Origin of the sequence: Streptomyces sp. NPDC056452 (assembly GCF_042796085.1) — a bacterium.
Classification (GTDB): domain Bacteria; phylum Actinomycetota; class Actinomycetes; order Streptomycetales; family Streptomycetaceae; genus Streptomyces.
On the sequence record NZ_JBHTRI010000002.1, the window covers coordinates 76,677 to 191,695 of the forward strand.

The window sequence follows — 115,019 nt, forward strand, 5'->3', positions numbered from 1 at the left end:
AACTCGAGCCCGGGCCCCCCCTGCCCCCAAACTTATTTTGGTGGGGTTTTTTTAAAATTTTAACCTAAAAAAACCCCCCACCTATGCAACCCCAACAATAATCGGGGTTATTTTTACACTTAAAACACCCCCCGCGCCCGGCATCAGTCCTGAGCGGCCCACCACTCCTTGAGGGCCGCGACCGCAGCATCGTGTTCCATCGGCCCGTTCTCCAGCCGCAGCTCGAGCAGGAAGGCGTAGGCCTTACCGATCACCGGCCCGGGCGCGACCCCGAGGATCTGCATGATCTCGTTGCCGTCCAGGTCGGGCCGGATCGCATCCAGCTCCTCCTGGCTCTGCAGCTCCTCAATGCGCGCCTCGAGCCCGTCATAGGTCCGCGACAGCGCATTGGCTTTGCGCTTGTTGCGCGTCGTGCAGTCCGAGCGGGTCAGCTTGTGCAGCCGGTCCAGCAGCGGTCCCGCGTCCCGCACGTACCTGCGCACGGCGGAATCGGTCCACTCGCCGTCGCCGTAGCCGTGGAAGCGCAGATGCAGCTCCACAAGCTTCGACACGTCCTTGACCATGTCGTTGGAGTACTTCAGCTCGGTCATTCGCTTCTTCGCCATCTTGGCGCCCACCACCTCGTGATGGTGGAAGGAGACACGGCCGTCCTTCTCGAAGCGCCGCGTCCTCGGCTTACCGACGTCGTGGAGCAGGGCCGCGAGCCGGAGCACGAGGTCCGGCCCGTCCTCCTCCAGGTCGATGGCCTGTTCCAGGACGGTCAGGGAGTGCTCGTAGACGTCCTTGTGGCGGTGATGCTCATCACTTTCCAGTCGCAGGGCGGGGAGCTCGGGCAGCACCCGGTCCGCCAGACCCGTATCCACCAGTAGCCCCAGCCCCTTGCGGGGGTGCCCGGACAGCAGCAACTTGTTGAGTTCCTCACGGACCCGCTCGGCCGAGACGATCTCAATACGTCCGGCCATGTCGGTCATCGCCGTGACGACCTCGGGGGCGACCTCGAAGTCCAGCTGCGCGGCAAAGCGAGCGGCACGCAGCATCCGCAGCGGGTCGTCGGAGAAGGAAGCCTCAGGAGTGCCCGGGGTGCGCAGCACACGCTCCGCCAGATCATCGAGACCGCCGTGCGGGTCGATGAACTCCTTCTGCGGCAGAGCGACAGCCATGGCGTTGACCGTGAAGTCACGGCGAACAAGGTCTTCCTCGATGGAGTCGCCGTAGGAGACCTCGGGCTTACGGGAAGTTCTGTCGTACGCCTCCGACCGATAGGTCGTGACCTCGATCTGGTAGCCGTCCTTCTGCGATCCGACCGTGCCGAACGCGATTCCGACCTCCCACACGGAGTCTGCCCACGGACGGACGATCTTCAGTACGTCCTCCGGCCGGGCATCGGTCGTGAAGTCCAGGTCGTTCCCGAGCCGGCCGAGCAACGCATCGCGGACCGACCCTCCGACCAGGGCCAGACCGAATCCGGCCTCCTGGAATCGGCGAGCGAGGTCGTCGGCGACCGGGGACACCCGCAGCAGTTCACTCACTGCGCGGTGCTGCACCTGGCTCAGTGCACTGGGGCTGTCTTCGTTGGCGTTCGGCACAACAGAAAAGGGTACGTGCACCGACCGGCCCCGGCGTCATCGTTTATGGCGGCCCTGCGAGACTCTCCCGATCATGTGGCGCAGTCCCCGGCACTCAGCCATCGGGCACATCGTTACCATGCGGGGACGCAGAGACCGGCAAGACCGACACCAGCTGACGACTAAGAGGGACGGGTACGCGTGGCCGAGGCGGCAGACATCCAGGGGACGAGTCCCTCCCCTGCCCGCCGGTGGCTCCGGCGCACAGCCTCCTTGATCGTCGGGGCGCCCTTGCTGGCCGGGCTCCTGACGGGTCCGGCAGCGCCGGCAGCGCAGGCCGAGGGGACCGCCAAAGCCCCCACAGGTTCACGCACCGTCGATGTGTCTCTGGACACGCTCAGCCCCGGCGCACCGGTCGAGGGGGACACCCTCACGGTTTCCGGCACCCTGACCAACAAGGGCAAGAAGGCGGTCACCGAAGCCGAGGTCGACCTCCGCGTGGGGCCGACGCTCTCCGAGCGGTCCGCAATCGATGACGCCGCCAAGCGCACGGGATACCTGCCGGGCAGCGACCCGGCCAGGCTCGGCGGTACGTACACGCTGAAGATCCCGAAGCTTCCGTCCGGCGTCAGTCAGGACTTCAGCCTCGCTGTTCCTGTCGACAAGCTGGGCCTGGACGAAGAGGGCGTCTACCAGCTCGGCGTCTCCGTCACGGGCCGGACCGCCGATGCGGGCTACGACCAGGTGCTCGGCATTCAGCGGACCTTCCTGCCCTGGCAGCCTGAGGACGCCGACAGCAAGACCAAGCTGACCTTCCTCTGGCCGTTGATCGCCTCGGCACACGTGACCGCCGAGACGGGCTCGGACGAACAGCAGACCCCTGTCTTCGCCAACGACAAGCTCGCGCAGGAGCTTGCGCCCGGTGGCCGGCTGGAGCAGCTGGTGTCGCTGGGCAGCCAGCTTCCCGTGACCTGGGTGATCGACCCGGACCTGCTGGCCTCCGTCGACGCGATGACAAGGAACTACCGCGTCACGGTCGGAGACACCACCGTCGCGGGGACGAACCAGGCCACCGCCAAACAGTGGCTCACCGCACTGGAAGCGGCAGTCAAGGACGGCAAGGTGGTGGCCCTGCCGTTCGCCGACCCCGACCTTGCCTCCATCGCCCACCGCGGCAAGAACGTCTCGGGCACGCTCAGCCACCTGCAGACGGCGACCGAGGTCGCGGGCCCCACGGTCGAAACCATCCTCCATGTGAAGCCCTCCACCGACTTCGCCTGGCCGGTGGACGGTGCGCTCGATCCCTCGATCGTCGACGTCGCCACCTCGGCCGGCGCACACAAGGTGATCGCCCGCAGCGACAGCCTCGAGGAAACCGGCGGTCTGCCGTACACGCCGACAGCCGCCCGGCCTATCGGGGGCGGAACCACCGCGGTCGTTGCCGACTACCGGCTGTCCACCGCCTTCAAGGGCGACATGACCAGGGCCGGTGACTCGACGCTCGCTGTGCAGAAGTTCCTGGCCCACACGCTCGCGCTGACCGAGCAGGCCCCGAACAAGGCGCGCAGCGTTGTCGTCGCACCGCAGCGGACACCCACGGCGACGCAGGCACAAGCCATGGCTGCTGCCCTGCGCGGCCTCGCCGATCAGCACTGGACGCAGCCCGTCGACCTGGTGGCGGCGGCCGAGGAGAAGCCCGACGCCCAGGCCACCACGAAGGTGCCGAGGGCTTCCCAGTACCCGAAGCGGCTCCGCAGCCAGGAGCTGCCCACCCAGGCCTTCCAGGACATCAGGACGACGCAGGACTCGCTGAACAGCTTCCAGGTCATCCTCACGCAGCCCGACCGCGTGGTGACCCCCTTCGGTAACGCGATCAACCGCTCCGTCTCCACTTCGTGGCGCGGCAGGCCTCTGGAAGCACAGCAGTACCGCGACGCGGTACGCACCTATCTGCAGAGCCTCACCAACGAGGTGCAGCTCATCGCGAAGTCCGACGTCACCCTGTCGGGCCGCAGCGCGACGATCCCTGTCACCGTGCAGAACAAGCTGGTGCAGGGTGTGGATCACCTCGTGCTCCGCCTGACGTCGGGCAACTCCACACGGCTCAAGCTCAATGACGGCGGAGCAGTGGCCGAGCAGCCGATCAAGATCGCGGGCGGGCACAGCCAGTCCGTGAAGTTCGACGCCTCGGCCAACGCCAACGGCCAGGCGCAGGTCACCGCACGGCTCTTCACCGAGGACGGCACACCGTACGGCGAGAAGATGACCTTCACTGTGAAGGTCTCGGAAGTCACACCGACCGTGCTCCTCGTGATCGCCGGCGGACTGCTCCTGCTCGTCCTGGCGGGCATCAGGATGTACACGCACCGCAAGCGCACCGTCGCGAACGGCGCAGCGGGGGACAACGGCGGCGAACCCGAGCAGCCGAGTGACCCGACCCCGGACACCGGTCCGGAAAGCGGGGACCCGTCGGGAACGGGTGAGAAAGTGGACCGTTGAGCGATGTCTGTCGGGGCCGGTCGGCCGGGGACGATGAGGTGGGGTTTCGATGAACGCGCCGTACGACGGTGACCGCGCCCAGGGCGCGGGCGGAGCTGGATCATCCGGCGGGCCGCCGGTGCCGTCGGACGCAGGTCAGGACGGGGGGACACCGGACCCGTACCTGCAGCATGCCTACGACCACGATCCCTACCGGGCTCAGGACCTCGCAGCCCAGGATCCGGTGGCCGAAGCCCTCTACGACCGCGCTGCCCACCCTCCGCCGCCCCCTGGCACGTACCAGGAGCCTCAGGCGCTGTACCAGCAGCCTCCCACGGCCCAGTACGCCCCCGACCCCCGCATCTGGGCCCAGACTCCGCCACCGGAGCCTGCAGGCCCTTCGCGGCACCTGCCGTACGGAGACAACGCGGCGACCACGCAGTACGTAGGAGTGGACGACCTGGTGACACAGGCTTCCGACGGTCGCGAGGAGCCGGACGCCTTCGCGCACCTCTTCCGCGACCAGGAGGGATCAGGACGGCCTGCCGGGCCTGCCCCCGAGCCGGAGGCCGCTCCGGCTCCCGTCCCGCCGAAATCCGGCGGCCGTGCCTCCGGGATACTGAAGTCCAGCGCGCTGATGGCGGCCGGCACCCTGGTTTCCAGGCTCACCGGCTTCGTACGCAGCCTCGTGATCACTGCCGCGCTCGGTGCGGCACTGCTCGGCGACAGCTTCACCATCGCGTACACCCTGCCGACGATGATCTACATCCTCACCGTCGGCGGGGGCCTCAACTCGGTCTTCGTGCCCCAGCTCGTCCGGTCCATGAAGGACGACGAGGACGGCGGTGAGGCTTATGCCAACCGTCTGCTGACCCTCGTCATGGTGGCCTTGGGCGTGATCGTCCTGGTGGCGGTCTTCGCGGCTCCGCAGCTGATCCATCTCATGTCGAGCACCATCGCGAACGACCCGGCGGCGAACAACGTGGCCGTCACCTTCGCCCGCTACTGCCTGCCGACCATCTTCTTCATGGGCGTCCATGTGGTCATGGGGCAGATCCTCAACGCCCGGGGCAAGTTCGGCGCGATGATGTGGACCCCGGTCCTCAACAACATCGTCATGATCTTCACGTTCGGCCTGTTCATCTGGGTCTACGGCACCTCCGGCGAATCCCTGATGGGCGTCGAGACGATCCCGCCGGAGGGCGTCCGGCTGCTGGGCATCGGAACGCTGCTCGGCCTCGCCGTCCAGGCCCTGGCCATGATTCCGTACCTCCGCGAGGCAGGCTTCCGCTTCCGTCCCCGCTTCGACTGGAAGGGGCACGGGCTCGGAAAAACGATCAAGCTCGCCAAGTGGACGGTCCTGTTCGTCCTGGCCAACCAGGCCGGCGTTCTGGTCGTCACCCAGCTGGCAACCGCGGCAGGCAACCTCGCCGACAAGGACGGCACGGGATTCCTCGCCTACTCCAACGCCCAGCTGATCTGGGGCATGCCTCAGGCGATCATCACCGTCTCGGTCATGGCCGCTCTGCTGCCGCGTATCTCCCGCGCCGCCCATGACAACGACCCCGGGGCCGTCCGCGACGACATCTCGCAGGGGCTGCGCAACTCGGCCGTGGCGATCGTGCCGGTCGCCTTCACGTTCCTCGCGCTCGGTCTGCCGATGTGCACGCTGCTGTACGCATCCAGCGGTACCGAGGCCGCACGGTCCATGGGCTTCATCCTGATGGCGTTCGCCCTCGGCCTCATCCCGTACTCCGTGCAGTACGTCGTACTGCGCGGCTTCTACGCGTACGAGGACACCCGCACGCCCTTCTACAACACGGTCATCGTCGCGGCGGTCAATGCCGCGGCTTCCGCCCTCTGCTACGTGGTCCTTCCCGCCCAGTGGGCAGTCGTCGGCATGGCCGCCTCCTACGGCCTGGCCTACGCCGTCGGCGTCGGTATCGCCTGGCGACGGCTGCGCAACAGGCTCGGGGGAGACCTCGACGGCGCCCGCATCGTGCGCACCTACGCACGTCTGTGCCTGGCCGCGATCCCTGCGGCCATCGTGGGCGGCGGAGTGGGTTTTGCCCTTCTGGGGGCACTCGGGGACGGGGCAGGCGGTTCTGTGGTCGCCCTGGTCTGCGGCAGCATCGTCCTGCTGGGCGTCTTCTTCGTCGCTGCGAAGAAGATGCGCATTGAAGAGCTCAACGGCATGGTCGGCATGGTCCGGGGACGGCTCGGGCGCTAAAGAGCGCTCCGATCCGCACAACCATCGCTAGACACCGCGTGTCGTGCATAGCGCCGGAGTGTGGGCACAATTGGCGGGACTGTGCAGTGCTGGCTGGCATCGCGCAACGGATGGGGAGGCAGGAACGACGGTGGCGGAACGTAGCACGGCTGCCGTCGACGTGGCCGATAACGGCGGCGACGAGCCGCTGGCCGCCAAGGCGGACGAGGCCACGACCGACGGGACGGAACAAGCCCAGGACACAACGGGCGCGAGCCCGAAAAGCGCGGACGGCGGGCAGGAGAGAGCGGATGCCGTCCCGGCGACGCCCGATCTGCACAGCGGCCACAAGCTCGCCAAGCGCTATCGGCTCGAAGAGTGCGTCACCCGTCTGGACGGATTCAGCAGCTGGCGTGCCGTCGACGAGAAGCTTCGCCGCGCGGTGGGCGTTCATCTGCTCCCCGCAGACCATCCCCGCGCACGCTCGGTGCTGGCTGCTGCCCGCTCCTCGGCACTGCTGGGAGACCCGCGCTTCGTGCAGGTCCTGGACGCCGTGGAAGAGGACGACCTCGTCTACGTCGTCCACGAGTGGCTCCCCGACGCCACCGAACTCACGGCACTGCTCGCCTCAGGACCTCTGGAAGCCCACGACGCGTACCAACTCGTGAGCCAGGTCTCCCAGGCCATGGCCGCCGCCCACCGGGAGGGTCTCGCACATCTGCGGCTCACCCCGGGTGCGGTGCTGCGCAGCTCGACCGGGCAGTACCGGATCCGCGGCCTCGCTGTGAACGCGGCCCTGCGAGGCATCACCGCCGACAAGCCGCTGCGTACGGACACGGAGGCCATCGGCGCACTGCTCTACGCCGCCCTGACCCGCCGCTGGCCCTACGAGAGCGATGCCTACGGCCTCTCCGGGCTCCCCAAGGGCGTGGGGCTGATTCCTCCGGACCAGGTACGGGCCGGCGTCCATCGCGGCCTCTCGGAGCTCGCCATGCGCGCGCTCGCCAACGACGGCGCCACGGCCTCACGGCAGGAACAGCCGTGCACCACTCCGGACGAACTGGCCAAGGCTGTCGCGGCCATGCCGCGCATCCTTCCCCCCGAGCCTGTATTCACCGGGCCGCCCGAGTACCAGCGCACCACCTACCAGCAAGGCACCTACGGGCGCCCGTCAGCACGTCCCCACCAGGCCACGCAGCCCGTCATCACCGCACCGCCGGCCCCGCTGCAGAGCCGTACCGGCAAGGCGCTCAAATGGGCCGTGTCCGCGCTGCTCATCGCCGCACTGGGCCTCGGCAGCTGGCAGCTGGCCGAAACCGTCCTCGACCGGGGCAACGACTCCGACGAGCCCGCCAACACACAGACCACCGAGAACGAGGGCGACGACAACAACGCCGTCGAGCCCAGTAAGCCGGTCACCATCGCCGGCGCCCAGGACTACGATCCGCTCGGCGGGGACGGCTCCGAGAAGCCCGCAACCATAAAGAACGTCCACGACAAGGACACCGGGTCGTACTGGTCCACGGACGGCTACTACAGCGCCGACTTCGGGAAACTGAAGGAGGGTGTCGGAGTCGTCCTCGACCTGGGTAAGGTCCAGCAGGTCGGATCCGTCGACGTGTCCTTCCTCGGTGGCGCCACCTCGGTCGAGTTGAGGACCACGGACGGATCGTCCGTTCCCCAGCTGCCCGGTGGCTTCACCGAGGCCGCGAAGGGATCCGGAACAAAGGTGTCCCTCAAGCCCGACAAGCCGGTGCAAGCACGGTACGTTCTGGTCTGGCTGACCAAGCTGCCGCTGGGTGACGACGGGCGCTACAGGGGCAAGGTCTCGGACATCAAGATCACCAGCTGACGGCATCAGGGGAGGGGGCTCACCGTTGGACGACGCCAGATTCGCCGACACCAGCGACCAGGATCTCCTGGCGCAGCATGTCGCAGGCGAACCGGACGCCTTCGGTGAGCTCGTGCGACGACACCGTGACCGGCTCTGGGCCGTGGCGCTCCGCACGCTCGGCGACCGCGAGGAAGCTGCTGACGCTGTACAGGACGCCCTCGTATCGGCGTTCCGGGCCGCCCACACTTTTCGCGGGCAGTCGGCCGTCACGACGTGGCTCCACCGGATCACCGTGAACGCCTGCCTCGACCGTGCGCGCAAGGCCGCTTCACGCAAGACGGCGCCGGTCGATGACGCGGAGCGGCTCGACCAGCTGCTGGAGCCGCACGAATCTGCCGAGGCGCCCGCCGAAAGGCAGGACCTCCACCGCGAACTCCTGGCAGCGCTGTCCACTCTCCCCGCAGAACAACGGGCGGCGCTCGTGCTCGTCGATATGCAGGCTTATCCCGTCGCGGAGGCCGCTCGCATCCTCGACGTGCCGACCGGCACCGTGAAGAGCCGCTGCGCGCGCGGACGAGCAAGACTGCTCCCCCTGCTCACCCATCTACGCAGTAACAACGGGGACAGCGTCATGGAAAGGAACCGGACGCCGGGGACATCCGTCCCACCTGCGTCGGGACCAAGAGATGCAGGATCAAGCGATCCTGCTGCTGTGAAGGGCGGAGGTGGGCACGCATGACATCCACGGCCGACACAGCTCAGCACCCGGACATCGAAGAGATCTCCGACCTCACCGAGGGGCTCCTCTCCCCCTCCCGCACCGCCGATGTCCGCCGCCACATCGACACGTGCACGCAGTGCGACGACATCCACTCCTCGCTGGAAGAGATCCGCTCACTTCTCGGAGACCTTCCCGCCGACCAGCAGATGCCCGAGGACGTTGCTGCCCGGATCGATGCGGCGCTGGCCTCCGAAAGCCTCGCGCAGGCCGAAGCGTCTCCCGGAGCCATCGCTCCTGTTTCACGTGAAACATACGAGCAGCCTGCGGAGCCCACTGTCGTGGACCGCCCGTCAGGCCGGCCCCGGGGTGCCACCGGCCCCGGTCGGCGTCCCGCCCGGCGCCGTCGCCGCACGGTGATTCTCGGAACTGCCTTCGGAGCGGCGGTCGTCGGTATGGGCGTCTTCCTGCTGCAGTCGGTCCAACCGGCTCAGAACTCCGCCGACAGGGCATCCAGCGCCGCAGAGGACAGCAAGCGGGACTTCTCCGTGGACACGCTCGAAGGCCAGGTCCATCAGCTGCTCGGCGAAGCAGAGGCATCGAAGACCGCGGAAGCCGACGGGACAAAGCCGTCCGTCGACACCAAGTCATCCCCGCAGAACATGTCCCCCGACTCGGCGACACCCCGGAATCCCCTGCGCACGCCCGTCGTCGACGTGCCCCCCTGCGTCCAGCAGGGCACCGGCCGTAGCGCCCCGGCTCTGGCGGTGGAGCACGGCAGCTACCAGGGCACAGCGGCATTCCTCGTCGTCCTGCCCCACGCGACCGACCCGAGCCGCGTACAGGCCTATGTGGTCGACGCAGCGTGCGTCGGGGCCGCTCCCGCGACAAAGGGACAGCTGCTGCTCACCCACTCCTACACGCGTCCCTGAGCACCGTGCCGGGAGTTGCTCCGGCATAGCGGGAATGCATGCCCCGTAGGATCCGTTGGGTGGGGTGAGAGTCGTGGAACCGACCCCAGTAGGCAGTGGCAGTCTGCAGAGACGAGGAAGAAACCCGTGAGCGACGTCCGTAATGTGATCATCATCGGCTCCGGGCCGGCTGGTTACACCGCCGCCCTGTATACCGCTCGCGCGTCGTTGAAGCCGCTGGTGTTCGAGGGCGCCGTCACTGCGGGCGGTGCGCTCATGAACACCACCGACGTGGAGAACTTCCCGGGCTTCCAGGACGGGATCATGGGCCCCGAGCTCATGGACAACATGCGCGCCCAGGCCGAGCGCTTCGGCGCCGAGCTGATCCCCGACGATGTGATCTCCGTCGACCTCTCCGGCGACGTCAAGACGGTCACCGACACCGCAGGCACGGTCCACCGCGCCAAGGCAGTCATCGTCACCACGGGATCCCAGCACCGCAAGCTCGGCCTGCCCAACGAGGACGCGCTCTCCGGACGTGGCGTCTCCTGGTGTGCCACCTGCGACGGCTTCTTCTTCAAGGACCAGGACATCGCCGTGGTCGGCGGTGGCGACACAGCGATGGAAGAGGCGACCTTCCTCTCCCGCTTCGCGAAGTCCGTCACGATCATTCACCGCCGCGACACCCTGCGTGCCTCCAAGGCCATGCAGGAGCGCGCCTTCGCCGACCCGAAGATCAAGTTCGCCTGGGACAGCGAGGTCGCCACGGTTCACGGCGAGCAGAAGCTCTCCGGTCTGACCCTGCGCAACACCAAGACCGGCGAGACGTCCGAGCTCCCGGTGACCGGCCTGTTCATCGCCGTCGGCCATGACCCGCGCACGGAGCTCTTCAAGGGGCAGCTCGACCTCGACGACGAGGGTTACCTCAAGGTCGAAGCACCCTCCACGCGCACGAACCTGTCCGGTGTCTTCGGCGCAGGAGACGTCGTCGACCACACCTACCGACAGGCCATCACTGCCGCCGGGACCGGCTGCTCCGCCGCTCTCGACGCCGAGCGCTTCCTTTCGGCACTGGCCGACGAGAAGCTCGCCGAGCCGGAGAAGACCCCCGCGGTCTGACCGACGCCTCACCTCACCCCCACACCCCGCGAAGTTAAGGAGGCCGCCGTGGCCGGCGCCCTGAAGAACGTGACTGACGACTCCTTCGACGAGGACGTCCTGAAGAACGAGAAGCCTGTGCTGGTGGACTTCTGGGCTGCCTGGTGCGGCCCGTGCCGCCAGATCGCCCCTTCGCTGGAGGCCATCGCAGCTGAGCACGGCGACCAGATCGAGATCGTCAAGCTCAACATCGACGAGAACCCCGCCACCGCGGCGAAGTACGGCGTGATGTCCATCCCGACGCTCAACGTCTACCAGGGCGGCGAGGTCGCCAAGACCATCGTCGGTGCCAAGCCGAAGGCCGCGATCCTCCGCGACCTCGAAGGCTTCATCGGCAAGTAGTACCAGCGACCGCACTGTTTCACGTGAAACGGGCCCACCCTTCGGGGTGGGCCCGTTTCGCATGCTCCCCGCCATCTGATCGGGACTGATCGCCCGGGAAACGGACCGAGCTCGACCACAGCTACAGCGGCCGCAGGGCAGGTTCCTTCTGGACCGCCCCCAGCAGTCTGTCCAGCGCCAACTCGACGTCCTCCTTCCAGGAGAGCGTCGTACGCAGCTCCAGCCTCAGCCGCGGATGCGTGGGATGAGGTCGCACCGTCTTGAAGCCGACAGCGAGCAGATGATCCGCCGGCAGCACACAGGCCGGCTCCTTCCAGCGGGCATCGCCAAAGGCCTCGATCGCCTTGAAGCCCCGTCGCAGCAGATCCTTGGCAACTGTCTGCACCATGACCCGTCCCAGTCCCTGGCCCTGGAACTCCGGCATGATCAACGCAGTCATCAGCTGGGCCGCGTCGGGGGAGACAGGGCTGGTCGGAAACGCCATCGACCCCGGGACATACGCGGGAGGCGCATAGAGAACGAAGCCGACCGGTACTTCATCCACATAGACGACCCGGCCGCAGGAACCCCACTCCAGCAGCACGGCGGAGATCCAGGCTTCTTTCTCCAGCTCAGGTCTTCCTGCTTTTACCGCGGCTTCCCCGCTGACCGGATCAAGTTCCCAGAAGACACACGAGCGGCAACGCCTGGGGAGATCCGGAAGGTTGTCCAGTGTGAGCGGTACAAGCCGACGCCCCATGAAGGCGGTCCCTCACTTCCTTCGCCCGCCGCATCACGTGCGGCTGCCAGCGCACTCCGTTCTCGGAAGAGGCTGCCTACAAACCCCCCGACAGCACCTAGCCCCAACCCGACTGACACCAGGTGGCTGCGATTCACTGATCGCACGGCCCCCGCCTCCTCTGAGGTGGATCACGGTGGATACGCCATACCAGAACGCATCGTATCCACCCAGAGGTGATGCGGATACCGAGAGCGAGCAAAGGGGCGGTCTGTGTTCCGAGAACTTCCGGAACACAGACCGCCCCTCAGGTCTTCATCAGGCCTCAGCCCTCGTCGTGCTCTTCCTGCTCCTCTGAGACGTTCCGATCCAGCACACGTCCCTCACCAGGGGCGAGGCTGCCAAGGATGCGGTCCAGATCCTCCATCGAAGCAAACTCGACGACGATCTTCCCCTTCTTCTGGCCCAGGTCGACCTTCACCCGCGTCTCGAAACGGTCCGAGAGCCGCGATGCCAGATCGGTCAGAGCCGGCGAGAGCCGTGCTCCGGCACGGGGCCCCTTCGGCTTGGCGGAGCTCGTGGGCTCGGAACCCAGGAGGTTCACGATCTCCTCGACCGCACGAACCGACAGCCCCTCGGCCACGATCCGGTGAGCCAAGCGGTCCTGCTCATCGGAGTCGTCCACCGAGAGGAGCGCCCGAGCGTGACCGGCCGAGATGACACCTGCGGCAACCCTGCGCTGGACCGGCGGCGAGAGACGGAGCAGACGCAGGGTGTTGGACACCTGCGGACGTGACCGCCCGATCCGGTCCGCGAGCTGGTCGTGCGTGCACTTGAAGTCCTTCAGCAGCTGGTCGTACGCCGCTGCCTCCTCCAAGGGGTTCAGCTGAGCCCGGTGAAGGTTCTCCAGGAGCGCGTCCAGAAGCAGCTTCTCGTCGTCGGTCGCCCGGACGATCGCAGGGATCCGTTCCAGACCTGCCTCGCCGCAGGCCCTCCAGCGACGCTCGCCCATGATGAGCTCGTAGCGACCGTCTGCCACCGCGCGCACGACGACGGGCTGGAGGAGACCGACCTCCTTGATGGAGGTGACCAGCTCGGCCAGAGCGTCCTCGTCGAATACCTCACGAGGCTGTCTCGGGTTCGGCGTGATCGAGTCAAGAGGAACTTCCGCGAAGTACGCACCGGCAGACTCGGCCGACCCCGGAACGCTCTCCCCTTCCGACACAGGACCACTCGGCTCCGGCACCATCGGGCCGGAAGGCAGCGCAGTCACCTTCGCCGCGGCCACACCCCGCTCGGCCGTCATCACCGGGAGCGCACCTCCCTGACCAGCCCCAGCCCCGGGAGACGTCACCTGCTTCTCCTGCGGAGCTGCGGGGATCAGAGCACCGAGCCCACGCCCCAACCCTCTACGACGCTCACTCACCGCATGCCCTCCGAATTGCTCTGCTGGCTGTTCTTGCTGCCCGTGTGGGCATGCTCGGCCTCGTAATGCATCCCCACGCCCCTCAGGGCGATTTCTCGGGCAGCCTCGAGATAGGAAAGGGATCCACTGGATCCCGGATCATAGGTCAGCACGGTCTGCCCGTAACTCGGAGCTTCCGAGATGCGCACCGAACGCGGAATGCTCGTCCGCAGCACCTCGTTACCGAAGTGACTACGGACTTCCTCCGCCACCTGCGAAGCAAGCCTGGTCCTGCCGTCGTACATGGTCAGCAGGATCGTCGACACGTGAAGATCCGGGTTGAGATGGCCTCGCACCAGGTCAACATTTCGCAGCAACTGACCGAGGCCCTCCAGCGCGTAGTACTCGCACTGAATAGGGATGAGCACCTCGGCTCCGGCAACGAGCGCGTTGACCGTCAGCAGACCGAGCGAAGGCGGGCAGTCGATGAGGATGTAGTCCAGCGGCTGCTCGTACGCCTGGATCGCCCGCTGCAGTCGACTCTCCCGTGCCACCAGTGACACCAGTTCGATCTCCGCACCGGCGAGATCGATGGTGGCCGGGGCACAGAAGAGACCTTCGACGTCCGGGACGGGCTGAACCACTTCGGAGAGCGGCATGCTCTCCACCAGGACGTCATAGATGGATGGAACTTCGGCGTGGTGGTCGATCCCCAGAGCCGTGGAGGCATTGCCCTGCGGGTCGAGGTCCACCACCAGGACACGTGCGCCATGGAGCGCGAGCGAAGCAGCAAGGTTGACCGTCGAGGTCGTCTTGCCCACTCCACCCTTCTGGTTGGCAACCACCATGACGCGCGTCTGGTCAGGGCGGGGCAGACCCTCGCCGGCGCGGCCGAGAGCCTCGACCGCCAGCTGGGCTGCACGACCGATGGGTGTGTCGTCCATGGGCGGCAGTGTTTCACGTGAAACACCGTCCCCCGAGGACTCGGATCGGGGACCGGGGACCGGGTCGGTCATCGGCCCCGCGATGTTGGCGTCGGACCGCAAGGATTCACTCTCCTCGACTTCAGGCTCGCAATGAACAGAGCCTGCCATGCTTTCGGGGTCGTGAACCAGCGAGGCCGACTGTTCTGTGGATGAATCCACTTCTGTGGACAACTCGGTAGCCCGTACGGGCTTGCGGCCGCGCGGTGTGGCAGCCGCACGACCGCGGCCGATAATTCCCTGCAGCAGAGAGCGACGTTTCACGTGAAACACGATGCATGCGCAGGACAGCGGCGGACTCCCGACACTCCGCAGCAGTCACATATGACTGCTTTAGCGGAGCATCACCCATAAACAGCCCACATGGCTAAAAACGGCAGAAATCGCTAGCTGTACCAACGGGATCGGAGCGACTCAACGACGTCGGCGCGCCCTGCCCGCCCTCGCTGCCTTGGCCCGCTTTGCGGCGAACCTCACACCGCCGGGGCTCTCCCCGACGACCACACGCACCACGGTGGACAACGGATCAACGACGCCTTCACCGGCATGCAGCACCTCGGTCTCCACCACACCGAGCTTGCTCAGGGCAGCACGAGCTCCCTGGATCTCCTCCTCGGCCGTGCCTCCCTTGAGTGCCAGCATCTCCCCATAGGGACGCAGGAGGGGCACACCCCAGCCGGCGAGGCGGTCCAGGGGGGCCACGGCCCGGGCGGTCACCACATGGACAGGCTGCAGGGTCCCGAGCACCTCCTCGGCCCGGCCGCGGACGACCGTCACATGATCCAGGCCCAGCAGCTCGACGACCTCCTGAAGGAAGTTGGTCCGCCTCAGAAGCGGCTCGAGCAGCGTGATCTTCAGATCAGGGCGCACCAGAGCCAGTGGAATGCCGGGAAGCCCCGCCCCGGACCCCACGTCGCACACCGTGACGCCCTCCGGAACCACCTCGGAGAGCACCGCGCAGTTCAGCAGGTGACGCTCCCACAGTCGCGGGACCTCGCGAGGACCGATCAGACCCCGCTTGACCCCCGCATCCGCGAGCAGCTCCGCGTACCGGACAGCCTCTGGGAGGAACTCACCGAATACCGCCTGCGCCTCCATGGGCGCCTGAGGGAGTTCTGCTGCCTCCGTCACGGGGACCGTCCTTCCGTACCGCACTAACGCACTGTGGGTGGCTGACTATCAGGCTGACAAAGATCGGCCCCGCCTGCGAACAGACGGGGCCGACAGTACAAGGATCCCTCAGGCAGGGAGTACGACGACGAAGCGCTGCGGCTCCTCGCCCTCGGACTCGCTGCGCAGACCTGCGGCCGCGATCGCGTCGTGCACGACCTTGCGCTCGAAGGGCGTCATCGGGTCCAGCTTCACCGGTTCACCGGAGCTCTTGACCTCATCTGCGGCCTTGGCACCCAGGGCGGCAAGAACTTCCCGCTTCTTGGCACGGAAGCCGGCAATGTCCAGCATCAGACGGCTACGGTCACCGGTCTCCCGGTGAACGGCCAGGCGCGTCAGCTCCTGAAGCGCCTCCAGCACCTCACCGTCGCGGCCCACAAGCTTCTGCAGTTCGCGCGCCGAGTCGCTGATGATCGAGACCGCAGCCCGGTCCGCCTCGACATCCATGTCGATGTCGCCGTCGAGGTCGGCGATGTCGAGCAGACCTTCGAGATAGTCGGCCGCGATCTCCCCTTCCTGCTCCAGGCGGGTCAGAGTGTCGCTGCCCTCAGCGGCCGTGGTGGTGGTGCCTTCCGTCACGGATGGACTCCTTCTTACTTCTTGGACGGGTGCTTGGGCCGCTGCGGGCCCTTGCGCTGTCCGGACTTGGCTTGGCGTGAGGAGCCGGACGCGGGCTTGCCCGCCGGCTTCGGATTGTCGTCCTGCTTCTCGAGCGACGTCTTGGGTTCCGGCTCGGCGGAACCGGAGTCCTTGGCCGCACCCGGATGCGTTGCGGCAGTCTGGCGCTTCGCCTTCGTCTGGCGCTTGGGCTGCTGCCGCTTCGCCGCAGCACCGCCCTCGGCTTCGGCAACGGCGGTTTCGCTCTTCGCCACCGTCCCGTCCTCCTGAGCCGCGAGACCCAGCTTGGCCAGACCGGTGATGAACTTGCGCTCGATGTCGTTGCGGTCAGGACCCTTGACGACGATCCGCTTCACGGTGTTGCGCCTCGTCCTGCCGCGCACCTGGCCATGAGCGGTCACGCTCTTCAGCAGACGGCCCAGGTACTGGTCCTGCGCCTTGCTGCCCGGCGTCGGGTTCTGGTTGATCACGTACATCTGCTGACCCATGGTCCAGACGTTGGTGGTCAGCCAGTACACGAGGACACCGACGGGGAAGTTGATGCCCATGACGGCGAAGATCAGCGGGAAGATGTACATCAGCATCTTCTGCTGCTGCATGTACGGGGTCTTCACCGTCAGGTCGACGTTCTTCGTCATCAGCTGGCGCTGGGTGAAGAACTGCGACGCCGACATCATCACGATCATGATCGCGGTGACGACTCGGACGTCGGTCAGCGAGGCGCCGAGCGCGGCGACCTTCTCTTCGCTGTCCATGAACTTCGCGGCCAGCGGAGCGCCGAAGATGTGCGCCTGACGGGCGCTGTCGAGCAGCGGCTGGTCGATCACACCGATCGTCTTGCCCGAGGCGATGGACGACAGCACGTGGTACAGGGCGAAGAAGAACGGCGACTGCGCCAGGATGGGCAAGCACGAGGAGAGCGGGTTGGTACCCGTCTCCTTGTACAGCTTCATCATCTCTTCGGACTGACGCTGCTTGTCGTTCTTGTAGCGCTCCTGGATCGCCTTCATCTTCGGCTGGAGCACCTGCATGTTCCGGGTCGACTTGATCTGCTTAACAAAAAGCGGGATCAGACAGATCCGGATCAGAACCACCAGGGACACGATGGACAGGCCCCAGGCCCAGCCCGTGTCGTCGCCGAAGAGCGCCCCGTACAACTTGTGGAACTGGACGATGACCCACGAAACAGGTGTGGTGATAAAGCTGAACAGGCTGGCAATCGTGTCCACTAATCAGGCTCCTTGAGCTTTGGGCGAGGTCTCTGTGGCCGGGCTCAGGGGTTCGGAGACCGGCCCCCCGGCAGGCACATCGGCGGCGGAGTCCCCGCCCTTGCCACCACGCACATGGCTGCGCAGCAGTTCGTGCCAGCGCGGACGTTTGCGTGGCGGTACGTGATCCACGCCGCCGGGTGACCACGGATTGCAACGGAGAATGCGCCATGCCGTCAGCGCAGTTCCCTTGATCGCACCGTGCCGGTCGATCGCCGTATATCCATAGTGGGAACACGACGGGTAGTAGCGGCAGACAGGCCCGAGGAGTGGGCTGATCGTCCACTGGTACAGCTTGATGAGAGCCAGCAGCGGGTACTTCATCGCGCGCCCCCTCCCAGCAGCCGCTCCAGAGCGGCATCCAGGTCTCGGGCCAGCTGTGCATGGTCGGCGTCACCCGATCCGGGCAGCGCTCGTACGACAACAAGGCTACCGGGGGGCAGCTGAGCCAGCCGATCGCGGACCAGATGGCGAAGCTTCCGCTTCACCGCGGTGCGCACGACCGCTCCACCCACTGCTTTGCTGACAACGAAACCCGCACGTGGCGGGGAAGCACTCTCCCCAGTCACGTGCGGGTCCGTGGCACCGCTGCGTAGATGTACGACGAGTAGCGGGCGTCCGGCCCGACGTCCTCGGCGTACCGCGGTCGCGAAGTCCTCGCGCCGCCTCAGCCGATTCTCGGTAGGCAGCACGTCATGACCTGGCCGCGATCAGGCGGACAGGTTGGTGCGACCCTTGCCACGGCGGTTCGCGAGAATCGCGCGGCCGGCACGGGTACGCATGCGAAGCCGGAAGCCGTGGGTCTTGGCGCGACGACGGTTGTTCGGCTGGAAGGTGCGCTTGCTCACTCGGGGGCTCCAGAAATGATTCGTGTGTTGGCGGGACATCGCCTGGCTGTCACCGTGCGCCCACGAGGAACTCGCGTAAACGCCTTAGTGCACCGCTTCACAATCACAGATCGTGATCTTTGCCCATCGGAGGCAGGCGGCAGCAGCCATCGACAACTCGACCTGGTCACGGTACGCGCGGCTACGCCATCCGGTCAAACCGGCTCCGCGCCACCCCCTGTCTATACACAGCCTGTGGACAACAACTTGAACCGCGCGGGTCGCCCTGACTACCGTGGCTGAACTCCGGTTCCTTTCCTTCCGACCTGCCGGGCCTCACCCGACCCGACCCATCCCGTCCCGAGAACCACACATTCGTGGGACATGCGAGAGAGCGTGCCTTGTGGCTGACGTACCTGCCGATCTTGCCGCAGTGTGGCCACGAGTGCTGGAACAACTCCTCGGGGAGGGCCAGCAGGGCATCGAGCCGAAGGACAAGCAGTGGATCGAGCGCTGCCAGCCGCTGGCACTCGTCGCTGACACCGCACTACTGGCCGTACCCAACGAATGGGGCAAGCGCGTCCTGGAGGGCCGGCTCGCGCCGCTCATCAGCGAGACGCTCACCCGTGAGTGCGGCCGGCCGATCCGGATCGCGATCACCGTCGACGACTCCGCGGGCGAGCCCTCCGCCCCGCCCGCACCCCCGATGCACCAGTCGCATCAAGGCCAGCAGTCCCACCGCTACCAGGGGCCACAGCGCGACGACCCCTCGCACAACGACGGGTACGACAACTACGGCCACCGTCCCTCCGACGACGGCATGCCGACAGCCCGTCCCGCCTACCCGGACTACCAGCAGCAGCGCCCCGAGCCCGGCGCCTGGCCCCGCTCCCAGGAGGACCTCTCCTGGCAGCAGCCCCGGCACGGCGGGTACCAGGACCGCGATCCGTACGCGAACCCCCGGCCCCAGCAGCCTCAGCACGACTACCGGCCGCAGCCGCCGGAGCGCCAGGGCTACGAGCAGCAGCGGGACGCGCGCGACCGTCATGATCTGCAGGACCAGCAGCCCCAGCACCGTCAGGGCGGACCCGGCACCGGACGTACCGGTGGCGGCGGACCCGGCCCCATGGGTGCCCAGCCCGCACCCGCACCCGGTCCCGGTGAGCCGCACGCCAGGCTGAATCCCAAGTACCTCTTCGACACCTTCGTCATCGGCGCTTCCAACCGCTTCGCTCACGCGGCGGCGGTAGCCGTGGCCGAGGCGCCGGCGAAGGCGTACAACCCCCTCTTCATCTACGGGGAGTCGGGGCTGGGCAAGACCCACCTGCTCCATGCCATCGGGCACTACGCGCGGAGCCTCTACCCGGGTACCCGCGTGCGGTACGTGAGCTCCGAGGAGTTCACCAACGAGTTCATCAACTCGATCCGCGACGGCAAGGGCGACACCTTTCGCAAGCGGTACCGCGACGTGGACATCCTTCTGGTCGACGACATCCAGTTCCTGGCGAGCAAGGAGTCGACGCAGGAGGAGTTCTTCCACACCTTCAATACGCTCCACAACGCCAACAAGCAGATCGTGCTGTCCTCGGACCGGCCGCCGAAGCAGCTGGTGACGCTCGAGGACCGGCTGCGCAACCGCTTCGAGTGGGGACTCACCACCGACGTGCAGCCGCCCGAGCTGGAGACGCGTATCGCGATCCTCCGCAAGAAGGCGGTGCAGGAGCAGCTCAACGCACCGCCCGAGGTACTCGAGTTCATCGCCTCCCGCATCTCGCGCAACATTCGCGAGCTCGAGGGTGCGCTGATCCGCGTGACCGCCTTCGCCAGCCTCAACCGGCAGCCCGTGGATCTCGGCCTGACCGAGATCGTCCTCAAGGACCTCATCCCGGGCGGCGAGGACTCGGCGCCCGAGATCACCGCGCCGGCCATCATGGCGGCCACCGCCGACTACTTCGGTCTCACGGTGGAGGATCTCTGCGGATCCTCCCGCAGCCGCGTGCTGGTGACGGCGCGCCAGATCGCCATGTATCTGTGCCGCGAGCTGACGGACCTCTCGCTGCCCAAGATCGGTGCCCAGTTCGGCGGACGCGACCACACGACCGTGATGCACGCCGACCGGAAGATCCGTGCGCTCATGGCGGAGCGGCGTTCCATCTACAACCAGGTCACCGAGCTCACCAACCGCATCAAGAACGGCTGACGAGCCGGCCCTCCGCAGCGAACCCGGGGCGCCCCGCAAGGACCACAAGGAGTCCTCGCGGGGCGCTTTTCGTCATCCGGAAGCCGGACCACCGCTGCCGTACGAGGGCGCCGGACCGACAGGTGCTGCGGAAAGCCGGACCGCGGAGCTTCGCCAGGAGGCCATGAGAAGCCGCCCGGCGGCCGTCGGAGAAGACAGAAAAGCCTCCGCGGAGACCCTCCCGGACGTCCGTCCGACCCGCGCGCTGCCCGCTCCGAGCCAGGCCGCACCCGCTCGAGACACCCTGAGTGTTCGAATACGGTCCGCGAACATGCCCTTCTCCACAGATCCATGAGGAATTGGGCATCCACAGCCTGGGGACTGTGAAGTTGTCCAGATTGCATCCACAGGGCGCGCTGTCGATACTCCATCAGGCCAGGTCACATGCCTGGGGATTTGTGGTCAACGATGATCCACAGCCTGTGGACAGATTTTTCGTCCACAGGGGCTCGATGATGTTGTCCACCGTCGGCCCACAGGCTGGGCCATGTTGTCCCCAGCTTCTCCACACCCCTGTCCACTGTTCGGCAACTCAACACCCGCTTTCACTGCCGAGAGTGAAAGGCGTCACACCAAGGAGCTCGGTTGGGCTGTGGGGAACGTGGGTAAAGCTGGGGACAGCCCTGGGGAGAAGTCACCCCCGCCTGTGCATCGGGTGTGCAGAACTTTCGGGTGTCCACAGAAACACCAAGTTGTCCACCGGTGCCGCCCACAGGGTCGGTGGACAAAAAACGGGCACTGACCTGCGGAAACGACGTTATCCACGGTTTCCACAGGCCCTACTACTACTGCCACTCAGAGTTAGCCAGGAATCCGCTTCGAAGTGGGGCCTGTGCACAACTTGGGCCGGGACCTCCGAGGACCGCTTGTCGCGACTTGACCCCGAGCAGCAACGAGTGTCGGTGCCGTACGTCAGACTGGACCCCGGCGTCCTCCCCTCAGCCCTTCGGCAGGGAGACCCCGAATCAGACGACGAAGGCCAGCAGGGCGAGCGAGCAACAGCAGGAGGCGGTTCCGGTGAAGATCCGGGTGGAGCGCGATGTACTCGCGGAGGCGGTGGCCTGGGTGGCCCGCAGCCTCCCGGCCCGTCCGCCGGCGCCCGTTCTTGCGGGCCTTCTGCTGAAGGCCGGTGACGGAGCCCTCAGCTTCTCGAGCTTCGACTACGAGGTCTCGGCCAAGGTCTCTGTGGACGCCGAGATCGAGGAGGAAGGCACGGTGCTCGTCTCCGGCCGGCTCCTCGCCGACATCTGCCGCGCCCTTCCGAACCGGCCGGTGGAGATTTCCACCGACGGTGTGCGGGCGACGGTGGCGTGCGGCTCCTCCCGATTCACACTCCACACACTGCCTGTGGAGGAGTACCCGGCACTGCCGCAGATGCCGACCGCGACCGGCACCGTCCCGGGTGAGGTCTTCGCCTCGGCCGCGGCCCAGGTCGCCATCGCAGCCGGCCGTGACGACACGCTGCCCGTCCTCACGGGTGTCCGGATCGAGATCGAGGGCGACACCGTCACCCTGGCCTCGACCGACCGCTACCGCTTCGCGGTCCGTGAGTTCCTGTGGAAGCCGGAGAACCCGGACGCCTCTGCCGTCGCCCTGGTGCCCGCCAAGACGCTCCTGGACACCGCCAAGGCGCTGACCAGCGGTGACACGGTGACGCTGGCGCTTTCGAGCTCGGGTGCCGGTGAAGGCCTGATCGGTTTCGAGGGAGCGGGCCGTCGCACGACGACGCGGCTCCTCGAGGGCGACCTGCCGAAGTACCGGACGCTCTTCCCCACCGAGTTCAACTCGGTCGCGGTCATCGAGACCGCCCCGTTCGTGGAAGCCGTCAAGCGTGTGGCCCTCGTCGCCGAGCGGAACACCCCGGTGCGGCTCAGCTTCGAACAGGGTGTGCTGATCCTGGAGGCGGGTTCCAGCGACGACGCACAGGCTGTGGAGCGCGTCGACGCCGTGCTCGAGGGTGACGACATCTCGATCGCCTTCAACCCGACGTTCCTGCTGGACGGGCTCAGCGCGATCGACTCCCCGGTCGCCCAGCTCTCCTTCACGACGTCCACCAAGCCCGCCCTGCTGAGCGGCCGTCCCGCCGTCGACGCCGAGGCGGACGCCGCGTACAAGTACCTGATCATGCCGGTCCGCCTCTCCGGCTGATCCGGCGATCGTTCCTGTCACGGCAGCTTCCGGCGGGCACGCTCAGCGCTGAGCAGGCCCGCCGCGCTGTCCCCGGCCGGGCGTAGGCTCGGTCCCGGGTACGAATCGGCACAACGCTTAAGGAATCTCTGATGGAGCTCGGTCTCGTCGGCCTCGGCAAGATGGGCGGCAACATGCGCGAGCGCATCCGCCGCGCAGGCCACACCGTCATCGGTTACGACCGCAACCCGGACGTCGCCGATGTCCACAGCCTCGAAGAGCTTGTGGGCAAGCTCAAGGGTCCGCGCGTCGTATGGGTGATGGTTCCGGCGGGCGCCGCGACCCAGTCCACCATCGACGAGCTGGCCGAGCTGCTCTCCCCGGGCGACATCGTCGTGGACGGCGGGAACTCCCGCTGGACCGACGACGAGAAGCACGCCGTGGAGCTGGGCATCAAGGGCATCGGCTTCGTCGACTGCGGTGTCTCCGGTGGCGTCTGGGGCCTGGAGAACGGCTACGCCCTGATGTACGGCGGCGACGCCGCGAACGTGGCGAAGGTGCAGCCGGTCTTCGACGCGCTCAAGCCCGAGGGTGACTTCGGCTCCGTCCACGCGGGCAAGGTCGGTGCCGGCCACTTCGCGAAGATGGTTCACAACGGCATCGAGTACGCCATGATGCAGGCCTACGCCGAGGGCTGGGAGCTGCTGGAGAAGGTCGACTCCGTCACGGACGTGCGTGAGGTCTTCCGCTCCTGGCAGGAGGGCACGGTCATCCGTTCCTGGCTGCTCGACCTGGCGGTCAACGCGCTGGACGACGACGAGCACCTCGACAAGCTCCGTGGGTTCGCCGCCGACTCCGGTGAGGGCCGGTGGACGGTCGAGGCCGCCATCGACAACGCGGTGCCGCTGCCCGCGATCACGGCGTCCCTGTTCGCCCGGTTCGCCTCGCGGCAGGACGACTCCCCGCAGATGAAGATGATCGCCGCGCTGCGCAACCAGTTCGGCGGGCACGCGGTCGAGAACAAGAAGTAGTAGTACGCAGCACGGCAGAAACGCAGAGCACGAGGTCGGAAAGGGTCGGCGAACATGCACGTCACGCATCTCTCGCTGGCCGACTTCCGCTCGTACGCCCGGGTCGAGGTTCCTCTCGACCCGGGCGTCACCGCGTTCGTGGGGGCCAACGGCCAGGGCAAGACCAATCTGGTGGAGGCCGTCGGCTATCTCTCGACGCTCGGCAGCCATCGGGTGTCGTCCGATGCCCCTCTGGTGCGGATGGGTGCGGAGCGTGCCGTCGTCCGGGCGGCGGTCACTCAGGGCGAGCGGTCACAGCTGATCGAGCTCGAGCTCAATCCGGGTCGTGCCAATCGAGCCCGCATCAATCGGTCGTCGCAGGTCAGGCCCCGTGACGTCCTGGGGATAGTGCGGACCGTGCTGTTCGCTCCCGAGGATCTGGCCCTGGTGAAGGGCGACCCGGGTGAGCGTCGGCGCTTCCTGGACGAGCTGATCACGGCGCGTTCGCCGCGGATGGCAGGCGTCCGGTCCGATTACGACCGGGTGCTGAAGCAGCGCAACACCCTGCTGAAGTCCGCGGCGATGGCCCGCCGGCACGGTGGCCGGTCGATGGATCTGTCCACGCTGGACGTGTGGGACCAGCATCTGGGCCAGGTGGGGGCAGAGCTGCTGGCCCAGCGCCTGGACCTGATCGCGACGCTGCAGCCGCTGGCGGACAAGGCGTACGCGGACGTGGCGCCGGGCGGTGGTCCGGTGACGCTGGAGTACCGCAGCTCGGTCGGTGCCGACGTGGAGCCCGCGCGCACCCGCGAGGAGCTGTACGAGCAGGTGATGGCGGCGCTCGTCCAGGCCCGTAAGCAGGAGATCGAGCGAGGCGTGACCCTGGTCGGTCCGCATCGTGACGATCTGGTGCTGGGACTGCGCGGGATGCCGGCGAAGGGGTACGCGAGCCACGGGGAGTCCTGGTCGTACGCGCTGGCGCTGCGGCTGGCCTCGTACGACCTGTTGCGCTCCGAGGGCAATGAGCCGGTGCTCGTGCTGGACGACGTGTTCGCCGAGCTCGACGCGCGGCGTCGTGAGCGGCTGGCCGAGCTGGTGGCCCCGGGCGAGCAGGTGCTGGTCACGGCGGCGGTCGACGACGACGTCCCGGGTGTGCTGGCCGGTGCTCGGTACGCGGTGTCCGCTGGTGAGGTGGAGCGGCTGTGAGCGGCCGGGGAGAGAACGGCGGGCGGGCGTTGCCGGATCCGGTGAGCGGTGCGGCGGCGAAGCAGCCCGAGGTGTCGGGTGTCGATCTGGCGCGGGTGGCGCTGCGTGCGGCGAAGGAGCAGGCCCGTGCCCGTGGTGATGCGGCGCAGCAGAAGAAGCAGGCCAGGCGTGGCGGTGGGCTGAGGTCGGGCGCGCGGTCCGACGGCCGTGATCCGTTGGCTCTGGGGTCGGCGATCAACCGGTTGATCACTGAGCGGGGCTGGGAGACTCCGGCGGCCGTGGGCGGTGTGATGGGCCGGTGGTCGCAGATCGTGGGCGACGATCTGGCCAATCACTGTGTGCCGCTGCGGTACGACGAGGACCCGGCCGAGCGGGTGCTGACGGTCCAGTGCGATTCGACGGCGTGGGCGACTCAGCTGCGGCTGCTGGCGCCGCAGCTGGTGGCCAGGCTGAACACGGATCTGGGTCATGGCACGGTGAGAATGATCAAGGTGCTGGGGCCTGGAGGGCCGCAGCGCAAATTCGGTCCGCTGCGGGCGCCGGGGAGTACGGGCCCGGGGGACACATACGGCTGAGCAGGGGTTTTCCTGCTCAGGGCTTCTGTGATCACGGCCGGCGCCGGGGATTTGTGATGGGCGGAGAGCCCTCTTCGGTGCCGTTGTGCGGTTTGTCCTTGTCTACCTGATTGCACGGTTGCGCGGTGGTTCGTGCCGGGTGGCGAGTGTGAGGCGTCCCTCACCGTAGTGGGAGGTTGACAGCCCGAAGCGCTCAATGCCCGCGTGAGCCTCTCAGAGCCCCTTCCTGAATATGGGGAGTCGGCAGGCGCTCATTCAGGGCGGCACATGCGGACTCAGGTACCGGCAAACCCCCATTCATGTCGGCGCTACCGGTAGACTGATGGACAATCCCGCTTCCGTGCGGGAGTCGTCGATACAAGCCGAACGACGCAGCCGCTCCCGCCTGCCCGGAGAACGGCCTGTGCTGTGCCAGAAAGGGCGCTTCGTGGCCGATTCCGGCAACCCCAACGAGAACAACCCGTCCACAGCCGGTGCGCACGGCGAGGTCACCGCCTCGTACGACGCCAGCGCGATCACGGTCCTCGAGGGCCTGGACGCGGTCCGCAAGCGACCTGGTATGTACATCGGCTCGACCGGTGAGCGCGGTCTCCACCACCTCGTGCAAGAGGTCGTCGACAACTCGGTCGACGAGGCGATGGCCGGCCACGCGGACACCATCGACGTCACGATCCTCGCCGACGGCGGGGTGCGCGTGATCGACAACGGCCGTGGCATCCCGGTCGGCATCGTGCCGTCCGAAGGAAAGCCGGCCGTCGAGGTCGTACTGACCGTCCTGCACGCGGGCGGCAAGTTCGGCGGCGGCGGCTACGCCGTCTCCGGCGGTCTGCACGGCGTCGGCGTCTCCGTCGTCAACGCCCTGTCCACCCGGGTCGCCGTCGAGGTCAAGACGGACGGCTACCGCTGGACCCAGGACTACAAGCTCGGTGTCCCGACCGCCCCGCTGGCCCAGCACGAGGCCACCGAGGAGTCCGGTACGTCGGTCACCTTCTGGGCCGACGGGGACATCTTCGAGACCACCGAGTACAGCTTCGAGACCCTCTCGCGCCGCTTCCAGGAGATGGCGTTCCTCAACAAGGGCCTCACCCTCAAGCTCACCGACGAGCGGGAGTCGGCGAAGGCGACGGCGGGCGCGGACAGCGCGGACGCGGTCGAGCCCGCCGAGGAGGAAGCCGCCCGCACGGTCACGTACCACTACGAAAACGGCATCGTCGATTTCGTGAAGTACCTGAACTCCCGCAAGGGCGACGTCATTCACCAGTCGGTGATCGACATCGAGGCCGAGGACAAGGAGCGACTCCTCTCGGCCGAGATCGCGATGCAGTGGAACACGCAGTACACGGAGGGGGTCTACTCCTTCGCCAACGCGATCCACACGCACGAGGGCGGTACGCACGAGGAGGGCTTCCGCGCGGCGCTGACCTCTCTGGTCAACCGGTACGCGCGCGACAAGAAGCTGCTGCGCGAGAAGGACGACAACCTCACGGGTGAGGACGTCCGCGAGGGCCTGACGGCGATCATCTCGGTGAAGCTGGGCGAGCCGCAGTTCGAGGGCCAGACGAAGACCAAGCTGGGCAACACGGAGGCCAAGACCTTCGTGCAGAAGGTCGTCCACGAGCAGCTGACGGACTGGTTCGACCGGAACCCCAACGAGGCCGCGGACATCATCCGCAAGGGCATCGCGGCGTCCACGGCGCGTGTCGCCGCCCGTAAGGCGCGTGACCTGACCCGCCGTAAGGGGCTGCTGGAGAGCGCCTCGCTGCCGGGCAAGCTGAGCGACTGCCAGTCGAACGACCCGACCAAGTGCGAGATCTTCATCGTCGAGGGTGACTCCGCCGGCGGCTCGGCGAAGTCCGGCCGTAATCCGATGTACCAGGCGATCCTGCCCATCCGAGGCAAGATCCTGAACGTCGAGAAGGCCAGGATCGACAAGATCCTGCAGAACACCGAGGTCCAGGCGCTGATCTCGGCCTTCGGTACCGGGGTCCACGAGGACTTCGACATCGAGAAGCTCCGCTATCACAAGATCATTCTGATGGCGGACGCCGACGTCGACGGCCAGCACATCAACACCCTGCTGCTGACGTTCCTGTTCCGGTTCATGCGGCCGCTGGTCGAGTCCGGGCACGTGTACCTCTCCCGTCCGCCGCTCTACAAGATCAAGTGGGGCCGGGACGACTTCGAGTACGCGTACTCCGACCGTGAGCGCGACGCTCTGGTGGAGCTCGGCAAGCAGAACGGCAAGCGGATCAAGGAAGACTCGATCCAGCGCTTCAAGGGTCTCGGCGAGATGAACGCCGAGGAGCTGCGCATCACGACGATGGACCAGGACCACCGGGTGCTCGGCCAGGTCACGCTGGACGACGCGGCGCAGGCCGACGACCTGTTCTCGGTGCTGATGGGTGAGGACGTCGAGGCGCGGCGCTCGTTCATCCAGCGCAACGCCAAGGACGTCCGCTTCCTCGACATCTGAGTCGGCCGTACAAGCAAGCCGCAGCTCGAAAGGACTTTGACCAGCAATGGCCGACGAGAACACCCCTGTGACACCTGAAGAGGAACCCGCGATCGCGGGTGTGGGCATGCGTGTCGAGCCCGTGGGGCTCGAGACGGAGATGCAGCGCTCCTACCTCGACTACGCGATGTCCGTCATCGTGTCGCGTGCGCTGCCCGACGTGAGGGACGGTCTGAAGCCCGTCCACCGCCGGGTGCTGTACGCGATGTACGACGGCGGCTACCGGCCCGAGAAGGGCTTCTACAAGTGCGCCCGTGTCGTCGGTGACGTCATGGGTACGTACCACCCGCACGGCGACTCCTCGATCTACGACGCGCTCGTGCGACTTGCGCAGCACTGGTCGATGCGCATGCCGCTGGTGGACTCCAACGGCAACTTCGGTTCTCCGGGCAACGACCCGGCCGCGGCGATGCGGTACACCGAGTGCAAGATGATGCCGCTGTCCATGGAGATGGTCCGGGACATCGACGAGGAGACCGTCGATTTCAAGGACAACTACGACGGCCGCAACCAGGAGCCGGTGGTTCTCCCGGCGCGCTTCCCGAACCTGCTGATCAACGGTTCGGCGGGCATCGCGGTCGGTATGGCCACCAACATCCCGCCGCACAACCTCCGCGAGGTCGCGGCCGGTGCGCAGTGGTACCTGGAGCACCCGGAGGCTTCGCACGAGGAGCTCCTGGACGCGCTGCTCGAGCGCATCAAGGGCCCGGACTTCCCCACGGGCGCGCTCGTGGTGGGCCGCAAGGGCATCGAGGACGCGTACCGCACGGGCCGCGGCTCGATCACGATGCGTGCGGTCGTGGCGGTCGAGGAGATCCAGGGGCGTCAGTGCCTGGTGGTCACGGAGCTTCCGTACCAGACCAACCCCGACAACCTCGCGCAGAAGATCGCCGACCTGGTGAAGGACGGCAAGGTCGGCGGCATCGCGGACGTCCGTGACGAGACGTCCTCGCGCACCGGCCAGCGTCTGGTGGTCGTGCTGAAGCGTGACGCGGTCGCCAAGGTCGTGCTGAACAACCTGTACAAGCACACCGATCTGCAGACGAACTTCGGCGCGAACATGCTGGCGCTCGTCGACGGCGTGCCCCGCACCCTGTCGATCGACGCGTTCATCCGGCACTGGGTGACGCACCAGATCGAGGTCATCGTCCGGCGTACGAAGTTCCGCCTGCGCAAGGCGGAGGAGCGGGCGCACATCCTGCGCGGTCTGCTCAAGGCGCTGGACGCGATCGACGAGGTCATCGCGCTCATCCGTCGCAGCAACACGGTGGAGATCGCGCGCGAGGGCCTGATGGGCCTGCTGGAGATCGACGAGATCCAGGCGAACGCGATCCTGGAGATGCAGCTGCGCCGACTGGCCGCGCTGGAGCACCAGAAGATCACCGCCGAGCACGACGAGCTCCAGGCGAAGATCAACGAGTACAACGCGATCCTGGTGTCGCCCGAGCGGCAGCGTCAGATCGTCAGCGAGGAGCTGGCGGCGATCGTCGAGAAGTTCGGCGACGACCGGCGTTCCAAGCTGGTGCCCTTCGACGGTGACATGTCCATCGAGGACCTGATCGCCGAGGAGGACATCGTCGTCACGATCTCCCGCGGCGGCTACGTGAAGCGCACGAAGACGGACGACTACCGCTCGCAGAAGCGCGGCGGCAAGGGCGTGCGCGGGACGAAGCTCAAGGAAGACGACATCGTCGACCACTTCTTCGTGTCGACGACGCACCACTGGCTGCTGTTCTTCACGAACAAGGGCCGGGTGTACCGGGCGAAGGCGTACGAGCTGCCGGATGCCGGCCGGGACGCGCGTGGTCAGCACGTGGCGAACCTGCTGGCGTTCCAGCCGGACGAGCAGATCGCGCAGATCCTGGCGATCCGTGACTACGACGCGGCGCCCTACCTGATCCTGGCCACCAAGGGCGGCCTGGTGAAGAAGACGTCGCTGAAGGACTACGACTCCCCGCGTTCCGGTGGTGTCATCGCCATCAACCTCCGTGAGACGGAGAGCGGTGCGGACGACGAGCTGATCGGTGCGGAGCTGGTGTCGGCCGAGGACGACCTGCTGCTCATCAGCAGGAAGGCCCAGTCGATCAGGTTCACTGCGACGGACGATGCGCTGCGCCCGATGGGCCGTGCCACTTCGGGTGTCAAGGGCATGAGTTTCCGCGCAGGCGACGAACTGCTCTCGATGAATGTTGTCCGGCCCGGTACGTTCGTGTTCACTGCGACCGACGGTGGTTACGCGAAGCGGACCGCTGTCGACGAGTACCGCGTCCAGGGTCGTGGTGGTCTGGGTATCAAGGCCGCCAAGATCGTGGAGGACCGGGGTTCGCTCGTCGGGGCACTGGTGGTGGAGGAGACGGACGAGATCCTCGCCATCACGCTCGGCGGTGGTGTGATTCGTACGCGAGTCAATGAAGTCAGGGAGACGGGCCGTGACACCATGGGCGTCCAACTGATCAATCTGGGCAAGCGCGATGCCGTCGTCGGTATCGCGCGCAACGCCGAGGCCGGTCGTGAGGCCGAAGAGGTCGACGGGACCGATGAGGCCGAAGGCAACACGGTCGAGGCCCATGCCGAGAACGTGGTTGAGGGCACTGTCGAGGGCACGGAGCCCTCGGCCGGGGAGCACGAGGAGTAGAGCGTGAGTGGAGCCACGGGCGCCGGTTCGGCCTCTTCCGGAGCTGGAGCGAGCGGTGCCCGTGGCCCTGCCACGGACTCCCAAGGGGGAACTGTGACGGACACTCGGGGACCTCAGCCCCAGTACGAGGGATACGCGACCGGGCCGTTGCCCGGTGAGCGTGAGCCCGCACCGGGCCAGGCGGGGCCCTATCACCCGCCGCAGGCGTACCCGTCCCCCGCGGGCGGTACGCAGGGTGGCGGCACACAGGGCGGAGGGCAGGGCGTGGGCGGCGTACAGGCGACGCGTCGGCCCCGGACCGGGGCCCGGACCACTCCGCGTACCCGTAAGGCGCGCCTGCGGGTGGCCAAGGCCGATCCGTGGTCGGTGATGAAGGTCAGCTTCCTGCTGTCCATCGCGCTGGGGATCTGCACGGTGGTCGCGGCGGCGGTCCTGTGGATGGTGATGGACGCCATGGGCGTCTTCTCCACCGTGGGCGGCACGATCAGTGAGGCCACCGGCTCGAACGAGAGCAACGGCTTCGATCTGCAGTCGTTCCTGTCGCTGCCGCGCGTCCTCATCTTCACCTCGGTCATCGCGGTGATCGATGTGGTGCTGGCCACTGCGCTGGCGACGCTGGGTGCCTTCATCTACAACTTGTCGGCCGGCTTCGTGGGTGGCGTGGAGCTCACTCTGGCCGAGGACGAGTAGGGCACCGGGTATCGATTTTGGGACTGGCCCCGACGTGCGCTAATCTTCAGAAGTCAGCGCACAGCGCGGCGGGGCTATAGCTCAGTTGGTTAGAGCGCATCCCTGATAAGGATGAGGCCACAGGTTCAAATCCTGTTAGCCCCACAAGCAAGAAGGCCCCCGGTCCATACGGACCGGGGGCCTTCTGCGTTGCGGTTGCCGACCGGATCGGAAGTCTTCCGGATCCGGCCTCCCGTGGAGGTCCGCTGTTCCCGGATCCGGCCTACGTGGTGTCTTCTGCCGGGCTCCTGCGGCAGTGGTTCCGGCGTGTGGGTCCTGGGTGGTTCCTGGCGGGCGCCGTTGCTGCTCGGGCTCCTGCGCGGCCGTGGCTGTACGGGGAGCGCCCGTCCTGGGTTCGGGCGGGGAGAGTGCCTGTCCTGGGTGTGCGTGCGGACGGGCGCCTCTCGGGGGGTGCGCGCACGGGAAAGGCCCCCGTCCGGTGTGAACCGGACCAGGGGCCCTGTGTGTCGTCCGAGGCGCTCTCAGGGCGGTAGCGGGGACGAGTCCCCGGCCGGTGTGCCGCCGTGGGTGGAGCGGGTGCTGTTCGTCGCGTGCGCGGCGTCCGTGGTGTCCGCGGACAGTTGGCGGGTGGCCGGTGAGGAACCGTGGGCCTCGGCGCGGATGCGCTGCTTCATCGTGGGTGGCAGCGCCCTGTCACGCGGAAGGGTCCATCGCACCGACGGGGTGGTCGCGGTTGCCGCGGTCGCACCCGTGTGCTCCTGGGTCGTGGTCGTGGGCTCCGCTGCCGTGGCCTGCGCTGTGGCGAGGCCCAGCGAGGCGAGGAGTGCGAAGAAGGCGGTGATGAAGGCGGTCCAGATGCTCTTGACCCTGAAGGTGCTCATGGCCCCTCGCTTTCAGGTGGTCCGGTTTGCTTACCTTTCTGATGATGTGGATGTGGCTGCCGAATCCCTGGACCGACGCCCCCGCTGCGCCGATCTTCTGATGAACACCACTCTTATGGTTCAACCGGTCCGGAAAAGCATCTTCCGAGGGTGGTGAGCGGCCCGGAAGATGCCCGGGCGAGTGCCGGGAACGGTGCGGCGGTTGGGTTCCAGGGAGGTCACCGATCGGTATCGGCCGGTGTGTATAGTCGGGCGGCAGAAGTCCCTTACGTCAAGGAAAGACGAGGTCGCGCGGTGAAGAAGCTTCTCCTGGTCGCACTGGCTGCCATCGGCGGGCTCCTCGTGTACCGCCAGATCCAGGCGGATCGCGCCGAGCAGGATCTGTGGACGGAGGCGACCGACTCCGTGCCCGCAGGTTCGGGTGTGTGAGACGGAACAGCCTGCTGTGAGCCCCGGTCGCTGAGCGACCGGGGCTCCTTGCTGTCCGGGTGCTGCTGTTGCGGGACCGTGACACCTGTGCCCTTGAGTTCACCTACGCAAATCAATAGGTTGCGAGAGCAAAGCAGCCGGGGTTTTCGGGTGGATTTCAGGTCGAGGGGGCTTCCATGGGGGCACGGACAAGGGCGCGAACCCGTAGCCGTACGGCAACGGCGGGGGTATTGGCCGGGGTGCTGCTCGCACTCGTGGCGGGAGGAATGCCCGCCGCGGCTTCCGTACCCGCAGGGCCGGGCGCTCAGGACGGTTCGAGCAGCCTGGTGATGGTGCTCGACTCCTCCGGCTCCATGGGCGATGACGACGGCACGGGCAGGACCCGGATGGAGAGCGCCCGTACGGCCGTGGGCACAGTGGTCGATGCGTTGCCCGACGGCTATCCGGCCGGCCTTCGCGTGTACGGCGCCGACCGGCCCCGCGGTTGCACCGACACCCGCCTCGTACGGCCGGTGCAGAAACTCGACAGGGCCGCCATGAAGAGCGCCGTGGCAGGTGTGCGGCCCAGAGGGGACACCCCCATCGGGCTCTCCCTGCGGAAGGCCGCGAAGGACCTGCCCGAGCCCCGGAACGGTGCCGTCGGGACGCGCACGATCCTCCTGGTCTCCGACGGTGAGGACAACTGCGGAACGCCGCAGCCCTGCGAGGTCGCCGAGCAGCTCGGCAAGGAGGGCGTCGGGCTGCGGATCGACACCGTGGGCTTCCAGGTGAAGGGCTCGGCCCGCAAGCAGCTCGAGTGCATCGCGGAGGCGGGCAACGGGCGCTACTACGACGCACCGGATGCCGAGGCGCTCGCCAGGCAGCTGCAGCGGTCGGCGCAGCTCTCCGCGGACGGCTACCGGTTGAAGGGCGAGCGGGTCGAAGGAGCGGCGAGTGCGGACAAGGCTCCTGCGATCGCTCCCGGGCAGTACCTGGACACCATCGGGCCGGGCGAGAAGCGGTACTACGCGGTCGACCTCGACGCGGTGTCCACTGCCGACTTCTCGGCGACCGCGGTTCCGCAGCCCGGTGCGGCCGTCGACAGCCTCGACGCCCTGAGCGCCGGCCTCGCCCACGGCGCCGGTGACTCCCTCTGCGGTTCGCACACCGAGCACTTCTTCCAGAAGGAGGGGGCGACACCTCTGACCTCGGCCGTCTCGCGGATCCGTTCCGAGGGCGGCAGCCGCAGCTGCGACGAGGCGGGCCGCTACTGGCTGGTGGTCGAACGGCAGAGCAAGAAGGGTTCCGATGGCGCCCGTTGGCCCCTGGAGCTGCTGTACGGGGTGGAGACGCCCCTGGCCGACGGGGTCACTCCCGCCCAGTCCCGGCCGGAGTACGGGGACGGCGGTAAGGAGGCCGCACTGCCGTCGGGTGATCCGCGTGAGGTCCGTGGCGGAAGCGGGTTCAACGACGCCAGGGCGCTCGGCCGGGGAGTGTGGCGGGACCGGATCCTGCCTTCGCAGACCCTTTGGTACAAGGTTCCGGCCGACTGGGGCCAGCAGGTGCGCTACGACGTGGAGTTCGCGAACGAACCGACCGTGAAGGGCGTCTCCTCCACGTACTCGTACGGCGGGACGCGGCTGTTCACGCCGGCCAGGTTCCCGGTCGCCGGCGGTGGTGAGTTCAGTTCGACAGCGATGTACAACGGGCGGCCCGCCGCGATCAGGATGGGGTCGGTCCCGGTCGCCTGGACCAACCGCTACGAGTCCCGGTCCGAGGTCCAGCCGGTGCACGCCGGGGGCGACTTCTACATCGCGGTGACCTTGGGGGCGAAGGCCGCGGAGATTGCCGAGAACCCCCGGATCGGTGTGGTGCTGCGCGTGGCGGTCCTCGGTGACGCGCTCGCGGGCCCCCAGTACGGAGCCCCCGCGTTGCCAAGGAAGTCCGGTGACACGAAGGCGGACGATGGCGGCAAATCGCCTGTGGCCGCAGACAGCAGTGGTTCGGGCGGGGCAGGATGGACCGGCATCGCGACCGCTGCAGGGGCGGGCGCCGTGGTCGCTCTGATCGCGGGGCTCGTGTCGGTACGCAGCCGTCGCAGGCCGGGCCGGCGGACGACAAGGGGAAGTGCGTGAACAGGCAGCGCAACAGGGGCCGGGTGATCCTGGCATCGATCGCGGCGATGTGCGCCGTGGCGGTGCTGCCGGGACAGGCGCACGCGGCCGACGGTCCCGCGTCGTACGCCTTCGATCCCGCCGCGACAGCGGTCAAGGGTACGGAGACGAACGCCGACGCTGCGGAACTGAAGCCGGGGTCGGTCTACAGGAGTTCGATTCAGCGGGGCCAGAAGCTCTACTACCGCCTGGAACTCGACACGAAGACCAACGCGTACGTCTCCGCGGTGGTCGTGCCGAGGAAGGCCGGCAAGGTCGCCTACGGGGACGGCATCACGGTCAGCATCAGGGACCTCGACGACACCCAGTGCAGTTCCGAGGAAGCGATCTTCGCGTCGGCGGAATTCCCTCGTCCGATCGCCGCGTACGCCCACCGGACCGTGGAGGACAGTGAGGCCACGTGCAGCGCGGCCGGCACGTACAACGTGCTGATCGAGCGGGAGAGCAAGGCGACGTCGGCCTCGGACGAGTGGGACCTGGAGCTGCGGTACGACACGGAGCCCGCGCTGAAGGACGCCGGCTCGGTGCCGACCGAGGCGCCGGAGAACTGGTCGTCCGCCTCGCCCGCTCCGCCCGCCGGTAAGCAGAACCGGGCCGGTGGCAGCAGCTACTACGACGCCACGAGCGTGAAGTCCGGCGAGTGGGTGGACAGCATCGCGCCCGGACAGACGCGCTTCTACCGTGTGCCGGTCGACTGGGGCCAGCGGATCTTCGCCTCGGCCTCGCTTAGCAACAACAACGCCTCGACCGAGTACCTCGGCAACGCCCTGGCGCTGTCGCTGGACAATCCCGCGCGCGGTCATGTCGACGACGCGACGCTGTCCTACTCCGGGGCGCCCGTCTCGGGCGCTCTGGACCCGCTGCCCGCGGTCGCCTACGAGAACCGCTACGCCTCGAGTTCGAAGGCCGCAGCCATGCGGTTCGCGGGCTGGTACTACCTGTCGGTGACGCTCACCCCGGAGGCCGCCAAGCACTACGGGGACACGGGGATCGGGCTGACGCTCAGGATCAACGTCCGTGACGAGGCCGGTCCGACGCCGTACAAGGGAGACGCGGGGATCTTCGGCGTCACCGATGACGACAAGGACATGGCCGAGACCGGGCAGAGTGCGCCCGAGGCCCGCGAGAGCGACACCATGAAGATGGTGGCCGCAGCGGGGATCGGCGCGGGAGCCGTGCTGGTGCTCGGGCTCGGGGTGTGGACGCTGGTGGCCAGGCGCCGTGCCGTTCCGGCCGCTGTGCCGCCGGGCGCGGGCGGACAGTCACCGTTCGGCGGACCGCCTCAGGCCTGGTAGGCCCGCGCCGACCGGACCGTCAGGTCTGGGTCAGCGCCCAGATGCCCACCGCGAAACAGATCAGAGCGACGAGCAGAACCGGGACCGCCACCTTCGGGGGCGGTCCCGGCCGCGTTCGGGGAGCGTGCGGGGTGTGCGGGGCGTTCCCGGGGACGGGGTGCCCGGTGGCCGGCGGGACAACTGCCGCGCCGGGGTGCGGAACCTGAGGGTGCTGGGCGGTGTATGCACGAGTAGGAAATGAATCGTGCTGCACCGCTGCCGTCGGGGCCTGGGCGAGGTCCGATGCGGAAGCAGGGGAAGGGGAGGCCGCGTGCGCCGGGAACGGGGTGGGGGGCGTGTTCGGCTGTGCCTGTTGAGGAGGCGGGGCGAGGTGGAAGCTGCCCGTCTCCGACATCGAGGCGTGCGGCTGGGCGTAGGGCTCCTGTACGGGGGCCTGTTGTGCTGCCTGGTGAGGCAGCTGCTGCCCGCTCGTCGGGGCTTGCGTGGGCGCCTGAAGGCCGTTTGTGGGGCCCTGGGGGCCCTTTGCGGGCCCGTCGGGGCCGAATCCGCTCGGCAGGGGGCCGATCTGGTCGAACACTTCCACCGGCTCGTTGTCCGGGCCGGTCTCCGGCAGCATCTCCACCGCCGCCGCGAGGGCCTTGCGGGCACCCGTGGCGGTCCGGAAGCGTGCCTGGGGGTCAGGCTGCAGCAGACCGGCCAGGACCTGCCACAAGGGCTCGGGGATGCCCTGGGGCGCGCCCGGAGTTCCGTGTGCGGCGAAGTGCTCGATGAGCGCCTGGGCGTCGGGCTTCTGGCCCTGCAGCAGATAGAGCGCGACCAGACCGACGGCGAACAGGTCCGCGGGGAAGTCGGGCTCTGCTCCCATCATCTGTTCCGGCGCGAAGTAACCAGGCGTGCCGACCACATAGTTGGTCTCGGTCAGGCGCGGCTCGCCCTTGCGCATGGAGATGCCGAAGTCGGAGAGCCGCAGATGCGGCCGGCCGGTTCCGGTGGCCTCCATCAGGATGTTGGCCGGTTTGATGTCCCTGTGTACGACGCCCTCGGCATGCACCGTCGACAGCCCGGAGAGCAACTGGTCGAGGAGGAGGCAGACGAAGCGCGGGGGCAGCGGGCCGTAGTCGCCGATGACATGGGCCAGCGATCCGCCGCTGACCAGGTCCATGGTGAACAGGACCTTGTCGTCGTCGGCGGCCCAGCTCGCGGGAGCGAGGACATGGGGGTGCTCGATCCGCAGTGCCTGCTCACGGACGAAGCGCAGCAGCGTGTGCGCGTCGCTCTGCTGCAGGACCTTGGCCGCCACATACCTGCGGCGCCGGTGGTCCCAGGCGCGCCAGACGGCGCCGACCCCACCACGTCCGATCGGATCGATCAGTTCGTACCGACCAGCGAAGACCTCACCCATTGCGCTGCGCCCGCTCCCCGTTCCAGTTCCGGCTGTGTCCCGGGCCGTCGGGATCATGCCAGGGTCCCGACGAGCGGGACCCTGCCCCCCGGGCCTCAGGGTCTGTCTAGCTCTGGTGGCCTTCGTAGTGCGCGACCGCGTCGGCGGTGCGCCCTGCTCCGTACACCCTGAGGAACTCTGCCAGTTCGGGGTGGGTCGGGGCGAGGGAGTCCGCGGCATCGATGATGTCGCCGGCCGCGGCGACGGACCGCAGCAGCGACTGGATCTCGCGGACCACGCGGCGGACGGTGGGCGCCCCGCCGGTGGTCGTGGTCTGGCCGGTGGCGGTCAGGACGGAGCCGCCCTGCGACTTCTTGATCTCTTCCATCCGGTCGGTGGCCTCTCCCGCGCTGACGCTGCCGTCGGCGACCTGACTGGCGAGTTCCTGAAGGGCTTGGACGCGCTGGACGACCGCGGGGTTGCCGATCTTGGCCCGCTGGCCGCTCATCAGTTGGGAGAGCATGGGTGCGGACAGTCCGAGCACCGCGGCGAGCCGGGCCTGGTTCAGGCCGAGATCATCGATCAGCCTGCGGAAGAGCGCCCCCAGCGGCTCTCCGTACCAGCTGCGCTGGAGCTCCCGGGCTCTAGCCGTTGCCTCTTGCTGCGCGGCGTCCATTGCGTCTCCCCTTCGCTGCGGCTTCGCTGCTGCGAACCTCGTCGTGCATCTTACGGAGAGCGGTTGCAGACCGGGAGTCCCAATCCTTTTGCAAGATTCAGGGGGTCACCCGGTACTCTGGTCTGCGGCGGACGTCGTGACACGCAAGTGTCCGGTGCTGTCCCCTTTCCGGGGCCTTAGCTCAGTTGGTAGAGCGCTGCCTTTGCAAGGCAGATGTCAGGAGTTCGAATCTCCTAGGCTCCACAGTCGAAATGCCCCCCTGACCTGCGGTAACGCAGATCAGGGGGCATTTTCGTGCCATCGGTGGGGCGGCCGAGGCCTGAGGGGCGTTGCGCGCCAGGGCGGTTGTCGGCGCGGTGGTGGCGCTCACGGTGCGCCGGGGAACCTCTTCGGACGCCTGATTCGATCACTGTGATCTCCGGCTCAGTTCCACCCGCACCACCGCATGCGGCGCAGCATGAGAGGGGCGCCGGAAGACCGTGAAGTCTCCGGCGCCCCTCTCATGCCGCGTACTGCGCGTCCGCTCAGCGGCGGTCGTCGCGGTCCGTGCCGTCCGCTGTCTCCGAGCCGGCTTCGGCGTCGTCCTGCTTGGCCCGGACCTCCGGGTCGAGCACGGCCCCACCACTGCCGTCGACCGAGGTCAGCGGGGTGCGGTCGTCGGGAACCTCGGTGGCGACGGGAGGCTCGACCAGCCAGTCGGGGTTGGCCTGCTTGTCCCACCACTTCCAGGCGGCGAAAGCGCCGCCCGCGAGGGCGCCCAGTACAAGGAGCCCCTTGGCCACCCGGCCGGCCTTGGCCCGTCGCTCGTGCTTCCTGATGAGCTTCTGGATCTCCTTGGCCGTCACCTGCCCGCGCAGCGCGGCGAGCGCGGCGGAGCTGCGGGCCGTGGCCTCCTCGGCGACGGGCTGGGCCGCGGCGACCGCGTGCTCGACCCGCGGAACGGTGTAGTCGGCTGCGCTGCGGGCCGCCTTGCGGGTCCGGACGGCCGCGCGGTGTGCGGCGTCGTCGACCTTGGGGGGCACGTGGGTCAGCGCCTGTTCGATACGTGGTGCCAGATACGCGTCGTACTGGACACGGGCTTGCGCGGCTGCCTTCGACATCTTGGGCGCGAGCAGTGCGCGAGCCTCCTGCGCGTAGTGCGCGGCCTGTTCCTTGGCCGTGTCGGCGTAGGGCGCCACCACTTCCGCGGCGTGCTGCGCGCTGTCCTTCGCCGAGTAGGTTGCGGCGCGCACGCTGTCGATGCGGGTCACGGGATCCTCCTCCTTGGTGGCGGGTAGGTACTCCGCCTATCCACCCATTTCGAAATCATGCCTGCTGGGGCCGTCCGCGCCATGCGGGAGGGGCATCCGGGTCATGAGGGGCACTCTCGGTCAATGCGGTGCAAGGGGAGCGTGCCGACGACAATGCCACGGTTCGCGCCGGTGCGCGCCGCGTCGTCGCGCACTTGGCCGCATTAATCCCGCCGGAGGTGTCCGAAGGGTGCCCGGAACGCGGGCAACAAGGTGAGTGCGGGCCGCTACCGGGGCGGCGACCGGGCGGCGAAGGGGGTGCTCCGTGCGAGTATCGGTGGTCGTCAGCGAAGACTTACGGAAGGCAGATCGTGGCCGAGCAGCTTTACGCCACCTTGAAGACCAGCCAAGGCGACATCGAGATCCGGCTCCTGCCGAACCACGCGCCCAAGACGGTCAAGAACTTCGTCGAGCTCGCCACGGGCGAGCGCGAGTGGACGAACCCGTCGACCGGTCAGAAGTCGACGGACAAGCTGTACGACGGCACCGTCTTCCACCGCGTCATCAGCGGCTTCATGATTCAGGGCGGCGACCCGCTGGGCAACGGCACGGGTGGCCCGGGGTACGAGTTCGGCGACGAGTTCCACCCGGACCTCGGATTCAACAAGCCCTACCTGCTGGCGATGGCCAACGCGGGCCCGGGCACCAACGGTTCGCAGTTCTTCCTGACGGTGTCGCCCACCGCGTGGCTGACCGGCAAGCACACCATCTTCGGTGAGGTCGCGGGCGAGGCCGGCAAGAAGGTGGTGGACGCCATCGCGGCGGCGCCGACCAACCCGCGCACCGACCGTCCGCTGCAGGACGTGGTGATCGAGTCGGTCGTCATCGAGACCCGCTGACCACAGCCGGCCGTAGGCCGATGCCACGCGAAGGGACCCGGGTGGGAAACCTTGCGGGATCCCGTGGGGACCCGAGGGGCCCCTGTGGGGAACCAACCGCCCTGCTCGTCCGTACTGTTACATAACGGGCGAGCGGGGCGGTGGCATGTGCGCCGCCTCCACGGACGAGGACCGAAGGGGCCGTGACCGATGGAGCAGCAGCAGCCGCCAGAAGGCCAGGATCCGTCAGCGGCCACGGAGGGTCCGCTCACGTGCTACCGGCACCCGGGCAGGGAGACGGGGATCCGCTGCGTACGGTGCGAGCGGCCGATCTGTACCGACTGCATGATCAGTGCCTCGGTCGGCTTCCAGTGCCCCGAGTGCGTCCGTGAGGGCTCCGGTTCGGGGCATCACTCGGCGGCGAACCGGCCGCGCACCCTGGCGGGCGGCACCGTCGCGGAGGACCCCCGGCTGGTCACCAAGATCCTGCTCGGCCTCAATCTCGCGGTGTTCGTCGCCGTTTGGGTCACCGGCAGGTCCTGGCTGGTCGACGATCTCCTGCTGTTCGGCCGTGCCTATTCGGGCGACGCGGGGGCCGGTGTCGAGGGGGTCGCCGAGGGACAGTGGTACCGCCTGGTGACGTCGATGTTCCTGCACCAGGAGGTGTGGCACATCGCCTTCAACATGATGGGCCTGTGGTGGCTCGGCGGGCCGCTGGAGCAAGCGCTGGGCCGTGCCCGCTACCTCACGCTCTACCTGCTCTCCGGTCTTGCGGGCAGCGCGCTCACCTACTGGCTCTCCGCACCCGGGCAGGGTTCGCTCGGGGCTTCGGGTGCCATCTTCGGGCTGCTCGGTGCCACTGCTGTGCTGATGCGCCGGATGAACTACGACATGCGGCCGGTGATCGCGCTCCTCGTGGTGAACCTGATCTTCACCTTCAACCCATGGGGCGGCATCGCCTGGCAGGCGCACGTCGGCGGACTGGTCGCCGGCACCCTGATCGCGATCGCCATGGTGCACGCACCGCGCGAACACCGGAATCTCGTGCAGTACGGAGCCTGTGCACTGGTCCTGGTGGCGGTCGTCGGGATCGTCCTCGCCAGGACCGCGGCGATCACCTGAGCGGAATCAGGTGTTCAGAGACCGAGCCAGGGGCTGAGTTGTCCACAGAGCGTGCCGGATCTTGTGCATGACGTGGGGAACAGGTGTGCCCCTTGTCGCTGAACTGGGTTTTTCCAGTCAGGACAAGGGGCGTACCCTCCCGCGATGCGAGAGCCTGCAGTCACACCGGCGTCAACTTCGACGGAAGTTATCCACAGATCGTCTGACCTTTTCCCCTGTCTGTGGATAACTCTGTGGGTAACTTCAGGGCAGGGCTACTTCCACTGGGTGGAGACGCCGAAGCCGCCGGCGATGAAGCCGAAGCCGACCACGATGTTCCAGTTGCCCAGGGCATCGATCGGCAGGTCACCCTCGGTGACGTAGAACACCACGATCCAGGCCAGACCGATCAGGAAGAGCGCCAGCATGACTGGCGCCACCCAACTGCGGTTGGTCAGCTTTATGTTGGTTGCCTGCTTCGCCGGGGGAGGCGTGAAGTCGGCCTTCTTGCGGATACGTGACTTCGGCACGAGGGGCTCTCCTGTCGATGCGCTGCGTGACCGCGCAGGGATCTGTGGCTGGCGCCGGGGGCGCAAGGGGGAATGCTGCCTCCCCGGGGCGTCCGTTAGCGTAGTGCTTCCGTGGCGCCTAAGGAGATAAGGGTACGTTGAGCAATTCTGCCGACTCTCCTCAATCGCCGGTCCGGCGCATGTCCCGATGGCCGGTCCGGGGGCTCACCGCTGCCGTTTTCGCGCTCGCCGGACTGATCTTCGTCACCAGCGCGAACACGGCCAAGGGCACCGATATCCGCACGGACTCCTCCCTGCTCAAGCTCTCCGACCTCATCCAGCAGCGGAGCGAGCACAACGCCGAGCTGGACGAATCGACCGCCTCCGTGCGTGCCGACATCGACGCGCTCGCCCAGCGTGACGACGGGAGCACCAGGGCGCAGGACGCAAAGCTCGCCGCCCTGGAGCGGGCCGCCGGCACCAAGAAGCTCACCGGCGCGGCCATCGGCGTCACCCTGAACGACGCCCCGCCGAACGCCACGGCCAACCCCGGCTACCCCGAGCCGCAACCCAATGACCTGGTCATTCACCAGCAGGATCTGCAGGCTGTGGTCAACGCGCTCTGGGAGGGCGGAGCCCGCGGTATCCAGGTGATGGACCAGCGGCTGATCTCGACGAGCGCGGTCCGCTGCGTCGGCAACACGCTGATCCTGCAGGGCAGGGTCTACTCGCCGCCGTACAAGGTCACGGCCGTGGGCGACCAGGACAAGCTCAAGCAGGCGCTCAACGACTCCGCGGCGATCCAGAACTACCAGCTGTACGTGAAGGCGTACGGCCTGGGCTGGAAGGTCGACGAGTACGACAGGACGACCCTTCCCGGCTACTCGGGCACGATCGATCTCCACTACGCACAGCCTGTGGAGTGACCGCCCGCCCCACCTGCTTTCCACAGCTGACCCCCGCCTGTGCCCGGGCCCTTTAGTCTGGTGCCGTACCGAATGGAGGCGACAGCATGTACGGCTGGATCTGGCGGCATCTGCCGGGCAACACATGGGTGCGGGGCTTCATCTCGCTCGTGCTCGTCCTGGCCGTTGTCTACGCGCTCTTCCAGTACGTCTTCCCCTGGGCGGAGCCTCTGCTCCCGTTCGGTGATGTGACGGTGGACGGCGACAGCACCGGCGGAGCGGGGACCGGTCAGTGAGCGCACGCATTCTCGTCGTCGACAACTACGACAGCTTTGTCTTCAACCTCGTCCAGTACCTCTACCAGCTCGGTGCCGAGTGCGAGGTCGTGCGCAACGACGAGGTGACCACGGGGCACGCCCAGGACGGCTTCGACGGCGTCCTGCTGTCTCCCGGTCCCGGCGCGCCCGAACAGGCGGGCATCTGCATCGACATGGTGCATCACTGCGCGCGGAGCGGCGTTCCGGTCTTCGGCGTCTGTCTGGGGATGCAGTCGATGGCGGTCGCGTACGGCGGCGTGGTGGACCGTGCGCCCGAGCTGCTGCACGGCAAGACCTCCCCCGTGATCCACGAGGGCAAGGGAGTCTTCGCCGGACTGCCGTCGCCCTTCACCGCGACGCGCTACCACTCGCTCGCCGCCGAGCCGGATACCGTTCCGCCCGAGCTCGAGGTCACGGCGCGCACCGCCGACGGCATCATCATGGGGCTGCGCCACCGCGAACTGGCGGTGGAGGGTGTGCAGTTCCACCCGGAGTCGGTGCTCACGGAACACGGTCACCTGATGCTCGCCAACTGGCTGGAGCAGTGCGGCGATGCGGGGGCGGTCGCGAGGTCGGCGGGGCTTGCCCCGGTGGTGGGCAAGGCCGCCGCGTGACCCCACTCCGCCCCGAACCCGATGCCGGGCAGGAAGGCCCGTACGCGCAGGGAGCGTACGAGGGCGACGGCATGTTCGAGGCGGCGGTGGACAGGCTCGCCGACCCGCTGAACGATCCGCTTCCGGGGCAGCACGCGTCGCCCTGGTTCCGGGCGGAGGGAGTTCCGGCGGGCGGGACGGCCGTTCCGGCGGGGGGTGCCGCCCGGCCTGAGCCCCCGGTGGAGGCTCAGCAGGCGTCTCAGCAGCCCCAGCAGCCCCCCAGGGAGTGGTACGACCCCGAGGGGTATCAACGGGACTGGTACGGGCAGCAGGGGCCGCAGGAACCGGCTCCTCAGCCGGTTCCTGCCCCTCGCGAAGCCGTGATCCCCGATCCGGGGCCGCCCGCAGGGGTCCGCGCCCCCGCTCCCCCGGTTCCGAACGACGAGACGGTCGCCCTGCGGACAGCCGATACGCGGCGCGCGGAGCGGACGCCCGAAGGCGATGAGCCGGTGGCCGACGACGTGGCCGACCCGCCCGCGACGGGCGGGCGGGCCGAGCGCAGACGGGCGGCCAAGGGGCGCGGAAGACGGCGCGGGGAACCCGTGCGCGAGGCGGGAGCGGGCACGGCGAAGCCGGCCGTCCCGATGTCGCGGCTGGAGGCCCGGCGCGCGGCCCGTGCCGCCAAGGACAGCCCGGCTGTCGTCGCCAGCAGGGTCGTCGGCGAAGTGTTCATCACCTTCGGTGTGCTGATGCTGCTGTTCGTCACGTATCAGCTGTGGTGGACCAACATCAGGGCCGACCAGCTCGCCGGCCGGGAGACCAACAAGATCCAGGACGAATGGGCGAACGGCGAGCGCACACCGGGTGCGTTCGAGCCCGGCCAGGGCTTCGCCATCATGCACATCCCGAAGCTGGACGTGGTCGCCCCGATCGCCGAGGGCATCAGCAAGGACAAGGTGCTCGACCGGGGCATGGTCGGTCACTACGGCGAGGGCAAGCTGAAGACCGCGATGCCGTCGGCGAAGCAGGGGAACTTCGCGGTGGCGGGTCACCGCAACACCCATGGCGAACCGTTTCGCTACATCAACAAGCTGAAGCCGGGCGACCCGATCGTAGTCGAGACGCAGGACGCGTACTACACCTACGAGATGTTCAGCATCCTTCCCCAGACGTCACCGTCCAACGTCTCGGTGATCGGCGAGGTGCCGCCGGGTTCCGGTTTCACCGGCCCGGGCAGGTACATCACGCTGACGACGTGTACGCCGGAATTCACGAGTACGTACCGAATGATCGTGTGGGGCAAGATGGTCGAGGAACGACCGCGCAGCAAGGGCAAGCCCGACGCGCTCGTCGGCTGAACATCATCACGACAGGGACGGGTGCGGTGGCAGCGAGGACCGAGCACGAAGAGCGCGCCGACGAGTCGGCGCCACCGGTGCGACGCAGCAGTGCCCGCCATCCCGTCGCGGCGGCCGTCAGCGTCTTCGGTGAGCTGCTGATCACCGCCGGCCTGGTACTCGGGCTGTTCGTCGTCTACTCGCTGTGGTGGACCAACGTGCTCGCCGACCGCGAGGCCGACAAACAGGGCAACACCATCCGCGACCGCTGGGCGGGCGGACCGGGAGCCCTGGACACCGGGGACGGTATCGGCTTCCTCCATGTGCCCGCCATGAAGAACGGCGAGGTGCTGGTCAAGAAGGGCACCGACCCCAAGACCCTCAACAACGGCATCGCCGGCTACTACACGGACCCGGTGAAGTCGGCCCTGCCCACGGACGAGCAGGGCAACTTCACGCTGGCCGCGCACCGGGACGGGCACGGCGCAAAGTTCCACAACATAGACAAGGTGAAGAAGGGTGACGCGGTCGTCTTCGAGACCAAGGACACCTGGTACGTCTACAAGGTCTTCGCGGAGCTCCCCGAGACGTCGAAGTTCAACGTCGACGCGATCGCACCGGTCCCGAAGGGGGCGGGCGTGAAGAAGCCCGGCCGCTACATCACGCTGACCACGTGCACACCGGTCTACACGTCGAAGTACCGCTACATCGTGTGGGGCGAGCTGGTGCGGACCGAGAAGGTCGACCGGGACAGGACGAAGCCGGCGGAGCTGCGCTGAGGCAGCTGCCCTTCCGCAGCGTCTTCGTGCCGGCGAACTCCTGCATCTCGCCGCTCCGCACCGAACGGTACGGAGCGAAGTCCTTGCACCGGACGACCAGCCGACGGCCGTAGGCGGTGAATCAGCAGTCCTGCGAGGAGCGCACAGCAAAGGGCCCCGCTCACCTCGAGGTGAACGGGGCCCTTTGCTGTGCTGCGTTCTACAGGTCAGTCCGCCGTGCCGGACGGGCCGCCGAAGATGTTGCCGTCTCCGCCGCCGTTGCCCGGCAGGGTCTGAACGTTGACCGCGCTGTTCTTGGCGACCATCTGACCCACCCCGGGCTGGAAGCCGACGACCCTCGCCGCGTCGTCGTTCTGGCCCTGCACGTTGCCCAGCTGCAGACCGGCCTGGGCCAGGGCGGCCTTGGCCTCGCCGAGCGTCTTGCCCTGCAGGTCGGGGACCGCGACCTGCTCGGGCTGGGCCGGGCCCTTGGAGACCTTGAGGACGATCTGGACGTCCTTGGCCTGCTTGCTGTTCGCCTCCGGGGTCTGCTCGACGACAGTGCCCAGGGGCTCCTGGGAGTCGACGTCGGTCCTGGAGACGTTGGCGAAGCCCACGCCCTTCAGCTGTGCCTCGGCGTCCGTGAACTGCCTGCCGACCACGGAAGGCACGTTCTGCGTGGCCTCCTTGGCCACGGTGATCGTGACCTCGGACTCCTTCTCGGCCTTCGTGCCGCCCTCGGGGTCCTGCTTGGTGACCGTGCCCGGGGTCGCCTCGGACTCGACCGCCTTGACGGTCACCGTGAAGCCCTTGTCCTCCAGCTCCTTGCGGGCGGTCTCCTCGGTCTTCTCGACGACGCTGGGGACCTCGACCTTCGGAGCACCGGTGGAAACGACGACGGTGACGGTGCCGCCGACCTCCAGCGTGCCGCCCTCCGGGGACTGGCTGCAGATCTTGTCCTTCTCCTGGGTCTCGCAGGGCTCCTTCGCTCCGACCTTGAGGACGAGCTCGGAATTCTGCGCGAGTTTCTGCGCGTCCTCCAGGGTCGAGCCGACCATGTTCGGGACGTCGGCCTTGCCGCTGCCCCCGTCGGTGGAGCTGAAGACCTCACGGCCGATGAGGATCGCGCCGATGAGCACCAGGATGCCTGCGACGACCAGCAGGATCGTCGAGGTGTTGCTCTTCTTCTGGCGCCGGCGGTCAGGGCGGTCGTCGTAGCCGTAGCCGCCGTCGTCCGGGTTGACCGGAGGCAGCATGGACGTCTGGGCGCCGCCCGGGTCCGTCTGGCGCAGGGCCGTGGTGGGCTGGTCGTTGCCGTAGGCGTCGTAGCCGCCGTAGCCCGCCGCGCCCATCGCTGCCGTGGCCGCGACCGGCTGGCCGTCGAGGCAGGCCTCGATGTCGGCGCGCATCTCGTCGGCCGACTGGTAGCGGTAGTCGGGGTCCTTGGTGAGGGCCTTCAACACGATCGCGTCCATCTCGGGCGTGATCTCGGGGTCGAAGTTGCTCGGCGGCTGCGGCTCTTCCCGTACGTGCTGGTAGGCAACCGCGACGGGCGAGTCCCCGACGAAGGGGGGCCGGACCGCCAGGAGTTCGTAGAGCAGGCAGCCGGTCGAGTACAGGTCGGAGCGTGCGTCGACCTGTTCGCCCTTGGCCTGCTCCGGGGAGAGGTACTGGGCGGTGCCGATGACCGCCGCGGTCTGCGTCATCGTCATGCCGGAGTCGCCCATGGCGCGGGCGATGCCGAAGTCCATGACCTTGACCTGGCCGGTGCGCGTCAGCATGACGTTCGCCGGCTTGATGTCGCGGTGGACGATCTGGGCGCGGTGCGAGTACTCCAGGGCCTGGAGGATGCCGACCGTCATTTCGAGCGTGCGCTCGGGCAGCAGCTTGCGGCCGGAGTGCAGAAGTTCTCTGAGGGTCGACCCGTCGACGTACTCCATCACGATGTACGGGATGGAGACCCCGTCGACGTAGTCCTCGCCGGTGTCGTAGACAGCGACGATCGCGGGGTGGTTGAGCGAGGCGGCCGACTGGGCCTCACGGCGGAACCGGGCCTGGAAGGACGGGTCGCGGGCGAGATCCGCCCGCAGCGTCTTCACAGCGACGGTGCGGCCGAGCCGGGTGTCGTGCGCGAGGTAGACCTCGGCCATGCCACCACGGCCGAGCACCGAGCCCAGCTCGTACCGGCCGCCGAGGCGACGCGGCTCTTCCATAACTGATCCAGCCCTCTCCGTCAGTCCCGACCGCACCCGTGTGTGGTCCGGCGGTGCGCTGTTCGCGCATACGCTACCGGGCACTCCCGGCGTGATCAGCCCGCACCCGTCACCTGATATCCGACCGGTATCCCAATGTGCTGGTGTTGACGGATGTTGTGACGGGTGTCACTACTTTCCGTCCAGAACCGCCTGCATCACACTCTTGGCGATCGGCGCGGCCAGGCCGCCGCCGGAGATGTCGTCCCGGTTGGCATTGCCGTCCTCGACGACCACGGCGACAGCGACGGGTGAGCCGCTGTCGGTCTTGGCGTACGAGATGAACCAGGCGTAGGGCTTCTCGCTGTTGTTGAGCCCGTGCTGGGCGGTTCCGGTCTTGCCACCGACTGTGACGCCGTCGATCTGCGCGTTGGTTCCCGTGCCGTTCTTGACCACGGTCTCCATCATCTGCTGCAGCTTCTGGGCGTTCTCACCCGAGAGGGGCTGGCTGAGCTGCTCCTTCTCGTGGGTGTAGACGGGGTCCAGATTGGGGGCCTGCCGCTGGGCGACCATGTACGGCTGCATGAGCTTGCCGTCGTTGGCGATCGCGGACGCCACCATCGCCATCTGGAGCGGTGTGGTGCGGTTGGACGCCTGGCCGATGCCCGCCATGGCGTTCTGCGGCCGGTTGTCCTTCGGGTAGATGCTGGCGTCGGCGCGGACGGGAGTGAAGACTTCCTCGTTGAAGCCGAACTTGCCGGCCTGCTCGATCATCTTGTCGTTGCCGAGGTCGTCGCTCATCTTGCCGAAGACGGTGTTGCAGGACCAGCGCAGCGCCTCCCGGAGCGAGGCGTTCTTGCAGGGGATGTTCCCCTCGTTCTGCAGCAGGTTGGTCGACTGCGGGAGCCGCCAGGGCAGCGGGGAGTCCGTCTTCGCGTCGATGTCGGTGTAGAGGCCGTTCTCCAGTGCCGCGGCGGCCGTGACGACCTTGAACGTCGAGCCGGGCGGGTAGGTCTCCCGCAGGGCCCGGTTCAGCATCGGCTTGTCCTTGTCCTTCAGGAGCTTCTGCCGGGCGTCCGAGTCCTTGAGGGTGTTGCCCGCGAAGACCGAGGGGTCGTACGAGGGGGTACTGGCCAGGGCCAGGATGGCGCCGGTCTGCGGGTCGAGCGCGGCGACGGCGCCCTTCTTGCTGCCGAGCCCTTCGAAGGCGGCCTTCTGGGCGGCGCCGTCGAGGGTGGTGACGATGTTCCCGCCGGTCTTCTTCTCGCCGGTGAACATCGAGAGCGTCCGGTCGAAGAACAGCTGGTCGTCATTGCCGGTGAGGATGCCGTCCTCGAGGCTCTCCAGCTGGGAGGCGTCGAAGGCCTGCGAGGAGTAGCCGGTGACGGGCGCCCACATGGGGCCGTTCTTCCAGACCCGCTTGTACTTGAAGTCGCTTCCGGTGGTCTCGACGGAGCCGGTGACCGGCTCCCCGTCGACGATGATGTTGCCGCGCTCGTGGGCGTAGCGCTCGATCTGGACGCGGCGGTTGTGCTCGTTGGAGTTGAGCTCGTCGGCGCGGACGTACTGGAGGTAGTTGGTGCGGATCAGCAGGGCCAGTACGAGGATGCCGCAGAAGATCGCGATCCGGCGGAGGGGCTTGTTCACGGTCGGACCACCTGGGTCATCTCGGCGTCCGGGGATGGTGCGGGGGCCGGCGCCGGACGGCGTGCGGTGTCGCTGATTCTGATCAGGATGCCGATCAGGGCCCAGTTGGCGATGACGGACGAACCACCGGCCGCGAGGAACGGCATGGTCATACCGGTCAGCGGGATGAGACCCATGACACCGCCGGCGACGACGAAGACCTGGATCGCGAAGGAGCCGGAGAGGCCGATCGCCAGGAGCTTGCCGAAGGGGTCACGGGCGGCGAGCGCGGTGCGAACACCGCGTTCGACGATCAGACCGTAGACGAGCAGAACGGCCATCATTCCGGCGAGGCCGAGTTCCTCGCCGACGGTGGCGAGGATGAAGTCGGAGTTGGCGGCGAAGCCGATCAGGTCGGAGTTGCCCTGGCCGAGGCCGGTGCCGAGGGTGCCGCCGGAACCGAACGCCATCAGGGACAGGGCCATCTGCTCGCTGGCGGCCTCCTTGCCCCATCCCGCGAACGGGTCGAGCCAGGCGGTGACGCGGTCCTGGACGTGCGGCTCGAAGGTGGCCACACCGACGGCTCCGGCCGCGGACATCAGCAGACCGAAGACGATCCAGCTGGTGCGCTCGGTGGCGACGTACAGCATGACGACGAACATGCCGAAGAACAGCAGCGAGGAGCCGAGGTCGGTCTCGAAGACCAGGATGAGGATCGAGAAGGCCCAGACCATGAGGATCGGACCGAGGTCGCGACCGCGCGGCAGGTAGAGCCCCATGAAGCGGCGGCTGGCCAGGGCCAGGGCGTCGCGCTTGACCATGAGGTAGCCGGCGAAGAACACCGCGATGATGATCTTGGCGAACTCTCCGGGCTGGATCGTGCCGACACCGGGGATCTTGATCCAGATCTTGGCGCCGTTCACCGCGGGGAAGAACATCGGAAGGATCAGCAGGAACAGCGCCACCAGCATGGAGATGTAGGTGTAGCGCTGCAGGATGCGGTGGTCCTTCAACGCGACCAGGACGACGACCAGGAGCGCGACGCCCACAGCCGAGAACAGCAGCTGCTTGGAGGCGGCGGCCACGAAGTTCTCGGTCTGCTGGAACCGCTCCGACTGGTCCAGCCGCCAGATGAGGGCCAGGCCCAGACCGTTCAGCAAGGTCGCCAGTGGCAGCAGCAGCGGGTCGGCGTACGCGGCGAACCTGCGGACGGCGAGGTGCGCCACGCCGCCGAGCAGGGCGAGGCCGAGCCCGTAACCGAGCATGCCGGAAGGCAGCTCGCCGTTGAGGGCGAGGCCGACGTTGGCGTACGCGTACACCGAGATGAGAACGGCGAAGACAACCAGCGCCAGTTCGGTGTTGCGGCGGCTCGGCGCATCGATCGCGCCGATGGTGGTGGTGTTGGTGACAACGCTCATGGTGCTGAAGGCCCCCTACGGCTTTACTGCTTACCGCACTGCGGGACCAGCTTCTTCTCTTCCTCCGAGAGGCTGGGGCCGGGAGTGGGAGTCGCGGTCGTCTTGGTCCCCTTGGCGGAGGATGTCCTGGCGGCGGGGGCACCGGCGGTGCCGCCTGCCTCGCCCTGGCCCGTGGCGGCATTGCTGTCCGCCTCGGCTGCGCGGCGCTGCGCGTCCTTCTTGCAGGCGGAGGCCTGCGCTTCGAGCTCACTGACCTTCTTGCGGGCATCGGCGAGGTTGCCCTCGGCGATGGTCGCCTCGACCTGCTTGCGCTGGTAGGGCGGGAGGTACTTGAGTTCGATCTTGGTGCTCTCCTCGACCTTCGAGAGCGAGACCCATGCGAGGTCCTGGCTGATGCCGCGGAACAGTGCGACGTTCTCGTCCTTGGCGCCCACGTAGAACTGGGTCTGGGTCCACCGGTAACCGCCGTACACGCCGCCGCCGATGACGGCCAGCGCGAGGACGATGTAGAAGGACCGCTTCAGCCACCTGCGGCCGCCGCGGGGCTTGACGAAGTCGTCGTCGCTGTAGGAGTTGAAGGCGCCGTCCGGACCGGAGCCGTAGCCCATGTCGTCACCGCTGCCGGGCGGGCCGAAGCCTCCGGAGGGCGGCGGGACGGGACGGCCGAGGCCGGCCGCGCGTCCTGCGGGCGTTTCCATGGCCCGGCTGTCGCCCTGCTGGGCGGCCTGGTTCTCGGCGACCGCCCCGACGATGACCGGGGTGTCGTTGAGCTGCCCGGCCAGGGTGTCGTTGCTGTCGACGTCCAGGACGTCGGCGACGATGCAGGTGATGTTGTCGGGGCCACCGCCGCGCAGGGCGAGCTGGATGAGCTCCTGAATGGTCTCCTGAGGGCCCTGGTAGCTGGCCAGGGTCTCTTCCATCGTCTGGTGAGAAACGACACCGGAGAGCCCGTCCGAGCAGATCAGGTAGCGGTCACCGGCGCGGACCTCACGGATGGAGAGGTCGGGTTCGACATGGTCGCCGCTGCCCAGGGCCCGCATCAGCAAGGAGCGCTGCGGGTGGGTGGTGGCCTCCTCCTCGGTGATCCTGCCCTCGTCGACGAGACGCTGCACCCAGGTGTGGTCCTGGGTGATCTGCGTCAGGACGCCGTCGCGCAGCAGGTAGGCGCGGGAGTCGCCGACGTGGACGAGGCCCAGGCGCTGGCCGGTCCAGAGCAGGGCGGTGAGCGTCGTGCCCATGCCCTCCAGCTGGGGGTCCTCCTCGACCATGACCCGCAGCTGGTCGTTGGCCCGCTGGACCGCCGTACCGAGCGAGGTGAGGATGTCGGAGCCCGGTACGTCGTCGTCGAGCTGGACGAGCGTGGAGATCACCTCTGAGCTGGCGACCTCACCGGCCGCCTGGCCACCCATGCCGTCGGCGATGGCGAGAAGGCGGGGACCGGCGTAGCCGGAGTCCTCGTTCCCTTCCCGGATCATGCCCTTGTGCGATCCGGCGGCGAAGCGCAGCGACAAGCTCATGCGCACCTCGCCCGTCGGTTCGGGGTACAGCCGGTCTCGAGCCACACTGCCCACCCTCCGGTCGGGAGCCGGGCCGGGTCCTTTGTCAGGACCGCCGCGGCTCGCTCGCTCCGCTCGCTCATTGTCGTACTACTTCCGCAGCTCGATGACGGTCTTGCCGATGCGGATCGGCGCGCCCAGCGGAACAGGTGTCGGGGTGGTGAGCCGGGTCCGGTCGAGATAGGTGCCGTTGGTGGACCCTAGATCCTCGACGATCCACTGGCCGTCACGGTCCGGGTAGATCCTGGCATGCCTGCTGGACGCGTAGTCGTCGTCCAGCACGATCGTTGAGTCGTGCGCCCGGCCCAGGGTGATGGTCTGGCCCTGGAGCGCGACGGTGGTGCCGGTGAGCGTGCCTTCGGAGACGACCAGCTTGGTGGGTGCCCCGCGCCGCTGGCGACCGGGCTGCTGGCGCTGCTGAGGCGGCGCTGCCTGCTGTTGGCGAGCCTGTTGCGGGCGCGCGTCGGCTGCAGTGCGGCGTGAGCCGCGCTGCGTGACGCGCGTTCCGAACAGGTCGCTGCGAATGACCTGGACGGCCACGATTACGAATAGCCACAGAACAGCTAGGAAACCTAGCCGCATGACCGTCAGGGTCAGCTCTGACATTGCCCCCGCTTCACCCTTCGGCTTGCCGGTAAACGATGGTGGTGCTGCCCACGACGATCCGCGAGCCGTCGCGGAGCGTAGCGCGGGTGGTGTGCTGCCCGTCTACCACGATGCCGTTGGTAGACCCGAGATCCTGGATCGTCGAGGGCGTTCCGGTCCGGATCTCACAGTGCCGGCGCGATACGCCGGGGTCGTCGATCCGCACGTCGGCGTCGGTGCTTCGTCCCATCACCAACGTCGGGCGGGAGATCTGATGGCGGTTGCCGTTGATCTCGATCCAGCGCCGCACCTGCGCGTCGGGCGCGGGCCCGGACGCGGCCGGCGGGCGCCAGTCGCTGGAAGGGCCTCCCGGGCGCCCGGAGCCCGGCGGCGGGGCCGCGGGCATGGGCGGGGGGGAGGTCGGGGGGTAGCCGTAGCCGCCCGGCGCCTGTGGGGCCGCGGGACGGTTCGGCTGGGCGTGGGGTGCGGGACCGCCCTGCTGGCCCTGCTGTGACGAACTCGACGCCAGGGTCCGGCTGCGTACCCGGTAGAGCCCCGTGTCGAGGTCGTCCGCCTTCTCCAGATGGACCTTGATGGGTCCCATGAAGGTGTACCGCTGCTGCTTGGCGTAGTCCCTGACCAGGCCGGACAGCTCGTCGCCGAGCTGACCCGAGTACGGGCTGAGCCGCTCGTAGTCGGGGGTGCTGAGCTCGACGATGAAGTCGTTGGGCACGACCGTCCGCTCGCGGTTCCAGATCTGTGCGTTGTTGTCGCACTCGCGCTGGAGGGCTCCCGCGATCTCGACCGGCTGCACCTCGGACTTGAAGACCTTGGCGAAGGTGCCATTGACCAGACCTTCGAGACGCTGCTCGAAACGCTTCATGACTCCCATGGGGCACCTCCTCCGGTGTCGTCGTCCCTGTACTGCTTACTGATCGTATCCACGCGTCGGGAAATCGGCTGGTTCCCCTTGTCTGCACAGTGGATGAGTGTCACCTCTCACACGGATCGTAGAGGTGGCCTCCTGACAGTGTCCCGCACTCCGGGTGCACTCAGGAGGAGTGGGGGCGTCGGCCCCGCGTTCCCGGTTCCCTCCGTGCGTTCGGCGAAACAACGGATGTGAATCCACCCTGTCCACCGTGCTAATCTTCCGGATGTCGCCAGGCGCTCGCACCACTCGGTGGGAGAGTCTGAAAACACCACTCATGCGCGAGTGGCGGAACGGCAGACGCGCTGGCTTCAGGTGCCAGTGTCCTTAGGGACGTGGGGGTTCAAATCCCCCCTCGCGCACAACGGGCAGTTGCTTGCAGCTGCCGGGTTGGTTCGACAGAACCCCCGCTCAGGAGAGATCCGGAGCGGGGGTTCTTCGTTGTGCGGAGCCACGGGCCTGCTCGGAGTCCGGCGTGGTGCGGATCCCCGGCCGGTTGCGGATCGACCTGCCGGCCGTGGATCCATCGGCCGGTTGCGGATCCTTCTGCCCGGCTAGCGTGATCCGCGTGAAATCCACCCTCGTCGGCTCGGTCCTGCTGTGGGCGGCACTCAACGTCCCGGCTGTCGCCCTCGTCCCCGGATCCGGACTCGACGGGAGCCGGCGGTGGGAGACCCTCTTCGGCGCCGTGGCCGTCGGCATTGCCGTCGCGGTGCGGCGTACGCGGCCGCTGGTGTCCCTGGCCCTGTGTGCGGGGCTGTGGTGGACTCTCGCGCTGCTGCTCGACGATGTCGACTCCGTCGCCGTCATGGCCAGTCTTCCGGCCGTGTGTGTCATGAGTTACGCCGTGGGACGGCTGCCGGTGGATCGGCGGGCTGCGCTGAGGGTGCTGGGTCCGGTGGGTGTCGCGGCGGTGGTCGGCGGTGTCCGGTCGGGGCTGACGGTGCCCATGTGGGCGGTGCTGGCGTCGGGGCTGATCTTCGCCGGGCTGCTCCCCTGGCTGCTGGGCCGGTACACGCGCCAGAGGGACGAGCTTCAGGTGGCCGGCTGGGAGCATGCCAGGCAGTTGGAGCTCCAGCAGCGCAGCAGGGTCGAGCAGGCACGGATGCGGGAGCGGGCACGTATCGCGGAGGACATGCACGACTCCCTGGGGCATGAACTGAATCTGATCGCTCTGCGGGCCGGGGCTCTGCAGATGGCTCCGGACCTGGGGGACCACCATCGGGAGACGGCCGCGGGGCTTCGCGCGGGTGCGGCCGAGGCGATGGAGCGGCTGCGGGACATCATCGGAGTCCTGCGCGAGGACGGTGCTCCGGCGCCGTTGGAGCCTTCGCATGCCGGTGTGGGGGTGCTGGTGGACCGGGCACGTGCCTCAGGCGCGGGGGTGGAGCTCCGGTGCACCGGACAGGCCGGTGAACTGCCGGGCATGACGGACAAGGCTGTGTACCGGGTGGTGCAGGAGTCGTTGACCAATGTGATGAAGCACGCTCCCGGGTCGGCGGTGACCGTGCGACTGGATCACACCCCGCTCGACGTCACTGTGGCCGTACGGAACGGTCCACCGGTCCGGGACCCGCTGGAGAGCCGCGCGCAGGGAGGTCGCGGGTTGATAGGGCTGCAGGAGCGGACCCGGCTGGCGGGCGGTGAATTCCGGGCGGGCGTGCTGCCTGACGGTGGGTTCGAGGTGACGGCGCGGCTCCCGCGCGTGCCGGGCCGGGCAGGTGTCGGCGCAGGGGCGGATGGGGCGGCGGTCGGCGTCCCGGAGGCAATTCCGGCCGGGGCGCTGCCTGCCGGAGCGGGACCTGCCGGCGTACCGCCGGTCGGTTCGGGGCAGGGAGCGGCTTTCGGCGGACTCATGCGTGCCACGGCGGGGCTGCGGCGGCGTTTCGTCGTTGCGGTCGGCCTTCCGCTCGGTCTGTTCGCCTGCCTCGCCGCCGCGATGCTGGGCTATTACGCGTACGGGGCCGCTTCTTCGGTGCTTCAGCCGTCCGCGTATGCGCAATTGGAGATCGGTGCACCTGCGGGCGCGGTCGGCCGGCTGCTTCCGTCCAGGGAAATGAGCGACGCCCCTTCCGAGCACCGGCCCGAGCCGTCGGGAGCCACCTGCAGCTATTACCGGGCCAGTGGCGAGCTGTTCGTCGCCGTCGACGTGTACCGCCTGTGCTTTGCCCACGACCGGCTGGTCGACAAGACCGAGTTGACGGCCGAATCGCGCCTCCAGGCAGATCACGGCTGATGTCGGCGGATGCCGAAGGTCGTTCCACGGCAGGACGAAAGTGGGGGTGACGGCTTGCTTTCGCGGGATGTGGCCGTACCCGGCCGGAACCTACGTTCCAGATGACATGGAGGCGCGGGAATCGGCATACGGAGAGTGGCACCGAGTATGTACAACAAGGTGGTTCAGCCGGAAGACGTGGTCCGCTCGGCCAAGGCGGGTCCGGAGTACGGGGTCGGCGTGTACCGCGACATCACGGAATGGGCAGCCGGCACGTCTGGGTGGGTGCAGAGGCTGGGTGAATTGGTCACCGAGGGCGGAATTCTCGTGTTCGTCGTTCTCTTCGTGGTCCAGTGGTGGAGGGCCCGTACGCGCGACAGCAGAGCGATGGCCCACGCTCTGCTCGCCCCGCTCGTTGTCGCCGTGGTCTATGTCGTCAGCGAGATCGTCAAGGTCTGGCTTCATGAGGAGCGCCCCTGCCGGGACATCCCCGGCGTCAGACCGATCGCCTCGTGCCCGGCGCCGGGCGACTGGTCCTTTCCCAGCAACCACGCCGTCATCGCTGCCGCGTCGGCCATGACTCTCGTGCTCACCTGGCGCCTGGTCGGTCTGCTGGTCCTGCCCCTTGCGGTGCTGATCGCCCTGTCCCGCGTCTACGTGGGCGTTCACTATCTGCACGATGTGGCGGCCGGTCTGCTGCTCGGAGCGCTGGGTGCCCCGCTGCTGCTGGGAGTTCTGGCGGCGCCCGGCAGCTGGGCGGTGGGCCGGCTGAGGGGGCAGAGGGGGCTGGTGCCCGTTCTGGGGCGCTGAGGGGCCTTCTGGCGGCGATGGGGGCCGGGGCCCGATTCAGGCGCCGGCGTCGATCAGCCCGGTCTCGTAGGCGACGATCGCGGCCTGGACCCGATTGCGTACACCCAGCGCGGAGAAGACCGACCCCACGTAGCTCTTGACCGTGCCCTCCACGACGTGGAGCCGCTGCCCGATCTCCGCATTGGACAGCCCGCTGCCGAGCAGGACAAGCACCTGCCGTTCCCGCTCGGTCAGCGCGTCCACCCTCGCGCGCAGTGCGGTGCTGCGCGCGTTGGCCTGCGCGCCGGCGCCCCGGTTCAGTTCGGCGATGACGTGCTGTGCCACTTTCGCGGAGAGATGGGAGGCGCCGGCTGCCGCGGTGTGCACGCCGGCAAGCAACTCGCGTGGGTCCCCCGACTTGAGCATGAAGCCGCTGGCCCCACCGCTGAGCGCCCTGCTGACGTATTCGTCTTCGGAGAATGTGGTCAGGACGAGGACGGAAATTCCGGTGGAGGCCCGCTTGATTTCCTCAGTGGCCGCGAGTCCGTCCATGACCGGCATGCGGATGTCCATGAGGACGACATCGGGGCGGTGTTCAAGGGCCAGCGCGACAGCTTCACGGCCGTCGGCGGCCTCGGCCACGACGTCGATCTCGGGATCTCCGGAGAGGATGGCGCGGATTCCGGCGCGGATCATCGCCTCGTCGTCGGCCAGAACGATTCGGATCGTAGGGATGGCTGTCTCCGCTTCCCGTTCGGTGATGAATAGGGACCAGCGGATGACCGTAACGGGGATGGCGGCTGGACGCGGCCGTTGTTTCACGTGAAACGTCGGATCCGCACCGTAGGGGAGCCGTACGGGACGTGGGCGGGCGCCCGTCCAGGAGTCGCGTGGGGGAGAAATCAGGGCCACGAAGCACTGGTCTGCTCCGTGGCCCCGGCTGTGCTGTCCGGTTGCCCCGGATGGTTCCGGTCGCTCAGGCGGCGAGACGTGCCGCGAGGGCCTTGGCCTTCTCTGTGGCGTCGGTGAATGCCTGGGCGCGGGAGGCATCGGCGAGCGGAATGAGTTCGGCCATCTCGGGCTTCGAGTGTGCCAGCGTCAACTCCGGGACGATGAAATCGACTTCGACGCCGAACATGCCGGTCAGTACCTTCTCCAGGTAATTCTGGACGAACTCGAACTCCTCGCGAGGAGTGCCGGGGGCGTACGAGCCGCCCCGACTGGCGACGACGGTGACAGGGGTGCCGGTGACCGGGCTGTCGGCGCCGACGTTGTGTCCGACGATGATCACCTGATCCAGCCACGCCTTCAGGGTGGACGGGATCGAGAAGTTGTACATCGGAGCGCCGATCAGTACGGCGTCCGCGCCCGCCAGCTCGGCGGCCAGCTTGCTGCGCAGCGCGTCGTCGGCACCGGCGGAAACGGCCGTGGCATCCAGGTGGGGCAGGGGGTCGGCGGCGAGATCGCGGTACACGACCTGACCGCCGGGATGCTGCTCGCGCCAGGTCTCGACGAATGCGGCGGTGATCGCGCGAGACGCGGAGTCCTGGGGGAATACAGCGGAGTCGAGGTGCAGAAGCGTGGCCATGGGGATCTCCACAGGGAGTCGGGTGGACGGGGCTCGGTTCCGGGGTCACGGGCGCGCCGTGAGGGTTCCGAGCGAGCCCGTGTTTCGTACGTACCTATTGATAACATAGTCGCTTACTTTTCATAAGTCCCTCACGGTGACGCAGTACTCTGGAGCCATGGCAGATCACGACGCACAGGCCTGTCGGCGGGTGGATGTGGGCATCAGCCGCGTCTTCGAGCTGTTCGGGAAGCGGTGGACGGGCCCGATCGTCTCGGTGCTGATGCAGCATCCGGTGCACTTCGCGGATCTGCGGCGGGCGATTCCGGGCATCAGTGAGCGCATGCTCTCGGACCGGCTCTCCGAGCTGGGGGCCGCAGGTCTGGTCGTGCGCGAGGTCGACGAGGGGCCTCCGCTGCGCGTCTCGTACCGCTTGACGGAGGCCGGTGCCGCGATGGAGCCGGCGCTCAAGGAGCTTGGGCAGTGGGCCGACACGTATCTGATCGATTCGGGCGGCTGCTGACCTGTCTGCCGGGGGCCGGTGGTGCGAGTGATCACCTGGCGGTCCGGACCCGTGGTGCGGGTGATCGTCTGCCGGGTGGGCCGGTGGTGCGGGTGGACGTCTACCGCGTGGTGTCGCCGTCACCGGTCATGTTGTAGCGCAGCAGGTACTCCGCAAACTGCGCCAGATCATTCGCTGTCCACTCGGAGAGGCGCTCCCGGTAGGCCGCGCGGCGGCTCGCCTGGGTCGAGGCGAGTGCCTGAGTGCCCGTCGCGGTGGGGTGCAGCACCTGGATGCGGTGATCGTCCGGGTCCGGATGACGCTCGACCAGGCCGAGCTTCTCCAGGGCGGCGACCTGTCGGCTGACCGTCGACTTGTCCAGCATGTAGTGCGCCGCCAGGTCGGTTGCACGGCAGCCGTGCCGGTGGTCGATGTGGGCGAGCAGCGTGTACGAGACCAGGGGCAGCTCAGGGTGGAGGCGTGCCGCGGCTGAGCGTGCACGGCGTGCGAAGGCGGTCAGTTCGCGCTGGATGACATCCAGCGACTCTTCGCGTTCCCGGGGGGCGCCTGCCACGGAGTCACCTTTCTCGAAATCTAGATGTATGCTACAACGAATTAGAGGTTGTAAAAGCCAACGATTGGAGGCTGCCCGAATGTCCGCAGGTCCGAGTGCGCCGTCCGGCTCCACTGCCGGTGCGCTGCGTCATGTACTCAGCCATCTCGTTACGCCGCTGCTGATGTGCGTCGGCATGGGGCTCGCTTACCTGGGTGCCTTTCACGCTCCGGAACCGCACGACCTGAGGGTGGACGTCGTCGGCTCGGGGGCGAGTGCCGACGTGCTCGCACAGACCTTGCAGGACAGGGGTGACGGTGCATTGAGTGTGCGTACGGTAGCCGACCGCGACACTGCGGTGAACCACCTGCGGACACAGCAGAGCTACGGTGCCTACCTGCCGGGGAGCAGCCCCGAACTGATCGTGGCCACCGCCTCGTCGGACACCAGCGCGACGGTGGTGCAGAAGGTCTTCACCGAGGTCGCCGCCGAGCAGGGGGCGCCCCTCAAGGTGACGAATGCCGAGCCGACCGCGGACGGCGATCCGACCGGGCAGGGGATCTTCTTCCTGCTGGTGGCCGTCAGCATCGGGTCGTACGCGTCGGTCGCGGTGATCGGCGGCGCAGGGGCGGTGCTGGCGCTGCGGATCAGGGCGGCGCTCGCCGTCGGCGCCTCGCTCGTGGTGAGCGTGATCGGTGCGGTGTTCGCAGGGCCGCTGTTCGGCCTCGTGGACCACGGGCTCGGCGGGCTCTGGGCCATGGCGTGGCTCTACTCGGCGGGAATACTGCTGATCGGTGTCGGGCTGCACACCTTTCTCAAGCGGTGGACCACGCTCGGCGTGATGGTGCTCTTCGTCATGCTCAACTTCACCAGTTCGGGCGGCATCTTCCGGCCCGAGCTCCAGCCGGGATTCTTCGGCTCGCTCCATGCCTTCTGGAACGGTGCGGGCTTCGTCGAAGGTGTACGCAGCCATGTGTACTTCGGCGGCCACGCACTGGGCGGCCATGTGCTGGTGCTCGCGCTGTGGTTCGTGGCGGGACTGGCCGTCGTGGGTGTGGCCGGCGCGGCCGAGGCGAAGGGCCGTCGCGCGGCTTCCGAACTGTCCCGCGCCGAAGCCCTGGCCGCGTCGAAGGTGGGGGCCGAGGAGGAGATGGAGGAAGCGGTCGGAGTCTGAGCTGCTCGCGGCCGCCCTGGGCTTGTCCACAGGCCGGTTCCCGGAGTTGTCCACAGGGGCAGACGGCCGTCGCGGGACAGCTGTACCGTCGTCCGCAGTTGATGTTGGACGAACGGGTCGACAAGGCGGGGGAGGCGGCGCTCCATGAGCGAAGTCGATGCGACGGTGCCGGTACAGCGGGCGACAGCGGCAGATGCGCGCATTCCGGTCGTGCCCGGGTTTGCGCAGCGTGTGGGCACAGGGGCGTCGTCGGCAACGGCGGACGGGGAATCTCCGAAGGCTGCGGGCAAGGCGCTGCGGGCGACGGTTCCTCGGGCCTCGCACAGCTCCCTGGTCCTTCCTGCCGGCCGGCCCGACGCGGTGCAGGCGGTCGAGGAGTCGAACCGCGGCAGGGTGCCCGGCCTCACGCCGATCCGGGTGGGGCGGATGGCCGCTACACCGTTCGCCTTCATGCGCGGCTCGGCCGGGCTGATGGCCCACGACCTCATGGGTACGCCGGTCACGGGTGTGGGCGCACAGCTCTGCGGCGACGCGCATGCGGCCAACTTCGGGCTGTACGGCGATGCCCGCGGCAGCCTCGTCATCGATCTGAACGACTTCGACGAGACCGTCTTCGGCCCGTGGGAGTGGGACCTCAAGCGGCTCGCCACCTCGCTGGTGCTCGCGGGCCGCGAAGCCGGTGCGGACGAGGACACCTGCCGCCAGGGCGCGTACGACACGGTGGGTGCCTACCGTCGCACCATGCGCCTGCTGGCCGCGCTGCCCGCACTCGACGCCTGGAACGCCATCGCGGACGAGGAGCTCGTCTCGCACACCGATGCCCGGGACCTCCTCGGGACACTGGAGCGGGTGTCGGCGAAGGCCCGTAACAACACGAGTGCACGCTTCGCCGCCAGGTCCACGGAGGACTCCGAGGACGGCGGACGGCGCTTCGTCGACGCACCACCTGTGCTGCGCCGGGTGCCGGACGCGGAGGCGGCGGCGGTCGCGGCGGGTCTGCACGGTTACCTCGGCACGATTTCGGAGGACCGGGTTCCGCTGCTGGCCCGGTATGCGATCCACGATGTGGCGTTCCGGGTGGTGGGCACGGGCAGCGTGGGCACCCGGTCGTACGTGGTGCTGCTACTCGATCACCGGGGTGAGCCGCTGGTCCTGCAGGTAAAGGAGGCCCGGCCCTCCGCGTTGGCGCCCTATCTCCCGCAGGCCGGCTTCGATGTGCCGGACGTGGTGCACGAGGGGCGCCGGGTGGTGCTCGGGCAGAAGCGGATGCAGGTCGTCAGTGACATATTGCTCGGTTGGGCAGAGGTCGACGGCAGGCCCTTCCAGGTACGGCAGTTCAGGAATCGCAAGGGCAGCGTGGACCCGGCCGCTCTCGCCGCGGACCAGGTCGACGACTACGGACGGATGACGGGCGCACTGCTGGCCAGGGCCCATGCGCACAGTGCCGATCCGCGTCTGCTTGCGGGCTACTGCGGGAAGAACGCCGAGCTGGACGAGGCGGTAGCCGATTTCGCGGTGACGTATGCGGACAGGACCGAGGCGGACCACGCCGAGCTCGTTCGGGCCGTCGGGGCCGGGCGGATAGCCGCCGAGCTCGGCGTATGACGGGCTTGCAGGCGACCGCGGGTCCTCGGTGTGCGGGCCGTGGCCATACGCTGGACGGGTGACCGACGAAGCCGCCGGGGTGCCGACCACCCGGAACGACGAAGACCGGCAGAACCACGCCCGGCAGGACGAGCCGTATGCCGCGCCCGACACGTCGCAGGGTGGCCTGCAGGGTGATGCGTACGACGCACCGCAGGCCGATCAGCACGATGCCGGTGCGGCTGGCTCCGGTGCGACCGATTCCGGCGTGGATGGCTCCGGTGCGGCCGGTGACACGGCGGATGCAGCCGGTGCGCCCCGGCCCGAGGAGCGGCTTGCCAAGGCCGTCCGGGTGGCCGAGCAGGCGCTGATCGAGTTCGAGATCGCGGTGGAGACCTTCCGGGTGGAGGTCGAGAACTTCTCCCGGCTGCATCACCAGAAGCTCGGCCCGATGTACGCGCGCCTGGACGAGCTGGATGCGCAGATCGCGGAGGCGCGGGCCGCGAAGTCCGGTGATCCGGAGGATCTGCGCAAGGCTCAGGAGGCCCGGGCGATCGTCATGCCGATGCCGGGGGTCGACGAGCTGTTCCACGACTGGATGGACTCCGACGGCCTTTCACCCGAGGCCGCGGCCATGCTCACCGAGCAGCCGGTCCGGCCTCCGAAGCGGGTCAGGCCCAGCGAGGAGGCCCGCAAGCTCTACCGCGAGCTGGCCCGCAAGGCGCACCCGGACCTGGCACCGGACGAGAAGGAACGGGCACGCCGCGATGAGTTCATCGCCCGCGTCAACGCCGCCTACGGCCGTGGAGATGTGGAGCTGCTGAAGGAGCTGGCCGGGGAGTGGGCGGCGGGCCCCGTGGCACCGGAGCTCCGGCTCAGCGAGAGCGAGGAGCTCTACGCCCGGCTGGAGTGGCTCAGCAGGCGTAAGGAACTGCTCACCGTTCTTGCCAGGGAGCTGGAGGACAGTGCGATCGGTTCGATGCTGCGGATGGCTCCGGACGATCCCGACCGGCTTCTCGACGACATCGGCGAGAAGCTGCTGGGCGAGGTGTCCCAGCGTGAGGCCGAGCTGGCGGGCCTGGTGCAGTAGCGTTTCCGGTGACTCAGGCGCGTATGTACGAGAGAAGGCATGACCCATGAATTTCGCCCCACTGCCCTCTGTGGACGTCGCTGCAGTGCCGTCGGACGGCTTCGTGCTGGACGTCCGGGAGGACGACGAGTGGTCGGCCGGGCATGTCGAGGGTGCGCTGCACATTCCCATGAGTGACTTCGTGGCCCGGTTCGGTGAGCTGACCGAGGCGGCCGACGACGGGCGGCGTGTGCATGTGATGTGCCGGGTCGGCGGCCGGTCCGCACAGGTCACCCAGTACCTGGTGCAGCAGGGGATCGACGCGGTGAACATCGACGGCGGAATGCTCGCCTGGGACGGCGCGGGGCGCCCGATGATCGCCGACAACGGCACGTCGGCCTTCGTTCTCTGAGGGCCCCTTCTGCGACGTTCCCCGAACGTTCTCCGGCTGTTTGTGAATGAGGACCGAGCGGCCGGTGGCTGCTCGGTCCTCATTCACGTTCTGGCCCCGACGGCTCCGGGTTCAGCGGTTCGGGTTGCTGCGGTACAGCGGGCAGGCAGCTCGGCCGACAAGTAGTTCGGTCGGCAAGCGGCTCAGCGCGGCAGGGCCTCAGCAGGGCAGGGCCTCAGCACGGCAGCGCCTCAGCGGTCGAAGTCGAGCTCGACCTTCGGGGTGAGCGGGTGCGACTGGCAGGCCAGCACGAACCCCGCCCCGGTCTCCTCCGGTTCCAGCGCGAAATTGCGGTCCATGCGCACTTCGCCCGAGACCAGGAAGGCCCGGCAGGTTCCGCACACTCCGCCCTTGCAGGCATAGGGAGCGTCCGAGCGGCTCCGAAGGACCGTCTCCAGGAGGGATTCGCCGTCCTGCACGGGCCAGCTGCCCGAGCGGCCGTCGAGGGTCGCCGTGAGGGTGCTGTCCGCCGGTGCGGTGGCCCGGGCAACGGACGGTGACGCCGTTCCCTCGTCGGCGACGTGGAAGATCTCCTGGTGGATACGGGCCCGGTCGACGCCGAGCTCCCGCAGCGCACCTTCCGCGCCACGGACCAGGCCGAACGGACCGCACAGGAACCAGCCGTCCACGTCGGGCACCGAGAGGACCGCGGGCAGCAGCCCGGTGAGCCGCTCGTGGTCCAGCCGCCCGGAGGGGAGCCCGGCCGCCTGTTCCTCCCGCGACAGCGCCGTCACCAGGTGGAACCGGTCCGGATAACGGTCCTTGAGGTCGGCCACCTCGTCCAGGAACATTGTCGACGCAGCCGTACGGTCACTGCGGATCAGACAGAAGCGGGCAGCGGGTTCCCTCGCCAGCAGCGTCGCCGCGATCGACAGCACCGGTGTGATGCCGCTGCCGCCCACGATCGCCGCGAAGTGGCCGGGGCGCGGGTCGAGCACGAAGCGGCCCATCGGGGCCATCGCCTCCACCTGGTCCCCGACGGCCAGTTCCTTGAGCGCGTACGTGGAGAAGGCACCGCCGTCGACCATGCGGATGCCCACCCGGAGCACCGGGTCGCCCGGCTCCTGAACGGCCGGTGCGCAGATTGAGTACGACCTGCGGATCTCCTCGCCGCCGGCGCTGTAGCGCACGTTGAGGTGCTGACCGGGGCTGTGACGGAAGGTCTCGCGCAGCTCGGGCGGCACGGCGAAGGTGACAGCCACCGCATCGTCCGTGATCCGTTCGATGGCGCTGACCCGGAGCGGATGGAACATCTACAACTCCTTGAAGTGGTCGAACGGTTCGCGGCAGTCGACGCAGCGGCGCAGTGCCTTGCACGCGGTGGAGGAGAAGCGGCTCAGCAGCTCCGTATCGGTGGAACCGCAGTGCGGGCAGCGCACCGCAAGGGTCAGCGGCACCGGTCCGCCCTGCCCGCCTCCGGGGCGGGGTGGCGCGATGCCGAACTCGGCGAGCTTGCGCCGGCCCTCGTCGCTGATGTCGTCCGTCGACCAGGCCGGGGCGAGGACGGTCACTACGGAGACCTCGGCCACGCCGTGCTCGTGAAGCACTCGCTCGATATCGGCGGACATGGCTTCGATCGCCGGGCAGCCGGTGTACGTCGGAGTGAGCTGCACGGTGACGCTGTCGGGGCCGTGCATCTGCACACCGCGGAGCACACCGAGCTCGTCCAGGGTGATGACCGGCAGCTCGGGGTCGGGCACGGAGCCCGCGAGCCGGTGGAGCTCCGCTTCCAGGAGGGTCTCGGTCACCATGACGCCCCCGGGTGGCTGCGGTGCAGGTGCTGCATTTCGGCGAGCATCCGCCCGAACGGTTCGGTGTGCAGACCTTGCCGGCCCGCTCCCGCCGTCCACGCTCCGGACTGCGGGCCGGACGGGAGCGTCAGCGTGGCCCGCTCGACCACGGAGGTGATGGCCGGCAGCCAGCTGTTCTGCAGGGCCTCCCAGTCGGCATCGACTCCCTCGACGGGCTGGAACAGCTCGCCGGTGAACCGCCACAGCGTGTCCAGGCCGCGCTGCATGCGCTCGTGGCTCTCCGCCGTGCCGTCGCCGAGCCGCAGGACCCACTGCTCCGCGTGGTCGCGGTGGTAGGCGACCTCCTTGACGGCCTTCGCCGCGAGGTCGGCGAACTCGCCCCCGCCCGCGGCCAGCTGCTCGTAGAGCAGGTGCTGGTAGACGGAGAAGTAGAGCTGGCGGGCGATGGTGTGGGCGAAGTCGCCGTTCGGCTGCTCGACCAGCTGGAGGTTGCGGAAGGAGCGCTCCTCGCGGAGATAGGCCAGCTCGTCCTCGTCGCCGACGAACGAGAGCAGCAGTCTGGCCTGCCCCAGCAGGTCCAGGGCGATGTTGGCCAGGGCCACTTCCTCCTCCAGAACGGGGGCATGCCCCGCCCACTCCCCCAGCCGGTGCGAGAGCACCAGCGCGTCGTCGCCGAGGGCGAGGGCCGCGGTCACAGGTGCTTCACCCCTTCGGGGATCTCGTAGAACGTGGGGTGGCGGTAGGGCTTGTCCCCGGCGGGTTCGAAGAACGAGTCCTTCTCGTCCGGCGAGGAAGCGGTGATCTCGGTCGAGGGGACAACCCAGATGGAGACGCCCTCCGAGCGGCGTGTGTACAGATCGCGGGCGTTGCGCAGGGCCATCTCCGCGTCCGGCGCGTGCAGGCTGCCTGCGTGGGTGTGGGAGAGCCCGCGGCGTGAGCGCACGAACACCTCCCACAGCGGCCAGTCGGTCGAACTGCTCATGCTGTTGCCTCCCCGGGCTCTGCGCTTGCTCCGGATGCCCCGGGCTTTGCTGCGTGCTTGTCTGCGTATGCCGCTGCCGCGTCCCGGACCCAGGCGCCCTCTTCATGGGCCGTGCGTCGCTGGGCGAGCCGTTCTTCGTTGCAGGGGCCGTTGCCCTTGAGGACCTCCTGGAACTCCGTCCAGTCGATCGCTCCGTAGTCGTGCTGTCCGAGCTCCTCGTTCCACCGGATGTCGGGGTCCGGGAGGGTGAGGCCCAACGCCTGTGCCTGCGGGACGCAGATGTCCACGAAGCGTCGGCGCAGCTCGTCGTTGGAGTGCCGCTTGATCTTCCAGGCCATCGACTGTTCCGAGTGCGCCGACGCGTCATCGGGCGGGCCGAACATCATCAGTGAGGGCCACCACCAGCGGTTCACCGCGTCCTGGGCCATCTCGTGCTGGGCGGCGGTGCCCCGGCTGAGGGCGAGGAGCAGCTCGTACCCCTGGCGCTGGTGGAAGGACTCCTCCTTGCAGATCCGGACCATCGCCCGCGCATACGGGCCGTAGGAGCAGCGGCACAGCGGGACCTGGTTGGTGATTGCGGCGCCGTCGACCAGCCAGCCGATCGCACCGACGTCAGCCCAGGTCAGCGTCGGGTAGTTGAAGATCGACGAATAGCGCTGGCGGCCCGCATGGAGCTTGTCGAGCAACTCCTCGCGGCTGGTGCCGAGTGTCTCGGCGGCGCTGTACAGGTACAGCCCATGGCCGGCCTCGTCCTGCACCTTTGCCATCAGGATCGCCTTGCGGCGCAGCGAGGGTGCGCGCGTGATCCAGTTGGCCTCGGGCTGCATGCCGATGATCTCGGAGTGCGCGTGCTGGGCCATCTGGCGGACCAGTGAGGCCCTGTAGGCGTCCGGCATCCAGTCCCGCGGCTCGATCCGGTCGTCGGCTGCCACCGCGGCGTCGAATGCCGCGGCGCGCGCCGCGTCCGCCGTGCCTGCCGTCCCCTGCGTCGTCTGGTCCGCAGTCACTGCCGCCATCCCGCACTCCCTACCGACCGATCGTTCGGTTCATCGACTTCAATGGTGAGTCGGAGGCCCGTAGGGTGTCAACCCTGTGGATAACTGAGTGGTGATCGATGGTGATCGGGGCGGGATGGATTCGGACCACGGTGGGCACGCCGGAAGCGAGAAGAAGCTCGCCTGGCCGGAGGTGGTGGGTCATCCGGAAGCCGGTCCGGACGGGGAGCCGTACACCGCCGCCCCGCACCCCGACAGCGGGGACGAAGACGCGGGTGCCGGGCCGGCGGAGATACCCGGCACCGGGACAGGCCGCCCGCCGAACACGGCAGTGGATGGCGCACCCGGTGCAGTCCCCGCACCCGGCACCGTGCCCGGCGCGGATCCCGAGCCGGCACCCGGCACCGCCTCCGCACCCGGCGCGGATCCCGGGCAGCCTCGTCGGCCGAGCGGTGGAATAGCCGCGCTCTCGCTTCCGTACCAGGTCACCGCAGCGCTGGCGCTGTCCGTCATCGGGCTGCTGGCCGTCGGACACCTGGCCATGGTGTTCCTGCACGTCGCACCGTCCAACACGCTGACGAAGCAGCACGGCGAGTCGGTCGACGACTGGGTCTACCCGGAGTTCGAGCAGAACTGGAAGCTGTTCGCTCCCAATCCGCTCCAGCAGAATGTCGCCGTGCACGTACGGGCCGAGATCGTCGGCGCCGACGGCCGAAGCACCACGCGCTGGATGAGCCTTTCCGGCGAGGACGGCGAGGCGATACGCGGAAACCCCCTCCCCAGCCACGTCCACCAGAACGAGCTCCGCCGTGCCTGGGACTTCTACGTGGGGTCCCACGACAACGAGAACCGCCCCAACGGTCTGCGCGGCGAGCTCTCCGAGCGCTACATCCGCCGGATCGTGATGCTGCGCCTCATCGACCACGACTACACAGGCACGGTAGAACGCATCCAGGTGCGGTCCGCCGTGCGTTCCGTCGGGGCGCCGCCGTGGAGCAGCGAGAAGATCAGCACCAAGCCGAACTACCGGGTGCTCCCATGGTGGACAGTCACCTCGGACGATCTCCCCGAGTCGGACGCAGCGGACCGGGCAGCACAGGGCGAGGAGGCGGAGAAGTGAGCGCACCCACCTCTCGGATCCGGAAGAACGCAGGGGATGCCGACCATCTCGCCCGTGGCATCCAGCGGATCACCGCTTCGCCCCTCGGTGCGTACCAGAGCGCCGTCGTCCGGATCGGTGTCTCCGCCACGTATCTGCTGTTCCTGCTGCGTGAACTGCCGCACCGCCAGGAGCTGTACGGCCCCGACGGCCCCTGGCGCTGGGACATGGCCCGGCAGCTCATCGACAGCAACGAAGCCTTCACCGTCCTCATGTGGTCCGACAGCGCACTCTGGTTCGAGACCGTGTACGCGCTCACGCTGGTGTCGGCCGCGCTCCTGATGATCGGGTGGCGCACCCGGGTCACCTCCGTCCTCTTCATGGTCGGGGTCCTCTCGCTGCAGAACCGCAGCATCTTCATGGGCGACGGCGGCGACAACGTCATCCACCTGATGGCCGTCTACCTGGTGCTGACGCGCTGTGCGCGCGTCTGGTCGCTGGATGCGCGTCGTGCGGGACGGAATGCCGCCCGGGCCGCGGAGGGCCGCACTCCGGCCCGGGACGTTGCGGGTCCGGTCCTCTGGGCCGCGGCCGGCCCCGTCCTGCTCGTGGCCTCGTTCATGGACGGTCTCGGCGGCACGTGGTGGCTGCAGTCACTCCTGTGGGTGCTGTGGCTGGGGAACGCCGGCTGGTGGCTGGTGAACCGCTACGCACCCGACCGTGAGCTGCGCACACTGCTCGACGTCGTGGCCAACCTCGCCCACAGTGCCGCCCTTGTCGTGATCATGGCCGAGGTCTGCCTGATCTACGCGACCGCCGGCTGGTACAAGATCCAGGGCTCGCGCTGGCAGGACGGCACCGCGCTCTACTACCCGCTCAAGCTCGACTACTTCACGCCGTGGCCGGAGCTGTCGGGTCTTCTCGCGTCCAATGCCCTGGCCGTCATGGTGCTTACGTACGCCACGGTCATCGTGCAGGTCGCCTTCCCCTTCACCTTGTTCAACCGCCGGGTCAAGAACGTCCTGCTGGTCGTCATGATCGGTGAGCACGCCGGCATCGCCGTCCTGCTGGGCCTGCCGTTCTTCTCGATGGCGATGATCGCGGCGGACGCCGTCTTCCTGCCGACCGTCTTCCTGGTGTGGCTGGGAGCCACGGTGACGCGCGGCCGGCAGCGGCTGTTCTCGCGCCCGGCGGGCACGCCCGTGCTGCCCGGGCAGCGGCAGCCGGGCGGTCAGGAGCAGGAGGCCCCGCAGCACGGCGGTGGCGGTGGCCATACGCTCGTCGGGTGAGCAGCGAGACCGGTAGTACACAAGAGCCCCTGGCGACCACGGAGCCCGATCCGTCCGCCGAACCGATCCAGTACGACGACGGCTACGGCACGGAGATCGGCGTCGGCCCCCATCCGCTGCCCTGGCCCGAGGGGGAGCGGTACGACCCCGAGCTGCTCGCCCAGGGGGACAGGCGCAACGTGGGCGACTCCTACCGGTACTGGACGCGGGAGGCGATCGTCGCCGATCTCGATCTGCGCCGGCACGACTTTCATGTCGCGGTGGAGAACTGGGGGCACGACTTCAACATCGGCTCGGTGGTGCGCACCGCCAACGCCTTCCTCGCCAAGGAGATCCACATCGTGGGCCGGCGGCGCTGGAACCGGCGGGGGGCGATGGTCACCGACCGCTACCAGCATGTGCGGCACCACCCCGACACCGAGGACCTGACCGCCTGGGCGGCGGCCGAGGGGCTGCCGATCATCGGGATCGACAATCTTCCCGGGGCCGTGCCGCTGGAGCGTACGGAGCTGCCGCGACGGTGCGTGCTGTTGTTCGGGCAGGAAGGGCCCGGGCTGACGGAGGACGCGCGCAAGCACGCGTCGATGGTGTGCTCGATCGCGCAGTTCGGCTCGACGCGGTCGATCAACGCCGGTGCGGCAGCGGCCATCGCGATGCACGCGTGGGTGCAGCGGTACGCGGACATCCCGGACCCGCGGGTCCGGTAGCCGGTGGAGCGGGGCACGTGCCGTGCTCGCCTCGCTCCACCGGGCACCGGGGGTCACCGGCCGTCCGACACCGGCCGCCGGTGGATCCCTACGCCTGGCGGCGGACCTCCACCACCCGGAAACGGTTGGAGACGAAGGCTCCGTCGCACAGGGCCGCGTTGGCCGCGGGGTTGCCGCCCGAACCGTGGAAGTCGGAGAACGCCGCGGTCTGGTTGACGTACACCCCGCCCGTCAGATTCAGCGAGAGCTGGGCGGATTCGTCGAGGCAGACGTCCTCCACCGCGCGCTCCACGTCCGGGGACGTGGTGTACGCGCCGACCGTCATCGCGCCCTTCTCCCGAATGGTGCGGCGCAGGAGCTCCAGGGCGTCGGAGGTCGAGTCGACCGCGACCGCGAACGACACGGGGCCGAAGCACTCCGAGAGATAGGCCGCCCCCTCATCGGGCTTGGTGCCGTCGAGCTTGACGATGACCGGTGTGCGGACCACCGCGTCGGGGAAGTCGGGATTGGCCACGGTGCGCGAGGCCAGGGCGACGTCACCCAGTGACGCTGCCGCCTCCAGGCGGCTCTTGACGTCGGGATTCACCAGGGCGCCGAGCAGCCCGTTGGCCCGGGCGTCGTCACCGAGGAGCCCGTTGACGGCTTCGGCGATGTCCGCGACGACGTCCTCGTACGACTTGGCACCCGCGTCGGTCGTGATGCCGTCGCGTGGGATGAGCAGATTCTGCGGGGTGGTGCACATCTGGCCGCTGTAGAGCGAGAGCGAGAAGGCCAGGTTGGCGAGCATGCCCCGGTAGTTGTCGGTGGAGTCGACGACGATCGTGTTGACGCCGGCCTTCTCCGTGTAGACCTGGGCCTGCCTGGCGTTGGCCTCCAGCCAGTCGCCGAAGGCGGAGGAACCCGTGTAGTCGATGATCTTGATCTCGGGGCGTACCGCGAGGGTCTTGGCGATGCCCTCGCCGGGCCGCTCGGCCGCCAGCGCGATCAGATTCGGGTCGAAGCCCGTCTCGGACAGCACCTCGCGTGCCAGCTGGACCGTCAGCGCGAGCGGCAGGACCGCCCTGGGATGCGGCTTCACCAGGACCGGGTTGCCGGTCGCCAGCGAGGCGAAGAGGCCCGGATAGCCGTTCCACGTGGGGAACGTGTTGCAGCCGATCAGCAGCGAGATGCCGCGGCCGGCGGCGGTGTACGACTTGTGCAGCTGGAGCGGGTCGCGCTTGCCCTGGGGCTTGGACCAGTCGGCGGTCCGGGGCGTGCGGATCTGCTCCGCGTACGCGTAGGCCACCGCTTCCAGGCCGCGGTCCTGAGCGTGCGGGCCGCCTGCCTGGAACGCCATCATGAAAGCCTGCCCGCTCGTGTGCATCACGGCGTGGGCGAGCTCGTGGGTGCGGGCGCTGATGCGGGTGAGGATCTCCAGGCAGACCAGGGCCCTGGTCTCCGGTCCGGCCGCACGCCAGGCCCCCGATCCGGCTGCCATCGCCGGGAGCAGGACGTCCGGATCGGCGTGGGGATACTCGACGCCGAGCTCCGGCCCGTAGGGCGAGACCTCCCCGCCGGTCCAGCCGTCGGTCCCGGGCTGGCCGAGATCGAGTTTGGTGTTCAGCACCGCGTCGAACGCGGCCTTGCCCTCGGCCGCGCCCAGGCTGCCGGGGAGGCCGCCCTCCCCGTAGGCCTTCGGGTGCTCGGGGTGCGGGGACCAGTAGGCGCGCGTACGGATCGCCTCGAGTGCCTGGTCGAGCGTCGGGCGGTGGGTCTCGGACAGCTTCTCGGTGGAAAGCTCGGCGGCCATGACGGACCAACTCCTCGTCGAGCTGGGCAGGGATGTGCGGACGGAGTTAGAGTAACCGAACGATCGGTCGGGACAAGGGGCCCCAAGAAACCTGTGGACAACTCATGGGGGAGGATCGCGGTCATGACCACGGCCAAGCGGGACACGTACACCCCGGAGACACTCCTCACCGTTGCCGTCCGTGTCTTCAACGAGCGCGGTTACGACGGCACGTCCATGGAGCATCTCTCCAAGGCGGCGGGCATCTCCAAATCGTCGATCTACCACCATGTGACCGGCAAGGAAGAGCTCCTGCGGCGCGCGGTGAGCCGGGCGCTCGACGGGCTGTTCGGGATTCTCGAGGAGCCGGGCGCGACGCGCGGGCGGGCGATCGAGCGGGTCGAGTACGTGACGCGCCGCACCGTCGAGGTGCTGATGGACGAATTGCCGTACGTCACGCTGCTGCTGCGCGTGCGCGGGAACACCGCGACGGAGCGCTTGGCCCTGGAGCGGCGGCGCGAGTTCGACCAGCGGGTGTCGGAGCTCCTCAAGGCCGCCGTGGCGGACGGCGACCTGCGTGCCGACGTGGACATACGCATGGCCACACGGCTGCTCTTCGGGATGGTGAACTCCCTGGTCGAGTGGTACCGCCCGCAGCCGGGTGGCTCGGCCGAGCGGGAGCAGCTGGCCGACACCGTTGTCCAGCTGGCATTCGAGGGGATGCGGGCCAGCCGCTGAGCCTGCCTGATCCAGGCGGGGGAACCTAGGTGAGCTCCGCCGTGCGGTCCGGGCGGGGGCCCAGGTCGGTCTCCTCGAACACCAGCAGGGTGCGGGTCGAGAGCACCTCGGGTATGGCCTGGATCCTGGTCAGGACCAGTTCGCGCAGGGCCCGGTTGTCCGGGGTGTGCACCAGGAGCAGGACATCGAAGTCGCCGCTGACCAGGGCGATGTGGGTGGCTCCCGGCAGGGCCTGAAGCTGTTCGCGCACGGTGCGCCAGGAATTCTGGACGATCTTGAGCGTGATGTACGCGGAGGCGCCCTGCCCCGCCCGCTCGTGATTCACGCGTGCGCTGAAGCCGCGGATGACGCCGTCCTCGACGAGGCGGTTGATCCGTGCGTAGGCGTTGGCCCGCGAGACGTGGACGCGTTCGGCGACAGCCCGTACGGAGGCGCGGCCGTCCGTCTGCAGGATGCGGAGGATGTCGCGGTCGATGGCGTCCAGCGGCCGCGCGGGCGGAACCTGGCCGGGGCCCTCGCCCCTGTCGGCCATTTGTTCAGCTGCCATCTGCCCGTGCCTCCCTGTTGTGGACGACCTGTCTCTATCCCAGGCTGTGGAGAACCGTTTGTCCACAGGCTGACGGTGCCTGTAGCCAAAATGCGCCCACGACCGAACAATCGGTAGGTGAGGCACACCACACCGGTGCCCCGCCTATTCCTTGACATTCCTGAAGATTTCGAACACCCCTCGATGTATCTCGATGCCAGGAGGTGCTTGTCATGACGGTCCAAGAGCTGCCCGGCGCAGCTGCCTACAGGCCCACGCCGCCCCCGGCCTGGAAGCCGCTCACCGACCCCGCGCCGCTGCTCCCGGACCCCGAGCCGTACCGCGTGCTCGGTACGGACGCCGCGGCCGACGTGGACCCCGAGCTGCTGCTCCGGCTCTACGGTGAGCTGGTGCGAGGCCGCCGGTACAACACGCAGGCCACGGCTCTGACCAAGCAGGGCAGGCTCGCGGTGTATCCGTCGAGCACCGGTCAGGAGGCGTGCGAGATCGCGGCGGCGCTCGTGCTGGAGGAGCGTGACTGGCTGTTTCCCAGCTACCGGGACACTCTCGCCGCCGTGGCGCGCGGTCTCGACCCGGTGGAGGCGCTGACGCTGCTGCGGGGGGACCGGCACACCGGTTACGACCCGCGTGAGCACCGCATCGCCCCGCTGTGCACCCCGCTGGCCACCCAGTTGCCGCATGCCGTGGGTCTGGCCCACGCGGCGCGGCTCAAGGGCGACGACGTGGTGGCACTCGCCATGGTCGGTGACGGCGGGACGAGCGAGGGCGATTTCCACGAGGCGCTCAATTTCGCGGCCGTCTGGCGGGCACCGGTCGTCTTCCTCGTGCAGAACAACGGCTTTGCGATCTCCGTGCCGCTGGCCAAGCAGACGGCGGCGCCGTCCCTGGCCCACAAGGCCGTGGGATACGGCATGCCGGGCCGCCTGGTCGACGGAAACGACGCGGCAGCCGTGCACCAGGTGCTCGGCGAGGCGGTGGCGCGGGCCAGGCGTGGTGGAGGCCCGACGCTGGTCGAGGCCGTCACGTACCGCATGGAAGCCCATACGAACGCCGACGACGCCACCCGGTACCGCGTGGACAGCGAGGTGGAGGCGTGGCGTGCACACGATCCGATCCAGCTGCTGGAGCGGGAGCTGACCGGGCGCGGGCTGCTGGACGAGGACGATATCGGGACGGTGCGGGAGGCGGCGGAACGCATGGCGGCGGGATTGCGCGAGCAGATGAACGCTGATCCGGTCCTCGATCCGATGGACCTGTTCGCCCATGTCTACGAGCAACAGACCGAGCAGTTGCGTGAGCAGGCGGCCCGGTTGAGGGTCGAGCTGGACGCCGAGCACGGCGAGAGCGGCGCGGAGGAAGGTCGATGACGACTGTGGCGACGATGGCCGGCGAGCGGGCGGGCACGGCCAAGCCGGCCACCATGGCGCAGGCGCTCGGCCGTGCGCTGCGCGATTCGATGGCCGAGGACCCGACCGTGCACGTGCTCGGTGAGGACGTCGGCACACTCGGCGGTGTCTTCCGCGTCACGGACGGTCTGGCGAAGGAGTTCGGCGACGACCGCTGTACGGACACGCCGCTGGCCGAGGCGGGAATCCTCGGTGCGGCGGTCGGTATGGCGATGTACGGGCTGCGGCCTGTCGTGGAGATGCAGTTCGACGCGTTCGCCTATCCGGCGTTCGAGCAGCTGATCAGCCATGTCGCGAAGATGAGGAACCGGACCCGGGGAGCCATGCCGCTGCCGATCACGGTCCGGGTGCCGTACGGCGGCGGGATCGGCGGGGTCGAGCACCACAGCGACTCCTCGGAGGCGTACTACATGGCGACGCCCGGTCTGCACGTCGTCATGCCGGCCACGGTCGAGGACGCGTACGGGCTGCTGAGGGAATCGATCGCCTCCGACGATCCGGTGGTCTTCCTGGAGCCGAAGCGGCTCTACTGGTCGAAGGCCGCGTGGTCGCCGGACGCGCCTGCCGTGGTCGAGCCGATCGGGCGGGCCGTCGTCCGCCGCTCCGGGCGCAGCGCGACCTTGATCACGTACGGGCCGTCGCTGCCGGTGTGCATGGAAGCCGCGGAGGCCGCCACGGCCGAGGGCTGGGACCTCGAGGTCGTGGACCTGCGTTCGCTGGTGCCGTTCGACGACGAGACCGTCGCCGCTTCGGTGCGGCGTACGGGCCGTGCGGTGGTCGTCCACGAGTCCTCCGGTTTCGGCGGTCCGGGTGGAGAGATCGCGGCCCGGGTCACCGAGCGGTGCTTCCACCATCTGGAGGCGCCGGTCCTGCGGGTGGCCGGGTTCGACATCCCGTATCCGCCCCCCATGCAGGAGCGTCACCATCTGCCGGGCGTGGACCGGGTGCTCGACGCGGTGGCCCGTCTTCAGTGGGAGGCGGACAACTGATGCCGCAGGTGTTCGAGTTCAAGCTTCCCGACCTCGGCGAGGGGCTGACCGAGGCGGAGATCGTGCGCTGGCTGGTGGAGGTCGGCGATGTTGTCGCCATCGACCAGCCGGTCGTCGAGGTCGAGACGGCCAAGGCGATGGTGGAGGTGCCCTGCCCCTACGGGGGTGTGGTGACGGCGAGGTTCGGCGAGGAGGGTGCCGAACTTCCGGTCGGTGCACCGCTGCTGACGGTCGCTGTCGGTACGCAGGAGCCGGTGACGGCACAGGCCCCGGCTTCCGGTTCCTCGTCCGGATCCCGTGGTGCGACGGAGACCGATGCGGCGTCCGGCACCGATTCGGCGTCCGGCAATGTGCTCGTGGGCTACGGCACGGGCGCACCCGCTGCACGCCGCCGCCGGGTCCGGCCCGCGTCGTTCTCGGCCACGGCTGCGGCTCCGGCGGCGAAGGCTCCGGCTCCGGTCAAGGCTCCGATTCCGCCTCCGGTTCCTGCCGCGGAGGAGGTGCGGGGGCCCGTTGCGGTCATCTCTCCTCTCGTTCGGAAGCTCGCCCGGCAGCACGGCCTCGATCTCCGGCTGGTGGCGGGTTCCGGGCGGGACGGGCTGATCCTGCGTACCGATGTCGAATCCGCGATCAAGGTTGCGGAGGAGGAGCAGGTTGCCCCTGTGGCTCCGGCCTCTCGTCCGGCGGCCGGTTCGGCGTCCCGTCCGGCGGGTGAGCGGGTTGCGCTGCGCGGGGTGCGTGGCGCCGTTGCCGACAAGCTGGCGCGCAGTCGGCGCGAGATTCCCGATGCCACGTGCTGGGTCGACGCCGATGCCACGGAGCTGATGGCGGCAAGGGCCGCGATGAACAAGGCCGGTGGTTCCGCCGCGGCGCCCAAGGTGTCGGTGCTCGCCCTGCTGGCGCGCATCTGCACGGCGGCCCTGGCCCGGTTCCCCGAGCTCAACTCGACTGTGGACACCGAGGCCCGGGAGATCGTCCGGCTGTCCGAGGTCCATCTGGGTTTCGCGGCCCAGACCGAGCGGGGGCTCGTCGTTCCGGTCGTCCGGGACGCGCACTCCCGGAACGTGGAGTCGATCGGCGCGGAGATCGCCCGGCTGACCGAGGTGGCGCGGACGGGGAAGCTGACCCCGGCGGACCTGACCGGCGGGACGTTCACCCTGAACAACTACGGGGTGTTCGGCGTGGACGGGTCGACACCGATCATCAACCACCCCGAGGCGGCCATGCTCGGGGTCGGCCGGATCGTGCCCAAGCCGTGGGTGCACCAGGGCGAGCTGGCGGTCCGCCAGGTCGTCCAGCTCTCGCTGACGTTCGACCACCGGGTCTGCGACGGCGGGACGGCGGGCGGATTCCTGCGGTACGTGGCCGACTGCGTGGAGCAGCCGGCGGTTCTGTTGCGCACGCTGTAACCGGACAGGGATCCCCCCACGGGATCGGTGGGGCCGGGTGGCCCGCATACTCGGAGCATGACCGCGTATGACGCCATCGTTCTTGCCGGAGGGGCCGCCAAACGGCTCGGGGGAGCCGACAAGCCCGGGCTCCGGGTGGGCGGCCGGGCGCTGCTCGACCGGGTGCTCGGCGTCTGCGCCGACGCCCGGGCCACCGTAGTGGTGGGAGGGCGAAGGCCCACCGCGCGCCCGGTCACCTGGACGCGCGAAGTACCTACGGGCGGCGGGCCCTTGGCCGCGCTCGGTGCAGGGATGCGGCACACGTCCGCGGAGAGCGTTCTGGTGCTCTCCGCGGATCTGCCGTTCCTGGGGGAGACAACCGTCGGTTCGTTGCTGGCCGCTGCCGCGACGGGATCCCACGAAGGCGCCCTGTGCACCGACCCGGACGGGCGGGACCAGCCGCTGGTCGCGGTCTACCGCGCCGAGCCGCTGCGCCGCGAGCTCGCACTTCTCGCCACCGAGCACGGCAGCCTCGCCGGACTGCCACTGCGGCTGCTGACGGGCGAGCTGGACCTGGTCCGGGTCGAGGCCGGTCCTCTGGCCTCGTTCGACTGCGACACCTGGGAAGACATTGCTGCCGCCAGGGCGCGTATCAGGGAGCATGGGACCGTGCTGGATGAATGGATCAACGCAGTCAAGGACGAACTGGGCATCGAACTCGACGTCGACACCGGCGTTCTGCTCGACCTCGCCCGTGATGCCGCCCACGGCGTCGCCAGACCTGCCGCACCTCTGACGACCTTCCTGGTGGGGTACGCGGCCGCCAGGGCGAGCAGCGGCGCGAGCCCGGAAGCCGCGGCCGAAGCGGTGGCGGAGGCCGCCAGGAAGGCCACCGCGCTCGCCCTCCGATGGGAGGAAGAGGCGGGGAGCGGTAACGGGGCCGGCACGCCATGACCGCACTCGGAGGCGACGGCGGGGGTCCCTTGCCCTCCGGACGTACGGGCAACCGGTCCGGATCCCCGACCCCGAACGCGGGCCGGGCTTCGTCGACGTCGGTGGAGGAGGTGTCGGTGGAGGAGGTGTCGGCGGAGGCGGTGTCGGCGGAGGAGGCGCGGGCCGCTGAAGAGGAGCGCGCCGTCGAGCAGGCCCTGGCTCTCGTGGGGCGGCAGCCACAGGCCGCGCACCCGACACCGGATCCGGGCCGCGCAGTGGGCTCGCCCTCCCCGTCGGAGCGGCCTTCGCCGTCGGACCCGGGCAAGGCGGAGTCCTCCGCCTCCCAGCCCTCAGGAGACCAGCCCCCCGGCGACACACTCCCGGGCTTCCCGAGCCATCCCCGAACCTCGTCCGCCACGCGCGTCTCCCCCTCCACCCAAGCCCGCCGGACCCGCGCCCGCAGCACCCCCTGGGCCGAAGCCCGCGCTCTGGCCGAGCGCCTGGGCCGCGCCGCACCCCTTGCCGCCCACCGTCTCCCCCTGGACCGGGCGCTCGGTCACGTCCTGGCCGAAGCGGTCGTGGCACTCACCGATCTGCCGTCCTTCGACACGTCCGCAATGGATGGCTGGGCCGTTGCCGGACCGGGCCCGTGGACCGTACGCACGGGTGAAGGGCTGCTCGCCGGACGCAGCACCCAGGCACCCCTTCCCGACGGTGAAGCGGTACGGATTGCCACCGGGGCCCGCATTCCGGTGGACGCCACCGCGGTCATCCGCAGCGAACACGCCCGCAGCGACGAGGCCAAGGGACTGCTCCACGCGACGCGCGAGGTCGTCCCCGGACAGGACATCAGGCCCCGCGGTCAGGAGTGCCGCTCCGGCGACCAGCTCCTGCCCGTCGGCACCCTGGTCACCCCTCCCGTGCTGGGGCTGGCAGCCGCCGCGGGTTACGACGCCCTCGTTGCCGTACCCCGGCCCCGCGTGGACGTGTTCGTTCTCGGCGACGAGCTCCTGAACGCAGGGCTTCCGCACGACGGGCTGATCCGGGACGCACTCGGCCCCATGCTCGCGCCCTGGCTCCGGGCCTTGGGCGCCGAGGTGACCGATCCCCAGCGCCTGGGCGATGACGCGCAGGCGCTCCGGCATGCCCTCACCACCTCGGACGCCGATCTGATTCTCACCACCGGTGGCACCGCCGCCGGGCCCGTCGACCATGTCCACCCGGTCCTGGCCGAGACGGGGGCCGAGCTTCTGGTCGACGGGGTGGCCGTGCGCCCGGGGCACCCCATGCTCCTTGCCCGGCAGGCCGACGGCGGTCCCTATGTGGTCGGGCTGCCCGGCAACCCGCTCGCTGCCGTCTCCGGACTGCTCACCCTGGCCGAGCCGCTGCTCCGGGGGATCGCCGGACGAGCCGCTCAGGATCCGTACCGGGCGACAGTGCGGGACGAGGTGCACGGGCATCCGCACGACACCAGGCTCGTCCCGGTGGTCCATCGTGCGGGCAGTGCGGGCGGCACGGATCACGTCGTTCCCCTGCGTTACAACGGACCTGCGATGTTGCGTGGGATCGCCGCTGCTGACGGACTGGCCGTTGTACCGCCCGGCGGGGTACGGTCCGGCACCGAGGTGGAGATCCTCGATCTACCGTGGACCTCGGCAACGCCGTGGACGGAAGGGTGTTTCACGTGAAACTTCCGGGCCAGGACGCGATGGCCAGGCGCGCGGACGAGCACGTCGTCCCCACTCGGGTTCTCCTGCCCCGACGGGTCGTCGACAGGCCGTTGCGCCAGGTCGCCAAACGTCTGGCGATGGCTCTGACGGTGCTGGCCACCACGGTCTTCATCGTCTGGATCGACCGGGACGGGTACCACGACAACGCCGACGGGAAGGTCGATCTCCTCGACGCCGTCTACTACGCGACGGTGACGCTGTCGACGACCGGATACGGCGACATCGTTCCGTACAGCGAGACGGCCCGGCTGGTCAATGTGCTGCTGGTGACGCCGTTGCGCGTGCTCTTCCTGATCATCCTGGTCGGCACCACCCTCGAGGTCCTGACGGAACGGACCCGGGAGGACTTCCGGCTGAACCGTTGGAGAACCAACTTGCGTGAACACACAGTTGTCGTCGGCTTCGGCACCAAGGGCCGTTCGGCAATCCAGACGCTCTGCGCCACGGGTCTCAAGAAGGACCAGATCGTCATCGTCGATCCGGCCGGCAAGGTGATCGAAGCGGCGAATGCCGAAGGCTTCGTCGGAGTGCTGGGTGATGCGACACGCAGCGATGTACTGCTGCGGGCAGAGGTCCAGAAAGCGCGTCAGATCATCATCGCCACCCAGCGCGACGACACGGCTGTACTGGTCGCGCTGACCGCGCGTCAGCTCAACCGGGGCGCGAAGATCGTCGCCGCCGTGCGCGAGGAGGAGAACGCGCCTCTGCTGCGCCAGTCCGGCGCCGACGCCGTGATCACCAGCGCGAGCGCGGCCGGCCGTCTGCTGGGACTCTCCGTGCTCAGCCCCAGTGCGGGCACGGTGATGGAGGACCTCATTCAGCAGGGCAGTGGCCTCGATCTCGTCGAACGGCCGGTGATAAAGGCCGAGGTGGGCAAGAGCGTCCGGGAGACCGAGGACCTCGTGGTGAGTGTGCTGCGCGGCCACAGGCTGCTCGGGTACGACGATCCGGCAGCCAGTCCACTGCAGTTGACGGACCGGGTGATCACGATCGTGCGCGCCAGCCCGCTTCACATCCCGCCGATGAACCATCCGCCGCAGTCCAACCAGCGTCCCTAGGACCTCTCCCCCGGGACCGTGCCGTGTTCGTGTGCCGCGTCCGCCGGGCGGAGCGGAGTAGCCTCGCGGCCATGCATGCGATCACGATCCCCGAACCCGGTGACCCCGAGGCGCTCGTCTGGGCCGAGGTCCCCGATCCCGTACCCGGCGAGGGAGAGGTCCTCGTCGAGGTCGTTTCCAGCGCCGTCAACCGGGCCGACGTCCTGCAGCGGCAGGGTTTCTACAACCCTCCGCCCGGTGCCTCCCCCTACCCCGGCCTGGAGTGCGCGGGCCGCGTCGCCGCCCTCGGCCCGGGCGTGACCGGCTGGTCGGTGGGCGACGAAGTGTGCGGGCTGCTGGCGGGCGGTGGCTACGCCGAGAAGGTCGCCGTGCCGACCGGGCAGCTGTTGCCCGTGCCCGAGGGCGTGGACCTGGTGACTGCCGCCGCGCTGCCCGAGGTGACCGCCACGGTCTGGTCCAACGTCTTCATGATCGCCCATCTCCGCCCCGGCGAGACGCTGCTGGTCCACGGCGGGTCCAGTGGGATCGGCACGATGGCGATCCAGCTCGCGAAGGCCGTCGGCGCGCGCGTCGCGGTGACCGCGGGCGGGGCGGAGAAACTGGCACGCTGTCAGGAACTCGGCGCCGACATCCTCATCGACTACCGCGAGCAGGATTTCGTCGAGGAACTGCGCAAGGCGACGGACGGTACGGGTGCCGACGTCATCCTCGACATCGTCGGGGCCAAGTACCTGGACCGCAACGTGCGGGCCCTGGCCGTCAACGGCAGGCTGGCGATCATCGGGCTCCAGGGAGGCGTCAAGGGCGAGCTGAACCTCGGCGCCCTGCTGAGCAAGCGTGCTGCCGTCACGGCCACCTCCCTGCGCGGTCGGCCGCTCGCGGAGAAGGCCGCGATCGTCGCCGCCGTACGGGAACATGTCTGGCCGCTGATCGGCCAGGGCGTCGTCCGGCCGGTCGTGGACCGCACGGTGCCGATGGCGGACGCCGCGGAGGCCCACCGGGTGCTGGAGTCGAGCGCGCACATCGGCAAGGTTCTCCTGCTCGCACCGGGCGCCTGACCGCGTACAGGCTGGAACCGAGCACCGAGCAGGGGGCGCCGAGCACCGAGGCGCCGCCCCACGCGCAGGGGCCCGGCACACACCACGTGTGCCGGGCCCCTGCGCGTACCGCGCTCGGCGACCTGAGGTCGGGATGGCGAAGGCAAGGCCTACAGATACGGGCCGGATCGGGCCGGGCCGTGCGGGTCCGTATCGCCTTCCTCGTCCTCGTGGCCCACGCCCGGAGGCAGGGCGCGACGCATCTGCTCCAGCTGTGCACGGGCCGCCATCTGCTGGGCGAACAGGGCCGTCTGGATGCCGTGGAACAGGCCCTCCAGCCAGCCCACCAACTGGGCCTGCGCAATCCTCAGCTCGGCCTCGGACGGGACCGACTCCTCGGTGAACGGCAGCGAGAGCCGTTCCAGCTCCTCCACCAGCTCCGGCGCCAGCCCGTCCTCGAGCTCCTTCACCGAGCTCGCGTGGATCTCCTTGAGCCGGACCCGGCTCGCCTCGTCGAGAGGAGCCGCCCTGACCTCCTCAAGGAGCTGCTTGATCATGCTGCCGATGCGCATGACCTTCGCGGGCTGTTCGACCATCTCCGTCACCGGGACCTCGCGCGACTCGTCGTCACTGCCACCGCCGCCGATAGCCATTCCGTCCTGTCCCACCACAAGGACTTGCGGGTGCTCCTGCGACCGGTCATTCCTCGGCATCTCCATGCCGCCATTGTCTCGTATACCTGCTCCACATCACGGTGGTGCCCCCGGGAAGGGATGATCCACCCTTTCCGGGGGCACCGGAACAGCCGGTCAGCGGGCATTCACCCCGCGCGGCGGGCCAGTTTCAGCCGCGATCCGGCGAACGCGGCGGCGAGCAGCCCGGCCAGGACGGGCACGACCAGGCACAGCAGCCCGATGGTCTCCCACGGCAGCACGATCGGCGTGTACGCGGAGTCCATGGGCTCCTTGCGCATGGCCGCCATCGCCTCGCGCAGGTCGATCAGACGCAGCGACACCGCGGGCACGATGCCGGCCACCGTGCCGAGCAGCACACCCGTGAGCGCGACCACCAGGCACTGGAAGCCGGAGAGCGAACGCCGCACGCCCGGCGGCGCGCCCACCGCGCTGAGCGTGGTGAGGTCGGCCTCCGCGTCGGCCTTGGCGAGGCCGGTCGTGATGGCGGCCGCGCCCAGGGTCACCACGCCTGCGAACAGGGCGAGGATCAGCAGGATCACATCCTCGTCCCGGGATTCCGCTCCGGCCCCGTGCTCCGTCTGGAGGTAGGAGGAGCCGCCCCCGGTCTGTGCGAACGCTGCCTGTATCGCCTGCTGCTCGGCGTCCGTCGGGGTGTGCGTGACGGTGTAGATGCTGCCGTAGTCCTGGGTGTGCAGTCCGAGCCGGTCCGCGGTCTTCTGCGGCAGGATCATGCGGATTCCGGGAGTGGCGGCGTACTTCCCGGGTGCGACGTACACCTTGACCCGGTCCGTGGTCGTCCTGGCCTTGCCCGGGTGCAGCTTGCGGTTCTCGGTGTCGCGCTCGTTGTACGTGTGCACGGCCTTCAGGGTGATCCGGCCGTTCTCCGCGTACGCCGGGTTGAGCAGAACGGGCGTGCCGTCCGCCAGTGCCCTGGCCGCCTCGGGGTCGTCGAGTTTCACGTACGAGGTCAGTACGGAGGCGTCTCCCACGACGATCTTGGCGATGCCCGAATCGAACGAGTACGCCTGTCTGTACTCGTCGACGCAGGCGGGGGAGCCCATCAGCTTCTTGTGGGCGCCGGCCGAGAGTCCTTCGGCGAGTTTCCTGGCTCCCGCCCCCTGGAGCGGGCAGCTGTGGCCCTTGCCGGCCGGCTTGACCAGCTCGAGTGTGCCGCAGCCGTTCTCCTCCTCGTAGTAGACGGAGCAGTCGGAGCCGGCCCAGACGCGTCCGAAGTCGGCACGGCCGCCGCTGACGGCCAGGTTCCGCTCGACGGCGGCACGGGCCAGGGTGAGCTGGTCGCCCTCCGTCGGCTGGGAGCCCACGAGTGCCGCCGTGCCGGGCGTGAGCATGGGTATGTGGTCGTACTCGTGCTCGGCCATCACGCTGGCCGTGTACGTGGCGATGGCCACGGTGCCCGCGACCGCGGCCATCACGGCGGCGACCGCAGGTGCCGTGCGGCCACGGTTGCGGGCCGCGTCGCGCAGCGCCATCCGCGGGGAGAGCGGGAGCCGGGAGCCGAGCCGGCTCAGGAAGCCCACGATCACGGGGATGCAGGCGAGCACGCCGAGCTCGGCGACGACCGAGCCGCCTGCGACCAGATTCGTGTTGCCCGTGGTGCCGCCGATGACGGCGACCGCGATGCCGCCCGCCAGCGCCACACAGCCCACCACGGGCAGGACGCGTGAGCTCCGGCGTGTTCCGCGGCGGCCGGTGAGGGACTCCAGTACGGACTGGCGGCCGGCCACGATCGCCGGGGCCAGCGCCGCCAGGATCCCGGTGACGAGGCCGATCACGGCGATCGCCAGCAGCTCCCAGGGGCGGATCTCGAGCTCGCCGAAGCGGTTCTCGGTCCAGCCCTCGATCAGCGGGCGGAACAGGACGGTCAGCCCGAGACCGGCGACGACACCGGACACGGCGCCGAATCCGCCGAGCACCACACCCCCGGCCAGCACCACCGCCCGTACCTGGCCGCGATCGCCGCCGCAGGTTCCGACGAGGCCGAGCTGCCTGCGCGAGCGGCGCGCACCGACCGCGAACGCGGGGCCGGCCAGCAGGACGACCTCGAGGACCGCCATGGCGACGACGGTCACGACGGCCGCGCTCAGCTCCGCAGAGCCTTCGGGGAAGCCCATGCCGGCACGTGCGGCCAGCGGCACCTCGGAGTCCGGCGGCGGGTCGAGGGCGACCTGGCGGGACAGCACCAGGACCCCCTTCTTGTTGGCCGCGAGCACGTCCGACCAGGTGATACCGGCCCCGGGCACGCCCTGGACCAGCCACTTCGTGTCTCCGGGGTTCGGAGGAACGATTGTGTCGTCGCGGGCGGCCGCCGCCTTCCAGGGTGCGATGACCGCACCCGGATCGGCGTACAGCGTGCTCGCGCCGAGCTCGCTGTGCAGCTCGACGCTGCCGGTGATCGTGTACGTCTGCTCGGGGCCGCTCAGCGTCGTACGGGAGCCGATGCGCAGGCCGGTCGACTCGAGGAAGTGCTCTGTCGCGACGACCTCGTCCTTGCCTGCCGGGTACGTGCCTTCGACGAGGTCGAGCTTGCCGCGGACCGCCGGGTCGGAGGTGCGCAGCTCGACGATCTCGATGTTGGCGATGCCGTGCCGGGTGCTGACCGTGGCGGGAACGGACTGTTCGGTGATGTACCGCGAGCCCTTCGGGAAGGTGGCCGTCACGTCGACGGGCTTCGGCTCGCCGTCAGGTTGTGGCGGTGCGCCGGGCGGTGAGCCGTAGGTCCTGAGGTCGGGCAGCTGCTCGACGGGGACGGGCCCCATGCCGGCCGAACTGAACACGGCGTCCGCCGAGCCCATCGTGGCGGTCAGCTTCTCGGCGGCGGTCGGGGTGGAGCTGCGGTACGTGACGTCGGCGGCGGTCACACCGAGGACCGGCAGGGCGATCATCGCGACGACGAGTGCGCTGCGGCCCTTGGACCTCAGGGCGTCGCGCCGGGCGATCCGGAGGGCGGCGCGCCACCCCGTGAAGACGCTCACTTGGCACCCTCTGCGGTGAGCAGCGAGTCGGCGCCCGACGACAGGGTCTGGTCGACGATCGACCCGTCCCTGAGGAAGACGACACGGTCGGCCCAGGCGGCGTACCGCGGCTCGTGCGTCACCATCACGCCGGCCGCTCCCTCGTCGCAGCGGTTGCGCAGCAGGGCCAGGACGGCTTCGCCGGTCTCGGAGTCGAGAGCGCCGGTCGGTTCGTCGGCGAGCACGAGGCGGCGGTCGCCCACGAGTGCGCGGGCGATGGCGACACGCTGCTGCTGGCCGCCGGACATCTCGTCCGGGAAGCGGTCGGCGATCTCGGTGAGGTGCATCTCCTCCAGTGAGGCGAGGGCCTCCTTGCGCGCCTTGCGGACGGATACGCCGTCGAGCTCACGCGGCAGGGCGATGTTCTCCGCGGCGGTGAGAGCAGGGATCAGGTTGTAGTCCTGGAAGACGTAGCCGACGCTGCGCCGGCGCAGGGCGGCGACGCCCTTGCGGCCGAGCGTGGAGATGTCCTGGCCCTCGATGACGACCTGGCCGCTGCTCGCGGTGTCGAGACCGCCGGCCAGGGTCAGCAGGGTGGACTTGCCGGAGCCGGAGGGGCCCATCACGGCGACGAGCTCCCCCGCGTGCACGGAGAGGTTGATGCCGCGCAGGGCGTGCACCTCCGCGATGCCGGAGCCGTGGGTACGGGTCAGCGCCCTCAGTTCGAGGACGGGGGCGTCCACGGGCAGGCCGGAGGACGGGACGGGTGCGGACGAGGACATGGTGGGTTGTTCCCCCTAGGAACGACGTGCAGAAGGTCGGGGCGGGCCGGACCGGTGCGTGGTCGGCGGTCTGCCGCCACCGGTCCGGTGCGGGCGGTCAGCTGTCAGAGGTCCGTAGTCGGCGGGCCGTGGCCAGAGGTCCGTCGGCAGGGGTCCGTTGTCAGCGGCGGGTGCCGCGCAGCCGGGAGGCCGCCGTGCGGGCGCTTCCGCGGCCGGTGGCCGCGGTGGGCCCCGGTCCGGCGGCGGGTTCGGTGGCGGCAGCTTCGGCGAGTCGGACGAGGCGGGACTCGCAGTGGTCCAGCCACCGGGCCTCGGCCTCGGCCTGGAAGATCAGCTGCTCCACCACGAGGAGCCAGGCGACCTCGTCGCGGTCGGCGGGGACGTCCGCGAGTGCCTGGGCCTTGAGCCGGGTGTAGTCCTGCATGGCTTTCACGGTGTGGCTGCGCTGGGACTGGATGACGGCCCGGATGTCGACGCCGGGCGCCCCGACCGCCATCGCGAGCTTGATGGCCAGCTCGTCCCGGGGCGGGTTGCTGCGGTCGACCGGGGTCTCGAACCAGCTCCGCAGCTCGCTGCGGCCGTCGTCGGTGATCGAGTACAACGCGTGGCCCGCGTCGTCCTCACCGTCCTGGGCGACCATGCCGTCGCGTTCCAGCCGGCTGAGGGTCGTGTAGACCTGGCCGACGTTCAGCGGCCAGGTGGAACCGGTGCGGGACTCGAATTCGGTACGGAGCTGGGAGCCGTACCGAGGCCCTCGCTCCAGGAGGGCCAGCAGCCCGTGACGGATCGACATACTGAGTATGTATACCGAGTATGTTGCTGTGCGCAAGCCCCCGGCCGGTCAGTTCGAGCGGCGCAACCGCAGCCCCAGGAACCCCAGACCCAGGCCGACCAGGGCGATTCCCACCCCCAGTGACACCTGCTGCACCTGTCGTACGGCGGGCTCGTCCAGTGCCTGCCGTGAGGCCCGGCCGGGCTCGGGGAACGCTTCGGGTGGAGGTGTGGTCGCAGGCACGGGATCCGCCTCCGGCGGGACCTCGTCGGCGGAGGCCGAGGCGTCCGCGAGTTCCATGGGGGAGAGTGACCGCCCGGGCCGCGCACGGCCCTCCCCGGCCTGCCTCCCGGCCATGGGGGACTCCTCCGCCGAGGGGCTCGCGGAGGAGGGCGGCTCGGCGGGAGCACCCAGGGGCCCCGCGAGAAGTACGCGCTGAGGAGCGGCCTGCGTACCCCGCCCGTCGCCGTGTGCCACGGCGATCGGCCCGAGCGCCGCCCCGGCCGCCATCACCAGACAGGCCACGCATCTCGACGATCGTGAGGCCAGGAGTCCTGGAGACATGAGATCAGCGTCACATGCCCCGATATGTCCGGCATCCCGGACACGGCTCACCGAAGCGACCAGCGGCCCGCCCAGGAGTGAGCCGCAGCCCGTCCCGAGCGAACCGGCCCGGGGGGACCGCCCCCGGGGCGCCGAGGGCGGTCAGAGGGCGGTCAGCAGTCGCGTACGCGCCGGGTCAGGCCGGGTCGCCGGTCGCGATGCGCAGCTCGAAGTGGGCGCCCCGCTCGGCAACCGCCGTACCCGAGGTCGGGAACTGGTCGATGACCTGGTCCTCGGCGTAGGTGTTGCCCTCCACCTCGATGACCTTGACCGTCCAGCCTGCGGCGGCGGCACAGGACTTCGCCGAGATGATGTCCTTGTAGACGAAGTTCGGCGCCTGGACCTTCGCCGGGTCGTCCGTGTCCTCCGTGGCGTCGGTGCAGTCCTCGGTGTCCATCGTCCGGTTGCGCTCCGGCGGCTTGTGCTCGCCGGCCACCGTCGACTCGCTGGTGTCCGGGTCGCCGCCCTTGCCGGCGTCCGGGTCGCCCTTCATGTTCAGGAAGGCGACCAGGCCGCCGATCGCGAGCAGGGCGACCACGATCGAGCCCACGACGACCGGCATGTTGCGCTTGGAGCCTCCGCCGTTGACGGCGGTGGAGGGCTGGTGGGACAGCGTGTACGGCGGCGGCGTCTGGTGTGCCAGGGGTGCGTGCGTGCCGTACGGCTGAGGTGCCTGCGGGTAGCCGTAACCCGGAGTGGGCGCGGGGGTCGCCGGGCCGTACGGGCCGGGCTGGTGCTGCTGGTGGGTCTGCGGCTGGTACGGGGTCTGCACACCGTGCGGTGCGGGTGTGGTCTGGTCGACGGGCGGGAAGACCGCCGAGCCGACGCCCGAGCCGCTGTTCGCCGGGGCGGTGCCGCCGATGATCACGGGAGCGCCCGCGTGGCCGCCGGCGCTCAGGACGCGGACGACCTCGTCCTGCATCGCGGCGGCACTGGGGAAGCGCTCGTTCGGGTTCTTCTTCAGCGCGCGGGCGACGAGCGCGTCCATCGCGGGGGTGATCGACCGGTTGATGCTGGACGGCGCGACCGGCTCCTCCTGCACATGCGCGTAGGCGATGGCGAGCGGGGAGTCCGCTTCGAACGGGATCCGGCCCGTGAGCAGCTGGAAGAGCATGATGCCGACCGAGTAGAGGTCGGACCGCGCGTCCACGCCGCGGCCGAGGGCCTGCTCGGGCGAGAGGTACTGGGGCGTACCGACGACCATGCCGGTCTGGGTCATCGAGGTGACGCCCGACTGCATGGCGCGGGCGATGCCGAAGTCCATGACCTTGACGACGCCGCGCTTGGTCATCATCACGTTGCCGGGCTTGATGTCGCGGTGGACCAGGCCCATTTCGTGGCTGGTCTCCAGCGCGGCGAGCACGTCGGCCGTCACCTTGAGCGCCTTGTCGGCGGGCATCGCGCCGTAGTTCTGGATGTCCGCCTGGAGGACGGAGCCGAGCGGCTGCCCCTCGACGTACTCCATGACGATGTACGGCATCAGCGCGCCGCCGAGCTCGTCCTCGCCGGTGTCGAACACCGAGACGATGTTGGTGTGCTGCAGCTTGGCGACGGCCTGCGCCTCGCGCCGGAACCGCTCGCGGAAGGACTGCTCGCGCCCCAGCTCCGTGTGCAGCGTCTTGATCGCGACCTGGCGGTCGAGGGCGGAGTCGTACGCGAGGTAGACGGACGCCATCCCGCCTTCGCCGAGCAGGTCGCGCAGCTGGTAGCGGCCGCCGGCCACGGAACCGCCCGCGTAGCGACCCTGTGCGCCGTGTGCGCCGTCCTGGCTCATGACTTGCATCCCCCTCGGCGCCCACGGACGCGTGATCCCTATTACGGGCCAAGTCTGCCCGAGGGGTCCGACACGTCAAGCCAGGTGCCCGTTCCGTGACCCTACGCACAAGAAGCGTCTCGGAAGCGTTACAGGAACCGCATGGAATTTGCGTGAGCGGCGCGCCAGCCGATTGGATGACCCGTCCCTCTCGGAACCGGTGTGTCCGGCGGAGGCTGTAGCGTGACGTGGCAATGCAGCAAGGCACCGTGAGAACGCGCGGAAGCGCGGACAGATACGACGGCGAGGACTGATGGCACCCGAACCCGAAGCAAACGGCGGCGGATTTTCGGATGGCACCGACTCCGGGATCGTCGGCGGCGTGGTCGGGGACGGCCGTTACCGCATGACCCACCGGCTGGGACGCGGCGGTATGGCCGAGGTACTCGCCGCGGAGGACGTGCGTCTGGGACGCACGGTAGCGGTGAAACTGCTCCGTTCCGATCTCGCCGAGGACCCGGTCTCCAAGGCCCGCTTCACGCGCGAGGCGCAGTCGGTCGCGGGCCTCAACCACCATGCGATCGTGGCCGTGTACGACTCCGGCGAGGACGTCGTGGCCGGCGCCACCGTCCCGTACATCGTCATGGAGCTGGTCGAGGGCCGCACCATCCGCGATCTGCTGCTCAACGCCGAGGCCCCGCCGCCCGAGCAGGCGCTGATCATCGTCTCGGGGGTGCTGGAGGCGCTCGCGTACTCCCACCAGCACGGCATCGTGCACCGTGACATCAAGCCCGCGAACGTGATCATCACGCATTCCGGCGCGGTCAAGGTGATGGACTTCGGCATCGCCCGTGCGCTGCACGGCGCCCAGTCGACGATGACCCAGACGGGCATGGTCATGGGTACGCCTCAGTACCTCTCCCCCGAACAGGCGCTCGGCAAGGCGGTCGACCACCGTTCCGACCTGTACGCCACGGGCTGCCTGCTCTACGAACTCCTCGCCCTGCGCCCGCCGTTCACCGGTGAGACTCCGCTGTCCGTCGTGTACCAGCACGTCCAGGACATTCCGGTGCCGCCCTCCGAGGTCTCGGACGGCGTGCCGCCGGAGCTGGACGGCCTCGTCATGCGCTCGCTCGCGAAGGACCCGGACGACCGGTTCCAGAGCGCCGAGGAGATGCGCGGCCTGGTCCAGTACAGCCTGCAGATGCTCCAGGTCCAGGGCGGTCACACGGGCACCTGGAACACCGGCCCGGTCGTGATGCACGAGGGCGGCCACACCGCGCCGATGAACATCGGCGGCGGTACGGCGGCGATGGGTCACCCGATGCACGGGGACACCTCGCAGGGCCCGATCCTGCCGCCGATGAACCCCGACGACGGGGCGTACGCCGGTGGGCAGCGCAACGGCGGTGGGCGCGGCAAGATGTGGCTCTTCGTCCTGCTGGCCCTGATCGCGATCGGCGCGGGTGTCGCGTTCGCCGTCAACGCGGCGAACGACGCGAACAACAAGAAGACACCGACCAACCCGTCCACCTCGGTCTCCCCGTCCGCGTCGGAGGCCTCCCCGGAGCCGACGGACGAGGAGACGGAGGAGACCGAGGAACCGGACGACTCCACGGGCGGCCAGACCTGGCCCACCAAGGAGCCGACGTGGACCCCGTCGACCCAGCCGACCGAGCCGACGGAGACGCCGACGGAGCCCACGTCGTCGCCGGGCACGAACACGGGCACGTCCGACGGCAACACGAACGAGGGCGGGGACGGCGGAACGACCACCGAGCCGACCGAGCCCACCACGGATCCGGGCACTCCGGGCGGCGGTGACGTCGGCGGCACGGACGTGGGCGCCGCGGGCGACCCCGCCGGAGGCTCCACCCCGTAGGCACCCGCGGGGCCCTCAGCCCGTGAAGGCCCCGCACACCGCCTCGTACTCCCGCGTCCACCACACCGCCAGGGCCGACACCGCAGGAAACTGCGGGTCGGCCCTTCGGTCGTGCAGGCGGTAGCGCCAGCGCAGTATCCAGAAGTCGTTGAGCCGTTCCCACCACACGCGGTGCACCGCCGCCGCCAGCTCCGCAGCTCCGGCGCCGGCCGACCGCCGGTAGGCGCGCGCGTACGCCCTGACCTTCTCCAGGTCCAGTTCCCCGTCCGGCCGGACGAAGAAGATCGCCGCGGCCCGCACGGCCTCCTCGGCACGGGGCTGCACGCCCAGCCGGTCCCAGTCCACGATCGCGACGGGGTCCGCACCCCGGTAGAGCAGGTTCAGCGGATGGAAGTCGCCGTGCACCCAGCCCCGGGCCGGCCCCGCCGGGGTGGGCGGGCGGCGGTGCGCGTGCTGTTCCAGCAGGGCGCGGCGTTCTACGAGGCGGTGTACGGCGAGCTCGTCGAAGGCGTCCCGGGGGCCCATGCCGCGCGCGGCCGCCAGCAGGTCGTCGATCAGCGCGAACGTGTCGGCGGGGTCGGGGCTCTGCCCTCGTACCGGAGGCGGCGGGTCCGCCTCCATGACCTGTTCCAGATGCGTGTGTACGGCCCCGAGGAGCGCCCCGAGCCGTTGCGACTGGGCGGTCGTCAACTGGGCGCCGTCCCGGTGGAGGCCGTCCACCCACGGGTGCAGGGCATAGTGCTGACCGTCGATCACCGTGACGGTGTCACCCTCCGTGTCCGCGAGGGGCGGGGCGACCGGCACACCCAGCGAGTGGAGCTGCTGGGTCGCCCGGTGCTGCCGGACGATCGTGGCGTGGTCCCCGCTGGCGTCGTCGAGGTGGTGCTTGTCCAGGTGGTGCTTGAGGAAGTAGGCACCGCGGGTGGTGGAGATCCGGTAGCCGTGGTTGAGCAGGCCTTTGGTGAGCGGCACGCAGGCGAGAGGCTCACCTGCCTCCGGATAGCGGCGCAGCACCTCGCCGACCGGCGGAACAGGTGGGAGGGTCACAGATGAGCGCAGCACTCGCCACATGTTAGGTGACGCTGAGTGGCTGGTTTCACTGACTTGCGTCGAAGCTCAGAGTGTGCATCTGGACGACGTGCGGATCGAGCCGGAGGAACACCGGATCAAAGGTCTCGCCGTTCACCTCGGCCGGGCCGGCCCCGAAGAGTTCCCGCTGGTCAGCGGTCGGGTGCACGATTTCGGCGGGGCCGGTGAACTGGACCGACCACAGGTCCTCCGCGTCGTCCGGCACGCGGTCCGTCCGGGAGTTGAAGTTGTCCGCCCCGTAGGCGATGACGCTCCCGTCGCAGGACTCGTGATAGCCGAGCCCCCGGTGCATCCGCAGGACGACACGGCCCTCGATCACCAGGTGACGGGCCACGGCCAGGAAGGGCAGGGCACGCATGCTGGTGGCCAGCCGGCCGTAGCGGACGCGGCCGAGCAGTTCGATGGCGCGGAGGTCGTCGGAGGGGTGGGGAGAGGGCATGCGTTCCACTCTCCGGCACCTGTAGGGGCGGGGTAAGAGTCGGCCGCCCCGGTCGGGCCGGGACCAAAGTCCCGCCGCGCGTATCAGCGCTTCTCGGCCTGGAGCCGGGCCACGTACGCCGCGGCCTGCGAACGCCGCTCCATGCCCAGCTTGGCGAGGAGGCTGGAGACGTAGTTCTTGATGGTCTTCTCGGCCAGGTGCAGCCGCTCGCCGATGACCCGGTTCGTCAGCCCCTCGCCGATGAGGTCGAGGATCCTGCGCTCCTGGTCGGTCAGGCCGGAGAGCCGGTCGTCGCCCTTGCCGTTCTTTCCTTCGCGCAGCCGTTCCAGGACGCGCGCGGTGGCCGCCGGGTCCAGCAGCGATTTCCCGGCCGCGACGTCCCGTACGGCATTCAGCAGTTCGTTGCCGCGGATCGCCTTCAGTACGTATCCGGAGGCGCCCGCCATGATCGCGTCGAAGAGGGCCTCGTCATCGGCGTACGAGGTGAGCATCAGACATTTGATCGACTCGTCCTTCGAGCGGACCTCGCGGCAGACCTCGACGCCGCTGCCGTCCGGCAGCCGTACGTCCAGGACGGCGACATCCGGCCGTGTCGCCGGGATGCGTACGAGCGCGTCAGCGGCCGTGGAGGCCTCTCCGACCACCTCGATGTCCTCCTCGGCGGAGAGCAGCTCGTGAACTCCGCGCCGGACCACCTCGTGGTCATCCAGCAGGAATACGGTGATTTTTCCATCTTCGGGCACAATCGCAGTCTCACACATTCCTTTCCTGTCTGCCCTTCCCTGGCGGTGTCGGCCGGGATAACGTGCCGTTGTTCCGGCGGCCTGCAAGGCTGTTGCCAGTGCTGTGACCAGCAAGACTTCGCGATTTTTTCGATTTACTTGGAAATCCAAGCAAAATCGCAGGTCACAAGGTGTTTCGCAGTTATGCGGTGCACTGGGTAACGTGCCTATGACAGGGCGCTCGCCGGGGCACCTGTCACGCCTGTTCCCGGCCGAGCGGCACCCACCCCGTGCACGGGTCCGGACACAGGCGAGCCGCACTGGCTTCCCGGCCATCCCGGGGGCCGGACCGACGGAGGAGCACGCACGTGACCGTGGAAAGCACTGCCGCGCGCAAACCGCGACGCGCCAGCAAGCGGACCAGCGCCGCGAAGACGCCACAGACTTCCGAGCCCCAGCTGGTACAGCTGCTGACGCCCGAGGGCGAGCGCGTCGAGCACCCGGACTTCGAGATCGACCTGAGCGCCGAGGAGCTGCGCGGTCTGTACCGCGACATGGTTCTGACCCGCCGTTTCGACGCCGAGGCGACCGCGCTGCAGCGCCAGGGCGAGCTGGGCCTGTGGGCCTCGCTGCTGGGCCAGGAAGCCGCACAGATCGGCTCCGGCCGGGCCCTGCGCGACGACGACTACGTCTTCCCGACCTACCGGGAGCACGGTGTCGCCTGGTGCCGGGGGGTCGACCCGACCAATCTGCTCGGGATGTTCCGCGGTGTGAACCACGGCGGCTGGGACCCGACGACCAACAACTTCCACCTCTACACGATCGTCATCGGCTCGCAGACCCTGCACGCCACCGGCTACGCCATGGGCGTCGCCAAGGACGGTGCGGACTCGGCCGTGATCGCGTACTTCGGTGACGGCGCCTCCAGCCAGGGCGATGTCGCGGAGGCCTTCACCTTCTCCGCCGTCTACAACGCCCCCGTGGTGTTCTTCTGCCAGAACAACCAGTGGGCGATCTCCGAGCCCACCGAGAAGCAGACCCGAGTGCCGCTCTACCAGCGCGCACAGGGCTTCGGCTTCCCTGGTGTCCGGGTCGACGGCAACGACGTGCTGGCCTGTCTGGCCGTCACCAGGTCGGCGCTGGAGCGTGCCCGCCGGGGCGAGGGCCCCACCCTCGTCGAGGCGTTCACCTACCGGATGGGCGCCCACACCACCTCCGACGACCCGACCAAGTACCGGGCGGACGAGGAGCGGGTGGCATGGGAGGCCAAGGACCCGATCCTGCGACTGCGCACGTACCTGGAGAACCAGGGCCTCGCCGACGCGGAGTTCTTCACCGCGCTGGAGGAGGAGAGCGAGACCCTCGGCAAGCGGGTACGCGAAGCGGTACGGGCCATGCCCGACCCGGACCGGCTGGCGATCTTCGACCACGCCTACGCCGACGGCAGCCCGCTCGTCGACGAGGAGCGCGCACAGTTCGCCGCCTACCAGGCATCGTTCGCCGAGGAGGGCAACTAGCCATGGCCGTTGAGAAGATGTCCATCGCGAAGGCGCTCAACGAGTCGCTGCGCAAGGCACTGGAGACCGACCCCAAGGTCCTCATCATGGGTGAGGACGTCGGCAAGCTGGGCGGGGTCTTCCGCATCACGGACGGGCTCCAGAAGGACTTCGGCGAGGACCGGGTCATCGACACCCCGCTCGCAGAGTCCGGCATCGTCGGTACGGCGATCGGCCTGGCCCTGCGCGGATACCGCCCGGTCGTCGAGATCCAGTTCGACGGCTTCGTCTTCCCCGCGTACGACCAGATCGTCACGCAGCTCGCCAAGATGCACGCCCGCGCGCTCGGCAAGATCAAGATGCCGGTCGTCGTCCGTATCCCGTACGGCGGCGGCATCGGTGCCGTCGAGCACCACAGCGAGTCGCCCGAGGCCCTGTTCGCGCACGTCGCGGGCCTGAAGGTCGTCTCGCCGTCCAACGCGAGCGATGCCTACTGGATGATGCAGCAGGCCGTGCAGAGCGACGACCCGATCATTTTCTTCGAGCCGAAGCGGCGTTACTGGGACAAGGGGGAACTCGACACCGAGTCCATCCCCGGCCCGCTGCACAAGGCCGCCGTGGCACGTGAGGGCTCCGACCTCACGCTCGCCGCGTACGGCCCGATGGTGAAGGTCTGCCTGGAGGCGGCCGCCGCCGCGCAGGAGGAGGGCAAGTCGCTCGAGGTCCTGGACCTGCGGTCGATGTCCCCGATCGACTTCGACGCCGTCCAGACGTCGGTCGAGAAGACCGGCCGGCTCGTGGTGGTCCACGAGGCGCCGGTGTTCTACGGCTCCGGGGCCGAGATCGCCGCCCGGATCACCGAGCGCTGCTTCTACCACCTCGAAGCACCGGTACTGAGGGTCGGCGGCTACCACGTCCCCTACCCGCCGGCCCGGCTCGAGGACGAGTACCTGCCGGGTCTCGACCGGGTGCTCGACGCCGTCGACCGCTCGCTGGCGTACTGAGGAGAGGGATCGTGACGACGATGACTGAAACGTCTGCTCGTTTCCGCGAGTTCAAGATGCCGGATGTGGGCGAAGGACTGACCGAGGCGGAAATCCTCAAGTGGTTCGTCCAGCCCGGCGACACCGTCACCGACGGACAGGTCGTGTGCGAGGTCGAGACGGCGAAGGCGGCCGTGGAGCTGCCGATTCCGTTCGACGGGGTGGTGCACGAGCTGCGCTTCCCCGAGGGCACGACCGTCGATGTCGGCGAGGTGATCATCGCGGTGGACGTGGCACCCGGCAGCGGTGACGCCCCCGCCGCTCCGGAGGCCGCTCCCACGGCCGCTCCGGAGCCCGTGGCGAAGGCGGAGCCGGAGGCGCCCAAGGGCCGTCAGCCGGTGCTCGTCGGCTACGGCGTGGCCGAGGCCTCCACCAAGCGCCGTGCCCGCAAGGGCGTCGAGGTCCCGGGTCCGGCCGCTGCCGCGATCCAGGCCGAGATCAACGGCCACGGTGCCGTGGCCGTGGTCCCGGAGACCCGGCCGCTCGCCAAGCCGCCGGTGCGCAAGCTCGCCAAGGACCTCGGCATCGACCTCGCGACGGTCACCCCGACCGGTGAGGGCGGCATCATCACCCGCGAGGACGTCCACGCCGCGGTCGCCCCCGCGGCCGCCGAGGCCCCCGCCGCTCCGGCGCCGGTGGTCGCTCCGGCCGCTCCCGTCACTTCCGCCGCTGCCGCGGTGGAGAGTGTCCAGGGCGCCCGGGAGACCCGTATCCCGGTCAAGGGCGTACGGAAGGCCATCGCGCAGGCCATGGTCGGCAGCGCGTTCACGGCTCCGCACGTCACCGAGTTCGTGACGGTCGACGTGACCCGCACGATGAAGCTCGTGGCGGAGCTCAAGGAGGACAAGGACCTCGCGGGGGTCCGGGTCAACCCGCTCCTGATCATCGCCAAGGCGCTCCTGGTCGCGATCAAGCGCAACCCGGACGTCAACGCGGCCTGGGACGAGGCCAACCAGGAGATCGTGCAGAAGCACTACGTCAACCTGGGTATCGCCGCGGCCACGCCGCGCGGACTGATCGTGCCGAACATCAAGGACGCGCACGACAAGACCCTTCCCCAGCTGGCCGCGGCACTGGGCGAGCTGGTCTCCACGGCGCGCGAGGGCAGGACGTCCCCGGCGGCCATGGCCGGCGGCACGGTGACCATCACGAACGTCGGCGTCTTCGGCGTCGACACGGGTACGCCGATCCTGAACCCGGGTGAGTCCGCGATCCTCGCGGTCGGCTCGATCAAGCTCCAGCCGTGGGTCCACAAGGGCAAGGTGAAGCCCCGCCAGGTGACCACGCTGGCACTGTCGTTCGACCACCGGCTGGTCGACGGCGAGCTCGGCTCCAAGGTGCTCGCGGACGTCGCGGCGATCCTCGAACAGCCGAAGCGCCTGATCACCTGGGCCTAGCGAGCCTGTTCCACCGACGCAGAGAGGGCCTCCCGCATCGCACGGGAGGCCCTCTCTGTGTCAGCCGTGTCCGGGGCTACTTCTTGAAGCCGTAGTCCAGGAGCTTCTTCGCGTCCGCGGTCCGGGTGGTCGAGGACGTCGAGGTGAGGACGGTGCCGATGACGGTCCTGCCGTTACGGGTCGCGGCGAAGACCAGGCAGTACTTGGCCGTCGGGCCGGATCCGGTCTTCACACCGATGGCGCCGGTGTAGCTGCCGAGCAGGGTGTTGGTGTTGGACCACGACATGTAGCGGTAGCCGCCGCTCTTCGTCGTGACCTTCTGCTTCGTCGACTTCGTCTTCACGATGGCGCGGAACGTGGAGTTCTTCATCGCACCACTGGCGATCTTCGTCAGATCACGGGGCGTCGAGTAGTTCGATCCGCTGCTGATGCCGTCGAACGAGTCGAAGTGGGTGTTCTTCAGGCCGAGAGCCTTCGCGTCGGCGTTCATCTTGCCGATGAAGGACTTGACCCTCGCCGCGCGGGTGGTGCCGGTGCCGAACTTGTCGGCCAGGGCGTAGGCGGCGTCGCAACCGGACGGCAGCATCAGCCCGTAGAGGAGCTGGCGGACCGTCACCTTGTCGCCGACGATCAGCCGGGCCGACGAGGCGGTCTTGGAGACGATGTAGTCGCTGTAGGCCTTCTGGATCGTGACCTTGGTGTCCAGGTTCAGGTTCTTCTGGCCCAGGACCACCTTGGCGGTCATTATTTTCGTGGTGGAGCCGGTGGAGCGGCGGGTGTCCGCGGTTTTGCTGTAGAGCGCCCTCGCGGTGCCGTTGTCCATCACGAAGCCGCCCTTGGCCGTGATCGTGGGCGTGGGCGGAGTCGCTGCCTGTGCGGTGGAGGCGAACGCACCGCCCGTGAGGACGGCGCCCGCGGTGAGGACCGCGGTGGCGGCAACGGTTGCGCGATTTATGCCCTTAAGACCGATTTTCAAGTCAAACGCTCCAAATACCGCCGAAATGCGGCTACATGAGGGTGCCGCTCGAAGGTGAGACTCCTGAAGGCCACGGATGGATGTGCCCCCGCGCGGGTGATTTCGGCCATCCTGCCGGACGGGCCGTGCGTCTCCGTGGGGGTGTCCCGAATCGTGGACGGCTCCTGTCATGGGTGCATGTTGTATCTATGCTGTGTGCATGCCTGCCGCACCCCCTGCCCCCATCAAGCAGCCCCCCGCCGCCGAGCGTGTGTACACCCACATCAAGGAGGCGGTCCTGGACCGTCGTTACGAGGGCGGCACGCTTCTCACCGAGGGCGACCTGGCGGATGCCGTGGGCGTATCCCGGACACCCGTGCGGGAGGCACTGCTGCGCCTCGAGGTCGAAGGGCTGATCAAGCTCTACCCGAAGAAGGGCGCCCTGGTGCTCGCCGTCTCCGCGCAGGAGATCGCCGACGTCGTGGAGACCCGGCTGCTCGTCGAGGAGTTCGCAGCCCGCAAGGCCGTCCCGGCCCCGGCACAGCTGATCGCCCGGCTCGAACAACTGCTGGCGGAACAGCGGCAGCTGGCCGAGGAGGGGGATCTGGCCGCCGCCGCGGTCAAGGACCGCTGTTTCCACGCCGAGATCGTGCGGAACGCGGGCAACGAGATCCTCTCGCGTCTCTACGACCAGCTGCGCGACCGGCAACTGCGGATGGGCGTCGCCGTGATGGAGGCGCACCCCGGCAGGATCGCCGCAACCCTCACCGAGCACGGCGAGCTGCTGGACGCCATCAGGGCCGGTGACGCCGAAGGCGCCGCGCAGGTCGTGCGCCGCCACGTCAGCCGGGTCAAGGTGCTGGTCAGGGGTGATGACCGGTGACGTCCGGCGTCCCCACCCTCCCCCTGCCGGGCGATCCGCCCGGCGGCCGGCGTGCCGCCCGGATCTGGGGCATCGGGGTGGCCGTCTACTTCGTGGCCATCATCTTCCGTACGAGTCTGGGCGTCGCGGGGCTCGACGCCGCCGACCGGTTCGACGTCAACGCCTCGGCGCTGTCGACGTTCTCCATCCTCCAACTGCTCGTCTACGCGGGCATGCAGATACCTGTCGGTCTGATGGTCGACCGGCTCGGCACCAAGAAGGTCCTCACCATCGGGGCCGTGCTCTTCACCCTGGGGCAGCTCGGCTTCGCGCTCTCCCCCTCGTACGGAATGGCGCTCGCCTCCCGTGCGCTGCTCGGCTGCGGCGACGCGATGACGTTCATCAGCGTGCTGCGCCTCGGTGCCCGCTGGTTCCCCGCCCGGCGCGGGCCGATGATCGGCCAGGTCGCCGCGCTGTTCGGCATGGCGGGCAACCTCGTCTCGACCCTCTTCATCGCCCGTGCGCTGCACGGGTTCGGCTGGACCACGACCTTCGTGGGCAGTTCGGTCGCCGGTGTCGTGGTGCTCGTGCTGCTGATGCTCTTCCTGAAGGACCACCCCGAGGGCCACGAGCCGCCGCCCGCCGAACACGCGGGCGCCGCGTACGTGCGCCGGCAGATCGCCGCCGCGTGGCGGGAGCCGGGCACCCGGCTCGGCATGTGGGTGCACTTCACCACCCAGTTCCCGGCGATGGTCTTCCTGCTGCTGTGGGGCATGCCGTTCCTGGTGGAGGCGCAGGGGCTGAGCAGGGGCACCGCCGGTGAACTGCTCACCCTGGTGGTGCTCTCCAACATGCTGGTGGGGCTCGTCTACGGCCAGATCATCGCCCGGCACCATGCGGCGCGCGCCCCGCTGGCTCTCGGTACCGTCGCGGTGACCGCGCTCCTCTGGGCGGCCACGATCCTCCACCCCGGTGACCACGCTCCGATGTGGCTGCTGGTCACCCTGTGCGTGGTGCTGGGTTCCTGCGGACCCGCGTCGATGATCGGCTTCGACTTCGCCCGGCCCGCCAATCCGCCGGAGCGCCAGGGCACCGCTTCGGGCATCGTCAACATGGGCGGGTTCGTCGCCTCGATGACCACGCTGTTCGCGGTCGGCGTGCTGCTGGACGCGACGGGTGACAACTACCGCATCGCGTTCGCCTCGGTCTTCGTCCTGGAGGCGCTCGGGGTGCTGCAGATCCTGCGGCTGCACGCGAGTGCCACGCACCGGGAACGCGACCATCACGTGGTCAGCCGGGTGGAAGCCGTGCACGTACCCGCGTGACCGCGCGCCCCGGCGGCGCGCCCGTCCCTGTCCTTCGACGGACGGGCGCCGCCGGTCACTTCAGCCCGGTTCTCACTCCGGTTACTTCACTCCGGTCACTTCACTCCGGCACGAAGGCCCCGTCAGGGCCTCGACCGCACTACGACGTCACGACGAAGTTCCGCAGGATGGTCGCCGCCAGGTCCTGGTCGCCGTCGATCTTGATCCGGTCCTCGACCGCCTGCGGGCGCACCCGGCCGCAGGCCAGGCGGTAGTACGTCTCCCAGTCGATCGACAGGGTCGCCGCGGGGCCCAGTGACGGCGCACCGTCGACCGAACCACGTCCGTCCCCGTCGACGCGGACCGTGCGCAGGAACTCCACGGGGCCGTGCACATCGAACACCACCGCCGAATTGGGCGGTGCGCCCGCGTCCTTGGCGACCACATCGGGCAGCGCGGCCAGGAGGGTGTCCCGGGTGATCAGGGCACCGGGGGAGTCCATGTTGCCGGGCTGGCCCAGCGTCGTACGCAGATCCTGCTCGTGGACCCAGACGTCGAAGGCCCGCATGTGCAGCGCCAGTTCCAGCGTCTGCTCGGCTCCCAGCGGCGCCCGCACCATCGTCTCGGGCGCCCGTGTCTCGTTGCGCAGCTGACGCATGCGCCGGATGAGCGTGTACTCCAGCTCGGAGGTCATCTCCGGCGCGGTGTGGTGGCGCCGTACGTCGACCTGCATCTCCATGTACCGCTGGTGGTCGTTCTGCACGTGGTAGAGGTCGCGCGGCAGTGTGTGGATCGGGCGCGGATCGCCGAGCTGCTCGCACTCCATGCCGATGACGTGCGAGACGATGTCGCGCACCGACCAGCCCGGGCAAGGGGTGCGGCGGTTCCACTCCCCCTCGGCGAGCGGCTTCACCAGCTCGGCTATCGACTCGACGGACTGGGTCCAGGCATCGGCGTAGGTCTGGAGGCTGGGATGGACGGTCACGGGACCCCTCGTGCGGTTCTGCGGTGCATGGGCTGGAGTGCAGGGAGTGCTGGCGGCTGGCCGGCACTGACGGCGCTGTCTGCGGGCTGCGTGGGAGGTTCGCTCGCTAAGTTACGCTGCGAGCAGGCACCCCGGCAGTGCTTTCGTGTGACGATCGTAGGCCCGTGTTGACGGCTCGAATGCCAGGACGGTGGTAGTGTGCGCGCCTCCCTCATCCAGATCGCAGTAGACCCGGACGAATCCGTCGATTCCCGTAGGGAACGAGCAGCTTCGCTGGTCGTGGCCCAGAGGGATGCGGATCTGGTGGTCCTGCCCGAGCTCTGGCCGGTCGGCGCCTTCGCGTACACCGCCTTCGCCGACGAGGCCGAACCGCTCCAGGGGCCCACCCATGACGTGATGGCGAAGGCCGCGGCCGAGGCCGGGGTATGGCTGCACGCGGGTTCCTTCGTCGAGCGGGCCGATGACGGGACCCTCTACAACACCTCACTGGTCTTCTCGCCCCAGGGTGAGCGGGCCGCCGCCTACCGCAAGATCCACCGCTTCGGCTTCGACAAGGGCGAGGCGGTGATGATGGGCGCCGGCGAGGAGCTCGTCACGGTCGCCCTGCCGCAGACCACGCTCGGCCTTGCCACCTGCTACGACCTGCGCTTTCCGGAGATGTTCCGGGGTCTGGTCGACGCGGGTGCCGACACGCTGGTCATCGCCGCCGGCTGGCCGGAACGCCGCCGCTCGCACTGGACGCTGCTGGCGCAGGCGCGGGCCGTCGAGAACCAGGCGTACGTCCTGGCCGTCGGCACGGCGGGCACCCACGCCGGGGTCGAGCAGGCCGGGCGCAGCATCGTCGTCGACCCGTGGGGCGAGGTGCTCGCCGAGGCGGGTGCCGCGGAGGAGGTGCTCACCGTGGAATTCGATCCGGCGATGACGGCCACCACGCGGGAGCAGTTCCCGGCACTCAAGGACCGGCGTCTGGGTCTCGCCCCGCCGCGCTGACCCCGACGTGCCGGAGCGCGGCATACCGGCCGTGCGGGCGTTTCACGTGAAACAGCCCGCCCGGCTGTCAGCCGTCACCGAGCTCCTTGTCGTGCTCCTTGTCCGCCAGGACGATCACGCACACCGCCACGGCGATGAGCAGCGACGTGTCGGCGTCCTCGCGCACGATGTCGATGCCGTACGTGTCCCGGACGGTGAGCCACCGCCGCGAGATCTGGGCCAGCAGTTCGCCGTCGTAGTCCACGGCGAATTCGCGGTCCAGGATCTTGCCGCTGACGTCGAGTTCGGTGCCGTCCACCAGGGTCACCCGGTAGTGGTTGCGCAGCAGCGAGAGCCGCTTGCGCCTGACCTTGGCGAGCTCCTCACCGTTCCGCTGGATGATCATGGTGTCGCGCAGGCTGAGCAGCTTCTGCCGGATCTCGACCAGCACCAGCCCGTCCGCGTCCTTGAGCTCGAAGGTGTCGCGGACCCGCATGGCCTTGCCGTCGACGAGGAAGAGCTTGCGCCCGTCCGTGTCCTCGATCCAGTAGTCGTCGCCGACGGCGAACAGACGCTCACGTACGAGAAGTCTCATGGATCACAGGTTCCCCGACGCCCCACCGGAATGCGCGCAGGCCGAGGTGATGTTGACTGTTGTCATGACTGCACGTGCACGCGTTCGCGCCCCCGAACTGATCGGCAAGGGCGGCTGGCTCAATACAGGCGACCAGCAGTACACCCTCGCTGATCTGCGAGGACGCATTGTGATCCTGGATTTCTGGACCTTCTGCTGTGTGAACTGTCTGCACGTCCTGGACGAGCTGCGCGAACTGGAGGAGAAGCACCGCGACACCGTGGTGATCATCGGCGTGCACTCGCCGAAGTTCGTGCACGAAGCGGAGCACCAGGCCGTCGTCGACGCGGTCGAGCGCTACGAGGTGCACCACCCCGTACTTGACGACCCCGAGCTCGCCACCTGGAAGCAGTACGCCGTGCGGGCCTGGCCGACGCTCGTCGTGGTCGACCCCGAGGGCTACGTCGTCGCTCAGCACGCCGGCGAGGGGCATGCGCACGCGATCGAGAAGCTCGTCGAGGAGCTGGAGGCCGAGCACGCGGAGAAGGGCACGCTGCGCCGAGGCGACGGCCCGTACGTGGCGCCCGAGCCCGTCGCCACGCATCTGCGCTTTCCCGGCAAGGCGCTGCTGCTGTCCGACGGTGGCTTCCTCGTCTCCGACACCACCCGGCACCGCCTGGTCGAGCTGGACGCGGACGGTGAAACGGTCCGCAGGCACTTCGGTGCCGGTGAGCGCGGGCTCGTGGACGGCGGTCCCGACGAGGTCCGGTTCAGCGAGCCGCAGGGGCTCGCGGTCCTGCCCGACGGCCGCATCGCGGTCGCGGACACGGTGAACCATGCGATCCGTGCCCTCGACCTCACGACCGGGCTCACGACCACACTCGCAGGAACCGGCCGTCAATGGTGGCAGGGCTCCGCCACGAGCGGTCCGGCCCGGGACGTGGACCTCTCCTCGCCGTGGGACATCGCCTGGTTCGGCGACCGGCTGTGGATCGCCATGGCCGGGGTGCACCAGCTGTGGACGTACGACCCTGCGAAGGACGCGGTCCGGGTCGCCGCGGGGACGACCAACGAGGGACTGGTGGACGGACCCGGCGCCGAGGCGTGGTTCGCGCAGCCCTCCGGTCTTGCCGCTGCCGAGGACCGGCTGTGGGTCGCCGACTCGGAGACGTCCGCGCTGCGCTACGTCGACCGGGAGGGTGCCGTACACACCGCGGTCGGCACCGGACTCTTCGACTTCGGCCACCGCGACGGCCCGGCCGAGCAGGCCCTGTTCCAGCACCCGCTGGGTGTCACCGCCCTGCCCGACGGCTCCGTCGCCGTCAGCGACACGTACAACCACGCCCTGAGGCGTTACGACCCCGAAAGCGGTGAGGTCACCACGCTCGCCACGGATCTGCGTGAGCCGAGTGACGCCGTGCTCGTCGACGGCGATCTGGTCGTCGTCGAGTCGGCCCGGCACCGGCTGACCCGGCTGCGGCTGCCCGACGAGGCGGTACGCGTTGCCGACCAGGCGCACCGCACCCAGCGCGCCGCCACCGAGATCGCCGGCGGAACGCTGCGGTTGGACGTGGTCTTCCAGGCGCCCGCGGGCCAGAAGCTGGACACCCGATACGGTCCCTCGACCCGGCTGCTGGTCTCCTCGACCCCGCCGGAACTGCTGGCGGAGGGTTCGGGGCCGGGTACGGACCTGGGCCGCGACCTGGTCCTGGCGGACGGTGTCACCGAGGGCGTCCTGCACGTCTCCGCGATGGCGGCGTCCTGCGACGACGACCCGGAGAACGAGTACCCGGCCTGCCATGTGCACCAGCAGGACTGGGGTGTTCCCGTCCGCGTCACCGCCGACGGGGTGTCCAGGCTCCCGCTGGTGCTGGCCGGTATGGACGACCGGGGCTGAGGGCTCGGAAGCCGTCGGCGCCGTTGCGCAGCCCGTGCGTCGGGCTGCGCAACGGCGCGGCATCAGCCGTTCCTCGAACCGCTGGGGCGTCGCCCCGGGGGCCGGATCCACCCCGTACGACGCCGCGTCCGCGTGCTCAGGTCACTGGTAGCGGCGCTCGTCCTCCGACACGACCGTGGTGGTGGGCGGCACGACCATGCGGCGACGACGCGCGATGCTCATGTAGACGAAGACCCCGACGAGGCCGACCAGCATCATGATCCAGCCGACCAGGTCGACGTTGACCGTGTCGAGTTTCCAGTCGGTGGCGAAAGCGAGAATCGCCCCGGCACCGATCAGGAGAATGCATCCTCCGAGTCCCATGATTTCCGCCTCCTCGACGACCCGGTGAATCCGGGCCGGTGTACCGGTCGCGTACCCGGCCCGGCAACAACCATGTCCCGGTGACCTGTTGAGGAGGAGGAGGGTCAGCCGGCCAGGAACGCCGCCAGGGCGTTCGCCAGCAGGTAGGGGTCGTCGGCGCCGCACAGTTCACGGGCGCTGTGCATCGAGAGGATCGCGACGCCGACGTCGACGGTCTGGATGCCGTGCCGGGCGGCGGTGATCGGACCGATCGTCGTGCCGCAGGGCATCGCGTTGTTGGAGACGAACGTCTGCCACTCCACGCCCGCCTTCTCGCACGCCGCCGCGAACACGGCCCGGCCGCTGCCGTCCGTCGCGTACCGCATGTTGACGTTGACCTTGAGGATCGGGCCGCCGTTGACCACCGGGTGGTGCGTCGGGTCGTGGCGCTCACCGTAGTTGGGGTGGATCGCGTGACCGGTGTCGGAGGAGAGGCAGACGGTCCCGGCGAACGCCCGGGCGCGGTCCTCGTAGCTGCCGCCGCGGGCGAACACGGAGCGCTCCAGGACCGCGCCGAGCAGCGGTCCGTCCGCGCCGGTGTCGGACTGGGAGCCGTTCTCCTCGTGGTCGAATGCGGCCAGTACGGGGATGTACGGGATCTCGTCGTCGCTCTGCCCGGCCACGGCGGCCAGCGCGGCCGTCGCGGCGTGCACGGAGAGCAGGTTGTCCATGCGAGGTCCGGCCACCAGCTCGCGGTCGCGGCCCAGGTAGGCGGGCGCCTCGACAGCGTGCGGCATCAGGTCCCACCCGGTGACGTCGTCGGCGTCGACGCCCGCCTCCTCGGCGACGAAGCGGATGAGGTCGCCCTCCTCGACCTCACCCAGCCCCCAGATCGGCTGCATGTGCTTCTGGCGGTCGAGCTTGAGCCCCTCGGTGTTGGCCGACCGGTCCAGGTGCACGGCCAGCTGCGGCACGCGCAGCAGCGGGCGGTCGATGTTGACCAGCCGGTGCGTCCCGTCGCGGAGCGAGATCCGGCCGGCGAGTCCGAGGTCGCGGTCGAGCCAGGTGTTGAGGAGCGTTCCGCCGTAGATCTCGACGGCGATCTGCCGCCAGCCGTAGGACCCCGTGTCGGGCATCGGCTTGACCCGCAGATTGGGGGAGTCGGTGTGCGCGCCGGCGATACGGAACGGGGTGTTGGCCGTGGCCCCCTCCGGCACGTACCAGGCCACGATCGCCCCGCCGCGCAGGACGTACTTCCCGCCCGTGGTGGCGTCCCATTCCGCGGTCTCCTCGACCTGCCGGAAACCCGCCTTCTCCAGCCGGGCCGCGGCGGCGGCCACGGCGTGGTACGGGGAGGGACCGGCCATCAGGAAGGCCATCAGGTCGTCGGTGTGACCGCGGTCGAAGCGGAGGGGAGAACTCATGCTCTTCACTTTAACGACGGCTGAACGGGAGCATTCGCCGCGTCGGACGAGGGCCGCGGCCCATCGTCCGGAAACGGCCGCCGTCCGTGCGCCGGACCGGGGTGCCGATCATGGGGACGGCCCGCCCCGGGTACCCGGGGCGGGCCGTCTCTGCCGAAGGACTGAGGAGGACCTTAGAACGCGGCCTCGTCCAGCTCCATCAGCGAGTTGTCCACGGCCTCGGCGAGCGCGCGCTCGGCCGAGACACCCGGCAGGACGTTCGCGGCGAAGAACTTCGCGGCGGCGATCTTGCCCTGGTAGAAGGCGACATCCTTCGGGGAGGCGCTCGGCAGCTTCTCGGCTGCCACGGCCGCACCCTTCAGCAGCAGGTATCCGACGACGACGTCGCCGGAGGCCATGAGCAGGCGGGTGGTGTTGAGGCCGACCTTGTAGATGTTCTTGACGTCCTCGCCGGTCGCGGTGAGGTCGGTGATCATCGTGCCGACGATCGCCTCGAGGTCCACGACGGCCTTGGCGAGGCTGTCCAGCGCGCCGGACAGCTCCTCGTTGCCCTGAGCACCCGCGAGGAACTTCTTGATCTCCTCGGAGAGGGTGTTCAGCGAGGCGCCCTGGTCGCGGACGATCTTCCGGAAGAAGAAGTCCTGGCCCTGGATCGCCGTCGTGCCCTCGTACAGGGTGTCGATCTTGGCGTCACGGATGTACTGCTCGACCGGGTACTCCTGGAGGTAGCCGGAGCCGCCGAAGGTCTGGAGCGACTGCGCGAGCTGCTCGTAGGACTTCTCGGAGCCGTAGCCCTTCACGATCGGGAGCAGCAGGTCGTTGAGGCCGTTCAGCGCCTTCGCGTCCTCGCCCGCGGCCTCCTGCACCTGGATCGCGTCCTGGACGGAGGCGGTGTACAGCACGAGGGAGCGCATGCCCTCCGCGTACGCCTTCTGCGTCATGAGGGAGCGGCGCACGTCCGGGTGGTGCGTGATGGTGACCTTGGGGGCCGTCTTGTCCATGAACTGCGACAGGTCGGTGCCCTGGACGCGCTCCTTGGCGTACTCCAGCGCGTTGAGGTAGCCGGTCGACAGGGCGGCGATGGCCTTCGTGCCGACCATCATGCGGGCGAACTCGATGATGCGGAACATCTGGCGGATGCCCTCGTGCTTGTCACCGATGAGCCAGCCCTTCGCGGGGTGCTGGTCGCCGAAGGTCATCTCGCAGGTGTTGGACGCCTTGAGGCCCATCTTGTGCTCGACGTTCGTCGCGTAGACGCCGTTGCGCGCACCGAGCTCACCGGTGGTCCAGTCGAACTCGAACTTGGGGACCAGGAAGAGGGAGAGCCCCTTGGTGCCCGGGCCGGCGCCCTCGGGGCGTGCCAGCACGTAGTGGAGGATGTTCTCGGACATGTCGTGCTCGCCCGAGGTGATGAAGCGCTTCACACCCTCGATGTGCCAGGAGCCGTCCTCCTGCTCGACGGCCTTGGTGCGGCCGGCGCCCACGTCCGAACCGGCGTCCGGCTCGGTCAGCACCATCGTCGAGCCCCACTGCTTCTCGACGGCGATCTCCGCGACCTTCTTCTGCGCCTCGTTGCCCTCGTCGAAGAGGATGCCGGCGAACGCCGGGCCGGACGAGTACATCCAGACGGCCGGGTTGGAACCGAGCAGCAGCTCCGCGTAACCCCAGATCAGGGAGCGGGGGGAGGTGGTGCCGCCGATCTCCTCGGGAAGGCCCAGGCGCCAGTACTCGGAGTCCATGAAGGCCTGGTACGACTTCTTGAAGGTGTCGGGGACCGGTGCGGTGTTGGTCTCCGGGTCGAAGACCGGCGGGTTGCGGTCGGCGTCGGCGTAGGAGTCGGCGAGCTCGTTCTCCGCGAGCCGGGTGATCTCGTCAAGGATGGTCTTCGCCGTGTCGACGTCCATCTCCGCGAACGGGCCGGTGCCGTACAGCTTGTCGCGCCCGAGGACCTCGAAGAGGTTGAACTCGATGTCGCGGAGATTCGACTTGTAGTGCCCCATGGGAAGGCTCCGTAATCAATAGCAGTGGCGCGCAGCGCCCCGTGGAGGAGTGAGGATCGGGCGACGGGCGGACGTGGGTATATCAGCTGACCCCTACGATGATGCTACCCGTCAGTAATAAGACGCAACCCCTCAAGGCTCGATGTGTCCGATTACTCTTTGCGGCATGTATGGCTACGACCAGAACCCGGGTGCACAGCAGCAGATGGGTGGCGGCTACGGCGAGCAGCCGCTGTATCCCGAACCCTCGCCGCCCTCCCTGGCTGACGCGGTACGGGCCTTCACGACCGGGTCCCTGTCGGCGGAGGACTTCCAGCAGATCTTCGCGACCTCGAAGGTCTACTGCCCACGCGGCGACAACCCCGGATTCCTGGCCCTCCACAACACCCAGCAGCCGGTGATCCCCATGTTCACCACGCTCAAGGAGCTGCGGCGTTATGCGGGCAAGGAGTCCAAGTACTTCGTGATCACCGGGGCCGAGGTGATCGACCTGCTGCCGACCGGCTACGGCTTCGTCCTGGACATGGAGGGCGATCACCGTATGGTCTTCGACGCCAAGGCCGTGGAGCAGATGGTCGACTTCGCCATGCGCCGCATGTACGGCTGAGGGCGGCGCGGCCTCGAGGCCTTCGTCGCTGCGCGGACGCTGACCGCGGGACCCGGGAGGGGCCCGTACCGACTGGGTACGGGCCCCTTCGCGCGGTCCGGGGCCGGGCGGGAATGAATGTCGCCTTGCTAGATGTTCACCATTCAACTAAATTGAATGCAGAAGACCCTCCGGAGGTGGCTCCCATGCCCGCAGTGACCGTCGAAAACCCGCTGACCCTGCCCAAGGTCGCCGCCCCGGCCGATGCCGTGGCACGCCCCGTGCTGACCGTCACGACCGCGCCGAGCGGCTTCGAGGGTGAGGGCTTCCCGGTGCGGCGCGCCTTCGCCGGGATCAACTACCGGCACCTCGACCCGTTCATCATGATGGACCAGATGGGTGAGGTGGAGTACGCCGCCGGAGAGCCCAAGGGCACCCCCTGGCACCCGCACCGCGGCTTCGAGACCGTCACCTACCTCATCGACGGATCCTTCATCCACCAGGACAGCAACGGTGGCGGCGGCACCATCGAGAACGGCGACACCCAGTGGATGACGGCGGGCTCCGGTCTGCTGCACATCGAGGCCCCGCCGGAGTCCCTCGTCATGTCCGGCGGCCTCTTCCACGGCCTCCAGCTCTGGGTGAACCTGCCCAAGGCCGACAAGATGATGGCCCCGCGCTACCAGGACATCCGCGGCGGCCAGGTCCAGCTCCTCGCCTCCCCGGACGGCGGCGCGCTCCTGCGCGTCATCGCCGGTGACCTGGACGGCCACGAGGGCCCGGGGATCACGCACACCCCGATCACCATGGTCCACGCGACGGTCCGGCCGGGCGCCGAGGTGACCCTGCCGTGGCGCGAGGACTTCAACGGTCTCGCGTACGTCCTGGCCGGACGCGGGACCGTCGGCCAGGAGCGCCGCCCGGTCCGCATGGGGCAGACCGCCGTGTTCGGTACGGGGTCCTCGCTGACCGTCCGCGCCGACGAGGCGCAGGACGGCAACACCCCGGACCTGGAGGTCGTGCTGCTCGGCGGCCGTCCCATCCGCGAGCCGATGGCGCACTACGGGCCGTTCGTGATGAACACCCAGGACGAGCTCAGGCAGGCCTTCGAGGACTTCCAGGCGGGCCGCCTCGGTACGGTGCCCGCGGTCCACGGCATGTGACCGCACCGCACGGGGCGCGCGGGTGACGGACCGTCACCCGTACGCCCCTGCGGGCGGGCCGCCGCGTCGGCCCCGTGATCGGGTGGAAGGGTGCCTACCCGGAAGCCCCTCCTGCCCGACATCGCGCGGCGGACGGCCGCCTGGTGCGGCGTGCTGCTCCTGGCCGCCGGTGTGGCGGCAGTGGCGATCTGGCTGGTCGTCGTGCTCAAGACGGCGGTCACCCCGGTCCTGCTCGCCCTCCTCGGCACGGCACTGCTGGGGCCGGTCCACCGCTGGCTGACCGCCCACAAGGTGAACAGGTCGCTGGCCGCCGGGCTCACCTGCGTGGCACTCGTCGGGGTGGTCGGCGGCGCCGGGTACATCGTCGTCACGGCGCTCGTCGACACGGGTGCCCAGATCGTCGACTCGCTGAAGGACGCCGCGCAGTGGGTCATCGACCACTTCGACATCGCCGGCGTCGCCGACGTGGACGACCTCGCCGACAACGCCAAGAGCCTCGTCGAGAAGTTCGGTGCGAGCGCCGCGGGCGGACTGCTCAGCGGGATCAGCCTGATCGGCTCACTCATCACCACCGGCGTCCTGGCGCTCCTGCTGACCTTCTTCTTCCTGCGTGACTCCGACCGGGCGGCGGGCCTCGCCCACAGCATCGCCCCGCGCGGTACCGGTGCCCTGGTGGAGGCCATGGGGCGCAGGGCCTTCGAGGCCGTCGAGGGCTTCATGCGCGGCACCACGTTCATCGCCCTCATCGACGCCCTGTGCATCACGGTGGGCCTGCTGATCCTGCGGGTGCCCGGTGCGGTGGGGCTGGGGGCCCTGGTCTTCGTGGGCGCCTACATCCCGTATCTGGGTGCTTTCCTCTCCGGCGCGGTCGCGGTGCTCGTCGCGCTCGCCGACCGGGGGTTCGTGATCGCGCTCTGGGCGCTCGGGGTGGTGCTCGCGGTCCAGGTGCTGGAGGGCCATGTCCTGCAGCCGGCCATCCAGAGCCGCACGGTCCAGATGCACCCCGCCATGATCATGATCGCTCTGACCGCGGGCGCGAGCGTCGCGGGCCTGCTGGGCATGCTGCTCGCGGTGCCGCTGTGCGCGGCGGTGTTCGGCGTGATCGGTGAACTGCGCAAGGTCTACGAGGCCCCTGAGCCCTCATGACCGCCTGAACGCCGGTGACCGCACGAGATGACCGCCTGAACGCCGGCGACCGCACGAGATGACCGCCTGAACGCCGGCGACCGCACGAGCCTCAGGACTCCGGTGGCTCCGGCGACTCGCACAGCTCGAACCAGATCGACTTCCCCTCCCCCCGCGGATCCACCCCCCACGCGTCGGCGAGCATCTCCATCAGGACCAGTCCCCGCCCGCTGGACGCCATCTCGCCGGGGCGCCGCTTGTGCGGGAGCTCGTCGCTGGCGTCGGCCACCTCGACGCGCAGCAGCCGCTCGCCCCGGTCCCCGCTCACCTCGGCGACCAGCAGCGCGTCCCCGTCCGTGTGGACGAGGACGTTCGTCGACATCTCCGAGACCAGCAGCTCCGCCGCGTCGATCTGCTCCCCGTCGGACCAGTCGTGCAGCAGCTCACGCAGCTGCTGCCGGGCGGCGGCGATGCGCTCGGGCTCGGCCTGGGCGATGGTCATCGCCGAGCGGCGCCCCGGTGCCGTGCGGATCGTCGCGCCCTCCCGGCGCAGCACGAGCACCGCGATGTCGTCCTCGCGGCGGTCCACCAGGGGCCCGGTCGTGTGGTGCGAGCCAGGGCCGTGCACCGCCTGTACCAGGGAATCGGCGAGCTTCTCCAGGTCCTCGGTGGGCTCCTCCAGGATCGGTCTGAGCCTGGTCCAGCCGGTGGCCATGTCGTGCCCGCCGGTCTCGATGAGCCCGTCCGTGCACAGCATGATCGTTTCGCCCGGTTCCAGGACGACGCGGGTCGTCGGATAGTCCGCGTCCTTCTCGATGCCCAGCGGCAGCCCTCCGGCGGTCTGGCGGATCACGGCGGTGCCGTCGACGTTGATCACGACCGGGTCGGGATGGCCGGCCCGGGCGATGTCGAGGGTGCCGGTGTCCGGGTCGGCCTCCGCGTACAGACAGGTGGCGAAGCGTGCCGAGGTGGCCTCGTCCTCTTCCGCGCCGTCGTACTCCTCGGTGAGCCCGGACAGGAAGCGCGAGGCACGGGAGAGCACGGCGTCGGGACGGTGCCCCTCGGAGGCGTAGGCGCGCAGGGCGATCCGCAGCTGGCCCATCAGCCCCGCGGCCCGCACGTCGTGGCCCTGGACATCACCGATGACGAGGGCGATACGGCCGTTGGGGAGCGGAATCATGTCGTACCAGTCGCCGCCGACCTGGAGGCCGCCGCCGGTCGGGACGTAGCGGGCGGCCACCGTCAGGCCGGGCACGCCCGGGCCGAGGGACGGCATCATCGCCTTCTGCAGCCCCAGGGACAGCTCGCGCTCGGTCTCGGCCGCCCCGGCGCGGGCCAGTGCCTGTGCCAGCATCTTGGCCACGGTCGTCAGCACGGCCCGCTCGTCCGGCGAGAAGGCCACACTGTGCCGGAACGCGGCCATCCAGGCGCCCATGGTGTGCCCCGACGCGATCAGCGGCACGAAGGCCCAGGAGTGGCGTCCGAAGCCGCGGGCGAGCGGCCAGGTGGTCGGGAAGCGCTGCCGGTACGCATCCGGCGAGGGGAGATAGATGGCCTGCCCCGTCCGCACCACCTCGGCGGCCGGGTAGTCGGTCTCCAGCGGCATGTCGGTGAAGGGCTTCTCGTCGCCCATGTTGTGCCCGTGGTGGCCGACGACGGTCAGGCGCTCGCCCGAGATGCCGAAGACGGCCAGCCCGTCCGGCGAGAACCCGGGCATCGACAGCGACCCGGCGACCCGCAGGACCTCCTCGGTGGACCCGGCCTCGGCCAGCGCGCGCCCCGCGTCCAGCAGGAAGGCCTCGCGCGAACGGCGCCAGTCCCCGGTGATCGGGCTGAGCGCGGCCGGGACTCCCGCCGACGGTTCGGCGACCTCCTGGAGGATGCCCATCAGTACGTACTCGAAGCGACCCGGACTCTTGACGGGAACGGGCTTCGAGCGGCTGCGCACGGTACGGAGCACCGTGCCCTGCGCGTCCACGATCCGCAGTCTCGCCTCGGCAACGGTGTCCTCGGCGATCGCGAAGTTCACCACCCCGTCGATCTCGTTCCAGTCGGCCGGGTGGAAGCGGGGGCGTACCTCCGCCGAGGGGTAGACCGAGGCCTCGGCAGGCAGACCGAGCAGCCGGGCCGCTTCCGCGTCGAGCGTGACGGTGCCTGCGGAGCTGTCCCAGCTCCACAGGCCGGTCCCGATCGCAGCCAGGATCTCCTCGGTGCGCATTGCCCCACTTTATGAAGATGTTCTCCACGGACGCCACCGAGGGACGGCCGCCCGGCGGCCGTCCGCTCAGGGTCACCGGCCGCGTCCGGTGCGGCCCGGGAGGCCGTGCGGGATCAATGTCAATGAAGTGGTGCGCCTACGGGCGGTAGCCTGGGGTGTCAATCCACCCCGACCGCGAAGACTGGATGAACGACGATGCATCGGTACAGGTCCCACACCTGCGGCGAGCTCCGCGCCTCTGACGTCGGCACCGACGTCCGGCTGAGCGGCTGGCTGCACAATCGCCGAGACCTGGGTGGCATCCTCTTCATCGATCTGCGCGACCACTACGGTCTGGTGCAGCTCGTCGCCCGCCCCGGCACTCCCGGCAACGACGCCCTGTCGAAGCTGACCAAGGAGACCGTCGTCCGGATCGACGGCAAGGTCTCCGCGCGCGGCGCCGACAACGTCAACCCGGAGCTCCCGACCGGCGAGATCGAGATCGAGGTCACCGAGGTCGAGGTGCTGGGCGAGGCCGCCCCGCTGCCCTTCACGATCAACGCCGAGGACGGGGTCAACGAGGAGCGGCGCCTGGAGTACCGCTTCCTCGACCTGCGTCGCGAGCGCATGCACCGCAACATCATGCTGCGCTCGTCCGTGATCGCCTCCATCCGCTCCAAGATGGTGGCCCTCGGCTTCAACGAGATGGCGACGCCGATCCTCGC

The 115,019-nt window shown here is 69.0% G+C and carries 102 protein-coding genes and 3 tRNA genes (1 of these 105 only partly in view); 58 read left to right on the forward strand and 47 right to left on the reverse strand.

Features of this window, described 5'->3' with window-relative positions; genetic code table 11:
- Positions 1-143: 143 nt before the first annotated feature.
- Positions 144-1,586, reverse strand: coding sequence for a CCA tRNA nucleotidyltransferase (locus ACFQ6X_RS02680; protein WP_383174791.1), 1,443 nt, complete (start codon positions 1,584-1,586; stop codon positions 144-146).
- Between the two features lie 180 nt (positions 1,587-1,766).
- Here ACFQ6X_RS02680 and ACFQ6X_RS02685 point away from each other — a divergent pair, with 180 nt between their 5' ends.
- From ACFQ6X_RS02685 to trxA, 7 genes are all read left to right on the forward strand, one after another.
- Entirely contained in the window at positions 1,767-4,064 is a 2,298-nt protein-coding gene (locus ACFQ6X_RS02685) for a DUF6049 family protein (RefSeq protein WP_383174794.1), read from the forward strand.
- A gap of 49 nt (positions 4,065-4,113) precedes the next feature.
- Positions 4,114-6,273: a murein biosynthesis integral membrane protein MurJ gene (murJ, locus tag ACFQ6X_RS02690; protein ID WP_383174797.1), complete on the forward strand. Its 2,160-nt coding sequence runs from the start codon at positions 4,114-4,116 to the stop codon at positions 6,271-6,273.
- Positions 6,274-6,403: 130 nt separating this feature from the next.
- Positions 6,404-8,104, forward strand: a complete 1,701-nt coding sequence (locus ACFQ6X_RS02695) for a serine/threonine protein kinase (RefSeq protein ID WP_383174800.1) — start codon at positions 6,404-6,406, stop codon at positions 8,102-8,104.
- A gap of 25 nt (positions 8,105-8,129) precedes the next feature.
- A complete protein-coding gene (sigM, locus tag ACFQ6X_RS02700) occupies positions 8,130-8,825 on the forward strand; it encodes an RNA polymerase sigma factor SigM (protein WP_383174803.1) in 696 nt (231 codons plus the stop codon).
- Positions 8,822-9,736: an anti-sigma factor family protein gene (locus tag ACFQ6X_RS02705; protein ID WP_383174806.1), complete on the forward strand. Its 915-nt coding sequence runs from the start codon at positions 8,822-8,824 to the stop codon at positions 9,734-9,736. The genes sigM and ACFQ6X_RS02705 overlap by 4 nt, the downstream gene beginning before the upstream one ends.
- A 126-nt stretch (positions 9,737-9,862) precedes the next feature.
- Positions 9,863-10,834, forward strand: coding sequence for a thioredoxin-disulfide reductase (trxB, locus tag ACFQ6X_RS02710; RefSeq protein WP_383174808.1), 972 nt, complete (start codon positions 9,863-9,865; stop codon positions 10,832-10,834).
- Positions 10,835-10,882: 48 nt separating this feature from the next.
- Positions 10,883-11,215: a thioredoxin gene (trxA, locus tag ACFQ6X_RS02715; RefSeq protein ID WP_383174811.1), complete on the forward strand. Its 333-nt coding sequence runs from the start codon at positions 10,883-10,885 to the stop codon at positions 11,213-11,215.
- A gap of 121 nt (positions 11,216-11,336) precedes the next feature.
- Here the strand turns inward: trxA and ACFQ6X_RS02720 are convergent, their stop codons facing one another.
- From ACFQ6X_RS02720 to rpmH, 9 genes are all read right to left on the reverse strand, one after another.
- Positions 11,337-11,954: a GNAT family N-acetyltransferase gene (locus ACFQ6X_RS02720; protein WP_383174814.1), complete on the reverse strand. Its 618-nt coding sequence runs from the start codon at positions 11,952-11,954 to the stop codon at positions 11,337-11,339.
- Positions 11,955-12,258: 304 nt separating this feature from the next.
- On the reverse strand, positions 12,259-13,359 hold the full coding sequence (locus ACFQ6X_RS02725) for a ParB/RepB/Spo0J family partition protein (protein ID WP_383174817.1): 1,101 nt from the start codon (positions 13,357-13,359) through the stop codon (positions 12,259-12,261).
- Positions 13,356-14,432: a ParA family protein gene (locus ACFQ6X_RS02730; protein ID WP_383175385.1), complete on the reverse strand. Its 1,077-nt coding sequence runs from the start codon at positions 14,430-14,432 to the stop codon at positions 13,356-13,358. The genes ACFQ6X_RS02725 and ACFQ6X_RS02730 overlap by 4 nt, the downstream gene beginning before the upstream one ends.
- 303 nt (positions 14,433-14,735) lie before the next feature.
- Positions 14,736-15,452 (reverse strand): 16S rRNA (guanine(527)-N(7))-methyltransferase RsmG, encoded by a 717-nt coding sequence (gene rsmG / locus ACFQ6X_RS02735; protein ID WP_383174820.1) that lies wholly within the window; start codon positions 15,450-15,452, stop codon positions 14,736-14,738.
- Between the two features lie 108 nt (positions 15,453-15,560).
- Complete coding sequence (locus tag ACFQ6X_RS02740) at positions 15,561-16,070, reverse strand: R3H domain-containing nucleic acid-binding protein (protein ID WP_329209109.1); 510 nt, start codon at positions 16,068-16,070, stop codon at positions 15,561-15,563.
- Between the two features lie 14 nt (positions 16,071-16,084).
- Positions 16,085-17,338 carry a membrane protein insertase YidC gene (yidC, locus tag ACFQ6X_RS02745; protein WP_383174823.1) on the reverse strand — a complete coding sequence of 418 codons (1,254 nt, stop codon included), beginning with the start codon at positions 17,336-17,338 and terminating at the stop codon, positions 16,085-16,087.
- Positions 17,339-17,341: 3 nt separating this feature from the next.
- On the reverse strand, positions 17,342-17,701 hold the full coding sequence (gene yidD / locus ACFQ6X_RS02750) for a membrane protein insertion efficiency factor YidD (RefSeq protein ID WP_383174826.1): 360 nt from the start codon (positions 17,699-17,701) through the stop codon (positions 17,342-17,344).
- A complete protein-coding gene (gene rnpA / locus ACFQ6X_RS02755) occupies positions 17,698-18,069 on the reverse strand; it encodes a ribonuclease P protein component (protein ID WP_351166526.1) in 372 nt (123 codons plus the stop codon). The genes yidD and rnpA overlap by 4 nt, the downstream gene beginning before the upstream one ends.
- Before the next feature lie 18 nt (positions 18,070-18,087).
- Positions 18,088-18,225, reverse strand: coding sequence for a 50S ribosomal protein L34 (gene rpmH / locus ACFQ6X_RS02760; protein WP_078850492.1), 138 nt, complete (start codon positions 18,223-18,225; stop codon positions 18,088-18,090).
- Positions 18,226-18,607: 382 nt separating this feature from the next.
- Between rpmH and dnaA the strand changes: the two genes are divergently transcribed.
- The 9 genes from dnaA to ACFQ6X_RS02805 all read left to right on the forward strand — a co-directional run bounded on the left by dnaA (position 18,608) and on the right by ACFQ6X_RS02805 (position 31,342).
- Positions 18,608-20,404 (forward strand): chromosomal replication initiator protein DnaA, encoded by a 1,797-nt coding sequence (dnaA, locus tag ACFQ6X_RS02765; protein ID WP_383174829.1) that lies wholly within the window; start codon positions 18,608-18,610, stop codon positions 20,402-20,404.
- Positions 20,405-21,460: 1,056 nt separating this feature from the next.
- Complete coding sequence (dnaN, locus tag ACFQ6X_RS02770) at positions 21,461-22,591, forward strand: DNA polymerase III subunit beta (RefSeq protein ID WP_383174832.1); 1,131 nt, start codon at positions 21,461-21,463, stop codon at positions 22,589-22,591.
- Between the two features lie 131 nt (positions 22,592-22,722).
- On the forward strand, positions 22,723-23,601 hold the full coding sequence (gene gnd / locus ACFQ6X_RS02775; protein WP_329209121.1) for a phosphogluconate dehydrogenase (NAD(+)-dependent, decarboxylating): 879 nt from the start codon (positions 22,723-22,725) through the stop codon (positions 23,599-23,601).
- A gap of 54 nt (positions 23,602-23,655) precedes the next feature.
- Positions 23,656-24,786 carry a DNA replication/repair protein RecF gene (recF, locus tag ACFQ6X_RS02780; protein ID WP_383174837.1) on the forward strand — a complete coding sequence of 377 codons (1,131 nt, stop codon included), beginning with the start codon at positions 23,656-23,658 and terminating at the stop codon, positions 24,784-24,786.
- Positions 24,783-25,361, forward strand: coding sequence for a DUF721 domain-containing protein (locus tag ACFQ6X_RS02785; protein ID WP_383174840.1), 579 nt, complete (start codon positions 24,783-24,785; stop codon positions 25,359-25,361). The genes recF and ACFQ6X_RS02785 overlap by 4 nt, the downstream gene beginning before the upstream one ends.
- A 403-nt stretch (positions 25,362-25,764) precedes the next feature.
- A complete protein-coding gene (gyrB, locus tag ACFQ6X_RS02790; RefSeq protein WP_383174843.1) occupies positions 25,765-27,834 on the forward strand; it encodes a DNA topoisomerase (ATP-hydrolyzing) subunit B in 2,070 nt (689 codons plus the stop codon).
- A 46-nt stretch (positions 27,835-27,880) separates the two neighbouring features.
- On the forward strand, positions 27,881-30,508 hold the full coding sequence (gene gyrA / locus ACFQ6X_RS02795; protein WP_383174847.1) for a DNA gyrase subunit A: 2,628 nt from the start codon (positions 27,881-27,883) through the stop codon (positions 30,506-30,508).
- Between the two features lie 93 nt (positions 30,509-30,601).
- Complete coding sequence (locus tag ACFQ6X_RS02800) at positions 30,602-31,198, forward strand: DUF3566 domain-containing protein (RefSeq protein ID WP_383174849.1); 597 nt, start codon at positions 30,602-30,604, stop codon at positions 31,196-31,198.
- A gap of 70 nt (positions 31,199-31,268) precedes the next feature.
- Positions 31,269-31,342: transfer RNA gene (locus ACFQ6X_RS02805), tRNA-Ile, on the forward strand.
- A gap of 377 nt (positions 31,343-31,719) precedes the next feature.
- Here the strand turns inward: ACFQ6X_RS02805 and ACFQ6X_RS02810 are convergent.
- Positions 31,720-32,079, reverse strand: a complete 360-nt coding sequence (locus ACFQ6X_RS02810; protein WP_383174852.1) for a DUF6344 domain-containing protein — start codon at positions 32,077-32,079, stop codon at positions 31,720-31,722.
- 294 nt (positions 32,080-32,373) lie between these two features.
- Here ACFQ6X_RS02810 and ACFQ6X_RS02815 point away from each other — a divergent pair, with 294 nt between their 5' ends.
- From ACFQ6X_RS02815 to ACFQ6X_RS02825, 3 genes are all read left to right on the forward strand, one after another.
- On the forward strand, positions 32,374-32,508 hold the full coding sequence (locus ACFQ6X_RS02815; RefSeq protein ID WP_003958712.1) for a DLW-39 family protein: 135 nt from the start codon (positions 32,374-32,376) through the stop codon (positions 32,506-32,508).
- A gap of 176 nt (positions 32,509-32,684) precedes the next feature.
- The gene (locus ACFQ6X_RS02820; protein ID WP_383174855.1) at positions 32,685-34,622 is read left to right on the forward strand and encodes a VWA domain-containing protein; all 1,938 of its coding nucleotides are present in this window, start codon (positions 32,685-32,687) and stop codon (positions 34,620-34,622) included.
- The gene (locus ACFQ6X_RS02825) at positions 34,619-35,956 is read left to right on the forward strand and encodes a hypothetical protein (protein ID WP_383174858.1); all 1,338 of its coding nucleotides are present in this window, start codon (positions 34,619-34,621) and stop codon (positions 35,954-35,956) included. Before ACFQ6X_RS02820 ends, ACFQ6X_RS02825 begins: the two co-directional genes overlap by 4 nt.
- Before the next feature lie 19 nt (positions 35,957-35,975).
- Here the strand turns inward: ACFQ6X_RS02825 and ACFQ6X_RS02830 are convergent, their stop codons facing one another.
- Both ACFQ6X_RS02830 and ACFQ6X_RS02835 read right to left on the reverse strand, forming a co-directional pair.
- Positions 35,976-37,358, reverse strand: a complete 1,383-nt coding sequence (locus ACFQ6X_RS02830) for a serine/threonine protein kinase (RefSeq protein ID WP_383174861.1) — start codon at positions 37,356-37,358, stop codon at positions 35,976-35,978.
- A gap of 106 nt (positions 37,359-37,464) precedes the next feature.
- On the reverse strand, positions 37,465-38,013 hold the full coding sequence (locus ACFQ6X_RS02835; RefSeq protein ID WP_383174864.1) for a helix-turn-helix domain-containing protein: 549 nt from the start codon (positions 38,011-38,013) through the stop codon (positions 37,465-37,467).
- Between the two features lie 170 nt (positions 38,014-38,183).
- Between ACFQ6X_RS02835 and ACFQ6X_RS02840 the strand changes: the two genes are divergently transcribed.
- Positions 38,184-38,256, forward strand: a tRNA-Ala gene (locus tag ACFQ6X_RS02840).
- A gap of 281 nt (positions 38,257-38,537) precedes the next feature.
- Here the strand turns inward: ACFQ6X_RS02840 and ACFQ6X_RS02845 are convergent.
- On the reverse strand, positions 38,538-39,263 hold the full coding sequence (locus ACFQ6X_RS02845) for a DUF5324 family protein (protein ID WP_383174867.1): 726 nt from the start codon (positions 39,261-39,263) through the stop codon (positions 38,538-38,540).
- A gap of 350 nt (positions 39,264-39,613) precedes the next feature.
- Here ACFQ6X_RS02845 and ACFQ6X_RS02850 point away from each other — a divergent pair, with 350 nt between their 5' ends.
- Both ACFQ6X_RS02850 and ACFQ6X_RS02855 read left to right on the forward strand, forming a co-directional pair.
- On the forward strand, positions 39,614-40,141 hold the full coding sequence (locus ACFQ6X_RS02850) for a peptidylprolyl isomerase (RefSeq protein ID WP_383174870.1): 528 nt from the start codon (positions 39,614-39,616) through the stop codon (positions 40,139-40,141).
- Between the two features lie 189 nt (positions 40,142-40,330).
- On the forward strand, positions 40,331-41,242 hold the full coding sequence (locus ACFQ6X_RS02855) for a rhomboid family intramembrane serine protease (RefSeq protein ID WP_383174873.1): 912 nt from the start codon (positions 40,331-40,333) through the stop codon (positions 41,240-41,242).
- A 254-nt stretch (positions 41,243-41,496) separates the two neighbouring features.
- Here ACFQ6X_RS02855 and crgA read toward each other — a convergent pair whose 3' ends face one another.
- Complete coding sequence (gene crgA, locus ACFQ6X_RS02860; protein WP_329209142.1) at positions 41,497-41,751, reverse strand: cell division protein CrgA; 255 nt, start codon at positions 41,749-41,751, stop codon at positions 41,497-41,499.
- A 179-nt stretch (positions 41,752-41,930) separates the two neighbouring features.
- Between crgA and ACFQ6X_RS02865 the strand changes: the two genes are divergently transcribed.
- From ACFQ6X_RS02865 to ACFQ6X_RS02885, 5 genes are all read left to right on the forward strand, one after another.
- Positions 41,931-42,656, forward strand: coding sequence for a DUF881 domain-containing protein (locus tag ACFQ6X_RS02865; RefSeq protein WP_383174877.1), 726 nt, complete (start codon positions 41,931-41,933; stop codon positions 42,654-42,656).
- 86 nt (positions 42,657-42,742) lie between these two features.
- Entirely contained in the window at positions 42,743-42,931 is a 189-nt protein-coding gene (locus tag ACFQ6X_RS02870) for a hypothetical protein (RefSeq protein ID WP_329209146.1), read from the forward strand.
- Positions 42,928-43,566, forward strand: coding sequence for an aminodeoxychorismate/anthranilate synthase component II (locus ACFQ6X_RS02875; RefSeq protein ID WP_383174880.1), 639 nt, complete (start codon positions 42,928-42,930; stop codon positions 43,564-43,566). The genes ACFQ6X_RS02870 and ACFQ6X_RS02875 overlap by 4 nt, the downstream gene beginning before the upstream one ends.
- Positions 43,563-44,903 (forward strand): class E sortase, encoded by a 1,341-nt coding sequence (locus ACFQ6X_RS02880; protein ID WP_383174883.1) that lies wholly within the window; start codon positions 43,563-43,565, stop codon positions 44,901-44,903. The genes ACFQ6X_RS02875 and ACFQ6X_RS02880 overlap by 4 nt, the downstream gene beginning before the upstream one ends.
- Before the next feature lie 26 nt (positions 44,904-44,929).
- Positions 44,930-45,661: a class E sortase gene (locus ACFQ6X_RS02885; protein ID WP_383174886.1), complete on the forward strand. Its 732-nt coding sequence runs from the start codon at positions 44,930-44,932 to the stop codon at positions 45,659-45,661.
- Positions 45,662-45,867: 206 nt separating this feature from the next.
- Here ACFQ6X_RS02885 and pknB read toward each other — a convergent pair whose 3' ends face one another.
- The 6 genes from pknB to ACFQ6X_RS02915 all read right to left on the reverse strand — a co-directional run bounded on the left by pknB (position 45,868) and on the right by ACFQ6X_RS02915 (position 53,909).
- Entirely contained in the window at positions 45,868-47,853 is a 1,986-nt protein-coding gene (gene pknB / locus ACFQ6X_RS02890; RefSeq protein ID WP_383174889.1) for a Stk1 family PASTA domain-containing Ser/Thr kinase, read from the reverse strand.
- Between the two features lie 171 nt (positions 47,854-48,024).
- Complete coding sequence (locus tag ACFQ6X_RS02895) at positions 48,025-49,479, reverse strand: peptidoglycan D,D-transpeptidase FtsI family protein (protein WP_383174892.1); 1,455 nt, start codon at positions 49,477-49,479, stop codon at positions 48,025-48,027.
- Positions 49,476-50,876 (reverse strand): FtsW/RodA/SpoVE family cell cycle protein, encoded by a 1,401-nt coding sequence (locus ACFQ6X_RS02900; RefSeq protein ID WP_329209158.1) that lies wholly within the window; start codon positions 50,874-50,876, stop codon positions 49,476-49,478. The genes ACFQ6X_RS02895 and ACFQ6X_RS02900 overlap by 4 nt, the downstream gene beginning before the upstream one ends.
- 23 nt (positions 50,877-50,899) lie before the next feature.
- Positions 50,900-52,393, reverse strand: a complete 1,494-nt coding sequence (locus ACFQ6X_RS02905; RefSeq protein ID WP_383174895.1) for a Stp1/IreP family PP2C-type Ser/Thr phosphatase — start codon at positions 52,391-52,393, stop codon at positions 50,900-50,902.
- A 129-nt stretch (positions 52,394-52,522) separates the two neighbouring features.
- The gene (locus tag ACFQ6X_RS02910; RefSeq protein WP_307126071.1) at positions 52,523-53,038 is read right to left on the reverse strand and encodes an FHA domain-containing protein; all 516 of its coding nucleotides are present in this window, start codon (positions 53,036-53,038) and stop codon (positions 52,523-52,525) included.
- Between the two features lie 10 nt (positions 53,039-53,048).
- Positions 53,049-53,909, reverse strand: coding sequence for an FhaA domain-containing protein (locus tag ACFQ6X_RS02915; protein WP_383174899.1), 861 nt, complete (start codon positions 53,907-53,909; stop codon positions 53,049-53,051).
- Between the two features lie 315 nt (positions 53,910-54,224).
- Here ACFQ6X_RS02915 and ACFQ6X_RS02920 point away from each other — a divergent pair.
- The 3 genes from ACFQ6X_RS02920 to ACFQ6X_RS02930 all read left to right on the forward strand — a co-directional run bounded on the left by ACFQ6X_RS02920 (position 54,225) and on the right by ACFQ6X_RS02930 (position 56,970).
- Positions 54,225-54,307: transfer RNA gene (locus ACFQ6X_RS02920), tRNA-Leu, on the forward strand.
- 206 nt (positions 54,308-54,513) lie between these two features.
- The gene (locus tag ACFQ6X_RS02925) at positions 54,514-56,181 is read left to right on the forward strand and encodes a sensor histidine kinase (RefSeq protein WP_383174902.1); all 1,668 of its coding nucleotides are present in this window, start codon (positions 54,514-54,516) and stop codon (positions 56,179-56,181) included.
- Positions 56,182-56,340: 159 nt separating this feature from the next.
- Positions 56,341-56,970: a phosphatase PAP2 family protein gene (locus tag ACFQ6X_RS02930; protein WP_383174905.1), complete on the forward strand. Its 630-nt coding sequence runs from the start codon at positions 56,341-56,343 to the stop codon at positions 56,968-56,970.
- Between the two features lie 36 nt (positions 56,971-57,006).
- On the opposite strand, the gene ACFQ6X_RS02935 is transcribed toward ACFQ6X_RS02930, so the two are convergent.
- Positions 57,007-57,645 carry a response regulator gene (locus tag ACFQ6X_RS02935; protein WP_383175388.1) on the reverse strand — a complete coding sequence of 213 codons (639 nt, stop codon included), beginning with the start codon at positions 57,643-57,645 and terminating at the stop codon, positions 57,007-57,009.
- Between the two features lie 280 nt (positions 57,646-57,925).
- Entirely contained in the window at positions 57,926-58,537 is a 612-nt protein-coding gene (locus tag ACFQ6X_RS02940; RefSeq protein WP_383174908.1) for an FMN-dependent NADH-azoreductase, read from the reverse strand.
- A gap of 157 nt (positions 58,538-58,694) precedes the next feature.
- On the opposite strand from ACFQ6X_RS02940, the gene ACFQ6X_RS02945 reads away from it, so the two are divergent.
- Entirely contained in the window at positions 58,695-59,039 is a 345-nt protein-coding gene (locus ACFQ6X_RS02945; protein WP_383174911.1) for a winged helix-turn-helix transcriptional regulator, read from the forward strand.
- 100 nt (positions 59,040-59,139) lie between these two features.
- On the opposite strand, the gene ACFQ6X_RS02950 is transcribed toward ACFQ6X_RS02945, so the two are convergent.
- On the reverse strand, positions 59,140-59,592 hold the full coding sequence (locus ACFQ6X_RS02950; protein ID WP_383174914.1) for a MarR family winged helix-turn-helix transcriptional regulator: 453 nt from the start codon (positions 59,590-59,592) through the stop codon (positions 59,140-59,142).
- Between the two features lie 79 nt (positions 59,593-59,671).
- Here ACFQ6X_RS02950 and ACFQ6X_RS02955 point away from each other — a divergent pair, with 79 nt between their 5' ends.
- From ACFQ6X_RS02955 to ACFQ6X_RS02970, 4 genes are all read left to right on the forward strand, one after another.
- On the forward strand, positions 59,672-60,745 hold the full coding sequence (locus tag ACFQ6X_RS02955) for a hypothetical protein (protein ID WP_383174917.1): 1,074 nt from the start codon (positions 59,672-59,674) through the stop codon (positions 60,743-60,745).
- A 144-nt stretch (positions 60,746-60,889) separates the two neighbouring features.
- Positions 60,890-62,350, forward strand: coding sequence for a DUF2252 domain-containing protein (locus ACFQ6X_RS02960; protein WP_383174920.1), 1,461 nt, complete (start codon positions 60,890-60,892; stop codon positions 62,348-62,350).
- A gap of 58 nt (positions 62,351-62,408) precedes the next feature.
- The gene (locus ACFQ6X_RS02965; RefSeq protein WP_383174923.1) at positions 62,409-63,419 is read left to right on the forward strand and encodes a J domain-containing protein; all 1,011 of its coding nucleotides are present in this window, start codon (positions 62,409-62,411) and stop codon (positions 63,417-63,419) included.
- Positions 63,420-63,465: 46 nt separating this feature from the next.
- Positions 63,466-63,810, forward strand: a complete 345-nt coding sequence (locus ACFQ6X_RS02970; protein WP_383174926.1) for a rhodanese-like domain-containing protein — start codon at positions 63,466-63,468, stop codon at positions 63,808-63,810.
- Between the two features lie 230 nt (positions 63,811-64,040).
- Here ACFQ6X_RS02970 and ACFQ6X_RS02975 read toward each other — a convergent pair whose 3' ends face one another.
- Genes ACFQ6X_RS02975 through paaA form a run of 5 tightly spaced genes read right to left on the reverse strand, consistent with a single transcriptional unit; the run spans position 64,041 to position 67,598 of the window.
- Entirely contained in the window at positions 64,041-65,102 is a 1,062-nt protein-coding gene (locus ACFQ6X_RS02975; protein ID WP_383174929.1) for a 2Fe-2S iron-sulfur cluster-binding protein, read from the reverse strand.
- Positions 65,103-65,600 (reverse strand): 1,2-phenylacetyl-CoA epoxidase subunit PaaD, encoded by a 498-nt coding sequence (gene paaD / locus ACFQ6X_RS02980; protein WP_383174932.1) that lies wholly within the window; start codon positions 65,598-65,600, stop codon positions 65,103-65,105.
- Positions 65,594-66,295 carry a 1,2-phenylacetyl-CoA epoxidase subunit PaaC gene (paaC, locus tag ACFQ6X_RS02985; protein WP_383174935.1) on the reverse strand — a complete coding sequence of 234 codons (702 nt, stop codon included), beginning with the start codon at positions 66,293-66,295 and terminating at the stop codon, positions 65,594-65,596. Before paaC ends, paaD begins: the two co-directional genes overlap by 7 nt.
- Entirely contained in the window at positions 66,292-66,582 is a 291-nt protein-coding gene (gene paaB, locus ACFQ6X_RS02990) for a 1,2-phenylacetyl-CoA epoxidase subunit PaaB (RefSeq protein WP_030972485.1), read from the reverse strand. Before paaB ends, paaC begins: the two co-directional genes overlap by 4 nt.
- Positions 66,579-67,598 carry a 1,2-phenylacetyl-CoA epoxidase subunit PaaA gene (gene paaA, locus ACFQ6X_RS02995; protein ID WP_329209186.1) on the reverse strand — a complete coding sequence of 340 codons (1,020 nt, stop codon included), beginning with the start codon at positions 67,596-67,598 and terminating at the stop codon, positions 66,579-66,581. The genes paaB and paaA overlap by 4 nt, the downstream gene beginning before the upstream one ends.
- Before the next feature lie 115 nt (positions 67,599-67,713).
- On the opposite strand from paaA, the gene ACFQ6X_RS03000 reads away from it, so the two are divergent.
- Genes ACFQ6X_RS03000 through ACFQ6X_RS03010 form a run of 3 tightly spaced genes read left to right on the forward strand, consistent with a single transcriptional unit; the run spans position 67,714 to position 70,672 of the window.
- On the forward strand, positions 67,714-68,697 hold the full coding sequence (locus tag ACFQ6X_RS03000) for a DUF5819 family protein (RefSeq protein ID WP_383174940.1): 984 nt from the start codon (positions 67,714-67,716) through the stop codon (positions 68,695-68,697).
- Entirely contained in the window at positions 68,616-69,965 is a 1,350-nt protein-coding gene (locus ACFQ6X_RS03005; protein ID WP_383174943.1) for an HTTM domain-containing protein, read from the forward strand. The genes ACFQ6X_RS03000 and ACFQ6X_RS03005 overlap by 82 nt, the downstream gene beginning before the upstream one ends.
- Positions 69,962-70,672 carry a TrmH family RNA methyltransferase gene (locus ACFQ6X_RS03010; protein ID WP_383174946.1) on the forward strand — a complete coding sequence of 237 codons (711 nt, stop codon included), beginning with the start codon at positions 69,962-69,964 and terminating at the stop codon, positions 70,670-70,672. Before ACFQ6X_RS03005 ends, ACFQ6X_RS03010 begins: the two co-directional genes overlap by 4 nt.
- Positions 70,673-70,760: 88 nt before the next feature.
- Here ACFQ6X_RS03010 and paaN read toward each other — a convergent pair whose 3' ends face one another.
- On the reverse strand, positions 70,761-72,461 hold the full coding sequence (gene paaN, locus ACFQ6X_RS03015; RefSeq protein WP_383174949.1) for a phenylacetic acid degradation protein PaaN: 1,701 nt from the start codon (positions 72,459-72,461) through the stop codon (positions 70,761-70,763).
- A 123-nt stretch (positions 72,462-72,584) separates the two neighbouring features.
- Between paaN and ACFQ6X_RS03020 the strand changes: the two genes are divergently transcribed.
- Positions 72,585-73,178, forward strand: a complete 594-nt coding sequence (locus tag ACFQ6X_RS03020; RefSeq protein WP_329209195.1) for a TetR/AcrR family transcriptional regulator — start codon at positions 72,585-72,587, stop codon at positions 73,176-73,178.
- Between the two features lie 25 nt (positions 73,179-73,203).
- Here the strand turns inward: ACFQ6X_RS03020 and ACFQ6X_RS03025 are convergent, their stop codons facing one another.
- Positions 73,204-73,725, reverse strand: a complete 522-nt coding sequence (locus ACFQ6X_RS03025; protein ID WP_383174952.1) for an Lrp/AsnC family transcriptional regulator — start codon at positions 73,723-73,725, stop codon at positions 73,204-73,206.
- 212 nt (positions 73,726-73,937) lie between these two features.
- Between ACFQ6X_RS03025 and pdhA (ACFQ6X_RS03030) the strand changes: the two genes are divergently transcribed.
- The 7 genes from pdhA (ACFQ6X_RS03030) to ACFQ6X_RS03060 all read left to right on the forward strand — a co-directional run bounded on the left by pdhA (ACFQ6X_RS03030) (position 73,938) and on the right by ACFQ6X_RS03060 (position 82,287).
- A complete protein-coding gene (gene pdhA / locus ACFQ6X_RS03030; RefSeq protein WP_383174955.1) occupies positions 73,938-75,092 on the forward strand; it encodes a pyruvate dehydrogenase (acetyl-transferring) E1 component subunit alpha in 1,155 nt (384 codons plus the stop codon).
- Positions 75,089-76,120 carry an alpha-ketoacid dehydrogenase subunit beta gene (locus ACFQ6X_RS03035; protein ID WP_383174958.1) on the forward strand — a complete coding sequence of 344 codons (1,032 nt, stop codon included), beginning with the start codon at positions 75,089-75,091 and terminating at the stop codon, positions 76,118-76,120. The genes pdhA (ACFQ6X_RS03030) and ACFQ6X_RS03035 overlap by 4 nt, the downstream gene beginning before the upstream one ends.
- Complete coding sequence (locus tag ACFQ6X_RS03040; RefSeq protein ID WP_383174961.1) at positions 76,120-77,529, forward strand: dihydrolipoamide acetyltransferase family protein; 1,410 nt, start codon at positions 76,120-76,122, stop codon at positions 77,527-77,529. Before ACFQ6X_RS03035 ends, ACFQ6X_RS03040 begins: the two co-directional genes overlap by 1 nt.
- A 57-nt stretch (positions 77,530-77,586) precedes the next feature.
- Positions 77,587-78,462 (forward strand): DUF6457 domain-containing protein, encoded by an 876-nt coding sequence (locus ACFQ6X_RS03045; RefSeq protein ID WP_383174964.1) that lies wholly within the window; start codon positions 77,587-77,589, stop codon positions 78,460-78,462.
- Entirely contained in the window at positions 78,459-80,129 is a 1,671-nt protein-coding gene (locus ACFQ6X_RS03050) for a molybdopterin molybdotransferase MoeA (RefSeq protein WP_383174967.1), read from the forward strand. Before ACFQ6X_RS03045 ends, ACFQ6X_RS03050 begins: the two co-directional genes overlap by 4 nt.
- Positions 80,126-81,229, forward strand: a complete 1,104-nt coding sequence (locus ACFQ6X_RS03055) for a potassium channel family protein (RefSeq protein ID WP_383174970.1) — start codon at positions 80,126-80,128, stop codon at positions 81,227-81,229. The genes ACFQ6X_RS03050 and ACFQ6X_RS03055 overlap by 4 nt, the downstream gene beginning before the upstream one ends.
- 71 nt (positions 81,230-81,300) lie before the next feature.
- On the forward strand, positions 81,301-82,287 hold the full coding sequence (locus ACFQ6X_RS03060) for an NAD(P)H-quinone oxidoreductase (RefSeq protein WP_383174973.1): 987 nt from the start codon (positions 81,301-81,303) through the stop codon (positions 82,285-82,287).
- 149 nt (positions 82,288-82,436) lie between these two features.
- Here ACFQ6X_RS03060 and ACFQ6X_RS03065 read toward each other — a convergent pair whose 3' ends face one another.
- From ACFQ6X_RS03065 to ACFQ6X_RS03090, 6 genes are all read right to left on the reverse strand, one after another.
- Positions 82,437-82,985, reverse strand: coding sequence for a bacterial proteasome activator family protein (locus tag ACFQ6X_RS03065; protein WP_383174976.1), 549 nt, complete (start codon positions 82,983-82,985; stop codon positions 82,437-82,439).
- A gap of 101 nt (positions 82,986-83,086) precedes the next feature.
- Positions 83,087-85,954 (reverse strand): FtsX-like permease family protein, encoded by a 2,868-nt coding sequence (locus tag ACFQ6X_RS03070; RefSeq protein WP_383174979.1) that lies wholly within the window; start codon positions 85,952-85,954, stop codon positions 83,087-83,089.
- A complete protein-coding gene (locus tag ACFQ6X_RS03075; RefSeq protein WP_383174982.1) occupies positions 85,951-86,715 on the reverse strand; it encodes an ABC transporter ATP-binding protein in 765 nt (254 codons plus the stop codon). Before ACFQ6X_RS03075 ends, ACFQ6X_RS03070 begins: the two co-directional genes overlap by 4 nt.
- Positions 86,716-86,875: 160 nt before the next feature.
- Complete coding sequence (locus tag ACFQ6X_RS03080; RefSeq protein WP_383174985.1) at positions 86,876-87,508, reverse strand: PadR family transcriptional regulator; 633 nt, start codon at positions 87,506-87,508, stop codon at positions 86,876-86,878.
- A 48-nt stretch (positions 87,509-87,556) separates the two neighbouring features.
- Positions 87,557-88,051, reverse strand: coding sequence for a hypothetical protein (locus ACFQ6X_RS03085; RefSeq protein WP_383174988.1), 495 nt, complete (start codon positions 88,049-88,051; stop codon positions 87,557-87,559).
- A gap of 175 nt (positions 88,052-88,226) precedes the next feature.
- The gene (locus tag ACFQ6X_RS03090) at positions 88,227-89,864 is read right to left on the reverse strand and encodes a protein kinase (RefSeq protein WP_383174991.1); all 1,638 of its coding nucleotides are present in this window, start codon (positions 89,862-89,864) and stop codon (positions 88,227-88,229) included.
- Positions 89,865-90,156: 292 nt separating this feature from the next.
- On the opposite strand from ACFQ6X_RS03090, the gene ACFQ6X_RS03095 reads away from it, so the two are divergent.
- Positions 90,157-91,725, forward strand: coding sequence for a protein kinase (locus tag ACFQ6X_RS03095; RefSeq protein WP_383174994.1), 1,569 nt, complete (start codon positions 90,157-90,159; stop codon positions 91,723-91,725).
- 15 nt (positions 91,726-91,740) lie between these two features.
- Here ACFQ6X_RS03095 and ACFQ6X_RS03100 read toward each other — a convergent pair whose 3' ends face one another.
- From ACFQ6X_RS03100 to ACFQ6X_RS03110, 3 genes are all read right to left on the reverse strand, one after another.
- Positions 91,741-92,739: a phosphotransferase gene (locus ACFQ6X_RS03100; RefSeq protein WP_383175391.1), complete on the reverse strand. Its 999-nt coding sequence runs from the start codon at positions 92,737-92,739 to the stop codon at positions 91,741-91,743.
- 82 nt (positions 92,740-92,821) lie between these two features.
- Positions 92,822-93,253 carry a pyridoxamine 5'-phosphate oxidase family protein gene (locus ACFQ6X_RS03105; protein WP_383174997.1) on the reverse strand — a complete coding sequence of 144 codons (432 nt, stop codon included), beginning with the start codon at positions 93,251-93,253 and terminating at the stop codon, positions 92,822-92,824.
- Positions 93,254-93,336: 83 nt separating this feature from the next.
- Positions 93,337-93,996 (reverse strand): response regulator transcription factor, encoded by a 660-nt coding sequence (locus ACFQ6X_RS03110; protein WP_329209225.1) that lies wholly within the window; start codon positions 93,994-93,996, stop codon positions 93,337-93,339.
- A gap of 347 nt (positions 93,997-94,343) precedes the next feature.
- Here ACFQ6X_RS03110 and pdhA (ACFQ6X_RS03115) point away from each other — a divergent pair, with 347 nt between their 5' ends.
- Genes pdhA (ACFQ6X_RS03115) through ACFQ6X_RS03125 form a run of 3 tightly spaced genes read left to right on the forward strand, consistent with a single transcriptional unit; the run spans position 94,344 to position 97,911 of the window.
- Complete coding sequence (gene pdhA / locus ACFQ6X_RS03115) at positions 94,344-95,492, forward strand: pyruvate dehydrogenase (acetyl-transferring) E1 component subunit alpha (RefSeq protein WP_383175001.1); 1,149 nt, start codon at positions 94,344-94,346, stop codon at positions 95,490-95,492.
- A 2-nt stretch (positions 95,493-95,494) separates the two neighbouring features.
- Entirely contained in the window at positions 95,495-96,475 is a 981-nt protein-coding gene (locus ACFQ6X_RS03120) for an alpha-ketoacid dehydrogenase subunit beta (RefSeq protein ID WP_329209228.1), read from the forward strand.
- Between the two features lie 11 nt (positions 96,476-96,486).
- Positions 96,487-97,911: a dihydrolipoamide acetyltransferase family protein gene (locus ACFQ6X_RS03125; RefSeq protein WP_383175004.1), complete on the forward strand. Its 1,425-nt coding sequence runs from the start codon at positions 96,487-96,489 to the stop codon at positions 97,909-97,911.
- 76 nt (positions 97,912-97,987) lie between these two features.
- Here the strand turns inward: ACFQ6X_RS03125 and ACFQ6X_RS03130 are convergent, their stop codons facing one another.
- Entirely contained in the window at positions 97,988-98,887 is a 900-nt protein-coding gene (locus ACFQ6X_RS03130) for a D-alanyl-D-alanine carboxypeptidase family protein (protein WP_383175007.1), read from the reverse strand.
- 199 nt (positions 98,888-99,086) lie between these two features.
- Between ACFQ6X_RS03130 and ACFQ6X_RS03135 the strand changes: the two genes are divergently transcribed.
- Both ACFQ6X_RS03135 and ACFQ6X_RS03140 read left to right on the forward strand, forming a co-directional pair.
- Entirely contained in the window at positions 99,087-99,749 is a 663-nt protein-coding gene (locus ACFQ6X_RS03135) for a GntR family transcriptional regulator (protein ID WP_383175010.1), read from the forward strand.
- Positions 99,746-101,053: a nitrate/nitrite transporter gene (locus tag ACFQ6X_RS03140; protein ID WP_383175013.1), complete on the forward strand. Its 1,308-nt coding sequence runs from the start codon at positions 99,746-99,748 to the stop codon at positions 101,051-101,053. The genes ACFQ6X_RS03135 and ACFQ6X_RS03140 overlap by 4 nt, the downstream gene beginning before the upstream one ends.
- 139 nt (positions 101,054-101,192) lie before the next feature.
- On the opposite strand, the gene ACFQ6X_RS03145 is transcribed toward ACFQ6X_RS03140, so the two are convergent.
- A complete protein-coding gene (locus ACFQ6X_RS03145; protein WP_383175016.1) occupies positions 101,193-102,017 on the reverse strand; it encodes a maleylpyruvate isomerase family mycothiol-dependent enzyme in 825 nt (274 codons plus the stop codon).
- Between the two features lie 198 nt (positions 102,018-102,215).
- Between ACFQ6X_RS03145 and ACFQ6X_RS03150 the strand changes: the two genes are divergently transcribed.
- Positions 102,216-103,007 (forward strand): carbon-nitrogen family hydrolase, encoded by a 792-nt coding sequence (locus ACFQ6X_RS03150; RefSeq protein WP_383175019.1) that lies wholly within the window; start codon positions 102,216-102,218, stop codon positions 103,005-103,007.
- A 67-nt stretch (positions 103,008-103,074) separates the two neighbouring features.
- Here the strand turns inward: ACFQ6X_RS03150 and ACFQ6X_RS03155 are convergent, their stop codons facing one another.
- Positions 103,075-103,581 carry an LURP-one-related/scramblase family protein gene (locus tag ACFQ6X_RS03155; protein ID WP_383175022.1) on the reverse strand — a complete coding sequence of 169 codons (507 nt, stop codon included), beginning with the start codon at positions 103,579-103,581 and terminating at the stop codon, positions 103,075-103,077.
- Between the two features lie 64 nt (positions 103,582-103,645).
- On the opposite strand from ACFQ6X_RS03155, the gene ACFQ6X_RS03160 reads away from it, so the two are divergent.
- A complete protein-coding gene (locus ACFQ6X_RS03160) occupies positions 103,646-105,457 on the forward strand; it encodes an NHL domain-containing thioredoxin family protein (protein WP_383175025.1) in 1,812 nt (603 codons plus the stop codon).
- Positions 105,458-105,598: 141 nt separating this feature from the next.
- Here ACFQ6X_RS03160 and ACFQ6X_RS03165 read toward each other — a convergent pair whose 3' ends face one another.
- From ACFQ6X_RS03165 to ACFQ6X_RS03175, 3 genes are all read right to left on the reverse strand, one after another.
- Positions 105,599-105,820: a DUF6458 family protein gene (locus ACFQ6X_RS03165; protein WP_351180967.1), complete on the reverse strand. Its 222-nt coding sequence runs from the start codon at positions 105,818-105,820 to the stop codon at positions 105,599-105,601.
- A 104-nt stretch (positions 105,821-105,924) separates the two neighbouring features.
- Positions 105,925-107,223, reverse strand: a complete 1,299-nt coding sequence (locus ACFQ6X_RS03170; protein WP_383175028.1) for a M18 family aminopeptidase — start codon at positions 107,221-107,223, stop codon at positions 105,925-105,927.
- 173 nt (positions 107,224-107,396) lie between these two features.
- Complete coding sequence (locus tag ACFQ6X_RS03175; protein WP_383175031.1) at positions 107,397-109,223, reverse strand: acyl-CoA dehydrogenase; 1,827 nt, start codon at positions 109,221-109,223, stop codon at positions 107,397-107,399.
- A 166-nt stretch (positions 109,224-109,389) separates the two neighbouring features.
- On the opposite strand from ACFQ6X_RS03175, the gene ACFQ6X_RS03180 reads away from it, so the two are divergent.
- The 3 genes from ACFQ6X_RS03180 to ACFQ6X_RS03190 all read left to right on the forward strand — a co-directional run bounded on the left by ACFQ6X_RS03180 (position 109,390) and on the right by ACFQ6X_RS03190 (position 112,118).
- The gene (locus ACFQ6X_RS03180) at positions 109,390-109,830 is read left to right on the forward strand and encodes an SseB family protein (protein WP_307126116.1); all 441 of its coding nucleotides are present in this window, start codon (positions 109,390-109,392) and stop codon (positions 109,828-109,830) included.
- 185 nt (positions 109,831-110,015) lie between these two features.
- Complete coding sequence (locus tag ACFQ6X_RS03185; RefSeq protein WP_383175035.1) at positions 110,016-110,972, forward strand: pirin family protein; 957 nt, start codon at positions 110,016-110,018, stop codon at positions 110,970-110,972.
- A 90-nt stretch (positions 110,973-111,062) separates the two neighbouring features.
- Complete coding sequence (locus tag ACFQ6X_RS03190) at positions 111,063-112,118, forward strand: AI-2E family transporter (RefSeq protein ID WP_383175038.1); 1,056 nt, start codon at positions 111,063-111,065, stop codon at positions 112,116-112,118.
- A 91-nt stretch (positions 112,119-112,209) separates the two neighbouring features.
- On the opposite strand, the gene ACFQ6X_RS03195 is transcribed toward ACFQ6X_RS03190, so the two are convergent.
- Positions 112,210-114,315, reverse strand: a complete 2,106-nt coding sequence (locus ACFQ6X_RS03195; RefSeq protein WP_383175041.1) for a SpoIIE family protein phosphatase — start codon at positions 114,313-114,315, stop codon at positions 112,210-112,212.
- 195 nt (positions 114,316-114,510) lie between these two features.
- Here ACFQ6X_RS03195 and aspS point away from each other — a divergent pair, with 195 nt between their 5' ends.
- Positions 114,511-115,019 carry the 5' end (the start) of an aspartate--tRNA ligase gene (gene aspS, locus ACFQ6X_RS03200; protein ID WP_383175044.1) on the forward strand. 1,309 nt of this gene lie beyond the right edge of the window, so only the first 509 of its 1,818 coding nucleotides appear in the window; its start codon is at positions 114,511-114,513; the stop codon falls past the right edge of the window.

Bases quoted from the DNA above. Each gene is read 5' to 3' on its own strand.
- ACFQ6X_RS03045 (WP_383174964.1), top strand. From the start codon at position 77,587: ATGACCGCGTATGACGCCATCGTTCTTGCCGGAGGGGCCGCCAAACGG.
- ACFQ6X_RS02975 (WP_383174929.1), bottom strand. From the start codon at position 65,102: ATGTTCCATCCGCTCCGGGTCAGCGCCATCGAACGGATCACGGACGAT.
- ACFQ6X_RS02730 (WP_383175385.1), bottom strand. From the start codon at position 14,432: ATGGCAGGCTCTGTTCATTGCGAGCCTGAAGTCGAGGAGAGTGAATCC.
- ACFQ6X_RS03005 (WP_383174943.1), top strand. From the start codon at position 68,616: ATGGTGGACAGTCACCTCGGACGATCTCCCCGAGTCGGACGCAGCGGA.
- ACFQ6X_RS02945 (WP_383174911.1), top strand. From the start codon at position 58,695: ATGGCAGATCACGACGCACAGGCCTGTCGGCGGGTGGATGTGGGCATC.
- ACFQ6X_RS03155 (WP_383175022.1), bottom strand. From the start codon at position 103,581: ATGAGACTTCTCGTACGTGAGCGTCTGTTCGCCGTCGGCGACGACTAC.
- ACFQ6X_RS02935 (WP_383175388.1), bottom strand. From the start codon at position 57,645: ATGATCCGCGCCGGAATCCGCGCCATCCTCTCCGGAGATCCCGAGATC.
- ACFQ6X_RS02960 (WP_383174920.1), top strand. From the start codon at position 60,890: ATGAGCGAAGTCGATGCGACGGTGCCGGTACAGCGGGCGACAGCGGCA.
- ACFQ6X_RS03135 (WP_383175010.1), top strand. From the start codon at position 99,087: ATGCCTGCCGCACCCCCTGCCCCCATCAAGCAGCCCCCCGCCGCCGAG.
- ACFQ6X_RS03000 (WP_383174940.1), top strand. From the start codon at position 67,714: ATGGATTCGGACCACGGTGGGCACGCCGGAAGCGAGAAGAAGCTCGCC.
- ACFQ6X_RS02915 (WP_383174899.1), bottom strand. From the start codon at position 53,909: ATGGGAGTCATGAAGCGTTTCGAGCAGCGTCTCGAAGGTCTGGTCAAT.
- paaB (WP_030972485.1), bottom strand. From the start codon at position 66,582: ATGAGCAGTTCGACCGACTGGCCGCTGTGGGAGGTGTTCGTGCGCTCA.
- ACFQ6X_RS02720 (WP_383174814.1), bottom strand. From the start codon at position 11,954: ATGGGGCGTCGGCTTGTACCGCTCACACTGGACAACCTTCCGGATCTC.
- ACFQ6X_RS02855 (WP_383174873.1), top strand. From the start codon at position 40,331: ATGGAGCAGCAGCAGCCGCCAGAAGGCCAGGATCCGTCAGCGGCCACG.
- ACFQ6X_RS02820 (WP_383174855.1), top strand. From the start codon at position 32,685: ATGGGGGCACGGACAAGGGCGCGAACCCGTAGCCGTACGGCAACGGCG.
- ACFQ6X_RS03020 (WP_329209195.1), top strand. From the start codon at position 72,585: ATGACCACGGCCAAGCGGGACACGTACACCCCGGAGACACTCCTCACC.
- ACFQ6X_RS03095 (WP_383174994.1), top strand. From the start codon at position 90,157: ATGGCACCCGAACCCGAAGCAAACGGCGGCGGATTTTCGGATGGCACC.
- ACFQ6X_RS02830 (WP_383174861.1), bottom strand. From the start codon at position 37,358: ATGGGTGAGGTCTTCGCTGGTCGGTACGAACTGATCGATCCGATCGGA.
- ACFQ6X_RS02870 (WP_329209146.1), top strand. From the start codon at position 42,743: ATGTACGGCTGGATCTGGCGGCATCTGCCGGGCAACACATGGGTGCGG.
- gnd (WP_329209121.1), top strand. From the start codon at position 22,723: ATGGAGCTCGGTCTCGTCGGCCTCGGCAAGATGGGCGGCAACATGCGC.
- ACFQ6X_RS03175 (WP_383175031.1), bottom strand. From the start codon at position 109,223: ATGGGGCACTACAAGTCGAATCTCCGCGACATCGAGTTCAACCTCTTC.
- ACFQ6X_RS02940 (WP_383174908.1), bottom strand. From the start codon at position 58,537: ATGGCCACGCTTCTGCACCTCGACTCCGCTGTATTCCCCCAGGACTCC.
- yidD (WP_383174826.1), bottom strand. From the start codon at position 17,701: ATGAAGTACCCGCTGCTGGCTCTCATCAAGCTGTACCAGTGGACGATC.
- ACFQ6X_RS03160 (WP_383175025.1), top strand. From the start codon at position 103,646: ATGACTGCACGTGCACGCGTTCGCGCCCCCGAACTGATCGGCAAGGGC.
- ACFQ6X_RS03065 (WP_383174976.1), bottom strand. From the start codon at position 82,985: ATGGAGATGCCGAGGAATGACCGGTCGCAGGAGCACCCGCAAGTCCTT.
- ACFQ6X_RS02955 (WP_383174917.1), top strand. From the start codon at position 59,672: ATGTCCGCAGGTCCGAGTGCGCCGTCCGGCTCCACTGCCGGTGCGCTG.
- ACFQ6X_RS03170 (WP_383175028.1), bottom strand. From the start codon at position 107,223: ATGAGTTCTCCCCTCCGCTTCGACCGCGGTCACACCGACGACCTGATG.
- ACFQ6X_RS02910 (WP_307126071.1), bottom strand. From the start codon at position 53,038: ATGTCAGAGCTGACCCTGACGGTCATGCGGCTAGGTTTCCTAGCTGTT.
- ACFQ6X_RS02865 (WP_383174877.1), top strand. From the start codon at position 41,931: ATGTCCCGATGGCCGGTCCGGGGGCTCACCGCTGCCGTTTTCGCGCTC.
- murJ (WP_383174797.1), top strand. From the start codon at position 4,114: ATGAACGCGCCGTACGACGGTGACCGCGCCCAGGGCGCGGGCGGAGCT.
- ACFQ6X_RS03060 (WP_383174973.1), top strand. From the start codon at position 81,301: ATGCATGCGATCACGATCCCCGAACCCGGTGACCCCGAGGCGCTCGTC.
- ACFQ6X_RS03090 (WP_383174991.1), bottom strand. From the start codon at position 89,864: ATGAGCCAGGACGGCGCACACGGCGCACAGGGTCGCTACGCGGGCGGT.
- ACFQ6X_RS02705 (WP_383174806.1), top strand. From the start codon at position 8,822: ATGACATCCACGGCCGACACAGCTCAGCACCCGGACATCGAAGAGATC.
- ACFQ6X_RS03085 (WP_383174988.1), bottom strand. From the start codon at position 88,051: ATGTCTCCAGGACTCCTGGCCTCACGATCGTCGAGATGCGTGGCCTGT.
- recF (WP_383174837.1), top strand. From the start codon at position 23,656: ATGCACGTCACGCATCTCTCGCTGGCCGACTTCCGCTCGTACGCCCGG.
- ACFQ6X_RS03120 (WP_329209228.1), top strand. From the start codon at position 95,495: ATGGCCGTTGAGAAGATGTCCATCGCGAAGGCGCTCAACGAGTCGCTG.
- ACFQ6X_RS03185 (WP_383175035.1), top strand. From the start codon at position 110,016: ATGCCCGCAGTGACCGTCGAAAACCCGCTGACCCTGCCCAAGGTCGCC.
- ACFQ6X_RS03050 (WP_383174967.1), top strand. From the start codon at position 78,459: ATGACCGCACTCGGAGGCGACGGCGGGGGTCCCTTGCCCTCCGGACGT.
- ACFQ6X_RS02970 (WP_383174926.1), top strand. From the start codon at position 63,466: ATGAATTTCGCCCCACTGCCCTCTGTGGACGTCGCTGCAGTGCCGTCG.
- ACFQ6X_RS03040 (WP_383174961.1), top strand. From the start codon at position 76,120: ATGCCGCAGGTGTTCGAGTTCAAGCTTCCCGACCTCGGCGAGGGGCTG.
- ACFQ6X_RS03195 (WP_383175041.1), bottom strand. From the start codon at position 114,315: ATGCGCACCGAGGAGATCCTGGCTGCGATCGGGACCGGCCTGTGGAGC.
- ACFQ6X_RS03165 (WP_351180967.1), bottom strand. From the start codon at position 105,820: ATGGGACTCGGAGGATGCATTCTCCTGATCGGTGCCGGGGCGATTCTC.
- ACFQ6X_RS03180 (WP_307126116.1), top strand. From the start codon at position 109,390: ATGTATGGCTACGACCAGAACCCGGGTGCACAGCAGCAGATGGGTGGC.
- ACFQ6X_RS02900 (WP_329209158.1), bottom strand. From the start codon at position 50,876: ATGAGCGTTGTCACCAACACCACCACCATCGGCGCGATCGATGCGCCG.
- ACFQ6X_RS02905 (WP_383174895.1), bottom strand. From the start codon at position 52,393: ATGAGCTTGTCGCTGCGCTTCGCCGCCGGATCGCACAAGGGCATGATC.
- paaD (WP_383174932.1), bottom strand. From the start codon at position 65,600: ATGGTGACCGAGACCCTCCTGGAAGCGGAGCTCCACCGGCTCGCGGGC.
- ACFQ6X_RS03105 (WP_383174997.1), bottom strand. From the start codon at position 93,253: ATGCCCTCTCCCCACCCCTCCGACGACCTCCGCGCCATCGAACTGCTC.
- ACFQ6X_RS03025 (WP_383174952.1), bottom strand. From the start codon at position 73,725: ATGGCAGCTGAACAAATGGCCGACAGGGGCGAGGGCCCCGGCCAGGTT.
- ACFQ6X_RS03080 (WP_383174985.1), bottom strand. From the start codon at position 87,508: ATGTCGATCCGTCACGGGCTGCTGGCCCTCCTGGAGCGAGGGCCTCGG.
- pdhA (WP_383174955.1), top strand. From the start codon at position 73,938: ATGACGGTCCAAGAGCTGCCCGGCGCAGCTGCCTACAGGCCCACGCCG.
- ACFQ6X_RS02810 (WP_383174852.1), bottom strand. From the start codon at position 32,079: ATGAGCACCTTCAGGGTCAAGAGCATCTGGACCGCCTTCATCACCGCC.
- ACFQ6X_RS03075 (WP_383174982.1), bottom strand. From the start codon at position 86,715: ATGTCCTCGTCCGCACCCGTCCCGTCCTCCGGCCTGCCCGTGGACGCC.
- paaN (WP_383174949.1), bottom strand. From the start codon at position 72,461: ATGGCCGCCGAGCTTTCCACCGAGAAGCTGTCCGAGACCCACCGCCCG.
- gyrA (WP_383174847.1), top strand. From the start codon at position 27,881: ATGGCCGACGAGAACACCCCTGTGACACCTGAAGAGGAACCCGCGATC.
- ACFQ6X_RS02835 (WP_383174864.1), bottom strand. From the start codon at position 38,013: ATGGACGCCGCGCAGCAAGAGGCAACGGCTAGAGCCCGGGAGCTCCAG.
- pknB (WP_383174889.1), bottom strand. From the start codon at position 47,853: ATGGAAGAGCCGCGTCGCCTCGGCGGCCGGTACGAGCTGGGCTCGGTG.
- ACFQ6X_RS03035 (WP_383174958.1), top strand. From the start codon at position 75,089: ATGACGACTGTGGCGACGATGGCCGGCGAGCGGGCGGGCACGGCCAAG.
- paaA (WP_329209186.1), bottom strand. From the start codon at position 67,598: ATGGCGGCAGTGACTGCGGACCAGACGACGCAGGGGACGGCAGGCACG.